General features: G+C 35.3%; 115 protein-coding genes (2 of these 115 cut by a window edge). 4 read left to right on the top strand and 111 right to left on the bottom strand.

Features of this window, described 5'->3' with window-relative positions; translation table 11 throughout:
• The 72 genes from infB to smc form a co-directional block, all read right to left on the bottom strand.
• Nucleotides 1-1,260 carry the 5' portion of a translation initiation factor IF-2 gene (gene infB, locus K332_RS0103295; RefSeq protein ID WP_026906160.1) on the bottom strand. Its footprint begins 903 nt before the window's first position, so only the first 1,260 of its 2,163 coding nucleotides appear in the window; its start codon is at nt 1,258-1,260; the stop codon falls past the left edge of the window.
• 20 nt (nt 1,261-1,280) lie between these two features.
• Nucleotides 1,281-1,592 carry a L7Ae/L30e/S12e/Gadd45 family ribosomal protein gene (locus K332_RS0103290; RefSeq protein WP_026906159.1) on the bottom strand — a complete coding sequence of 104 codons (312 nt, stop codon included), beginning with the start codon at nt 1,590-1,592 and terminating at the stop codon, nt 1,281-1,283.
• A complete protein-coding gene (gene rnpM / locus K332_RS0103285; RefSeq protein ID WP_026906158.1) occupies nt 1,582-1,860 on the bottom strand; it encodes an RNase P modulator RnpM in 279 nt (92 codons plus the stop codon). The genes K332_RS0103290 and rnpM overlap by 11 nt, the downstream gene beginning before the upstream one ends.
• Nucleotides 1,861-1,874: 14 nt before the next feature.
• On the bottom strand, nt 1,875-2,975 hold the full coding sequence (nusA, locus tag K332_RS0103280; RefSeq protein WP_026906157.1) for a transcription termination factor NusA: 1,101 nt from the start codon (nt 2,973-2,975) through the stop codon (nt 1,875-1,877).
• A gap of 17 nt (nt 2,976-2,992) precedes the next feature.
• The gene (gene rimP, locus K332_RS0103275; protein WP_026906156.1) at nt 2,993-3,463 is read right to left on the bottom strand and encodes a ribosome maturation factor RimP; all 471 of its coding nucleotides are present in this window, start codon (nt 3,461-3,463) and stop codon (nt 2,993-2,995) included.
• Between the two features lie 298 nt (nt 3,464-3,761).
• The gene (locus K332_RS0103270) at nt 3,762-4,598 is read right to left on the bottom strand and encodes an STAS domain-containing protein (protein WP_026906155.1); all 837 of its coding nucleotides are present in this window, start codon (nt 4,596-4,598) and stop codon (nt 3,762-3,764) included.
• A 350-nt stretch (nt 4,599-4,948) separates the two neighbouring features.
• Entirely contained in the window at nt 4,949-9,238 is a 4,290-nt protein-coding gene (locus K332_RS0103265; RefSeq protein WP_026906154.1) for a PolC-type DNA polymerase III, read from the bottom strand.
• A 335-nt stretch (nt 9,239-9,573) separates the two neighbouring features.
• Nucleotides 9,574-10,833 (bottom strand): RIP metalloprotease RseP, encoded by a 1,260-nt coding sequence (gene rseP, locus K332_RS0103260; RefSeq protein ID WP_026906153.1) that lies wholly within the window; start codon nt 10,831-10,833, stop codon nt 9,574-9,576.
• 48 nt (nt 10,834-10,881) lie between these two features.
• Complete coding sequence (locus K332_RS0103255; RefSeq protein ID WP_026906152.1) at nt 10,882-11,676, bottom strand: phosphatidate cytidylyltransferase; 795 nt, start codon at nt 11,674-11,676, stop codon at nt 10,882-10,884.
• Between the two features lie 15 nt (nt 11,677-11,691).
• Entirely contained in the window at nt 11,692-12,450 is a 759-nt protein-coding gene (locus K332_RS0103250) for an undecaprenyl pyrophosphate synthase (protein WP_026906151.1), read from the bottom strand.
• Between the two features lie 423 nt (nt 12,451-12,873).
• The gene (gene frr / locus K332_RS0103245; protein ID WP_026906150.1) at nt 12,874-13,431 is read right to left on the bottom strand and encodes a ribosome recycling factor; all 558 of its coding nucleotides are present in this window, start codon (nt 13,429-13,431) and stop codon (nt 12,874-12,876) included.
• Nucleotides 13,432-13,433: 2 nt separating this feature from the next.
• A complete protein-coding gene (gene pyrH, locus K332_RS0103240; RefSeq protein ID WP_026906149.1) occupies nt 13,434-14,156 on the bottom strand; it encodes a UMP kinase in 723 nt (240 codons plus the stop codon).
• A 96-nt stretch (nt 14,157-14,252) separates the two neighbouring features.
• Nucleotides 14,253-15,137, bottom strand: coding sequence for a translation elongation factor Ts (gene tsf / locus K332_RS0103235; protein WP_026906148.1), 885 nt, complete (start codon nt 15,135-15,137; stop codon nt 14,253-14,255).
• 147 nt (nt 15,138-15,284) lie between these two features.
• A complete protein-coding gene (gene rpsB, locus K332_RS0103230; protein WP_026906147.1) occupies nt 15,285-16,031 on the bottom strand; it encodes a 30S ribosomal protein S2 in 747 nt (248 codons plus the stop codon).
• Nucleotides 16,032-16,189: 158 nt separating this feature from the next.
• Complete coding sequence (locus K332_RS0103225) at nt 16,190-16,645, bottom strand: helix-turn-helix domain-containing protein (protein ID WP_026906146.1); 456 nt, start codon at nt 16,643-16,645, stop codon at nt 16,190-16,192.
• Between the two features lie 5 nt (nt 16,646-16,650).
• Nucleotides 16,651-16,950 carry a hypothetical protein gene (locus K332_RS0103220; RefSeq protein ID WP_026906145.1) on the bottom strand — a complete coding sequence of 100 codons (300 nt, stop codon included), beginning with the start codon at nt 16,948-16,950 and terminating at the stop codon, nt 16,651-16,653.
• Nucleotides 16,947-18,347: a flagellar assembly protein A gene (locus K332_RS0103215; RefSeq protein WP_026906144.1), complete on the bottom strand. Its 1,401-nt coding sequence runs from the start codon at nt 18,345-18,347 to the stop codon at nt 16,947-16,949. Before K332_RS0103215 ends, K332_RS0103220 begins: the two co-directional genes overlap by 4 nt.
• A gap of 27 nt (nt 18,348-18,374) precedes the next feature.
• Nucleotides 18,375-19,145, bottom strand: a complete 771-nt coding sequence (locus tag K332_RS0103210) for a FliA/WhiG family RNA polymerase sigma factor (RefSeq protein ID WP_026906143.1) — start codon at nt 19,143-19,145, stop codon at nt 18,375-18,377.
• Nucleotides 19,146-19,350: 205 nt separating this feature from the next.
• The gene (locus tag K332_RS0103205; RefSeq protein WP_026906142.1) at nt 19,351-19,857 is read right to left on the bottom strand and encodes a chemotaxis protein CheD; all 507 of its coding nucleotides are present in this window, start codon (nt 19,855-19,857) and stop codon (nt 19,351-19,353) included.
• Nucleotides 19,854-20,489: a chemotaxis protein CheC gene (locus tag K332_RS0103200; protein WP_026906141.1), complete on the bottom strand. Its 636-nt coding sequence runs from the start codon at nt 20,487-20,489 to the stop codon at nt 19,854-19,856. The genes K332_RS0103205 and K332_RS0103200 overlap by 4 nt, the downstream gene beginning before the upstream one ends.
• A 1-nt stretch (nt 20,490) precedes the next feature.
• Nucleotides 20,491-20,964 (bottom strand): chemotaxis protein CheW, encoded by a 474-nt coding sequence (locus K332_RS0103195; RefSeq protein ID WP_026906140.1) that lies wholly within the window; start codon nt 20,962-20,964, stop codon nt 20,491-20,493.
• 27 nt (nt 20,965-20,991) lie between these two features.
• On the bottom strand, nt 20,992-23,010 hold the full coding sequence (locus tag K332_RS0103190; RefSeq protein WP_026906139.1) for a chemotaxis protein CheA: 2,019 nt from the start codon (nt 23,008-23,010) through the stop codon (nt 20,992-20,994).
• A 2-nt stretch (nt 23,011-23,012) separates the two neighbouring features.
• A complete protein-coding gene (locus tag K332_RS0103185; RefSeq protein WP_026906138.1) occupies nt 23,013-24,065 on the bottom strand; it encodes a protein-glutamate methylesterase/protein-glutamine glutaminase in 1,053 nt (350 codons plus the stop codon).
• A 4-nt stretch (nt 24,066-24,069) separates the two neighbouring features.
• On the bottom strand, nt 24,070-24,942 hold the full coding sequence (locus K332_RS0103180; RefSeq protein WP_026906137.1) for a MinD/ParA family protein: 873 nt from the start codon (nt 24,940-24,942) through the stop codon (nt 24,070-24,072).
• Entirely contained in the window at nt 24,932-26,059 is a 1,128-nt protein-coding gene (gene flhF / locus K332_RS0103175) for a flagellar biosynthesis GTPase FlhF (protein WP_026906136.1), read from the bottom strand. Before flhF ends, K332_RS0103180 begins: the two co-directional genes overlap by 11 nt.
• Entirely contained in the window at nt 26,056-28,092 is a 2,037-nt protein-coding gene (flhA, locus tag K332_RS0103170; protein WP_026906135.1) for a flagellar biosynthesis protein FlhA, read from the bottom strand. Before flhA ends, flhF begins: the two co-directional genes overlap by 4 nt.
• A 60-nt stretch (nt 28,093-28,152) precedes the next feature.
• On the bottom strand, nt 28,153-29,232 hold the full coding sequence (gene flhB / locus K332_RS0103165; protein WP_026906134.1) for a flagellar biosynthesis protein FlhB: 1,080 nt from the start codon (nt 29,230-29,232) through the stop codon (nt 28,153-28,155).
• A 3-nt stretch (nt 29,233-29,235) separates the two neighbouring features.
• A complete protein-coding gene (gene fliR / locus K332_RS0103160) occupies nt 29,236-30,015 on the bottom strand; it encodes a flagellar biosynthetic protein FliR (protein WP_026906133.1) in 780 nt (259 codons plus the stop codon).
• A gap of 3 nt (nt 30,016-30,018) precedes the next feature.
• Nucleotides 30,019-30,288 carry a flagellar biosynthesis protein FliQ gene (fliQ, locus tag K332_RS0103155; protein ID WP_026906132.1) on the bottom strand — a complete coding sequence of 90 codons (270 nt, stop codon included), beginning with the start codon at nt 30,286-30,288 and terminating at the stop codon, nt 30,019-30,021.
• A gap of 30 nt (nt 30,289-30,318) precedes the next feature.
• On the bottom strand, nt 30,319-30,984 hold the full coding sequence (gene fliP / locus K332_RS0103150; protein WP_026906131.1) for a flagellar type III secretion system pore protein FliP: 666 nt from the start codon (nt 30,982-30,984) through the stop codon (nt 30,319-30,321).
• The gene (gene fliO / locus K332_RS0103145; RefSeq protein ID WP_245604622.1) at nt 30,977-31,663 is read right to left on the bottom strand and encodes a flagellar biosynthetic protein FliO; all 687 of its coding nucleotides are present in this window, start codon (nt 31,661-31,663) and stop codon (nt 30,977-30,979) included. The genes fliP and fliO overlap by 8 nt, the downstream gene beginning before the upstream one ends.
• Nucleotides 31,664-31,670: 7 nt before the next feature.
• Nucleotides 31,671-32,033 carry a response regulator gene (locus K332_RS0103140; protein ID WP_026906129.1) on the bottom strand — a complete coding sequence of 121 codons (363 nt, stop codon included), beginning with the start codon at nt 32,031-32,033 and terminating at the stop codon, nt 31,671-31,673.
• Between the two features lie 21 nt (nt 32,034-32,054).
• A complete protein-coding gene (gene fliY / locus K332_RS0103135; RefSeq protein WP_026906128.1) occupies nt 32,055-33,245 on the bottom strand; it encodes a flagellar motor switch phosphatase FliY in 1,191 nt (396 codons plus the stop codon).
• Nucleotides 33,242-34,234 carry a flagellar motor switch protein FliM gene (fliM, locus tag K332_RS0103130; RefSeq protein ID WP_026906127.1) on the bottom strand — a complete coding sequence of 331 codons (993 nt, stop codon included), beginning with the start codon at nt 34,232-34,234 and terminating at the stop codon, nt 33,242-33,244. The genes fliY and fliM overlap by 4 nt, the downstream gene beginning before the upstream one ends.
• Before the next feature lie 32 nt (nt 34,235-34,266).
• Nucleotides 34,267-34,686, bottom strand: coding sequence for a flagellar basal body-associated protein FliL (gene fliL / locus K332_RS0103125; protein WP_026906126.1), 420 nt, complete (start codon nt 34,684-34,686; stop codon nt 34,267-34,269).
• Nucleotides 34,679-34,897, bottom strand: coding sequence for a flagellar FlbD family protein (locus K332_RS0103120; RefSeq protein WP_026906125.1), 219 nt, complete (start codon nt 34,895-34,897; stop codon nt 34,679-34,681). Before K332_RS0103120 ends, fliL begins: the two co-directional genes overlap by 8 nt.
• A 63-nt stretch (nt 34,898-34,960) precedes the next feature.
• Nucleotides 34,961-35,779, bottom strand: coding sequence for a flagellar basal body rod protein FlgG (gene flgG / locus K332_RS0103115; protein ID WP_026906124.1), 819 nt, complete (start codon nt 35,777-35,779; stop codon nt 34,961-34,963).
• 78 nt (nt 35,780-35,857) lie between these two features.
• Nucleotides 35,858-36,232, bottom strand: a complete 375-nt coding sequence (locus tag K332_RS0103110; protein WP_026906123.1) for a TIGR02530 family flagellar biosynthesis protein — start codon at nt 36,230-36,232, stop codon at nt 35,858-35,860.
• Nucleotides 36,233-36,246: 14 nt separating this feature from the next.
• Nucleotides 36,247-36,750, bottom strand: coding sequence for a flagellar hook assembly protein FlgD (flgD, locus tag K332_RS21875; RefSeq protein ID WP_036687889.1), 504 nt, complete (start codon nt 36,748-36,750; stop codon nt 36,247-36,249).
• Nucleotides 36,751-36,760: 10 nt separating this feature from the next.
• Nucleotides 36,761-37,993, bottom strand: coding sequence for a flagellar hook-length control protein FliK (locus tag K332_RS0103100; RefSeq protein WP_026906122.1), 1,233 nt, complete (start codon nt 37,991-37,993; stop codon nt 36,761-36,763).
• A 39-nt stretch (nt 37,994-38,032) separates the two neighbouring features.
• Nucleotides 38,033-38,614 carry a MotE family protein gene (locus K332_RS0103095; protein WP_026906121.1) on the bottom strand — a complete coding sequence of 194 codons (582 nt, stop codon included), beginning with the start codon at nt 38,612-38,614 and terminating at the stop codon, nt 38,033-38,035.
• Between the two features lie 12 nt (nt 38,615-38,626).
• Nucleotides 38,627-39,067 carry a flagellar export protein FliJ gene (gene fliJ / locus K332_RS0103090; protein WP_026906120.1) on the bottom strand — a complete coding sequence of 147 codons (441 nt, stop codon included), beginning with the start codon at nt 39,065-39,067 and terminating at the stop codon, nt 38,627-38,629.
• Nucleotides 39,068-39,069: 2 nt separating this feature from the next.
• On the bottom strand, nt 39,070-40,389 hold the full coding sequence (fliI, locus tag K332_RS0103085) for a flagellar protein export ATPase FliI (protein ID WP_026906119.1): 1,320 nt from the start codon (nt 40,387-40,389) through the stop codon (nt 39,070-39,072).
• On the bottom strand, nt 40,386-41,126 hold the full coding sequence (fliH, locus tag K332_RS0103080) for a flagellar assembly protein FliH (protein ID WP_051359324.1): 741 nt from the start codon (nt 41,124-41,126) through the stop codon (nt 40,386-40,388). The genes fliI and fliH overlap by 4 nt, the downstream gene beginning before the upstream one ends.
• On the bottom strand, nt 41,119-42,132 hold the full coding sequence (gene fliG / locus K332_RS0103075) for a flagellar motor switch protein FliG (RefSeq protein ID WP_026906117.1): 1,014 nt from the start codon (nt 42,130-42,132) through the stop codon (nt 41,119-41,121). Before fliG ends, fliH begins: the two co-directional genes overlap by 8 nt.
• An 11-nt stretch (nt 42,133-42,143) precedes the next feature.
• Nucleotides 42,144-43,742, bottom strand: coding sequence for a flagellar basal-body MS-ring/collar protein FliF (gene fliF / locus K332_RS0103070; RefSeq protein WP_084287660.1), 1,599 nt, complete (start codon nt 43,740-43,742; stop codon nt 42,144-42,146).
• Between the two features lie 127 nt (nt 43,743-43,869).
• A complete protein-coding gene (gene fliE / locus K332_RS0103065) occupies nt 43,870-44,175 on the bottom strand; it encodes a flagellar hook-basal body complex protein FliE (protein ID WP_026906115.1) in 306 nt (101 codons plus the stop codon).
• Nucleotides 44,176-44,186: 11 nt separating this feature from the next.
• The gene (gene flgC / locus K332_RS0103060) at nt 44,187-44,642 is read right to left on the bottom strand and encodes a flagellar basal body rod protein FlgC (protein ID WP_026906114.1); all 456 of its coding nucleotides are present in this window, start codon (nt 44,640-44,642) and stop codon (nt 44,187-44,189) included.
• A 2-nt stretch (nt 44,643-44,644) separates the two neighbouring features.
• Nucleotides 44,645-45,040: a flagellar basal body rod protein FlgB gene (gene flgB, locus K332_RS0103055; RefSeq protein WP_026906113.1), complete on the bottom strand. Its 396-nt coding sequence runs from the start codon at nt 45,038-45,040 to the stop codon at nt 44,645-44,647.
• A 521-nt stretch (nt 45,041-45,561) separates the two neighbouring features.
• Nucleotides 45,562-46,341 (bottom strand): GTP-sensing pleiotropic transcriptional regulator CodY, encoded by a 780-nt coding sequence (codY, locus tag K332_RS0103050; RefSeq protein ID WP_026906112.1) that lies wholly within the window; start codon nt 46,339-46,341, stop codon nt 45,562-45,564.
• A gap of 32 nt (nt 46,342-46,373) precedes the next feature.
• On the bottom strand, nt 46,374-47,765 hold the full coding sequence (hslU, locus tag K332_RS0103045) for an ATP-dependent protease ATPase subunit HslU (RefSeq protein ID WP_026906111.1): 1,392 nt from the start codon (nt 47,763-47,765) through the stop codon (nt 46,374-46,376).
• 18 nt (nt 47,766-47,783) lie between these two features.
• Nucleotides 47,784-48,329: an ATP-dependent protease subunit HslV gene (hslV, locus tag K332_RS0103040; RefSeq protein WP_026906110.1), complete on the bottom strand. Its 546-nt coding sequence runs from the start codon at nt 48,327-48,329 to the stop codon at nt 47,784-47,786.
• An 11-nt stretch (nt 48,330-48,340) separates the two neighbouring features.
• Entirely contained in the window at nt 48,341-49,261 is a 921-nt protein-coding gene (gene xerC / locus K332_RS0103035; protein WP_026906109.1) for a tyrosine recombinase XerC, read from the bottom strand.
• 941 nt (nt 49,262-50,202) lie between these two features.
• Complete coding sequence (topA, locus tag K332_RS0103025; RefSeq protein WP_026906107.1) at nt 50,203-52,281, bottom strand: type I DNA topoisomerase; 2,079 nt, start codon at nt 52,279-52,281, stop codon at nt 50,203-50,205.
• A 225-nt stretch (nt 52,282-52,506) separates the two neighbouring features.
• Entirely contained in the window at nt 52,507-53,421 is a 915-nt protein-coding gene (dprA, locus tag K332_RS21870) for a DNA-processing protein DprA (protein WP_036687885.1), read from the bottom strand.
• A gap of 69 nt (nt 53,422-53,490) precedes the next feature.
• On the bottom strand, nt 53,491-54,393 hold the full coding sequence (sucD, locus tag K332_RS0103015; RefSeq protein WP_026906106.1) for a succinate--CoA ligase subunit alpha: 903 nt from the start codon (nt 54,391-54,393) through the stop codon (nt 53,491-53,493).
• Between the two features lie 161 nt (nt 54,394-54,554).
• Nucleotides 54,555-55,721, bottom strand: a complete 1,167-nt coding sequence (gene sucC / locus K332_RS0103010; RefSeq protein ID WP_026906105.1) for an ADP-forming succinate--CoA ligase subunit beta — start codon at nt 55,719-55,721, stop codon at nt 54,555-54,557.
• 92 nt (nt 55,722-55,813) lie between these two features.
• Nucleotides 55,814-56,095 (bottom strand): EscU/YscU/HrcU family type III secretion system export apparatus switch protein, encoded by a 282-nt coding sequence (locus K332_RS0103005; RefSeq protein WP_026906104.1) that lies wholly within the window; start codon nt 56,093-56,095, stop codon nt 55,814-55,816.
• Nucleotides 56,092-57,798: a hypothetical protein gene (locus K332_RS0103000; RefSeq protein WP_026906103.1), complete on the bottom strand. Its 1,707-nt coding sequence runs from the start codon at nt 57,796-57,798 to the stop codon at nt 56,092-56,094. Before K332_RS0103000 ends, K332_RS0103005 begins: the two co-directional genes overlap by 4 nt.
• 17 nt (nt 57,799-57,815) lie before the next feature.
• On the bottom strand, nt 57,816-58,583 hold the full coding sequence (locus K332_RS0102995) for a ribonuclease HII (RefSeq protein WP_026906102.1): 768 nt from the start codon (nt 58,581-58,583) through the stop codon (nt 57,816-57,818).
• A gap of 671 nt (nt 58,584-59,254) precedes the next feature.
• Complete coding sequence (gene ylqF, locus K332_RS0102990) at nt 59,255-60,109, bottom strand: ribosome biogenesis GTPase YlqF (protein ID WP_026906101.1); 855 nt, start codon at nt 60,107-60,109, stop codon at nt 59,255-59,257.
• A 6-nt stretch (nt 60,110-60,115) separates the two neighbouring features.
• Nucleotides 60,116-60,664 (bottom strand): signal peptidase I, encoded by a 549-nt coding sequence (lepB, locus tag K332_RS0102985; RefSeq protein ID WP_026906100.1) that lies wholly within the window; start codon nt 60,662-60,664, stop codon nt 60,116-60,118.
• A gap of 120 nt (nt 60,665-60,784) precedes the next feature.
• Nucleotides 60,785-61,129 (bottom strand): 50S ribosomal protein L19, encoded by a 345-nt coding sequence (gene rplS, locus K332_RS0102980; protein ID WP_026906099.1) that lies wholly within the window; start codon nt 61,127-61,129, stop codon nt 60,785-60,787.
• A gap of 206 nt (nt 61,130-61,335) precedes the next feature.
• Nucleotides 61,336-62,067 (bottom strand): tRNA (guanosine(37)-N1)-methyltransferase TrmD, encoded by a 732-nt coding sequence (gene trmD, locus K332_RS0102975; RefSeq protein ID WP_026906098.1) that lies wholly within the window; start codon nt 62,065-62,067, stop codon nt 61,336-61,338.
• Nucleotides 62,067-62,582, bottom strand: a complete 516-nt coding sequence (gene rimM / locus K332_RS0102970) for a ribosome maturation factor RimM (protein ID WP_026906097.1) — start codon at nt 62,580-62,582, stop codon at nt 62,067-62,069. Before rimM ends, trmD begins: the two co-directional genes overlap by 1 nt.
• Nucleotides 62,583-62,595: 13 nt before the next feature.
• Nucleotides 62,596-62,985, bottom strand: coding sequence for a YlqD family protein (locus tag K332_RS0102965; RefSeq protein WP_026906096.1), 390 nt, complete (start codon nt 62,983-62,985; stop codon nt 62,596-62,598).
• A gap of 162 nt (nt 62,986-63,147) precedes the next feature.
• Nucleotides 63,148-63,375 (bottom strand): KH domain-containing protein, encoded by a 228-nt coding sequence (locus K332_RS0102960; protein WP_026906095.1) that lies wholly within the window; start codon nt 63,373-63,375, stop codon nt 63,148-63,150.
• Between the two features lie 14 nt (nt 63,376-63,389).
• Nucleotides 63,390-63,662, bottom strand: coding sequence for a 30S ribosomal protein S16 (gene rpsP / locus K332_RS0102955; RefSeq protein ID WP_026906094.1), 273 nt, complete (start codon nt 63,660-63,662; stop codon nt 63,390-63,392).
• A 291-nt stretch (nt 63,663-63,953) separates the two neighbouring features.
• Nucleotides 63,954-65,303, bottom strand: coding sequence for a signal recognition particle protein (gene ffh / locus K332_RS0102950; protein WP_026906093.1), 1,350 nt, complete (start codon nt 65,301-65,303; stop codon nt 63,954-63,956).
• Nucleotides 65,304-65,316: 13 nt separating this feature from the next.
• On the bottom strand, nt 65,317-65,643 hold the full coding sequence (locus K332_RS0102945; protein ID WP_026906092.1) for a putative DNA-binding protein: 327 nt from the start codon (nt 65,641-65,643) through the stop codon (nt 65,317-65,319).
• A 79-nt stretch (nt 65,644-65,722) separates the two neighbouring features.
• On the bottom strand, nt 65,723-66,721 hold the full coding sequence (ftsY, locus tag K332_RS0102940) for a signal recognition particle-docking protein FtsY (protein WP_026906091.1): 999 nt from the start codon (nt 66,719-66,721) through the stop codon (nt 65,723-65,725).
• A 17-nt stretch (nt 66,722-66,738) separates the two neighbouring features.
• Entirely contained in the window at nt 66,739-70,305 is a 3,567-nt protein-coding gene (gene smc, locus K332_RS0102935) for a chromosome segregation protein SMC (RefSeq protein WP_026906090.1), read from the bottom strand.
• A 270-nt stretch (nt 70,306-70,575) separates the two neighbouring features.
• Between smc and K332_RS0102930 the strand changes: the two genes are divergently transcribed.
• Entirely contained in the window at nt 70,576-70,800 is a 225-nt protein-coding gene (locus K332_RS0102930) for a DUF1128 domain-containing protein (RefSeq protein ID WP_026906089.1), read from the top strand.
• A 45-nt stretch (nt 70,801-70,845) separates the two neighbouring features.
• Here K332_RS0102930 and rnc read toward each other — a convergent pair whose 3' ends face one another.
• From rnc to sdaAB, 9 genes are all read right to left on the bottom strand, one after another.
• Nucleotides 70,846-71,529, bottom strand: a complete 684-nt coding sequence (gene rnc, locus K332_RS0102925) for a ribonuclease III (RefSeq protein WP_026906088.1) — start codon at nt 71,527-71,529, stop codon at nt 70,846-70,848.
• Between the two features lie 147 nt (nt 71,530-71,676).
• On the bottom strand, nt 71,677-71,913 hold the full coding sequence (locus K332_RS0102920; protein ID WP_026906087.1) for an acyl carrier protein: 237 nt from the start codon (nt 71,911-71,913) through the stop codon (nt 71,677-71,679).
• Between the two features lie 66 nt (nt 71,914-71,979).
• A complete protein-coding gene (fabG, locus tag K332_RS0102915) occupies nt 71,980-72,720 on the bottom strand; it encodes a 3-oxoacyl-[acyl-carrier-protein] reductase (protein ID WP_026906086.1) in 741 nt (246 codons plus the stop codon).
• The gene (gene fabD, locus K332_RS0102910; RefSeq protein ID WP_026906085.1) at nt 72,720-73,658 is read right to left on the bottom strand and encodes an ACP S-malonyltransferase; all 939 of its coding nucleotides are present in this window, start codon (nt 73,656-73,658) and stop codon (nt 72,720-72,722) included. The genes fabG and fabD overlap by 1 nt, the downstream gene beginning before the upstream one ends.
• Complete coding sequence (gene plsX, locus K332_RS0102905) at nt 73,658-74,662, bottom strand: phosphate acyltransferase PlsX (RefSeq protein ID WP_026906084.1); 1,005 nt, start codon at nt 74,660-74,662, stop codon at nt 73,658-73,660. The genes fabD and plsX overlap by 1 nt, the downstream gene beginning before the upstream one ends.
• Nucleotides 74,663-74,665: 3 nt before the next feature.
• Complete coding sequence (fapR, locus tag K332_RS0102900; RefSeq protein ID WP_026906083.1) at nt 74,666-75,238, bottom strand: transcription factor FapR; 573 nt, start codon at nt 75,236-75,238, stop codon at nt 74,666-74,668.
• 109 nt (nt 75,239-75,347) lie between these two features.
• On the bottom strand, nt 75,348-77,381 hold the full coding sequence (gene recG, locus K332_RS0102895) for an ATP-dependent DNA helicase RecG (protein WP_026906082.1): 2,034 nt from the start codon (nt 77,379-77,381) through the stop codon (nt 75,348-75,350).
• A 14-nt stretch (nt 77,382-77,395) separates the two neighbouring features.
• On the bottom strand, nt 77,396-78,271 hold the full coding sequence (sdaAA, locus tag K332_RS0102890; protein ID WP_026906081.1) for an L-serine ammonia-lyase, iron-sulfur-dependent, subunit alpha: 876 nt from the start codon (nt 78,269-78,271) through the stop codon (nt 77,396-77,398).
• Nucleotides 78,272-78,285: 14 nt separating this feature from the next.
• Nucleotides 78,286-78,948, bottom strand: coding sequence for an L-serine ammonia-lyase, iron-sulfur-dependent subunit beta (sdaAB, locus tag K332_RS0102885; protein WP_026906080.1), 663 nt, complete (start codon nt 78,946-78,948; stop codon nt 78,286-78,288).
• A 158-nt stretch (nt 78,949-79,106) separates the two neighbouring features.
• Here sdaAB and K332_RS0102880 point away from each other — a divergent pair, with 158 nt between their 5' ends.
• On the top strand, nt 79,107-80,375 hold the full coding sequence (locus K332_RS0102880; RefSeq protein WP_026906079.1) for an NCS2 family permease: 1,269 nt from the start codon (nt 79,107-79,109) through the stop codon (nt 80,373-80,375).
• Between the two features lie 74 nt (nt 80,376-80,449).
• On the opposite strand, the gene K332_RS0102875 is transcribed toward K332_RS0102880, so the two are convergent.
• The 4 genes from K332_RS0102875 to K332_RS0102860 all read right to left on the bottom strand — a co-directional run bounded on the left by K332_RS0102875 (nt 80,450) and on the right by K332_RS0102860 (nt 83,556).
• Nucleotides 80,450-81,097, bottom strand: a complete 648-nt coding sequence (locus K332_RS0102875; protein WP_026906078.1) for a DsbA family oxidoreductase — start codon at nt 81,095-81,097, stop codon at nt 80,450-80,452.
• Complete coding sequence (locus tag K332_RS0102870; RefSeq protein ID WP_026906077.1) at nt 81,094-81,285, bottom strand: hypothetical protein; 192 nt, start codon at nt 81,283-81,285, stop codon at nt 81,094-81,096. The genes K332_RS0102875 and K332_RS0102870 overlap by 4 nt, the downstream gene beginning before the upstream one ends.
• Nucleotides 81,286-81,498: 213 nt before the next feature.
• Nucleotides 81,499-83,160 (bottom strand): DAK2 domain-containing protein, encoded by a 1,662-nt coding sequence (locus tag K332_RS0102865; RefSeq protein ID WP_026906076.1) that lies wholly within the window; start codon nt 83,158-83,160, stop codon nt 81,499-81,501.
• 33 nt (nt 83,161-83,193) lie between these two features.
• Entirely contained in the window at nt 83,194-83,556 is a 363-nt protein-coding gene (locus K332_RS0102860; protein ID WP_026906075.1) for an Asp23/Gls24 family envelope stress response protein, read from the bottom strand.
• A gap of 283 nt (nt 83,557-83,839) precedes the next feature.
• Here K332_RS0102860 and rpmB point away from each other — a divergent pair, with 283 nt between their 5' ends.
• Nucleotides 83,840-84,028: a 50S ribosomal protein L28 gene (gene rpmB / locus K332_RS0102855; protein ID WP_026906074.1), complete on the top strand. Its 189-nt coding sequence runs from the start codon at nt 83,840-83,842 to the stop codon at nt 84,026-84,028.
• A gap of 732 nt (nt 84,029-84,760) precedes the next feature.
• Here the strand turns inward: rpmB and spoVM are convergent.
• The 15 genes from spoVM to K332_RS0102775 all read right to left on the bottom strand — a co-directional run bounded on the left by spoVM (nt 84,761) and on the right by K332_RS0102775 (nt 101,401).
• The gene (gene spoVM / locus K332_RS21865) at nt 84,761-84,844 is read right to left on the bottom strand and encodes a stage V sporulation protein SpoVM (RefSeq protein WP_036687879.1); all 84 of its coding nucleotides are present in this window, start codon (nt 84,842-84,844) and stop codon (nt 84,761-84,763) included.
• A 47-nt stretch (nt 84,845-84,891) separates the two neighbouring features.
• A complete protein-coding gene (locus tag K332_RS0102840; protein WP_026906072.1) occupies nt 84,892-85,536 on the bottom strand; it encodes a thiamine diphosphokinase in 645 nt (214 codons plus the stop codon).
• A 9-nt stretch (nt 85,537-85,545) separates the two neighbouring features.
• Nucleotides 85,546-86,202, bottom strand: coding sequence for a ribulose-phosphate 3-epimerase (gene rpe / locus K332_RS0102835; protein ID WP_026906071.1), 657 nt, complete (start codon nt 86,200-86,202; stop codon nt 85,546-85,548).
• A gap of 1 nt (nt 86,203) precedes the next feature.
• Nucleotides 86,204-87,085: a ribosome small subunit-dependent GTPase A gene (rsgA, locus tag K332_RS0102830; protein WP_026906070.1), complete on the bottom strand. Its 882-nt coding sequence runs from the start codon at nt 87,083-87,085 to the stop codon at nt 86,204-86,206.
• Between the two features lie 13 nt (nt 87,086-87,098).
• The gene (pknB, locus tag K332_RS0102825; protein ID WP_026906069.1) at nt 87,099-89,168 is read right to left on the bottom strand and encodes a Stk1 family PASTA domain-containing Ser/Thr kinase; all 2,070 of its coding nucleotides are present in this window, start codon (nt 89,166-89,168) and stop codon (nt 87,099-87,101) included.
• Nucleotides 89,162-89,923, bottom strand: a complete 762-nt coding sequence (locus K332_RS0102820; protein WP_026906068.1) for a Stp1/IreP family PP2C-type Ser/Thr phosphatase — start codon at nt 89,921-89,923, stop codon at nt 89,162-89,164. Before K332_RS0102820 ends, pknB begins: the two co-directional genes overlap by 7 nt.
• 259 nt (nt 89,924-90,182) lie before the next feature.
• The gene (gene rsmB, locus K332_RS0102815) at nt 90,183-91,532 is read right to left on the bottom strand and encodes a 16S rRNA (cytosine(967)-C(5))-methyltransferase RsmB (protein WP_026906067.1); all 1,350 of its coding nucleotides are present in this window, start codon (nt 91,530-91,532) and stop codon (nt 90,183-90,185) included.
• 3 nt (nt 91,533-91,535) lie between these two features.
• Nucleotides 91,536-92,477, bottom strand: coding sequence for a methionyl-tRNA formyltransferase (gene fmt, locus K332_RS0102810; RefSeq protein ID WP_026906066.1), 942 nt, complete (start codon nt 92,475-92,477; stop codon nt 91,536-91,538).
• 15 nt (nt 92,478-92,492) lie between these two features.
• Nucleotides 92,493-94,901, bottom strand: a complete 2,409-nt coding sequence (gene priA, locus K332_RS0102805; protein WP_026906065.1) for a primosomal protein N' — start codon at nt 94,899-94,901, stop codon at nt 92,493-92,495.
• The gene (gene coaBC, locus K332_RS0102800) at nt 94,898-96,103 is read right to left on the bottom strand and encodes a bifunctional phosphopantothenoylcysteine decarboxylase/phosphopantothenate--cysteine ligase CoaBC (protein WP_026906064.1); all 1,206 of its coding nucleotides are present in this window, start codon (nt 96,101-96,103) and stop codon (nt 94,898-94,900) included. Before coaBC ends, priA begins: the two co-directional genes overlap by 4 nt.
• A gap of 106 nt (nt 96,104-96,209) precedes the next feature.
• Nucleotides 96,210-96,410, bottom strand: coding sequence for a DNA-directed RNA polymerase subunit omega (gene rpoZ / locus K332_RS0102795; RefSeq protein WP_084287657.1), 201 nt, complete (start codon nt 96,408-96,410; stop codon nt 96,210-96,212).
• Nucleotides 96,407-97,027: a guanylate kinase gene (gene gmk, locus K332_RS0102790; RefSeq protein WP_026906062.1), complete on the bottom strand. Its 621-nt coding sequence runs from the start codon at nt 97,025-97,027 to the stop codon at nt 96,407-96,409. Before gmk ends, rpoZ begins: the two co-directional genes overlap by 4 nt.
• Before the next feature lie 28 nt (nt 97,028-97,055).
• Nucleotides 97,056-97,316, bottom strand: a complete 261-nt coding sequence (gene remA, locus K332_RS0102785; protein WP_010096736.1) for an extracellular matrix/biofilm regulator RemA — start codon at nt 97,314-97,316, stop codon at nt 97,056-97,058.
• A gap of 69 nt (nt 97,317-97,385) precedes the next feature.
• Entirely contained in the window at nt 97,386-98,276 is an 891-nt protein-coding gene (locus K332_RS0102780) for a YicC/YloC family endoribonuclease (RefSeq protein ID WP_245604621.1), read from the bottom strand.
• 467 nt (nt 98,277-98,743) lie between these two features.
• Nucleotides 98,744-101,401 (bottom strand): calcium-translocating P-type ATPase, SERCA-type, encoded by a 2,658-nt coding sequence (locus tag K332_RS0102775; protein ID WP_026906060.1) that lies wholly within the window; start codon nt 101,399-101,401, stop codon nt 98,744-98,746.
• A 112-nt stretch (nt 101,402-101,513) separates the two neighbouring features.
• Between K332_RS0102775 and K332_RS0102770 the strand changes: the two genes are divergently transcribed.
• Complete coding sequence (locus K332_RS0102770) at nt 101,514-103,217, top strand: Rqc2 family fibronectin-binding protein (protein WP_026906059.1); 1,704 nt, start codon at nt 101,514-101,516, stop codon at nt 103,215-103,217.
• 68 nt (nt 103,218-103,285) lie between these two features.
• Here K332_RS0102770 and K332_RS0102765 read toward each other — a convergent pair whose 3' ends face one another.
• The 11 genes from K332_RS0102765 to K332_RS0102710 form a co-directional block, all read right to left on the bottom strand.
• Nucleotides 103,286-104,005: a hypothetical protein gene (locus K332_RS0102765; protein WP_026906058.1), complete on the bottom strand. Its 720-nt coding sequence runs from the start codon at nt 104,003-104,005 to the stop codon at nt 103,286-103,288.
• Nucleotides 103,998-104,519: a sigma-70 family RNA polymerase sigma factor gene (locus K332_RS0102760; protein WP_026906057.1), complete on the bottom strand. Its 522-nt coding sequence runs from the start codon at nt 104,517-104,519 to the stop codon at nt 103,998-104,000. The genes K332_RS0102765 and K332_RS0102760 overlap by 8 nt, the downstream gene beginning before the upstream one ends.
• 238 nt (nt 104,520-104,757) lie before the next feature.
• The gene (locus K332_RS0102755; RefSeq protein WP_026906056.1) at nt 104,758-105,609 is read right to left on the bottom strand and encodes a P-loop NTPase family protein; all 852 of its coding nucleotides are present in this window, start codon (nt 105,607-105,609) and stop codon (nt 104,758-104,760) included.
• Nucleotides 105,610-106,346: 737 nt separating this feature from the next.
• Nucleotides 106,347-107,207 (bottom strand): LysR family transcriptional regulator, encoded by an 861-nt coding sequence (locus tag K332_RS0102745; protein ID WP_026906055.1) that lies wholly within the window; start codon nt 107,205-107,207, stop codon nt 106,347-106,349.
• Between the two features lie 79 nt (nt 107,208-107,286).
• The gene (gene pyrE, locus K332_RS0102740; protein ID WP_211237396.1) at nt 107,287-107,907 is read right to left on the bottom strand and encodes an orotate phosphoribosyltransferase; all 621 of its coding nucleotides are present in this window, start codon (nt 107,905-107,907) and stop codon (nt 107,287-107,289) included.
• On the bottom strand, nt 107,898-108,611 hold the full coding sequence (gene pyrF, locus K332_RS0102735) for an orotidine-5'-phosphate decarboxylase (RefSeq protein WP_026906053.1): 714 nt from the start codon (nt 108,609-108,611) through the stop codon (nt 107,898-107,900). The genes pyrE and pyrF overlap by 10 nt, the downstream gene beginning before the upstream one ends.
• A complete protein-coding gene (locus K332_RS0102730) occupies nt 108,608-109,522 on the bottom strand; it encodes a dihydroorotate dehydrogenase (protein ID WP_026906052.1) in 915 nt (304 codons plus the stop codon). The genes pyrF and K332_RS0102730 overlap by 4 nt, the downstream gene beginning before the upstream one ends.
• Nucleotides 109,519-110,274: a dihydroorotate dehydrogenase electron transfer subunit gene (locus tag K332_RS0102725; protein ID WP_026906051.1), complete on the bottom strand. Its 756-nt coding sequence runs from the start codon at nt 110,272-110,274 to the stop codon at nt 109,519-109,521. Before K332_RS0102725 ends, K332_RS0102730 begins: the two co-directional genes overlap by 4 nt.
• Nucleotides 110,271-113,471 (bottom strand): carbamoyl-phosphate synthase large subunit, encoded by a 3,201-nt coding sequence (gene carB / locus K332_RS0102720; RefSeq protein ID WP_026906050.1) that lies wholly within the window; start codon nt 113,469-113,471, stop codon nt 110,271-110,273. Before carB ends, K332_RS0102725 begins: the two co-directional genes overlap by 4 nt.
• Nucleotides 113,464-114,564 carry a glutamine-hydrolyzing carbamoyl-phosphate synthase small subunit gene (gene carA / locus K332_RS0102715; protein WP_026906049.1) on the bottom strand — a complete coding sequence of 367 codons (1,101 nt, stop codon included), beginning with the start codon at nt 114,562-114,564 and terminating at the stop codon, nt 113,464-113,466. Before carA ends, carB begins: the two co-directional genes overlap by 8 nt.
• A protein-coding gene (locus tag K332_RS0102710; RefSeq protein ID WP_026906048.1) for a dihydroorotase crosses the window boundary here: on the bottom strand, nt 114,557-115,343 show its 3' portion. Its footprint extends 500 nt past the window's final position; the window shows 787 of its 1,287 coding nt (coding positions 501-1,287); its start codon lies beyond the right edge, outside the window; the stop codon is at nt 114,557-114,559. The genes carA and K332_RS0102710 overlap by 8 nt, the downstream gene beginning before the upstream one ends.

Here is a 115,343-nt window from a genome sequence, read left to right as displayed (position 1 = left end):
ATTTTGCACTAGTAATGTTGCAACAGATCCACGACCTTTATCTAATTGTGCCTCTATTACAGTACCAGTAGCATATCGTTTAGGATTGGCCTTTAATTCTTCCACTTCTGAAACAAGAACGATCATTTCTAGAAGATCGTCGATACCTTCCCCTTTTAGAGCTGAAAGCGGAACAAAAATAGTATCACCGCCCCAATCTTCAGGAACTAACTCATATTCAGTTAGCTCTTGCATTACACGGTCAGGATTGGCCGTTTCTTTATCGACCTTATTAACAGCTATAATGATTGGCACTTCTGCAGCCTTAGCGTGGTTAATCGCTTCAACTGTTTGTGGCATAACACCATCATCTGCTGCTACTACTAGAATTGCAATATCTGTAACCTGTGCTCCTCGAGAACGCATACTAGTAAATGCTGCGTGTCCAGGTGTATCTAAGAATGTAATTTTCTTACCATTTCTTTTTACCTGGTAAGCCCCAATATGCTGTGTAATACCTCCTGCCTCTCCAGCAGTTACTTTTGTATTTCGAATGGAATCAAGAAGTGTAGTTTTACCATGGTCAACATGCCCCATAATCGTTACAACAGCAGGTCTTTCCACTAAATCCGCTTCATTATCCTCCTCTAAATACTTGTCAAAGTCGGTATCTTCCAGAATAATTTCTTTTTCAACTTCGACTTCAAACTCTGCACAAATTAATTCAACAGCATCATCATCAAGATCCTGATTTTTTGTAGCCATTACTCCAAGGAACATAAGCTTCTTAATAATTTCTGAAGCTTCTTTGTTCAATTTATTAGCTAACTCACTAACAGTTAATGTTCCAGAGTATTTAATTTCCTTCGGTGTTTCTTTTACAACCGGTTGTGGTTTCGGTTGGTTGGTTCTTTTATTTTTTTGGCCTTTATTCTGTTGTTTGTTGTTTGGTTTTTGTTTGTTAGAATTATTCATTTGTTTTTTAGTATGTTGCTCCCCGCGCTTTGTATGCGGATTCGAATTCGATTTTGTTCCTTTTTCGTTATTCTCATCACGCATTACTTGCTTATTTTCTGTTTTTTGTTGTTTATCTTGGTTGTTCTTTGCCTTTGTATTATCCTCTTTAGTAGTGAACTTTTGATCTAGTTTCACTATTGTATCATCATCAATCATTGACATATGATTGGAAACCTCAATGTTTTTTTCTTTTAGAAAATTAATAACAACTTTACTAGTGATATTTTGTTTTTTTGCATACTCATATACACGCATTTTACGCATATGTTCACCCCCGAATTTATTTACCCGAGTAACGATTTAAGTTTTTTTGCAAAACCATCATTTAATATTGCAACAGCTACTCTTTGGGATTTTCCGATAGCATTTGATAGTCTATCTCGGTCGTCTGCCACGATTACAAATGGAACTCCATATGACTGACATTTATCCGTAAGCTTTTTCTTAGTTTGGGGACCTACATCATTTGCAATAAGTACTAATTTTGCTCTACTTTTCTGTATGTCTTTAACTATTGTTTCTTCCCCTGTTGAGCATTGTCCAGCCCGAAATGCTATCCCGACAATATTTAAGTAATTATTATTATTATTTTTCATGACGTTCCTTAATAAGAGTTCTTAGCTCTTCAAAAATCGATTGATCAATCTCTGCATTCAAATGTTTCGCCAATACACCTGTTTTTTCTGCTTGATTAATTACCTCTAGATTCTTCGTTAAGTAAGCACCCCTACCGTTTTTCTTTCCAGTAGGATCTACAAAGACCTCGCCTTCCTTATTCCGAACAACACGAATCAAATCCTTTTTTGCTTTCATTTCATTCGTGATAACACATTTACGCTCTGGAGTTTTACGTTTTCCTACCATAAATACCCTCTCCCTTATTCGAATAAATCCTCTTCGATATCTGCGTAATCTGTATGTTCATTCTCTGAAAGTAGTCCTTCTTCTCGAGCTTCTGATTCACTCTTTATATCAATTTTCCAACCAGTTAATTTAGCAGCAAGTCTTGCATTTTGTCCTCGTTTACCGATTGCAAGTGATAATTGATAGTCTGGTACAATGACGGTAGTTGATTTTTCCTCTTCATTTACCTGAACATCGACAACCTTCGATGGACTAAGTGCATTAGAAACATATACTACTGGATCTTCAGACCATTCAACAATATCAATTTTTTCGCCTTTTAGTTCATTTACAATAGCTTGGACTCGGCCACCTTTTTGACCAACACATGACCCTACAGGATCAATCTCTGAGTTTTCCGCGTAAACGGCAATTTTTGAACGATCTCCAGCTTCTCTAGCCACTGATTTTATTTCAACGACCCCGTCATAAATTTCAGGAACTTCCATTTCAAACAATCTCTTTAGTAAACCAGGATGTGACCTTGAAATATAGATTTGAGGTCCTTTGCTTGTATTTTCAACTTTAGTCACAAAGACCTTAATTCGGTCATGTACTTGATAATCTTCTGTCGACATTTGTTCTGCTTCTGGAAGTTTAGCCTCAATCTTTCCTAAATTAACATATACAAATCTAGGATCAATTCGTTGAATAATACCTGTCATTACATCTTCTTCGCGGTCAACATATTCACTAAAAATGACCCCGCGTTCTGCTTCACGAACACGCTGAGTTACTACTTGTTTAGCAGCTTGTGCAGCAATTCTACCAAAATCCTTAGGTGTAACTTCAACCTCTATAATGTCTTCAATCTCATAATTAGGATCAATTTTCTTTGCTTCATCTAATGAAATTTCTTGTTGATGATCAAATACTTCCTCGACAATTATTTTTCTTGAAAACACTCGCATGGTACCAGCTGCTTCGTCTAGTTCTACACGGACATTTGTAGCTGATTTGAAGTTCTTTTTATAAGCTGAAATTAATGCTGCCTCAAGAGCTTCAATTAGAATGTCTTTATCAATACCTTTTTCTTTACCTAAATTTTCAATTGCGTCAAACAATTGACTACTCATTTTCCAAATTTCCCCCTCTATAGTGCAACAGCCAGTCGTGCTTTTGCAATTTTATTAAATGGAATCTCTACTTTTTTCTTTCGTGTTTTCACCTTGTACTCAATGGTTGCAATGTTTTCTTTAAAATCCACAAGGATACCTTCAAATGTTTTTTCACCATCAATCGGTTCAAACAATTTAACATAAACATTTTTGTTTATATTTTTAGCAAAGTCTTCCACAGTTTTAATTGGGCGTTCGACTCCTGGTGAGGAAACCTCTAAGAAATATGCTTCTTTGATTGGATCGACTTCATCAAGTTTTTCACTTAATAGTTCGGATACTTCGCCACATTCGGATATGTCTATGCCGCCTTCTTTATCAATATAGACTCTTAAAAACCAATTTCTACCTTCTTTTACATATTCAACATCAACTAATTCTAAATTCTTTTCTTCTAAAATTGGCTGTACTAATTCTTCCGTTGTTTTTACAACCTTAGAGTTCAAACTAAGCTTCCTCCTTTACCTCTAGCTGCACATACTATTTCTTATTATTTACAATCTGCATGAATTTCATTTAAAAGTAAAACCAATATAAAACCCTTGCCAAAACAAGGCAAGGGAAGTTTAAACAAAGTAGGCAGATTACGAAGAAAGAGTGGGAAATGCCCACTCTTTAGTCCGATGCTATCAAAACTTACTACTAAAATATACCATATGCAATACGTTCTTGCAAGATAATAGCTAATAAATAATACATATAGTTTAAATTATAAAATAATGTAAATTAATAATTAGTATGATTTTAATTGATATCAACCGTCAAGTAATCTTGAAGTGCTTTCTGTAATGAAGCTTTTGTGCTAGCCTTCGATCCAAATTCAACATCAATATTAATCATACTACGTACAATTTCTGGACGTAATCCAGTAATGACTAATTTGCTTCCCATCATTGTCACACCATCAAGTAATTTCAAGAACAGTTTAATGGATTCATTATCCATTTCTGCAATTCCAGAAAGGTCTATAATCAAGGTTTGGATTCTAAGTCTTCCAACTTCTGATAGCACTTTTTCCTCAATGATGTTTGCCCGACCAGTGTCTATAGTTCCAATTAATGGTAGGATGCTTACATCTGGTGTAATCGGAATGATTGGTGCAGAAAGATTATTTACTAATTTTTGTTGTTTCTCAATCAACTCATCTTTATAATTTGAATAACTAATGAAGAATCCATTTGTAAATGAATCAATTAATTCATTATATTTACTAGTTTCTGTATAAAACGCATCACTTGTCTTAGTAGTAATATTATTTTCTAAATCAAACCGGTGTAGGAATTCCCAAAATGTTTTGCGGATAGCCATAATCCATTCAAGCTTGAAACTTAGCGCCATTCTGTGCTTTGCCCAAACCATACCTTCTTTTTTTGCAAATGCTTTAACTTCTTGTTCTTTTTGATCAACTACAAGTAATACAAGCTGGTGAGCATTATCTAGTAAATTTATATTTCCAATCAAATGAATTTCATTTATCTTATCCCTAACATTTACTGCAAAACTTAGTAGCTTTTCTTCGAATAAGCTACGATTTACATCTAAAAATTTATGTATTTCTTCACTTTTTATTATATTGGACACAGACAAATCACTTCCTTGTTTTGATTTAATGTGTATACTTAATTATTAAATAATTTTGAACTCATTATACATACAGAAGCCTGTGCCTAGCAAGATATTTTGTTAGGAAACTCTGAATTGTTGGAGCTAGTTTAGAAAATACTTGTTATAGTGTGAGATTCATGATAATAACCTACAAAGTAAAAAGAGTTGTTCGCAAGGATTAGCACCTAAAGAACAACCCTCTTTTAAAATGAAACTTCATCCAGTGGAGTTTTAAGCCTACAAGGTATTAGCCCTGTAGACAAAACTTAATAGGACGTATCAATCTTTGGATGTGCTCCTCATTTCACCACTGAATGTTACAAAAACTAGAACAATGATAATTGGTTCTTCTCTTCCATTCCTTCTAAGCAGCCATGGTTATCCAAATACTCTAAAATAGTTTTCGAAATTCTACTCCGTTCACGCAAATCCTCTTTCGAAAGAAATTCTCCTTCTTCTCTCGCGTTTACAATATTGATAGCTGCATTTGTTCCAAGTCCTTCAACTGCATTAAAGGGAGGAATCAATGTGTTACCCTCTACTACAAATTCTGATGCCTTTGATTTGTATAAGTCTACTTTTTGTAATGAAAATCCACGTTCACACATTTCAAGAGCAATTTCTAAAACAGTTAATAAACTTTTCTCTTTTGGAGCCGCATCGTTTCCTTTTAAGGTGATTTCTTCAACTCGCTTCCTTATTGCGTCTGAACCTTTCACCATCGTATCTAAGTCAAAGTCACTTGCACGTACTGTAAAGTATGCAGCATAGAATAGAATTGGGTGATGGACTTTAAAATAAGCAATTCGAACAGCCATCAAAACATAGGCTGCTGCATGGGCTTTCGGGAACATATATTTAATCTTTTTACAGGATTCGACATACCAATCTGGTACATTATGCTTTTTCATTTCGATGATCCACTCATCCTGTAGTCCCTTACCTTTACGTACTGATTCCATTATTTTAAAGGCAAGTGAAGCTTCTAAACCTTTATGCATTAGATATACCATGATATCATCACGACAACCAATTACATCAGGTAATTCACAAATACCATCATTAATTAATTCTTGGGCATTACCAAGCCAAACATCGGTACCATGTGATAAACCCGAAATAATTACTAATTCAGCAAACGTACTAGGTTTCGTATCCTCCAACATTTGCCGTACAAACTTCGTACCAAATTCCGGAACACCCAATGTCCCAGTCTTACAATTAATTTGCTCAGCTTTTACTCCTAATGATTCTGTACTTGAGAAGATTTTCATTACTTCTTTATCATCGGTTGGGATAGTTTTTGGATCAATTCCACTTAAATCTTGAAGCATACGAATTACTGTTGGATCATCGTGTCCAAGTATATCTAGTTTCAAAATATTGTCGTGTATAGAATGGAAATCAAAATGAGTAGTCTTCCATTCACTCTTCCTATCATCTGCAGGAAACTGGATTGGTGTGAAATCATAAATATCCATATAATCTGGAACAACGATAATACCACCTGGGTGTTGACCAGTTGTCCGTTTCACACCTGTGGTTCCTTTTACTAATCGGTCCACTTCCGCATTTTTAAATACCAAATTTTTATCTGAAGCGTACCCCTTCACATAACCATATGCTGTTTTTTCGGCTATCGTACCAATTGTTCCAGCACGGTATACATAATCCTCACCAAAGAGAACTTTCGTATAATTATGAGCTTTGGGTTGATATTCCCCAGAGAAGTTTAAGTCAATATCTGGAACTTTATCCCCTTTAAATCCTAAGAATGTTTCAAAGGGAATATCCTGTCCATCTTTATTTAGGGATGTCCCGCAATCAGGGCAATCCTTATCCGGTAAATCAAAACCACTAGCAACTGAACCGTCTGTTATAAACTCATTATGATGACAGTTAGGACATACATAATGTGGCGGTAATGGATTAACTTCTGTAATTTCAGTCATTGTCGCAACAAAGGAAGAACCAACAGACCCCCTTGAACCAACTAGGTATCCATCATCTAATGATTTTTTTACTAGTTTTTGAGAAATTAAATAAATAACCGAGAACCCATTACTGATAATACTATCTAGCTCTTTTTCCAGACGGTCTGTAACAATTTTAGGAATAGGTTCACCATATACAAGCTTTGCTCGTGTATAACATAAATCTCTTATTTCGTCATCTGCCCCCTCAATACGTGGTGTATAGAGATCATCTTTTACAGGTGAGATTTCATCGATTTCATCGGCTAATGCTTGTGTGTTATGAACAACAATTTCTTTTGCTTTCTCTACTCCCAAGAAACTGAAGCATTCTAACATCTCATTTGTAGTTCGGAAAGGTGTATCTGGCAATGTTACACGATTCAAAGGGTTACCTGCTTGAGATGCAATCAAAATTTGTCGATACATTTTTTCATGTTCATCAATGTAGTGCACATTACCAGAAGCGATTACTTTCTTATTTGTTCTTTCACCGAGTTCAACTAGTTTAGTAATAATATCTAGGATTTGAGCTTCATTCTGAACAAGATCCTTTTCAATAAGATGTACATAATTACTAGGTGGTTGTACCTCAATATAATCATAGAATTCCGCAATCTTCTCAGCTTCTTCGGCTGACTTTTGCATCATCGTTTCAAATACTTCGCCTTTATCACATGCTGTACCGATGAGAAGTCCCGTTCGATATTTTTGTAGTACAGATCTAGGAATACGTGGTACACGATAAAAATAATCGATATGTGCATAGGAAATAAGTTTATAAAGGTTCTTCAAGCCCTCCTGTGTTTGGGCTAGAATGGTACAATGAAATGGTCGAGAACGTTGATAAGCATTTCCTTCTCCCATATGGTTATTTAAGTGATTATGATTGGTAATATCCTTTTTTAATACCCCCTGTACTAATTTCCACAACAAATATCCTGTTGCCTCTGCATCATATATTGCACGGTGATGCTGTGTTAATTCAATATCTAAATATTTACATAGTGTATTAAGACGGTGATTTTTTAATTCTGGAAATAAAAACCTGGCTAGTTCTAATGTATCAATAACTGGATTAGCTACCTTTTCATATCCAATTCTGTGATAACCTTGATTTAAAAACCCTATATCAAAACTTGCATTATGGGCTACAAATACATCATCGCCACTCCAACTATAGAAATCTCGTAGAACATCATCAATTTCTGGTGCATTCTGAACCATCTCGTCTGTGATACCAGTTAAATTGGTAGTCGTTTCCGATAATGGATGGTGTGGATTTGCGAATGATTCAAAACGGTCAATAATCTCCCCTTGGTGTATTTTAACAGCCGCAAGCTCAATAATGGTGTCGTACACTGCTGAGAGCCCCGTTGTTTCAACGTCAAAAACAATATAGGTTGCTTCATCTAGGGAAACATCACTTTCGTTATATGCGATTGGTACACCATCATCAACTAGATTGGCTTCTACACCATATATCACTTTTATGCCATGCTTCTTACCCGCGCTATGAGCATCAGGGAAACCTTGTGCACCGGCATGGTCTGTTATTGCAATAGCTTTATGTCCCCATTTTGCAGCTTGCTGAACCAGCCTAGTAGGAGTAATAACAGCATCCAATTGGCTCATCGTAGTATGGGCATGAAACTCAATACGTTTCTCATCCTCAGTTGCAGTATCTTGGCGTGTTGCTACGTGAACTTCATGCATATCATTAGCCATCATTGCTAATTCATTTGAATACATGTCTGTTTGGATACTTCCTCTTGCCTTAATCCACATCCCTGTTTTCAATTGTTCAAACTTGGCTGCATCCTCATCATTTTTAGAAAACATTTTAATTTGAAGTGAATCTGTATAGTCCGTTGCTTTTGCTATTAACAAGCTTCTACCAGAACGCAATTTGCGTATTTCTACATCAAAAATATAACCTTGAACCGTTACGCGTTTCTCTTCCTCCAAGATTTCCTGCATTTCAATCGGTTCCTCTTGGATTTTGTATCCTAATGCGAATGGTTGATTATCTTCAACGGAACGATCTTTATCACGTTTTTCTTTTTCTTGAATTGTTTTCATAATAATCTTTTGGTCTTCTAATGCTGTCTGCTCCCGAAACTTTTGAATTTCTTCCATTTCAGTCTTAACATCAACTGTTAGTGGATGGTAGGAAAGACCTGCATTTCTACAAAAAGATTTAAAGCTTTCATCCAGTCTTTTTTTCAGAGCAGCAGCCTCTACTTCATTCCTTGCAGTTAACATAATTTTATTACCGTTAACTCGAGGTTTTTGACTAAAAGCTAAATCACGATATGCTGGCGAAATATCATTGGTTAGTTTTAAAAATAATTGCCAATAATCGCATATCATCTCTTCCGTACACTGAGTGTCTATGGCTTCTAAAGTAATTTCCACAGTTGCTATTTGTTGAAAAGCCTGTTTAATTCTTATTACTAAATCTTGATAAATGGTTGTTGGTAATACTTTTTCTACATTTACACTAAAATGCCAAAGCTTTTGTTGTTTATATATTTCTAGCTTTTCTAACGTACTTTCTTGAAAATATTGTTGAACATGCTCAGTTGGCATTTCTATTTGTTGTAGTAGCAGATTCATCTTCTCTTTTTTTGAAATATCCATTCTCATATTCCTCCTGCATTTGCTAGCCAGCTGGTGATATTTTAGGAAATTAGGAAATTGCTAAAAACTTAGTAATCACCTGATTATTAGGCGAATACTTTAGTTCTACTATGCGTACAGAAATTATATATAACTTCTCATCTACTAAATAATGGAAACCCTTGTCGAAATGTATTAGACAAGGGTCCCGTAACTTAAAATATTCTATTTATATAGTACCTTCTTTACTTCTTTGATACAACCTTTTTAATCTGGTAATCATTTCAATCCAACTATTACACTATAGTCAACCAAACATCGACCATAGAACAGAGTTTTATTGGTTCACTGTTATATTAAAGAAACAATCTTTGTATGTCATTCCAAGTAACAATGATCATTAACAACATTAATAATGCAAATCCTACAAAGTGGAAAATCCCTTCTTTTTCTGGTTCCATCGGTTTTCCTCTTAGTAATTCAATTCCTACAAATAGTAAACGGCCACCATCTAATGCAGGTAACGGAACAAGGTTTACTACTCCTAGATTAATGCTTAAAATTGCTGTCCACATTAAGAAATTCATAAATCCTGTTTGAACAACTTGGTCGGTTGCATCATAAATTCCCACAGGCCCAGAGAGCATGTCAAGACCTAATTGACCAGTAATTAGCATAGTAAGATTTGTGAGAATCATGGATGTTGTTTCATATGTTTTCTCTGCCCCATATTTAAATGAGCCCCAGAATGTCTTTTCAAAGCCCATATAGACACCAATCTGACCAATAGACTCTTGCCCCTCCAATGAGATTTCATTTGGCACAACGGTTAAGTTTACCGTCTCTCCATCACGTGAAACTATCATATCTAATTCCTCTGAAGGATGTTCCCTAACAATGGTTGTAAACTCTTCCCATGTGGAAACAGATTCATCATCAATTTGGATAATCTCATCATTTGGTAGAAATCCTGCTTGGTCTGCTGGATCACCAGGTACTATTTCGCCTATCCTTGCTTCATCAACAGGAACACCCTGAACAACACCTAAAATAATGAAAATAATGATTGCCAAGATAAAGTTCATCATTGGTCCAGCAAATAATTGCATAGCACGTTTGCCAGGAGACTTAGATGCAAATTGACGATCATAAGGTGCAATTAATGTTTCTTTTTCATCCATTACAAATAATGCCCGACGGTCTACATTGAAATGTAGTAATTCATCTTCATCAATTTCATATCCTTCAATAATTAACTCATGATCTAAATCAACTTTTTCTACTTCAATGACTCGTGCATTTGGATGTTTTGATTTGTTATTGACAATGATTTTATTCACTATACCATCATCATTAAATTCTAACCCCACATGGTGTCCAGGCTTCAACTCAATAATTTCCGGGTCTTCACCTGCTACTCTTACATAACCACCAATCGGTAATAAACGAATAGTATAAAGAGTATCATTTTTGGTAAAGGCAAATATCTTGGGTCCCATACCAATGGCAAATTCACGAGCTAACATACCAGCACGTTTCGCAAAAATAAGATGTCCTAATTCATGGACAAAGACTAATAGTCCAAACATAAATATAAACGCTATAACTGTTGTCAAAACTAACACCTTCCTTTACCTGAAGTAGAAAGAGTTGTAAATCGCTTACTAGTTTACTAATTGTAAAATTAAATGCAATACCGGAAATACAAATATGGCACTATCAAATCTATCTAAAATACCACCGTGTCCAGGTAAAATTTTCCCTGAATCTTTTACGTTATAATGACGTTTGAAAGCTGATTCAACAAGATCACCAATTTGTCCAAAAATAGAAACCAAAATGGAAACAATAATAATTGTAGTCAGACTGAACGGGAATTGGTAAATCAAATGAAATACAATACCCACAATAGTTGCAACTACAATTCCACCTATTGCACCTTCAATTGTTTTATTTGGACTAATCTCCGGCCAGAGCTTATTTTTTCCAACTGTTCTTCCAGTAAAGTAGGCACCAGTATCTGTTGACCAGATAAGTACTAAGGCGAAGAATACTTGTGCTAGTCCATCTTCACCGTGTCTTGTAGCAATAAAATAGAAAAAGCCCATGCCAACATAAAGTACAGCTAGTAGTACAAATCCAACATCATCAAATGTAAATTTATTTTTAAGTAATACAGTATATGCTAGTAACAATAATACAAATACAAGAGTTATTTGAGCTGTATTCATAGAAAATGGTAGATTTTCATATGCTGCTGGAAATAAAATTAACCACAATACTATGATTGCCATTAGTCCTGGTACAGAATACCAAGAAATATTATGCATTTTTAGGAGTTCATATAAACCAATTGTTGCTAATAGGTAAACAACAACCGTAAACGGACTGTTACCATAGACTACAATGGGTATGAATAAGATTAATGCAATTACTGCTGTTAGAATCCTTTGTTTCATATACTAAACCTCACCTTAAATACCTCCATAGCGTCTGGACCTTCTTTGATAGTCCATTAAAGCCTCGACAAAAATTTCCTCACTGAAATCTGGCCATAATACATCAGTAAACCAAAATTCAGTGTACGCTAATTGCCATAATAGAAAGTTACTTAATCTTTGTTCTCCACTAGTCCGAATCAATAAATCGGGGTCTGTTAAACCATGCGTATATAAATATTCCGCTAGCAGATTTTCGTCTAATTGCTCTAATGAGAATTTATCGTTTTCTATATCTTTCATCATCATTTTAATTGCACTTAAGATTTCACTTCTACCACCATAGTTTAATGCAAAGTTTAATAATAAGCCATCATTATTCTTCGTTTTTTCCTTTGCGTATTGAACGGCTTCTTTTGTAAATCCTGGTATCGAGTCTAAATCTCCAATTGTTTCAATACGGACATTATTTTTCATTAAATCAGGCAAATAAATATGTAAGAATTCCTTTGGTAATTTAAGTAAATACTCAACTTCTGACTTTGGCCTTTTCCAATTTTCGGTTGAAAATGCAAATAGGGTAAGAGTCTTAATATTATATTTAACAGCAGTTTCCACTGTCTTTTTTACCACATCCATGCCTTCCTTATGTCCAGCAATTCGTGGCAACCCCCGTTTCTTTGCCCAGCGCCCGTTTCCATCCATAATAATTGCAACATGATCTGGTACACTCGTTAATTCTTCTTGTAGGGGTATTTCATTTTTAGGTTTAAAAAATGGAAGTTTCATTGGCATAATTTCCTCCGAACACTGGTGTTTAACCATTTAAAAATACTATAATAATTATGCTAAAAAAAGTAGTTATATGACAAACATACTATCCCTATATTTTACCATAACTTGTCTAATTATTGTTTTTAGGAAAACCAAACTCACTTGTTCTAACCGAAGTAACTAAATGTGTCACTTTATTAGCGATATTGACTTGGACATCATGTAGCAGATACAGGTAGAAAAATCTCTTATATAAGCGCTAGTACGATGAACAATTTATATGTTTTTTCAATACTCACGAAAAGTTCATTCTTTCCTAACTACAAAAATACAATAAAATTTATTTTTATTATACCGGTTTTCCATTTAGAATACAAAAGCCCCCTTAAACAAGAGGGCTTAAACATGTTTCAAGATATAGTATAATGTAAAAGGTGTAATTTATTATACTTCCATGATTTCTTTTTCTTTATTTTTCGCAAGTTGACCAATCTCAGCAATATACTTATCTGTTTCTTTTTGGACATTGTCCTGAGATAATCTTAATTCGTCTTCAGTTAAATCTCCGCTTTTTTCTGCTTTTTTAAGAGCGTCATTCATATCACGGCGAACATTTCTAACCTGAACTCGATATTCTTCAGCATATTTACCTACAACCTTAACAAGGTCTTTTCTACGTTCTTCTGTTAATGCGGGAATATTAATGCGAATTACATTTCCATCATTTGAAGGAGATAACCCTAAATCAGCTTTTTGAATCGCCTTTTCAATATCTCCCATTGCAGTTTTATCATAAGGAGTAATCACTAGTAGACGGGCTTCCGGTGCACCTATAGTTGCTAATTGATTTAATGGTGTATTAGCACCATAGTATTCAACAAATACATTGTCTAAAAGGCTTGGATTAGCTCTACCAGCTCGAACTGTCGCCAAATTTCTAGAAAAAGCTTGAACAGTCTGCTTCATTTTATCTTTACATTCATTCATAATTTGATCAGTCATGATTATTTCCCCCTTATTATTGTTCCGATTGTCTCACCTTCGACAACCCTTTTAATATTACCTTCTTCCGTGATTGAGAAAACAATTAATGGAATATCATTTTCCATACATAATGTTGAAGCTGTAGAATCCATAACACCAAGACCTTCATTTAACATATCCATATAGGAAATATTTTCATATTTCTTAGCATCTTTATTCACTCTAGGATCATCTGAATAGACTCCGTCCACATTATTTTTAGCCATTAAGATTACTTCAGCTTCAATCTCTGCTGCTCTAAGGGCTGCAGTAGTATCTGTTGAAAAATAAGGATTTCCTGTACCAGCTGCAAAAATAACAACACGTTTCTTTTCTAAGTGACGAATTGCCTTTCTTCTAATGTATGGTTCAGCAACTTGTCGCATTTCAATAGATGTTTGAACACGTGATGGAATATCAATTGTTTCCAATGCATCCTGTAATGCTAATGAATTCATAACTGTTGCAAGCATCCCCATATAATCAGCAGTGGCACGGTCCATTCCCATTTCACTACCAACCTTACCACGCCAGATATTTCCCCCACCTACCACGATAGCAACCTCAACCCCAAGATTTACAACATCCTTTACTTGAGCTGCAACCGATTGTATTACTTTAGGTTCAATACCATATCCTTGATTTCCACTTAATGCTTCACCACTTAATTTAAGTACGATTCTTCCGTAACGAGCTGTTGACATAATAACCTCCATAGAGATAATTTTATAAACATTTAATAATTTATGTGCTCATGGTGAAATAGGGAACATAACATGTCCCCTATTTCATCCTAAAAGTTATTTTTTAATTTGGCTCATTACTTCTTCAGCAAAGTTTTCAGAACGTTTTTCTAATCCTTCTCCAACTTCATAGCGAACAAAAGTTTTTACTGTAGCGCCTTTGCTTTCAACATATTTCTTAACTTTTTGATCTGGATCTTTAACAAAGCTTTGTTCTAATAAACAAATATCTTCAAAGAATTTTCCAAGGCGACCTTCAACCATTTTATCAACGATTTTTTCTGGTTTACCTTCATTAAGTGCTTGTTGTTTTAAAACTTCACGCTCATGATTAACTACATCTTCAGAAACTTCATCACGAGATACATATTTAGGATTTACTGCAGCAACATGCATAGCGATATCTTTTGCTAAGCTTGAATCAGTTGTTCCTTCTAGTAATGCAAGAACGCCAATACGTCCACCTAAATGCAGATATTCACCAAATGCATCATTATCCGTTTTTGTTAATAATTCAAAGCGGCGTAATGAAATTTTTTCTCCAATTTTAGCAACAGCAGAGTTAATGTAAGTTTCCACTGTTTCACCTTCACCATTTAATTTTTGTTGTAAAGCTTCTTCAACAGTTGCAGGCTTTTGGGATAATAAATGGCTACCTAAATCTACTAGTAATTGCTTAAATTGATCATTTTTTGTAACGAAATCAGTTTCACAGTTTACTTCTAAAAGTACTGCAGTATTGCCTTCAGACGCGATATATGTAGATCCTTCTGCTGCAATACGATCTGCTTTTTTAGCAGCTTTTGCAATACCTTTTTCACGTAAGTAATCAATAGCTTGATCGATGTCACCATTTGTTTCTGTTAGTGCTTTTTTACAATCCATCATACCAGCACCAGTTTTTTCTCGAAGTTCTTTTACCATTTGTGCAGTTACAGCCATTTTAAATCCTCCTTATTATAATTACATAGTTAGCATTCGTATCGTCTTTTATTTCATGCCACATAAAAGTCCCGGGCGTTTGGAACTGGACATCTTAAAAAAAGGTGATAAAAGGCTTATCCTCTTATCACCTGACCTTTTCAGAAATTAAGCTTCTTCAGTTTTTTCAACTGAAGCTTCTGTTTGAGCTTCCTCAGCAACTTCTAATTCTTCACCTTGTTTAACTTCAAGGATAGCATCAGCAATTTTACCTGTAAGAAGTTTTACTGCACGGATAGCATCATCGTTAGCTGGGATCACATAATCAATTTCATCAGGATCACAGTTTGTATCAACGATTCCGATGATAGGAATGTTTAATTTGTGTGCTTCAGCAATAGCAATACGCTCTTTACGAGGATCAATTACGAACATTGCATCTGGAAGTTTCTTCATCTCTTTAATTCCACCTAGGAATTTAACAAGACGTTCTTTTTCTTTTAACAAACCAACTACTTCTTTTTTAGGAAGCACTTCAAAAGTACCGTCTTCTTCCATTTTTTCAATTTGAACTAAACGGTTAATACGTTTACGAATTGTTTGGAAGTTTGTTAATGTTCCACCTAACCAACGTTGGTTTACATAGTACATACCTGAACGGATAGCTTCTTCTTTAACAGAATCTTGTGCTTGTTTCTTAGTTCCTACGAAAAGTACAGTACCGCCATTAGCTGCAATTTCTTTCACGTAGTTATAAGCTTCTTCAACCTTCTTAACTGTTTTTTGAAGATCGATGATATAGATACCGTTACGCTCTGTGAAGATATATTTCTTCATCTTAGGGTTCCAACGGCGAGTTTGGTGTCCAAAATGTACACCAGCCTCTAGTAATTGCTTCATAGAAATTACTGACATTATTTTTTCCTCCTTGGTTTTATCCTCCGCTCGCATCATTTCTGTATAAAGACCTATTAGGCACCGATTATACAAATCAACTAGCGTGTGTGGTTATAAATAATTTTATTGTATTTACACCAGAAATAAATATATCATACTAGATTAATGTAAGCAAGCTAAATGTTACTTTTCTCATGAAACTTTAGAATTAATTCTACTTCAGTTTTACCACAACCCAGTTTTCGGGCTATTTCTTCAATTGAAGTACCTTCAGCGTATAGCTTTAGTATTCTAGATTGTTGTGATACTTCTATATTGTCTTGTACTTGTTCTTCTAATACAGGTATTTGATAACCATCATTTAAATCTTCTTGAATAGGAAAAGAATTTATGTTTTTTTCGGGTGTTAAAATTACTTCTCTAGGATTTGATTCTTCCTCATTTTTCGATAATTGTTCTTGAAGTGATTGATTTTCTTGCTTAATCTCATCAAGATAACTTTCCATTAATTCTACTATATCTGATGAAGTACTGTTTTCTTTAACCACTGCTAGTTGCTTTACTAATGCATAGATAGCAGTAATTGAAATAATATGTAATAAAAAACTAATGATAAATAAAAAAGATGTCATAGTAGTTAGCTCCTACCGTCAAAGTTGTTTCCTAGAAAAGGATGGTTTATATGAGCTATGTCCTCATTTTTCTGTTCTTTTGATGTATTATCATCCCTATTTAAAGGACGCTTAAGCTTATCTTTTTGCAATTGAGTTTCTTCAAATTCCTGTACTCTTTTTCTTTTTATTTGCTCTTGAACAAGCTGATTTTGGGCCAAGGTCTCTTGAAAATGCTGATTTTGTTTTAAGCTTTGTTCTTGAAGTTTTCCAGCATCCACTGTTCTTGGTAGCGCAACTTGCATTTCAACGGACTTCCAACTCACCTTATCACTTCCTCAGTAGGCGTAGTACTTATGGCACGCATATAGACTTCATTTCGAAGAAGTTCTAACTCAACTTGTTTATATGATTCCGTAATTAACCGTTTGTATTTCCCAAATGTAACAATTGTATTTCCATATAAATTTCCCGTTATGGTCAATTTTGCATATCTTTCATCACTATCCATCCGAATAGAGTCAAGTTGATCATTAATACTGTTTAATAGCTCTTTATTTTGGTTGAAAGATGCCCTTTGCTTTTGTAAGGTTGAAATTAACTTTGGATTTGAATGGATATGTGGTGATTGAGATAGTTTTTCTCCGATTATAGTTAGTTTCGATAAAGTATCCTGAATTTCCTTCTTTTTTAATTGAAGTTCTTCTACTTTTTGAAGTTCCATATGGTTTTGTCCGAGAGTTAACTCTGTTTTAGTGTTCATATGATTGCCAACATGCTTTACCAAAATTAAATCATTTGCAGAAACATGACTACCAATGATACTCCCCCTTTGACAGATCAATTCACTTCCTGCTACACAATCACTATGGATAATAGAATTTTCAACATAAATTTTCTTTTTTGCTCGGACAACACCTTGGTTAACATAACCTATTTGAATATTTTCATCAGCTGTAATGGATCCTTTTTGCAATCCTGCTAGTCCTTCCGCTACATAAACAGAACCATGCGCAACGATTGTTGCTGCCTCTACCATTCCAAATATTTTCACGTCTCCACCAGCCGTAATGGAGTATCCAGAGGGAACATCACCATGTATCACGATCGTTCCAACAAAGTTTAGATTCCCTTCCTTCATTGAAAGAGTGTTAGATACCTCATAAACGGGGTGAACATGAAAGCAATTGGCTTGGACATTTGCTTGACCAGTTATGTCTGAATAAAAAGATAAATCCCCTTCTGTAAACCGTACGTTTTTACCCGCTTTTATTGAAGTTGGTAAACCTGGTTTCGAAGGTAAATTACTCCCGAACACATTAGTTCCTGAAGTTCCTTCTGTAGGTAATGTTATAGTTGCAAGCTTTTCATCCTTTTTAACAGAAGGAATACGCATGACTTCTCGAAAATTCCAATTATCTTTATTATTAACTTTTGGATTAAAATTAATGTGATAAGTTATCTTTCCGTTAAGACCTGGAATTGGTTCCTTCCCTTTAGCTACAATTATAGGAAAATCTTCAATGGGAACTCCAGTTATTACTTTTTCAAGGTGATCATCGATAACACCAAATATAATGTTATTTTCAGCAAGGAATTCTTGCAATGAATCCATCGTAATAGTCAAATCTCTATTTACTAAATATTCATCGGTAAAATGGAGTTCTGCAATCATTGCATCTTTTGTTGTAACAATTTTGAAAAAATGACTGAGATTGGCCATCACCTTACTACTCCTTTTAATGAAGAATTATAGAGCCTTTTGAAGTTCGTTTCGTAATTTGAAAATCGCTTTTTTATGAATTTGTGAGATTCTTGATGTAGTCAGCCCGAGTACTTGGCCAATTTCTGTAAATGTTAGCCCATCTTGATAGAATAGACTGATAATCATTTGCTCATTTTCTTTTAGTTCTTTTATACTTCCTGCCAGTTCCTTATATTGTTCCTTTCTAACAATATGAGCATCTGGTTGAATACTAGTGTCATCGGGAATGGAATACCCAATCCCTTCTTTGTGTTGGTTTGAACCATCTTTTGGCTTTTCTTCAATAGAAAGCATATTAGCAAATACTGCATCTTGAACATGAGTCTCTACTTCTTGTACAGGCATTCCTAAAGCTTTAGCTATTTCCTCTGAAGTAGGTTCACGTTGATATATCTGAATCAATTCTTGCGTGGTTTTTTCAATCTTTTTTGTTTTTTCCCGAATTGATCGTGGTAACCAATCTTCTTTTCGTAAACCATCAATAATGGCACCCCGAATTCTAAAGGAAGCATACGTATCAAATTTTAAATCACGACCAAGATCGAACTTTTGAAGAGCATCATATAAACCAAATAATCCTAAACTTTTAATGTCGTCTTTTATGACACTACTTGGTAAATGACTCATCGATCTTTCTACATGATAATTTACGAGGTACATGTATTGTTGAATTAGTTGATTTGCTGCATCATTATCTTGATGATTTTTCCATTTATTCCATAATTCTTGCTCTAGAGGAGAGATTTTGGTTCCCAAATGAATTGCTCCTCTCTGTCCTGTTTTTTAGTTTAGTTTGATGAATGTATTGCTTGCTGGTTACATATGAGATCCTAATAGACTCCGCTTTTACTTTCGAACACAGGGAAGCATCTACTGGTGAATACATATCCAGACCGCCAGAGTTTTTTATTAAACCTTTTTTAAAACAATTGCAAACCGCTCGATATATAACGCTTTCAGTTTATATAAAATGCTCACCTTTTGTGATTGTTCTTATTTTTAGTTGTCCTGTTTTGGGGTCGAATTCTATTGTTCTTCCGTAATTGCCTCCAACGTCTGATGACTCAACCGGAATATTGTATTCCTCTAATTTTTGCAAAACTGCTTCTACGTTTCTTTTGCCGATTCTCATGATGTCATTAGCAGTATTGATTTGAAACATTTGAGCACCACCTGCTAATTTTGCTTTTAACAATGATGTTCTTATGCCTTTTTTATTAAGCATTTCAACTAATATATCAATTGCAGTATCTGCGTATTTATATCGATTTAATGAAGCTTGTTTGCCCAGATTTGAGTCGGGTAACATAACATGTGCCATGCCAGCAATTTCCTTATGAGTATTGTATAGGACAACACCTACACAAGAGCCCAATCCTGATGTCCGGATAATATCAGGGGCGTTCACTACATTTAAATCTGCAATTCCAACTTTTACTATCGACTGTTCGTGTTGATAATTATTCATTTTCCCTGAATCCCTAGTGCCTGAAATATTTTCGTGAACGATTCTGGTGATGGCAGAAGTAATAGTTGTCCATTTATACCTTGATTATTATCCTCAGTATCATTAATTTTAGTATTAATTATGATAGCAAAATCGTAAACTTCAGATATTTGAAGTAATCCAACAGTCAAAATTGCCCCTGCCATATCCACACTTAAATGCGGAACAGATGGTTGCATATTAATGTTGGTGAAATCAGAAAGTGCAGACAGATAAGAACCTGCTAATATGTTCCCTGCTTCTTGTAGAGCGGATAAAGCAAGCTCGTTCTGTTCACCATCCGGTGTAAATGATATTCCATCCATATTGGTCATTTGTTTTACCAAAGATTCAGCCTCTTCTAAGGTAAACAATAAGTAAACCATTCCTGGTGCTTTCCCATGTATTTGAAATAGAATTCCTACAATAAGTTGGTCCGGACCACCAACCATCTCCATCACATCATCAAATGCTACGATTTCAATGCTGGGAACTTCCATATCAACTTTTTTTTGAATAAGCCCAGACATTGATGTAGCAGCGTTACCCGCTCCAATATTTCCTATTTCCTTTAGTGCATCCAGTTGAATACTGGAAAATTGTTGATAGTTCATATTATTGACCTTCTACAGTTTTTAACTCACTAATTTCCTCAGTTGTTAATATCCTTCTAAGGTCTAATAAAATTAGTAAGCGTTTCTCAAGTTTTGCAACCCCTTCAATATAATCCTGATTTACTACACCAATCACTTCAGGGGCAGGCTCAATGATGTCCGTTGATATATCAATTACATCATTTGCAGCATCCACGATTAAACCAACTTCCATATCATCAAGATACACGATGATAATTCGTGTTGACTCATTGTAATCCGTCTCTTCAATTCCTAAACGTGAACGAAGATCGATAATTGGTGTTACAATTCCTCTTAAGTTAATAACGCCTTTTACAAATTTTGCGGTGTTAGGAACTCTTGTAATCGTTTGAATTCGCTCGATTGAACCTATTTGTTGAACAGATACTGCAAATTCCTCATCTTTTAATTGAAATACAATAACCTTTTTTTCAGTTGCTGTTTCAAAACTCATTATCGTTTCCCCCTTAGATTCACTACCTTATTTAATGATTGCATTACTATCAATAATTAGTGCGACTTGACCATCTCCAAGAATTGTTGCACCAGAGATTGCAAAAATGTTGCTCAAGTAAGACCCTAAAGATTTTAGAACAACTTCTTGCTGCCCAATAAATGAGTCTACTACAAGGGCTGCCATTTTTTCTCCTTTTTTCACAATTACAATCGAAGTATATTCTTCATCGACATTTGTGTTTGGAATACCAAATACATCTTTTAAGTTTACAATTGGTACAACTTTACCTCTAAAGTCAATAACTTTCTTATGGTGTGCTGAAAAGATTTGTTCCCTTGAAACAATGGCTGTTTCAATTATTGATGACAATGGTATTGCATATTTTTCTTTATTTAATTCCACTAACAGTACGGATATAATGGTCAATGTCAATGGTAACTGAACAGAGAATATGGAACCTTTCTCAAGTTCTGAATCTATCGAAATACTACCACCTAGAGATTCAATAGTATTCTTCACCACATCTAGTCCCACACCTCTACCTGAGATATCTGAAATTTTATCCGCCGTAGAAAAACCACTTTCCATAATTAATTCAAAAATCTGTTGTTCTGTTAGAGCTTCACTTTCACGTTCTGTTAATAAATCATTCGCAAGAGCTTTTGATAATACTTTTTCTTTATTAATCCCTGCTCCATCATCTTCTATTTCAATAAATACATGATTACCACTATGATAAGCCTTTAATTTAATTGTTCCTTTTTCTGGCTTTCCTTTTTGCATTCTTTCCTCTGGTGTCTCAATCCCATGGTCAATTGCGTTACGTAGAAGATGTACAATTGGATCCCCAATTTCATCAATTACTGTTCTATCGAGTTCGGTATTCGCACCAATAATTTCTATATCTACCTCTTTATTTAAATCTCGAGCCAATTTACGAACCATTCTTGGAAATCTACTAAACACTTGGTCAATTGGCACCATCCGCATAGTCAAAATAATATTTTGCAAGTCGCTCGATACTCTTGTCATCCGTTCAACAGATTCCTGTAAATCAGCATTTTTTAAATCTGAAGAAATTTGTTCTAAGCGACCACGATCGATAATAAGTTCCTCAAAAAGATTCATCAGAACATCTAGTTTTTCGATATTTACACGAATTGTTTTGTGTTGATTTTTACTATGTTCTTGTTGTTCCTTTGTTTTGGGCCCTTCTTTATTAATCGGGTTATCAACATTTTCTTTTACAGCCGATTTACTTTCTTTTGATACTCTATAGTTTGTAACGGAGAAAGGATTGATTTGAACAGAATCAATTTCTGAAACCTTTTTAATCTTTTCAGTAATTTCCTTTGAATTTTGATTCGATACGAGAATAACAGAAAAAGTATAATCGAAATTTTCTTCTTCAAGATTACTTACTGATGGAACCGATTTAATCACTTCACCGAGGTGTTCGAGTACTTCAAATACCATAAATACGCGAGCACCTTTTAATAAGCAATCCTCCCTAAGTTGTACAGTAATTTCATAGTTTTGGAAACCACGTTCATGTGACTCATTTAAAATAGAAAGTTCAAATTCATCAATATCAGTAAATGTACTAGATGTATTAATAAACCCTTTCTCTTGCTCTGAAGTCGAATCCGCTACCACATTTAGCTGTCTCTTTTCTAGCATTTCCAATTGTTTTGCTACATCGGAAATATTAAGAGAACCATTTCCACCACTCGCAATGTCTTCTACCATAGTATTTAGATGATCCACCGTTTCAACTAGTAAATCAATCATCTCCGATTGAACGTGAACCCTGTCATATCGAATAGCATCAAAAACATTTTCAAGTGTATGAGTTAATGTCGCCAAATCATTGTACCCCATTGTTGCTGACATGCCTTTTAACGTATGAGCAGATCTAAAAATATCTTCAATTATTGCTTTCTCATTAGGGTTTTTCTCTAATTCTAGTAATTTTTGGTATAGTGCTTCGATATGTTCATTACTTTCATCTATAAAAACGTCTAAATATTGTGTTGTATCCATATCTACAACCCCCCGGATTTGTTGGTAAGTCCATGAATCATTTCGCCCATTTGATGTAAATGAACAATATAATTTACAATATTTGTTTTCACTGCTGCCTTTGGCATACCATTAATAACTGCCGATTCCTCTGACTCAGCTAATACAATTAGTCCTGGATCCGTTTGCTTTAAGGTTTCAATTCCTTTGGAACCGTCACTTCCCATTCCTGTAAGAATGACTACAAGTTTATTAACTGTAGATAGATTAGCAGCTGATTCTAACATTACATCCACCGCTGGCCTATGGCCTCCCCTATCTGCTTCTTGTGTAAGTTCAATTGCATGAGCTGTACCAACTCTTCTAATTTTCATATGATAGTTTCCTGGTGCGATATAGACTGTCCTATCTTTAATAATCTCACCATGTACCGCTTCTTTAATATGTAAATGAGAGAGATTATTTAATCGTTCAGCAAGTGACTTTGTAAAACCCGCGGGCATATGTTGAACAATTAAAGTTGGGCACGTATAGTCTTCGGGTAAATCGAGTAAAAGTCGTTGTAGTGCTCTAGGCCCACCGGTTGATGCACCAATGAGAACTAGTGTGTTTGGATGCCTTAGTTTTGCTTTTTCTATTTTAGGTGAATGTACACTAACCTTTGTCTCCGAAAGATTAACAAGAGATGCAGCAATCACTTTATTAATTATTTCTTTTTCAATTGTTGCAATATCAAGTGATATAGATCCAGACGGTTTTGCAATAAAGTCTACTGCACCGTTTGTAATTGCCTGCACAGTATTACTAGTCCCTTCCTTCGTGAGGCTGGACAACATGACAACTGGTAATGGATTTTCTTCCATAATACGTTGTAAAGCTGTAATACCATCCATAATAGGCATTTCAACATCCAATGTAACTACATCAGGTGAAAGCTCTTTGATTTTCTTTAAACCGTCTGCCCCATTCCTTGCTGTTGCAATAACTTGAATACGGTTATCAGTTTCTAATATATCTGTAATCATTTTTCGCATAAAAGCTGAATCATCAATTACAATTACACGAATGGGAGTCATTTCCTCACCTTCCTCTGTTGCTTAGAAGACCTTTTAGTCTTTCAACAAATGTAGAAGATTCTTTTACATTAGTTTTAACTTGTCTTTCTTGATAGTTTTCAGATAATTGTTTTATTGCTTTAGCAATATTTGATTTATTGTTCTCCATTACAAATGGTGCTTGTTTAATAACTGCTGATGTCACAGCCTTATCTTCTGGAAGTACCCCAAGACATTTGATGTCAACTCCTAAAAACTGGGTAATAAGCTTTTGGAATCGATTGACGGTATTTAACCCTTTTTTCACATTGTTAGACCGATTTAGAACTACATATATCGGTATTGTGTTTTTGAATCCAACAATAAACTTAATCATGCTGTAAGCATCCGTTATAGATGTTGGTTCAGGTGTTGTCACAACAATACATTCATCAGAAGCAAGTACAAAATCAATACTTGCATGTGTCGCTCCTGCACCCATATCAAAAATTATATAGTCAAATTGTTGGACAACTTCTTCATATTGCATTAGAAAATAGTTCATTTTCTGTTGATCAACAGAAAATATTGTCGAGAGTCCGGATCCCCCTGCAATGTATTTCAGGTTATTTGGACCTACTTCCATAATATCATAAATAGGTAATTTGGCCTCTAACATATCAATAATTGTTTTTTTGGCTTGCAAACCTAGTAGAATATCCACATTACCCATACCAATATCAAGATCAACTAATAATACTCTTTGCCCTTGCTTGCATAATTCTAAAGAAAAGTTAACAGCAATATTAGTTTTTCCTACTCCGCCCTTACCACTAACAAAAGAAATTGTTTTAGCATGCTTTGTGTTTTTATTCGATTCAATCTTTCTTCGTAAACTTTCTGCTTGATCATGAGTCAATTAAATCACCCACTATATAATTACTAATCATCTCTTTTGTCGGTTCAACAATATTATCAGGAACTTCTTGGCCGTTTGTTATATAAGCAATTCCTTTTTGGTGAGATAAAGGTATATTAAGTAGACTTCCGTATTGTCTTGTCTCGTCTATTTTAGTAAATATTACACTTTTAATATTGATATGACGAAAACTGTGATAGATATCGTTTATATCTCGTGGCTTAGCTGTTAAAGACAGAACCAAATAATTTTCTACATTTTCCTTATCAACAATATTATTTGTTAACTCTTTTACATACTGCTCGTCCCGATAATTCCTACCCGCTGTATCAACTAATAATAAGTCATAGTCTTTTAGCTTTTCTATTGCATTATGATAGTCGTCTAATGAATAGACGACCTCTACAGGGCTGTCCAAAATTTTTGCGTATGTTTTTAATTGTTCAATAGCTGCGATACGATACGTATCCATTGTAATAAAGGCAACCTTTCTCTTGTCTTGTAGTATAGACTTTGCGGCAACCTTAGCAAGTGTTGTTGTCTTTCCTACTCCAGTTGGTCCCACAAAATGAACCACTTTTGCTGAAGTAGATATACCTTGAAATGAAAGATTATTTAACTGTGCTTCTATTTCTCGTTTAACATCTTGTATAATTATTGATTGATTTGGTGAGATATTATTTTTTTCATGTTTTTTCATGATACTTTCCATTATATTAGTTGAAATATCATCAGCTATTTCTTGGTCTAGTAAGTATTGATAGATGACCTGATAGTCAGGGGCGAATTTAGAACGATTGCCCTGTATGGACTGTTGTTCTAAAATGCGTCGCATCGATTTCATTTCATTTATTATTTCGGCATCAATTATCCCATTTTTTTGTTTTTTATCACCAATTTGATCTGTTTGTACTACTTTAGTTGTCATATGTTTCTTAGGTAGCGGATTCGGGTCAAGTGCTGCAATCACTTCAATTTTTTTCTTCTTAAAGAATCCTAAGAAGCCACCTTCTTGGATTTCTTTGGAACTAAGGATAACTGCGTCAGCCCCTAGTTCTTTCCGTATTTGATTCATAGCCTCTGGCATTGTAGGTGCAGTATATTTTTTTACCTTCATGCTACATTCACCACTCCAACACTTTGTACTTGTACAGTTGGTTCTAACTCGTTATACGATAAAACAATTACTTGAGGTAAGAAGCGATCCAGTAGTTGTTTTAAATACATTCGAATTGCAGGTGAACATAAAACAATCGCATTCTCTTCCTGCAACGTTAATTTTTCTACTTCTTCATTGATTGATTTTATAATTACTTGCTGTGTTTCTGGGTCTAAAGCTAAATAATTTCCATGTTCTGTAGTTTGAACACTTTCTGCAATTTTCTTTTCAACCTTCCCAGAAACAGTGATAACTTTCATTGAATTATCCTCGTTAGCATACTGTTTTGTTAATTGGGAAGAAAGGGCTTGTCTCACATATTCGCCTAATAGTTCAGGATCATTTGTTAATTTACTAAAATCAGCTAGTGTCTCAAATATAATTGGCAAATTACGGACAGAAACATTTTCTCGTAACAACTTGGCCAATACTTTTTGGATATCCCCTATCGAAAGTGGATCTGGAGTAACTTCTTCCACCAAAATCGGATAATTTTCTTTCAAGTGATCGACAAGTTCTTTAGTTTCTTGTCTTCCAAGTAATGTGTGTGCATGACGTTTTATAATCTCAGTAATATGTGTAGATACTACAGACGGTGGATCAACAACTGTATATCCAGATAGTTCTGCCTCATCTTTATTATCTTCACTAATCCATTTAGCAGGAAGTCCAAATGCGGGCTCCATCGTCTCGATTCCGTCAATTAAATCATTATCCATATCTGGCGTCATCGCTAGATAATGATCTAAAAGGATTTCACCGGTAGCAACCTCATTTCCCTTAACCTTTAAACGATATTCATTTGGATTCAATTGGATATTATCACGAATACGAACAACTGGAATAACGATTCCTAGCTCAATTGCTAATTGCCTTCGAATCATGATCACTCTATCAAGTAAGTCCCCACCTTGTTTCGTATCCACTAACGGAATAAGTGCATAGCCAAATTCAAATTCAATTGGATCCATACTTAATAAATTGATTACATTTTCTTGGGTCTTCATTGCAGTACCTTCCGCTTGTTCTTCCTCTTCTTCATCTTTAACCACAGGTTGTTTCTGTTTTTGCAAGATTAAATATCCTGCTAGGGCTAGTATACCGGCAATCGTTGAAGTTAAGAAAAAGTTAATAGGTGTCAAGCCTAGTAGGAATATTGTACCCGCTGCAATAAATAATAACTTCGGATACTGTAATAATTGTTGAGAAACATCTGTACCTAAATTATTACCTGTTGCAGAACTCCGAGTTACCACGATCCCTGTAGCAGTTGACATTAATAATGCTGGAATTTGACTTACTAATCCATCCCCTACAGTTAATCTCATATACGTGTCAATTGCCTCACCAAAAGAAAAACCCATTTGAGTCATTCCGATGATTAGACCGAAAATAATATTAATTATAACGATTATTATCCCAGCTATTGCATCTCCCTTTACAAATTTACTAGCACCATCCATGGAACCATGAAAGTCCGCTTCATTCTCCACTTTTTTTCGTCTTTCTTTTGCTTCATGCTCAGATATAAGCCCAGCATTCAAGTCTGCATCGATGCTCATTTGCTTACCAGGCATTGCATCTAGTGAGAATCTAGCTGCAACTTCAGATACCCGTTCGGAACCTTTGGTAATAACTAAAAAGTTAATAATAACAAGAATAATAAATACAACGAAACCTACCAAAGGATTATCACCAATTACAAATGTACCAAATGTTTCTACAACCCCACCTGCATCTGCTTCACTTAGTATGGACCTCGTAGTGGAAACATTTAACGCAAGCCTAAATAACGTTAATAATAGTATTAACGTAGGAAAGACAGAAAATTGTAATGGTTCCTGAGTATTCATAGAAACCAACAGTACAATCAGTGAAAGGATAATATTGATAAGAATAAATAAACTTAAAAGCCATCCAGGTAACGGGATAACTAACATGACAATGACTAAAATTACACCAATTAAAACGGATAAATCACGGGCTTTCATGGATGTCTCTCCTTACCTGCTTAAAATTCATGTTCAAAATGGAGGATACTTTTTGAACATCTAAACTTTTTTCTCCATTCGATATACATAAGCAAGTACCTCAGCTACTGCTTGATAGAATTCTTCTGGAATTGCCTCACCAATCTCAACAGAGGCATAAAGTGATCTTGCTAATGGTCTATTTTCAACTTGTGTTACATTATTTGCTTTAGCAATTTCTCTTATTTTAAAAGCAATAGAATCTACACCCTTTGCGACTACATAAGGTGCACTTGCTTTGTTTTCATCGTATTTAATAGCAATAGCAAAGTGCGTCGGGTTGGTAATTACAACATCCGCATTTGGAATCTCACTCATCATACGGCGCATTGCTATTTGTCGTTGTTTTTCTTTAATTTTAGATTTAATCAAAGGATCTCCTTCGACATTTTTATATTCATCCCGAATATCTTGTTTAGACATACGGATATTTTTTTCAAAATCAAACCGCTGATACGCATAATCAAATACTGCCAAGAATAGTAAAGCTATAATAGCTGCTATTCCCATAATTAATGTAACTCTTCCGAAAAATACTAATACATTATCTACATCTTTAAAGGCGATCATTAACATCTCATCCTTGTATATCCAAATGACTATAAAGGTGACCGCACCGATAATAACAATTTTCAATAATGACTTGAGCAATTCAACAAGTGCTCGTATTGAAAAAATACGTTTTGCACCTTGAATTGGATCAATTTTTTTTAAATCAAATTTCAAGGATTCTGTTGTAAACATAAATCCAACTTGCATTAAGTTCGACGCTACACCAGCTATCATTGCAATTAGCATAATTGGTCCAACGATTTTCGCAAACTCTAGTATACTTTCCAAAAAGATTTGAAAAACTGTTTTTTCTGTTAGTTCCCAGTTAATGAATTCGGTAAATGTATGCTGAAATAATCCAAGCATATTATCCTTGATAAAGCTGCCAAATACCGCCATAACTATTAGTACAAACAATAATAAAAATGCTGTATTGACATCTTGACTTTTTGCTACTCTACCTTTTTTTCGTTCGTCATTTCTACGTTTGGGAGTTGCTTTTTCTGTTTTTTCTCCTGCAAAATATTGCAAATCCAACTTTAATTGCAAGACTTAAGCACCTCCAAACAGTTTCATTATTCCTTGCATTCCTGAAAACATGGCACTGAATAAATTCTTAGCAAGAATGATATAAAGACTTAAAAAGACTAAAATAGCAATGAAACTAACCAAAATTTTCAAAGGAAGTCCAACAACAAACACATTAAGCTGTGGTACGGCCCTAGAAATAATACCTAAAGCAACATCAACTAAAAACAAACACCCAACAATTGGAATTGATATTTGAAAAGCTATCAGAAACATATTATTGAATACATTTATAACAAACTCCGCAATATTTCCATCATGAAAAGGAATAAATGCATCTATTGGAATAAACGTGTAACTATTTACAATCCCATCTATTAACAAATGATGGCCATCAACCGATAATAAAAATAATAACGCAATAATATAGAGATATTGTCCAGTAAGCGGACTTTGTGCACCTGTTTGCGGGTCCATTACATTCGCGATTGCAAAACCCATTTGGAAATCAATAAATCCTCCAGCTACTTGAATAGCTGAAATGATGATATAACCTATAAGTCCTACTAATACCCCAACAAGAACCTCTTTGATGAGGAGAAAAAAATACATTTCATCGATCACAATTGCAGATGAATCAACAGTATATAAAATAATGAAAGCCAAAAAGACACTGATTCCCATTCGAAATGGTAACGGAATGGTACGATAAGAAAATAATGGCATCGTAACAAAGAAACCTAGTACACGCACCAAAATAAGTAAAAAAATCGGTAAGCTATTAATATTAATTAACTCTAACATAGTTTACCCTGCAAACCGATTTAAGTTTTGAAAGATATCAGCTGTAAATTCTACAATTGTTGATAACATCCACGGTCCGAAAAATATTATACCAACCAGCACAGCTACAATTTTAGGAATAAAGGCAAGGGTCTGTTCCTGAATCTGTGTAGTTGCTTGAAAAATACTTACCAGTAATCCAACTGCGAGGGCTAAAATTAGCAGTGGGCCAGTTATAAGTAGTACTGTATAAATCCCTTTTTGGGCTAACGCTAAAACAAATTCACTACTCAACTCATAACACCCTCCTTTTACCTAAACTTGTCAAAATCCTGAAAGTAGTGAATGTGTAATTAAATACCAACCATCTACCATAACGAACAGCAATATTTTAAATGGTAATGAGATCATTACTGGTGGTAACATCATCATCCCCATTGACATGAGAATACTTGCAACTGCCATATCAATAATTAAAAATGGAATGAAAATCATAAATCCCATTTGAAAGGCAGTCTTCAATTCACTAATTGCAAATGCTGGAACTAATGCGGTTAGTGGTATATCTTGTATACTTTCAGGTGGTTCTATTTCCGCATAACTCAAGAATAATGCTAAATCCTTTTGTCTTGTATGTTCAGCCATAAATTCCTTCATCGGAGCACTTGCACTGTCATAAGCCTCATCAAGTGTAATTTCTTCATTAAATAAGGGCTGTAACCCCTCTTCATAAACCTCATTAAAGGTTGGTGCCATTATAAAAAATGTTAAAAAAAGTGCTAATCCAATTAGTACTTGATTTGGTGGCATTTGCTGAGTTGCTAGTGATGTTCTAACAAATGACAAGACAATAATTATTCTCGTAAAGCTCGTCATTAAGATTAAAATACCAGGCGCTAATGAGAAAACTGTTAAAAGTAATATTAATTTTATTGATGTTGAGACATTCGTTGGATCTGAACTAGAAAACATATCGATAAATTCATTCATGTCTATCTTCCTTCTCGGTATGCTTATTCATAAGATTTTTTCTGTTCTGCTTTAACTTTTCTAGTTCGTTCGAAAATAGGTTTTTAAAATTCACATTAGAATTATTATCTTGGTTCGATTTACGCTGGAATAAAGATAGGATATTCTCAGGTTTAAATTCTGGCTGTTCCCCATAGCTTTTAATAATTTCCTCTTTCATATCCTCATCTTTTATTTCTTCAAGAAGTTGGACATTCTCACCCACTCCAATTAAATATATCTTATTGCCAACACGAACAATCTGTATCGATTTACTAGGTCCGACTGCAATACCACCAAGGTTTTCTAATGCCTTAACTTGATTAAATATCTTATTACGTTTATTTAAAAATTTAAGCAATAAATATATAAGTGCAAGTATCAAGAATAAAGCAAAGACCATTTTAATTAAATCAAGAACTAAGGAACCGTTGTTTAATTCTTCATCTCCTGATATAGTTTCTTCTACACCTTCAGGAGTAATAGAATTTTCATTATCTTCCGGTTCAATTGTTTCTTGTTTCTTGTCTTCGTTATCACCATTTTCAAACATGTCTTTAACTGTGTCGCCTTCAGCATAAACATAAAAAGGGGAAACCATTAAGAACAGTATTAAACTAAGAAGTATCCCCAAAACAGTTTTCTTACGCAACTTACTCACTCGTTTCTTAATCCAAGGCTTTCTGGATAGCTTCTATTACACGGTCTGCTTGAAAAGGTTTTACAATAAAGTCCTTAGCGCCAGTTTGAATTGCATCAATAACCATTGCCTGTTGCCCCATTGCAGAACACATAATAACTTTAGCATTCGGATTTATTTCTCTAATATTCTTAAGCGCAGTAATTCCATCCATCTCAGGCATGGTAATATCCATGGTTACCAAATCTGGTGTTAATTCTCTATATAATTCAACTGCTTGCATACCATCTTGTGCTTCTCCAACAACGTCAAATCCATTTTTTGTTAAAATATCCTTAATCATCATTCGCATAAAAGCCGCATCGTCTACAATTAAAATACGTTTACTCATGTCCAATTCCTCCTAGTTTGTTTATTTCAGTTTCAAAAGTCGATCAGACTGACTAATAATATCCGTCACTCGAACACCAAAATTCTCATCGATAACAACTACTTCACCTTGAGCAATTAATTTTTCATTTACTAATATATCAACCGGTTCCCCTGCAAGTTTATCAAGTTCGATAATGGAACCTGAGGTTAATTCCAATATATCTTTCACACTACGCTTCGTTCTACCTAATTCAACCGTTACCTTAAGTGGAATATCTAGTAATAGATCCAGATTTTGATGTTGACTAGTACTAGGTACCTGTGGTTCGAAGTTAGAGAACTCTGCCTCTTGAATCACTGTGTTATTATGACTAGTCGTATTCCCTACGAATTGAGGTCCATTTGCTCTAACTGGTTGTGATTGATTGTAAGCATGTGTTTGTTCCATCATGTCAGATTGTGGTCGAGCTTCCTCATAGTGCATAGAAGTGTTGTCCAATGTATCGACTGTAATTGCCGATTCTATTTGACTCTCTTGATTTAAACGCTGTAATTCATCAACCAAGTTTTTTGCAAATTGAACTGGCATTAATTGCATAATATTAGAATCAATTAAATTTCCAACTTTTAATTGAAAAGATACTTTAACACAAACTTCCTCCATAGAATTATCAGTACCATCAACTAAACTTGTTTGTGAAATGGACGGTGGTGAAATATCAACTCTTTTTTCAAAGACAGTTGACATACTTGTTGCCGCAGCCCCCATCATTTGGTTCATTGCTTCCTGAACTGCACTTAAATGAATTTCATTTAATTCACCGAATGGACCCTGTCCTGTTCCACCTAGCATAATATCGGAAATTACTGCTGCATCATCTTTCTTGATGATTAAAACATTTTTTCCAGTAAAGCCTTCCACATAATTTACTTGAATACTGACAAATTCAAAATCAAAAGTTTCATCTCTTTGCTGATTAGTAATAATTTCTAAATTTGGTGTTGTAATTTCAACTTTTTGATTTAAAAGCGTGGAAAGTGTTGTTGCAGAACTTCCAAATGAAATGTTTCCAATTTCACCTAGCGTGTCAATTTCAATTGTTGATAGGTAATCACTCATATTTAGAGTTTCTACTATTTGCTCACTTTGATTATCATCAGAATCGTCATCTGCACCTACTTTTAATAGAGCATCTATCTCATCCTGGGAAAGCATTCCATTACTCATCATAGTTCAACTCCTCCCTTTAATTCTTCCAACACCTGAACAGATTGTTTATTCTTGTATTTTCCAGGCTGAACATGGAATTTAGGTTCATCATTTATTTTCAATAATAAAGGTTCCTCAATTGGTTGATTTAACGCAATAACATCATTAGTACGCAAATTTAAAAACTGTTCAATATTGATAAATGTTTCACCAAGTATTGCTTTTGCATCCACCTGCACTTTTTCAATGCTTTTTTCTAACTTTTCAGCAGCCTCTGGGTCCTCCTTATTGGTTGTAGTTTGCATCCAATATTGTACGGAGAGTCTAGAGATAATTGGTTCTAATACAATATGAGGAATACAAATATTAATCATACCAGTTATTTCACCAATAGCAGTATTAAGTGACACCACAACAACTGTTTCATTAGGGGATACCATTTGTAAAAATTGTGGATTGATTTCCATTTCCTCTAATTCTGGCTCTATTGAAATAATCGAGGACCATGCTTCTTTCAAACTAATGGTAGTTTTTTCAAATAATTGTGAGATCAATATTGTTTCAATCTCTGTTAGTTTATCAATTTTATTTATAGAATCCCCTCTACCACCTAATAATCGATCAAGCATACCATAGGCAATATTCGGATTAACTTCCATAATAATTCTTCCATGAAGTGGTGCAACATTATAGAGATTTAATACCGTAACTTTCGGTATAGACCTGATAAATTCTTCATATGGAATTTGGTCGACTGATGCAACCGATATATTTACATAGGTTCTAAGTTGGGAAGAAAATAAGGTTGTTAATACTCGAGCAAAATTTTCATGAATCCTTCCAATACTTCGGATTTGATCTTTTGAAAATCTAAGTGCTCGTTTGAAATCATACACGCGAACTCTTTTTTCATTTTCTTCCTTTTTTAATTCTTCTGCATCCATATCTCCAGTTGTTAATGCCGATAAAAGGGCATCGATTTCATTCTGCGAAAGAACTTCATCTGCCAAAGATACTCACCTCCACACGCGAGTAATTTTTATTACTGTAAGATTTTACTGATTGTATAGACATCAATAATGGATCCCTCTGTCATGACTTTATTAAGCTCTACTTTAAGGATATCTTCTACATTAGTAAGTCCAGATTTAAAAGCTTCTTCATCCATTGTTGCTAATTCCTTAATAAGAATGTTTTTTACTTGGAATTCACGTTTCTCAATTTCTTCTTTAGCATCTTTATTATCCGTCACAATTTGAAACTGAATCCGCACAAAACTTCCATCACTTAAATCAGTAGTGATTTCAGGTGTTTGATAAGAATACTCAATAATTTCGTCAATCGAAGGCTCACCGTTTTCGTTCTTCTTGTCTAATACATTTATAACGATAACTGCCGCTACAGCACCAATTAAAATAATAATTACTAAAGATAAAAGCGTTACTTTTAAAAATTTATTCACTTGAATTCTCCACCTCACTTAGTGAATGTACAATTCCTACCCGTTGATAAAAGGATGTTATACGTTCAACAACTTCCTCTTCTGAATCTTTAACAACAACTTTTTTACCATTAATAAGTGTAATAGTCGTATCGGGATAGGATTGTATTTGTTCAATCATAAATGCATTTAATGTAAATGGATCTCCATTTAAACGTTTAAGTTTTATCATAAATTTGGAAGAAGATGTCTCAGTTACTCGAAGGAATAGACCGAGACATCAACAACCTCCTTATTATCGTTTTAAGTTTACAAGCTCTTGTAGGATTTCATCAGATGTTGTAATAATTCTAGTATTGGCTTGAAATCCACGTTGCGCGGTAATCATTTCAGTGAACTCTTCTGCTAGGTCAACGTTGGACATTTCTAGTGCACCACTGACCACTTTAGCAGTACCATCAGATTCAGGAGCTACATAGACTGGATTTAATCCAGCGTTTGCACTGTTCAAGAACAGGTTACCACCTGCTTTTTCTAGACCTGCTGGGTTTGAGAAATTCGCTAAGGCAATTTGACCTGCTACATCCGGATTACCATCAGCGTCAACAAAGTTCACTGTTCCATCTGTTTGCACGCTAAAGCTTTGTGCATCGTTTGGAATTTGTATTCTAAAATCTCCAGAGTTATCAGCACTTCTATCATTAAGACCTTGTAAATAAAAACCCTGTGGATTAACGATGAAACCATCTTCATCTAAATAAAAGTTACCAGCACGTGTAAAAAATGTTGAATCGCCATCTTTCACGACAAACATTCCATCTCCCTCTAGTGCAAAATCTAATGCACTGTTAGTAGTTTGACGAAATCCTTGTGTATGAATATTATCAATAGATCCAAGTTGTGAACCTAATCCAACTTGTGCAGGGTTAACCCCACCTCGTGTTGCAGATGGCCCTTGAGCACCTGAAGTCATTTGACTCATCATATCTTGGAAAGTCACGCGACCTTTTTTAAATCCTGAAGTATTTACGTTAGCAATATTGTTACCAATAACATCTAATTTTGTTTGGAAGTTTTTCATTCCGGAAATACCTGCATACATTGAACGTAGCATTTTATTTCTCCCCTTTTTTCGGTTATAAGTTAGCTGCATCAATCGGTCAACAGCTTTGGCCTCCCATAAGGGTCCAGCCTATTCATTAATTAAAATCGTTCCATTAATATTCGTAAAGATTCTGTTAGAAGCTTCTTCTAAATTCATGGCTGTCACCACAGTGTGATTCTTTGCACTTACAAGTAAAGCGGCATTATTCATTACAACAAGTGAGTCAATAACTCCTTTTTGTTTTGCCTCTGTTACCTTCTCATTAATTAATTTCCACTGCTCGTCATTTAAGTGTATATTTCTTTCGATTAATCTATCACTTGCATGCTTACTAACCTTTAGTTCCTGCTCTTCTTGTAATATTGTTTTAAAGTCTAGACTAGGTTGAGTAGTTTTAGGATTTTGTAATGCCGGGAACTGTAAGGCATGCTGACTAGGCACCTGATGGATTCTATGATCCATTCACTTCACTTCCTTTATTCAGACCCGTTTTCTTTATCTACGTCTAGCTGCTCTTCGTCTTTATCTTCTTCCTCTTGATTCCCGTCAGATGCTTTCACTTCTAGAATGAAATCTGCATATACTTTTTCACCATTTGTTAACTCAAGAACCGCATAACCCTCGCTTTGGCTAACAGAGACCACTTCACTCGTTTGTATACCAATTAGTTCCCCAGTCTCTTTGTCAAAACTTTGGTAGGAAACTGTTTTTCCAATCATATGGCTATATTGGATAATAGGATTGATCGTTTGATTTATTACTAAATCCTGGATTGCACCTGACATATTCATCATTTGTTCTAATGATGAAAACTGAGCAAGTTGAGATATGAATTCACGATCCTCCATTGGATTGGTCGGATCCTGGTTTTGTATTTGGGTCATCAGTATTTTCAAAAATTCATCTTTCCCAAGTTCATTACTTGGCACTCTAATATTAGTTTGATTTTTGAGATACAATGTTGGATCTATTGATGTCATTTGTCCTCACCTACACTTTCACACTTTGAAGCAACTCATCTAGATGTGCTTCAAAATCGTTTTCATTATGCTTTTGTTCATGGTGGCCTGATTCATCTGATTGACTTTGATTTTGGTCTTGGTTATATAGTGATTGTTCATCACTCTCTTTAGTCTGACTCTGACCTTGACCAGCACCTAAATCCTGTCTTTCAATAACAACTTGCTGTGGTGAAAACATATGTCTTAGTTGATTGATATTTGATTCAAGCATTTCTTTAGCAGCCTGTGATGAAACAACTATTTTCACTGTCATTTCACCATTTATTTCTATAAGGCGAACCATCATTTCCCCAAGATTTTCAGGTCGTAATGCGATGGACATTTGATTAACACCATTAGGCATAGATAAAAACTTACTAGTTTTCACTACTTGTTGAAACTGTTCAATCAATTTACTTTCAACAGCCTGTCCACCTTGATTTTGATTAATAAAAATGACATATTGTTCTAATTTAGGTAATGACATATTACTTTGGAAATCTACACCTTGAACCTGAGCTGTATTATTAATGTTTACTTGCTGATTTTGTAAGGCATTTTCAATCCACTTAACAACATCCCTTGAAGTTACTTGTGATTCACTTTGATAGAGTTGTTTTGTAGTTAATTTATTTCGATTCTGATAGGTTAACAGAATTTCTTTCCATACCTGATTTACTTTTAAATTGGTGGCTTCAGTTTCACCTTCTTGAAGACCAGTAGTTCGAACTATCTGGTTTTCTACTGCCGTCCACTGTTTTAAAAGCTCTAGGATTTTCGGTGCAACCTTCCGTACTTCATCGACATTCTTTATCTCAGATAGTAGATTATTAAATTTAGTAAAAATATCTGCAAGTTGCTGTTTCATATTATCTAGGGTTTTATATTCAACTTGCCGATTATCTAAAAGTGGTTGTAAAACTTGTTGTAGTTCAGGATTTAGTAGTAATCCCTCGAATAATAATTGCTCTAAATTAGATTCAGCTTGATTAAAACTAGGGACTTCTGTATCTACAGTTTCATCCTCCGTGTTAGCAACAATTTCAAGCAAATTATTTATTTCCCCTGAATTGCCTTGTAAAAGTTCACTTGGTTCAATCCCCAGTTGTTGAAGTAACTGAGAAAATACTAAGTTTGCTTCACCTGTTTTTATATCATGTTTCATCGATGTAATTCCTGCTACTGTCGCCATTGTTTGGACAAACATTCCTATCGTATTCAATATTTCACCTCCTCTCAAGTGTAAGAAGATAACCCTAGTTTAATTTGATTTAATAAAGCGCTGGGCTATATTTGCTGCTTTTTCAGGATCCATATTTTCCATGACAAGACCACGATCCTCGTTTGACATCTCACTTAAAATAGTAAATGCAGTATCTGTATCCAGTTGTTCTAATATCAAAGCAGCTTGTTCACTTTTCATTTTAGTGAATGAACTAGATATTTGTTTCACCGTATTTTTGGTATCCTCTGGTTGTTGATTAGCAACATCCAAGTCTCTTTCAAGCTTGGTGATTTTTTGTTCTAGTTTTTCAATTGTTCCTTCTAAACTTAACTTTTCTTGATTTAATTGTTCGATTTCTGTATCTTTCGTTTCTATACTTACTTGAACATTATCCTCTTTTTCTAATTCTCTTGCTTCATCGTCTGTTGTAATTACCGAGGAAAGAACCGGAATATTATTTCCAGTTTTCTTTGCCCAATCTACTACATCAACACCCGCCACAGCAAAAACAATTATTGTAAGTGTTATTGCAATAATAACCGGTATAACGATGGCAAATAGAAACCACAGAAACGGATTCATTTTCTCTTTTTCTTCTATTAACTTTTGTTTTGCCATTTTACTCACCTATTATCTGTGACTAAGATATTGTTGAATGGATATTTCATTCATAAAAGAATCTTCCGCTTTTTTAACTCTATCTAACTCTTCACTTGTTCGAAACTCGATTATTTTTTCAAACTTTTTTGTTTCAACATGTGCATCGGATAAAACTTGTTGTTTTGTTTCCATGTTCGTTCTAGCAAGACTAACCTTTTTCTGTAATTCAGTTATTTTAGTTTCCAAGGTTTCGATATAAGCAAGTTGGTCTTGGATAAAATTTAAGTGCATACTTGATGTAAGTGCTTCTTCATAGGATGTTTCTACTGCCTCTTTTTTTCGAAGCAATTCAAACAGTTCCGTTGCTACCTCTTCGAAAGTATCAACCGATTTACGATAGGCAATTTGCGCATCCTTTTTCTCTTTCTCACGAATATCAAGTATTTTGGTTAAGACCGCTGTACCCGACATGATCAACTACCCCCACTTAGTATCATTTTTAAGTTTTCAACGGTCTCTTCTAAGCTTAGTTTTTCTAAAACGCCTTGCTTTAAAAACGTTAGTAGTTTCGGATGATATAGAATAGCCTTATCAATTTCATAATCGGTACCACGTTTATAAGCTCCGATTTGAATTAAATCTTTATTTTCCTCATACTTAGCCAGAAGAGCTCTTGCTTGTTGAGCTAAATCTAGATGTTCCGTTGTTACAACTTGATTCATTACCCTACTTATTGATTTTAGAATATTGAGTGCAGGATACTGTCCTTGTTCTGCTAGTTTTCTATCCATAACAAAGTGGCCATCTAATATCCCTCGAACAGTATCCGCAATCGGTTCGTTCATATCGTCACCGTCTACTAAAACAGTATAGAAAGCTGTAATCGCCCCATTTTTATTTGTACCAGTACGTTCTAAAAGTTTCGGGAGTATGGAAAAAACAGATGGCGTATATCCTTTAGTTGTTGGGGGCTCGCCAGTAGCAAGTCCAACTTCTCTTTGAGCCATTGCAACACGTGTAACAGAATCCATCATGAGATTTACGTTATAGCCTAAGTCCCGAAAGTACTCACTTATCGCTGTAGCCGTATAGGCACCTTTAATCCGCATAAGTGCTGGTTGATCAGAAGTTGCAACAACTACGATAGATTTCTTTAATCCTTCCTGTCCAAGGTCCTTTTCAATAAATTCTCGAACTTCTCTCCCACGTTCACCAATAAGTGCAATAACATTGATATCTGCTTTACTGTTTCTAGCAATCATACCAAGAAGAGTACTTTTTCCAACACCGCTTCCCGCAAACATTCCAATACGTTGTCCTCTTCCTACGGTTAACATCGAATCTATTGCTTTCACTCCAACTTGAATAGGCTCTGATATTGTAGGTCGCGACATTGGATTAGGAGGTGATTGTTCGGTTAAATAGCTCGATAATCCTTTTGGTAATTCTGAACCATCAAGTGGCATTCCTAATGAATCAATCACATTCCCAATTAAGCTTCTACCAACTTTTACGGTTAATGGTTTCCCAGTAGATTCAACTAGACAACCCGGCCCAATTTCAGAAACCTCATTGTAAGGCATTAAAATAATCTTTTCATTATTGAACCCTACTACCTCTGCAAGAACTGGTTGCTTACGTTGGTTAATAGCCGGATGAATATAACAGACCTCACCAATATTAGCAGCAGGACCAATAGATTCTATCATGATTCCAACAACACGTTGTACCTTTCCAAATCGCTTATATACATCCGCTTCCTCAATTGCATTCATGTACTTTGTTAAGTTCATTCTTTTGGCTCCATTACAATTTCATGTAAGACCAGTTGTATTTGGTTTAGTTGAGTATCGATACTTGCATCAATTTTGCCAAACGGATATTCTATAACACAACTTCCAGTCTCTAAGCTTTCATTTACAAATATTGAAAGTTCAGCTTTAGATTCTAGTACCCGTTCAAGTTCATTCTTTTGCGATAATACAAATTCATAATTGTCCGGATGTAGATAAATGGAAAGTCCTCTTTGATCCTTAATGCTTAAAATAGCATCTTTTACTATTGGAACAAATACCTCCGGTTGCCTTTCAAGCTCTAGCTTCATTATTCTTTCAGCTACTTGTACTGCTAAAAGAAGAATAGCTTCTTCACTTTTCTCTATAGTCGATTGATAATCTATTTTAGAAGCTGCAATTATAGAATTGGCTTGCTGTATCAGTTGATGGAACTGATCCTTACTTTCTTTTTCGCCTTTAGCAAAACCAACCTGAAAACCTTCTTTTTTTGCTTCTTCAATCCATTGTTTTTTTTCTTCTTCCCAATTATCTTTTTCTAATTTAATTTGGTTTCTTGTTTCTGTAAGAAGCAATTCTTGCTGTTTTTTTACTAATTCAAGTTCTTCTTTCGCCTCTTGTAGCTTCGTTATTTCCTGTTGTAATTGTGATTCGTAGTTTACTTCCTCATCCACGATTGGCTTATGAACCGGCTTTAGTTGAATAACTCTTTTAATTTCTGGCTGAGTATTAGACAATGATATCGTCTCCTCCACCACGAGCAACTACAATCTCACCAATATCCTCAAGTCTTCTTATGATTGCTACAATACGAGATTGTGCCTCTTCTACATCACGTAAACGGACAGGTCCCATAAATTCCATTTCGTCTTTAAATGTTTCTGCCATTCGTTGTGACATATTTTTAAAGACAATCTCTTTAACCTCATCACTAGCAACTTTAAGCGCCAAGCGTAAATCCTCATTCTCAACTTCGCGTATAACTCGTTGTATCGCACGATTGTCAAGAATAACAATATCCTCGAACACAAACATACGCTTCTTGATTTCATCAGCTAATTCAGGATCCTGTATCTCTAAAGCATCCAGAATAGTTCTTTCTGTACTACGATCAACCCCGTTTAGCACTTCAACGACCGTTTGAATTCCACCAGTTTGAGTATAATCCTCCGTGAATGAAGATGAAATATTCCTCTCAAGTACTTCCTCAATCTGACTAATAATTTCAGGTGATGTGGAATCCATTGTTGCAATACGTTTAGCTATATCTGCTTGCATTTCTTGAGGTAAAGCAGATAATATCTGTCCTGACTGTTCCGAGTCCAAATACGATAACACAAGAGCAATCGTTTGTGGATGTTCATTTTGTATATAATTCAATACTTGCTGTGGGTCAGCTTTTCTTGCAAAATCAAAAGGTCTTACTTGTAAGGAAGAAGTTAATCTATTAATAATATTGCTTGCTTCTTGCTCACCAAAAGCCTTTTCTAAAACTGTTTTAGCGTAACCAATACCACCTTGGGAAATATAATCCTGTGCAAGAGCTATTTGATGGAATTGTTCAAGAACATCTTCCTTCATATTCGAATCAACTTTTTTAACTGATGATATTTCTAAACTAAGCTTTTCAATTTCTTCCTCTGTTAGGTGTTTATAAACCTGTGCAGAGACGTCAGGACCTAGAGAGATTAAGAGAATTGCAGCTTTTTGTTTTCCAGTTAATCTTGTTTGTTGCCTAGCCATCATCCAACCTCCTAATCTTCTCCTATCCAACTACGAAGTAACTTCGCAAATTCTTCTGGCTTATCTTTTGCCATTTTTTCAAGTTGTTTTCTACGTTTTACTGATTCAGTATCATTAGTAGACTCAGATATACTTTCAATTGTTTCTGTTACAAATGCTTCTTCCTGAATCTCTTCTTCTTTTGCTTTAGGTTTTCTTACCAGTAACAAAATAATTAAGATAATTATTATTAATAGTAAGATTCCACCAACGATATACATCCATAGAGGAATCTTAAATCCAGGATCTTGTAAAGTAGTATTGCTACCACTAAACTCTTGAAAAACAATAGATGTTTTTTCTTCTGGTACAACATCACCATAACCTGCATCAATAGAGGTTGTAATGATGGAATTTAAGATAGAAGCAATCCCCTCTTCAACAACCATCATATCCTGTTGTGATAAGTATTCCGTATTGTCACCAGATTGGCTTTTAACATTATCTACAGCAACTTGTATCCCTAAATCACGAACTTTATAAGGACTTTCTACAATTTCCTTATGAATTCTATTAAATTCATTGTTAATGGTTTCTTTAATATACTCGTAATCACCATTTTCGCCTTCTTCTCCTCCAGGATAGTTGGCAATGTCTTCATCACCTGTTCCGGCTATTCCGCCAGCAGCAGCACCCTCACCACTATAGGTTTCTCGAATTGTTTCGATACTTACAGGTAAACCGTCCATATTTTCTGGATCAGCCGGTTCCACAATTTCCTCTACTCGATTTTCTTGAGCAAAGTCAATGTCTGCTGTAACAGAAACAATTACATTATCCGTACCAACCATTGTTCCAAGCATTTGTTGTACCCTTCGCTGTAGGTCACGCTCAATGTCTTTTTTAACAGTTTGCTGATACGTATATGCATCTTGGAAACCTGAAGAATTCTGCGTATTTTGATCATAGTATTCAAAGTATTGATTCATAATTGTAATATTTTCAGTTTGAAGATTCGGAACTGCTTTTGATACTAATTGATATAGTGAATTAATTTGATTACCCTCGAACTTATAACCAGGTGCAGTTTCAATAACAATTGATGCACTTGTAGGTTGGGTAGCCTCATTCACAAAAACCGGTTCCTTTGGCATGTTTATCATTACAGTAGCATCATTTATACCTTCAATACTCTTTATAAGATTAGCAAGCTCCGATTGCATTGCATCAAGCTTCATTATGTTAAATTCATTATCTGTAATACCCCATGAAGAGTTTTCACTAAAAAAGGAATAGTCTATATTGCCACTATTCGGAATACCAAGTCCCGCTAAATCAACAAGCAATCCATCTGCTAATTCACTTGGAACCATTATGGTTGTTCCACCCTTATCAAGCTCAAAGGGTACACCTCTTGTCTCGAGCTCTGTCTTTATCTGTCCTACTTCTTGCAAAGATAAATCATTGTATAAAGGTACATATTTTGTATTCGTCGTAAATAATGAAATAACTGCTACTAAAGCAATAACCGCTACGATCGAACCAATAATTAAACCTTTTTGACTTTTCGACCGTTTGGACCAAAAAGTTCTTGCTGTTTCCTTTAATTTCATTATTTTTTCGTTATTCATGTACTCCCCCGCCAAATTCAAAACAATATGATAAAACCCTAGTATTACTTTTTCTTAATACCAAGGTTATAAAATTAAAAAAACCTATTAAATCTTTGTAAATGTGTCCGATAATATAATAAATCAATTAAACTTGCATTCTCATAATCTCGTTATAAGCATCGATTGCTTTACGTTGCACTTCAACAGTTGCCCCTAACGTAATACTGGCTTTTTGGGCCGTTATCATAACATCATGCAAGTTATCAATTTTCCCTAATGCCAGTGCTTCTGTTTTCTTATCAGATAAAACCTGTAGGTCATTTACATTGCTAATTGCATTTTTAAGTGTGTTTGCAAAACTAGCTTGTGCTTGTCCCGGCGTTTTATTTTGTTGAGTTATTGGATTTAGTACTTTAGCTGAATTATTTAAACTATTAATAGAAAGATTCATTCGTCTACTCCTTATTTACCGATTTCTAATGCCTTCATTAACATACTTTTGCTTGCATTTAAAGCGGTAATATTTGCCTCATACGACCGTGTCGCTCCCATTAAGTCTACCATTTCTTGAAGTGGGTCTACATTCGGTAATTGAACATAACCTGCTTCGTTAGCATCAGGATGCGATGGGTTATAAACAAGTTTAAAAGGCTCTTCATCTTCAACAATTCCTGTTACCTTGACACCAGATGCAGCATTCTCAGTTGTATTAGTTGCCTTTTGAAGGAATGTACGAAAGCTTTTATCCGATGGTTCAATTTGGACCATTTTCCTACGATAAGGTTCATACTCACCATTTTCATTAATAGTGGCTCTAGTCGTGTTAGCATTCGCAATATTAGATGATATTACATCCATACGCAATCGCTGTGCAGTTAGCGCACTAGCATTAGCATTAAACGCATTAAATATGGACATTTCTATCTTCCTCCTTTAATTACCGTTTGTAAGCTATTAAACTTACCATTAATACGATCAATTAAACTTTGATAATAAATTTGATTTTGAGCTAATTCTGCCATTTCCTTGTCGATATCCACATTGTTCCCATTATGATTAAATGTTGTATTATTTCTTTGAACTAATTGATAGGAGAATTTTTGCTCTTGTTCAAAAGAGATATGTCTGGCGTTTGTTCTCTTAGCTGTTAATGAACTGGACAGTTCGCTTTTTAGAATATCATTAAATTCGACATCTTTCGCCTTATAATTAGGAGTATCGGCATTAGAAATATTCGAAGCAATTGTCTGATTTTTAATAGAAGAATAATTTAGTGACTTTTGCAAAGTATTAATCGTACCACTAAACAGATTCATTCATAGCCCTCCTTTTTTAAAAAATAAATATCTTAAACGGACATAAAGATTAAATTGCATACGAATATTGTAATTTATATCTGGAATAAAGTCTATCAAAATTCGACACTTTTCTAATACTTTCACCAAAATAGGAGCTTAATACTAGGTATATTTTACTATAAATGTGCTTGCTTTTGATAAATAGCATCATATATTATCAATTATTTACAAAATTAATGTAGATATTTGTAATAATGATATTATTATACTAGTAATTATTTAGTTCTTATTGACTACATTTGTCTAAAGTGTGAACTATACACTTTTTCAAAAAACATAAGATTTTGCACTGTTGAATATGTCAGTTTATTATATTTTGGTGCTAAGTATTTTGCTTTCCAAACTAAAAAAGCTAGCATCCCTCTAAAATTTAGGGATATTGCTAGCTTTTTTGGTACATACATTTAAATTTCAACTACAATTTTCTCGTTAAAAAAGGAACTCATAGTTTACTATGAGTTCCTTTTTACTTACTTTACTTATCTAGAACGTAATTTTTCTAATTCAACTAGGAACTTGTCGTTTAGTACTTTGATATAAGTACCTTTCATTCCTAGTGAGCGTGATTCAATAACACCAGCACTCTCTAATTTTCTTAGAGCATTTACAATTACAGATCTTGTAATACCTACACGGTCTGCAATTTTACTTGCTACTAGAAGGCCTTCGTGGCCATTTAATTCTTCAAAAATATGGTCAATTGCTTCTAATTCACTATAAGAAAGAGAGCTGATTGCCATTTGAACTACAGCCTTACTTCTAGCTTCCATTTCGATTTCTTCAGTCTTTTCATGTAGAATTTCCATTCCTACTACTGTTGCACCATATTCTGCTAAAAGTAAGTCATCATCATTAAACGCCTCTTTTAATCTGCCGATGATTAGCGTACCTAAACGCTCTCCTCCACCGATAATTGGAACAATTGTAGTTAGACCAGTTTGGAATAAATCTTTGTTTTCCACTGGGAACACTGTATATTGGCTGTTAATATCCAAGTTTGCTGTAGTTTCATGGATGTGGAATAAGCCTTCTGTATACTCCTCAGGGAATTGTCTTTCTTCTAGCATAGATTTCATACGCTCATTTTCAATTTCTTGATTGATAGCATAGCCTAGAAGTTTTCCTCTTCTACTTAAAATAAATACATTTCCTTTAATTACATCTGTAAGAGATGTAGCCATATCATTGAAGTTTACTGATTTACCTGTTGCTTTCTGTAACATAGAGTTGATTTTTCTTGCGCGATTTAAAAGTTCCATTTCATGTAATCCTCCGTTTTTTTAAATAATATTTACAATATAAATTGACTTAAGTCCTTATTTTTAACAATTGTGCTAAGTTTTTGATCTACATATTCAGGAGTTATTTCTACTTTCTCCATGGAAACGTCAGGTGCTTCAAATGATAAATCCTCTAGTAATTTTTCTAGAATGGTATGAAGCCTTCTAGCACCAATGTTATCTGTGTCTTGATTTACTTGATAAGCAATTTCCGCAATTCTATTAACAGCTTTCTCTGTAAAAATCACATTTATACCTTCTGTTTTAAGTAAAGCTTGATATTGCTTTAAAAGTGCATTTGATGGTTCATTCAGAATACGAACAAAGTCATCTACTGAAAGTTTCTCTAATTCTACTCGTATAGGAAATCTACCTTGTAATTCAGGTATTAAGTCAGATGGTTTTGCCATGTGAAATGCTCCTGCAGCAATAAACAGCATATGGTCTGTTTTAACAGGACCATGCTTCGTTACCACCGTGGATCCTTCTACAATTGGTAGAATATCACGTTGTACCCCTTCACGAGACACATTCGGTGAGTTATCATGTTTTCCTGCAATCTTATCAATTTCATCAATGAAAATAATACCACTTTGCTCCGCTCTACTTATTGCTTCCTGTGAGACTTCTTCCATATCCACGAGTTTCTGTGCCTCTTGTTGCGTCAGAACTTTCCTTGCCTCGGAAACCGGGAGCTTACGTTTCTTTTTCTTCTTTGGCATGAATTGTCCTAATGCATCTTGCATATTCATACCCATTTGTTCCATTCCTGAACCTTGTAACATATCGAACATAGAAGGCGGAATTTCTTCAATTTCAATTGTCACCATATGGTCTTCTAATTCACCCATTGCCAGTTGATGGGCAATTCTACTGCGTTTACTCTTTATTTCTTCATCTTTCTCTACATCACCAGTATCATGTTGAGTTCCTTGACCTGAAAATAGCATTTCAAAAGGATTAGAAATTGTTGATTGTTTTTTCACTTGTGGAACAAGGAGTTTGACGAGCTTTTTCTCTGCCTCTTCTTTTGCCTTATCCAACACTTCATTCATTTTTTCTTCCTTCACCATTCGTAAGGACATTTCTACTAAATCACGAACCATCGATTCAACATCACGTCCAACATATCCAACTTCTGTAAATTTCGTTGCTTCTAGTTTTACAAACGGTGCACCAACCAATTTCGCTAAGCGTCTAGCTATTTCGGTTTTACCGACCCCTGTTGGCCCAATCATTAAAATGTTTTTAGGAACAATTTCATCTTTCAGTTTTTCATCTAATAATGTTCTGCGGTATCTATTTCTAAGTGCCACAGCAACGGACTTTTTTGCATTTTGCTGCCCAATGATATAGTTATCTAGCTGATTCACAATTTGTCTCGGAGTATAATTTATCCCCATATTTGCAAGGCTCCCTCCTTAATCAAGTACTTCCAGTGTAATTTGATCATTCGTAAACACACAAATTTCTCCAGCAATTTTCATTGCAGCAAGTGCAATTTCTTTTGCAGACAGATGTTCTGAATAGTTTACTAGAGCCCTACCTGCACTAAGTGCATAGTTTCCACCTGAACCAATAGCTAGAATACCATCATCTGGCTCAATTACCTCACCAGTTCCTGAAACAAGCAACATACTTTCCTTATTCATCACAATAAGCATTGCCTCTAACTTCCGTAGAACTTTATCACTACGCCATTCTTGTGCTAATTCAACTGCTGCTCTGGTTAGGTTGCCATTAAACGCTTCAAGTTTCCCTTCAAATTTCTCAAATAAGGTAAAAGCATCTGCAACCGACCCAGCAAAACCTGCTAGAACTTGGCCATTAAATAATCTTCTAACTTTTTTAGCTTTATGCTTCATAACAACTGAATTCCCAAGTGTTACCTGACCATCACCACTCATCGCACATTGTCCATTATGTTGAACAGCAAATATTGTGGTTGCATGAATTTGATTTTCCATTAAAAATCACCTCATCCGTTATTCCTGTCTTTTGCTCTAGGATGACTATTTAAATAGATATTGCGTAAATGATCCTTTGTAACATGTGTATAGACCTGGGTAGACGATAAACTTTCATGTCCTAAGAGTTCTTGTACTGTCCTCAAATCGGCACCTTCATTTAACATATGGGTGGCAAATGTATGCCTTAATTTATGGGGATGTACATGAATAGTAAGTGCTGCCTTTTCTACCATTTTATTAAGTATTGATCTTATCCCTCTAGTTGTAATTGGTGTACCTCTGGCGTTAAGAAATATCGATTCAGAATTAACTTCCGACTTTTCCAGTAGTTGTTTTCTACCATCATGTATGTATAATTGTAGAGCTTTATCAGCAAAACTACCAAAAGGGACGTAGCGTTCTTTATTTCCTTTTCCTTTGACAAGTAATGTCCCAATGGAAAAGTCAATATCCTTTATACGCAATTGTTGACATTCACTTACACGAATACCAGTACCGTAGAGGATTTCCAATAGTGCCAAATTCCGCTGACCTATGGGAGTCTCAGCATCATTACTTTCAAATAATTTCACCATTTCTTCTTCATATAAAAATCCCGGAATGGGGTTAGATGCTTTTGGTAAAGTAATGAGCAAAAAGGCATTCGTATTAATAATCTCTTCTCTTTCTAAAAATTTAAAGAAAGTACGTAAACTTGAAATCTTTCTTGATACAGACCTTCTCGAAAGTTTCTTATCAAAGAGAATCGTTAGAAACAAACGAATACATTGTTGATCAACTTCCTGAAATGTACCAATTCCCTCTTGCCGCAAAAAAGAGAAGAACTCCTCCAAGTCATGATTATAGTACTCAACTGTATAAGGTGAAGCATTTTTTTCAATTTGTAGGTATTCTGTAAATAACTTTTGAAATTGTACAAAGTTTTCCAAATACTCACCTCAACTTCGACAGCCAACTAATAATATATCATACATGACTTAGTAATTGCAATGAACTTAACAAAATTGTAACAAAATTCTGAATTGGACGCAACAGTAAACATAATTACGATAAACCTTTTCCATTCAATAGAAATGCTGTCAAGTAGATTCTCTTACCACTGGATTATTATAGCGATTCAACAATTAATAGTCAATAAAGAACTCCTTATTTTTCGACATTATTCGATACCTACAAATATTTCGAATTAATCACCTATCAATCATTTTTACCAATTGTTCAAAAATTATAATCTAAATCTAGTATTATTATTTACCCTTTTCAGAAATTGCAAAACACACTTAAGAAAAGTTGTTCTCTAAAAGACTATTGTTAATTACATAATTTGTATAAAGTGTGCGGTAAAGAAACTAATAATTTTTGGTTGAGCATCGTACCCGCTCCGGAAATACACTTCGCGCATCCTAAGGCGGCTGGTGAGCCTCCTCGCGCTGAAAAGAGTGCACCTGCGTCTACTAGTAACGCTTCGAAGCATGTTTCCTCGGTGCAAGGGAGCAAGATGCATATTCAAGTAGCACCCTCACTGCGGGGTCTCACCAATGCCTATCCTCCCATAGGACAAGGAAAGCTTCTTAGTGAAACATCGCACGCAGAAAAAGTGCTTTTCTTTTTCAAGGAGTCTCCGTGTATTTCCGGAGCTGATATAGCTCTAATTTGATTAAAAGTGATTTTTAATGAAAAATGTGATAAAACAATTTTTAATTTGAAAGCCAATACTAGCGTAGGTAGAATACGGAGACTCCTCGAAAATATAAACCGATTTTCTTCGTGCGATGTCTTGCTACCGAAGCCTTCCTTAGGTTACCGCGAGTTTCTATCACCTGTGAAATAGTCTTAAGCAAAAATAAAAGACGCTCGGGGAGCGACTCTTTTATCCTTGACTATCCTCTTTATAATCACAGTTTGTACAAACGATTTGGGTTTCCTTTTTGTTTCTCTTTTCAACTAATAAAGATTCACATTTAGGACAAGGTCTTGATAGGGGTTTATCCCAAGAGACAAAGTCACATTCTGGAAAACGATCACAACCAAAGAATACACGACGTTTCTTGGATTTACGTTCTACAACATTACCTTCTTTACACTTTGGACAAGTAACACCAATTTCTTTCAAGATTGGCTTTGTATTACGACATTCAGGGAAATTAGAACAGGCTAAAAATTTACCATAACGGCCCATTTTGTAAACCATTTCATGACCACAGTTTTCACAATCGATACCCGCTGGTTCGTCTTTAATCTCTACTTTATCCATTTCCTCTTCAGCTACATTTAATCTCTTCTTAAATCCATGGTAAAAATCATCAATTATATTAACCCATTGTACTTCGCCTTCTTCAATAGAGTCTAAATCATTTTCCATTTTAGCAGTAAATTCTACATCAATTATTTCTGGGAAAAACTCTTTTAACAACTCTATAACTATTGTACCAAGCTCAGATGGAACAAAGCGCTTATTATCTAGGGTTACATAGCCACGACGTTGAATGGTGTCTAATGTCGGTGCATAGGTCGATGGCCTACCAATACCTAGCTCCTCCATCGTTTTAACTAATCTCGCCTCTGTAAAGCGTGGTGGTGGCTGTGTAAAATGTTGATTTGGATTTATTTCATTCGTATTTACAGACATACCTTCTTCTAAATTAGGTAGATATTTATCTTCTTGCTTTTTATCATCATCTGTACCTTCCACATAAACTTTCATAAATCCTTTAAACTTAACTTTAGAACCAGTAGAACGGAACTCAACATTATTATTTTTTAATGTTACTGACATCGTATCTAGCACTGCTGGAGCCATTTGACTTGCTAAAAAGCGTTCCCATATTAGCTTATACAATCTTAATTGTTCTCGTGATAGTACAGCTTTTAATGAATTAGGTTCTCTCATTACGGATGTTGGTCGAATAGCTTCATGCGCATCTTGTGCCTTTTCGTTGACCTTCTCATTAGTATTACTACCTAAAAATTCACTTCCAAACTTATCTACTATATATCCTTTAGCCTCTTCTTTTGCAGTATTGGAGATTCGTGTGGAATCTGTACGCATATAGGTTATAAGACCAGTAATACCACCAGCAGATTTACCAAGATCAATTCCTTCATATAATTGTTGTGCAATCATCATCGTTTTCTTGGCCCGGAAGTTTAATTTTCTTGCTGCTTCCTGTTGCAAGGAAGAAGTAGTGAATGGTTTAGCAGGGTTTCTTCGTCTTTCTTTTTTCGTTACTTTATCTATTGTAAACTTTTTATCTACCAGTTTATTTAAAATATCTTTTACGTCTGATTCAGAAGATAATTCCAACTTCTTGCCATCTATTCCATAGAAAGAACCTTCAAATGTTTCTTTATCCTTTTGAAATTCTGCTTCGATTGACCAATATTCTTCTGGTTTGAACTGATTAATTTCATTTTCTCGGTCAATAATCATTTTTAGTGCTACGGATTGCACTCGACCAGCACTTAATCCTTTTTTAACTTTTTTCCAGAGTAATGGACTAATATTGTACCCAACTAATCGATCGAGTACTCTTCTAGCCTGTTGTGCATCTACTAAATCAGTATCAATAGAACGCGGATTTTTAAATGACTCTTTTATTGCTTCTTTTGTAATTTCATTAAACACAACTCGACATTTTGAATTTTCATCCACATTTAATGCATGTGCTAAATGCCAAGCAATTGCTTCCCCTTCGCGATCCGGGTCGGCTGCAAGATATATCTTTTTTGCTTTTTTTGCAGATTTTTTTAAATCCTTTAATATATCACCTTTTCCACGAATCGTAATATACTTAGGCTTGTAACCTTCCTCTGCATCAACGCCCATTTGACTTTTTGGTAAATCAATTACATGTCCCATAGAAGCTTTTACTTTATACTTTTTACCCAAGTATCTTTCAATAGTTTTCGCTTTTGCAGGTGATTCTACAATTACGAGATAGTCTGCCATCCTTTTCCTCCTTAACTGAGGTAACGAAAATCTAGTACATTTATATCCTAAATCATTCGTGTCCTTAAAATCACTATACATTTAAATGTAAGAATAGATGATAAAAATGTCAACATATTCAGATTTTGTATTTAAAACTTCACTCTCTGTAATGTTATTATTTCCACAATTAAATCCTCACCTATATTAAATATATATACTACATTTGTCAATCATACATTATTTTCATTTATTGTCCTCAGCGGGGTTAAACCAGTATTTCCCCTGAATTTCCCAGTCCTTTTGGAGGTCTTTGTGGGATACAACTAGTTTAGCTCCTTCTTGAATCAATTTAAGACAGCCTGTAGTCTGTGGTATATGGGGTGAACCTGGAACTGCATATACTTCCCTCCCTTGGTCTAAAGCTTGGTCTACTGTAATCATTGTTCCACTCTTCTCGGTTGCTTCTATAACTAAAGTAGCAAAGCTTATACCACTGATTATTCGATTTCTTTCTGGAAAGTGATATTTTTTTGGAGGTACATTAGGAGGATACTCAGAAATGACTAGCCCATTATGTTCAATTTGATGAAATAAATTTATATTTTCTTTTGGATAAATATGATGAAATCCACTACCTAATACTGCAATTGTTTTACCATTTTCATATAATGCTAACTTATGTGCAAGACTATCAATCCCTTTAGCCATACCACTTACAATAACCCATTTTTCTTTAATTAAAGGATTAACAACAAATTTTGTTTTTTGAAAAGCTGATTTTGAAGGATTTCTAGTTCCAATAACACTTACCGAGGGAACATCATACAACAAGGAGAGATCTCCAGAAGCATACAAAACAAGGGGTGCATCTTTTATTGTTTTTAACATGGGAGGATATTTTTCATCCAGGATTGTAATAATTTTATAGTTAGTCATATCTTCTCGAACATTGTCTATCATTACTTGACTATGTAAATCTTGATATAGTAAAGATGCTTTATTTTTATTTAGAGTGAGAGCATTACTCAATTGGGATGGAGATAATAAGTAGAGTTGTGATAAAGAGGGATCTAATTGAAGTAATTTCCGAAGTTTATTCCTTGTTATTCCGCGACATCTGTGAAGATGAATGAGCTTTTGTCTTATTACTTTTTTCAAAATTGTACACCCTTTCTTTTCATAAAGCTAAGGAACCTAAAAGTAACTTCCTTTAGGTTCCTTATAATATTAGTGAGTTTTACACTTTTCAGCTAAACCTTTTTCTTCTAGTACACGGATCATAGTCTCTCCAATTACAGATGGTGTTTCTGCAACAGCTATTCCACATTCGTTCATTACACGAATTTTCTCTTCTGCTGTTCCTTTACCACCAGAGATAATTGCTCCAGCGTGGCCCATACGTTTTCCTGGAGGCGCAGTAGCTCCACCAATAAATCCTACTACTGGTTTCGTCATATTCGCTTTAACCCATTCAGCCGCTTCCTCTTCTGCAGTTCCACCGATTTCACCAATCATAACAACCGCATATGTCTCAGGGTCTTCATTGAATGCTTTAAGTACATCAATAAAGTCAGTACCATTAACAGGATCCCCACCAATACCTACGGCTGTAGATTGACCGTAGCCAGCCTGCGATAATTGATGTACAGCTTCGTAAGTTAACGTTCCAGAACGTGATACAACACCGATATGTCCTTTTGTATGGATATAACCAGGCATAATACCTATCTTACATTCATCTGGAGAAATAACTCCAGGACAGTTTGGTCCGATTAACCGTGTTTTCTTACCTTCCATATAACGTTTAACCTTTACCATGTCTAGTACTGGAATATGTTCTGTAATACAGATAACCAATTCTAATTCAGCATCTACCGCTTCAACAATTGCATCCGCTGCAAAAGGAGCAGGAACATAAATTACAGATGCTGTAGCACCAGTTGCAACAACTGCATCTTTTACAGTATTAAATACTGGTACTCCTTCTACTTCTGTACCACCCTTTTTAGGTGTTACACCACCAACAATCTTAGTACCATACTCAAGCATTTGTTTTGTGTGAAATCTAGCTGTACCGCCTGTAATCCCTTGGACAATTACTTTTGTATCTTTATTAACATATACACTCATTTAAGTCCGTCCTTTCCAAAATCTAGTCTATTAAAATACAAGATTTTTCAGAAAAACTCGCATTCACTCGTCACTAGTGAAGTAACGAGAAGCAATTCATGGGTCCGTTTTTCTTAAGCAGACTAGTAAAGTTTACCTACTTTTCAATCTGCTAAAATATATTAAGCTTCTTTTACTAAGGATACAATCTTCTCTGCACCATCTGCCATAGAGTCTGCAGGAATAATGTTTAAGCCAGAATCATTTAAGATTTTCTTACCTAAATCAACATTTGTACCCTCTAAACGAACTACTAAAGGTAGATTTAATCCGACTTCTTTTGTAGCTGCTACAACACCTTCAGCAATAACATCACATTTCATAATTCCACCGAAAATATTAACAAAAATGCCTTTTACGTTCTTATCAGATAAAATAATTTTAAATGCTTCCGTAACTTTTTCTGCTGTAGCACCGCCCCCAACATCAAGGAAGTTAGCCGGTTCACCGCCAGTATGTTTGATGATGTCCATAGTAGACATCGCAAGACCTGCACCATTAACCATACAACCAATGTTACCATCTAATGCTACATAGCTTAGGTCATATTTTGAAGCTTCGATTTCTTTTTCATCTTCTTCATCTAAATCACGATATTCCATCACGTCTTTTTGACGGTATAAAGCGTTATCATCAAAATTTAATTTAGCATCTAAAGCTAATACCTCACCGTCACCAGTTGTTACAAGTGGGTTGATTTCAGCAATTGAACAATCTTTGTCAACAAATGCTTGATATAACGCCATCATGAATTTAACTGCTTTTCCATTTAATTCATCCGGAATATTAATATTAAATGCTAGTCTGCGAGCTTGGTAAGGTAATAATCCAACAACTGGATCAATTACTTCTTTAAAAATCTTTTCAGGAGTTTCTGCTGCAACTTCTTCAATTTCGGTTCCACCTTCTTCAGAACCCATCATTACTACACGAGAAGTAGCACGATCAAGTACAACACCAATATAATATTCTTTCTTGATGTCACAGCCCTCTTCAATAAGTAAACGCTTAACTTCTTTGCCTTCTGGACCAGTTTGGTGTGTTACAAGTGTTTTACCAAGAATTTCATTAGCGTATGTACGAACTTCATCTAAATTCTTAGCAACTTTTACACCACCAGCTTTACCACGTCCACCAGCATGAATTTGTGCTTTTACTACAGTTACTGATGTGCCTAACTTTTCTGCGGCCTCTACAGCTTCATCTACTGTATATGCAACATGTCCATTAGGAACCTTTACACCATATTTGCGTAAGATTTCTTTCCCTTGGTACTCATGAATATTCATTCTTTGTCCTCCCATCAAAAATCACTGCATTTTCATTGTATTAAAAAAGAAGTAAATGTACAAGAAAAGTGAAAATATTTGTCGTTAATTATCTATTGACTTTTATCAAATTTCATTTTTTTATCAGTTTGATAGATAAACGCAAATACCTCTGCTACAGCCTGATATAATTCTTCAGGGATTTTTTCATTTATATCAAGCTCGGAAAGCAGTTCAACTAGGTTTCTATCTTCCATTATAGGAATATGATTTTCGTTAGCCTTTTTAATAATATTTTCCGCAATCAATCCTTTACCTGTTGCGCTAACTCGAGGCGCGTACCCTTTTTCTTGATCGTAACTTAATGCTACAGCTTTTTGTCTTTTTTCACTCATATTCGAAAATCAACTCCTAAGTTGCAGGATTGCGTTTTTTTATACACGGACGGATTCTTCGAAGGGACTGTTTCCTCATTAGTTAACGGTTTATGGACGACACTGGATAAATGGTAATTTATTTTTTCTAAACCATCCTTCAATATAGCTTTTAAAGGCTTCAATGTATTTTCTATTGGATTATCATTTAAAATTGTTAATGATATTGCCCGTTTTTGTACATGCATATCCACAACTGTTTTCTTCAATGTTTCCAAGTCTAGATAGAATATAATTCTGCAATAATTCGGATCGATTTCACCCTGCTCATTTTTCTTACCCTCAAAATTCAATTCTATATCGTTATTTAGTCCCATTTTAGCAGCGGGAATTAAAAGATTAGCTTGTAGTAGTTTATCAGTCTCGTGTACAGATTGTAATTGCATTCCATTTATAAAATGTAATAACTTATTTGCTTGTTCCTGAAGTATATTGTCACTGGATTGAATGAGTGTCAAAAGTGTCCCTTTCAACGTATTAGTAGGATTATTATCATCATGTAAGATTGCTTTCTCATATTGTAAGCCGACATTTTCTAATACATTTCTTGTCTGCTCAGCAAACAAATCCTTAACAATCTGATGTACAAATCGATCTAGACTTAAATGACTCTCACTTTTAATTAATGTTTCTAAGTCCTGTAATAAGTATTGTAATTGCTGTGGGGTATTAACGAATTCCATCTTTTTAATTTGTAGCAACTGCATAATTTTCTTATTTACATCTTGCGATAACATAGTAAAAGCACTTGAAGGTAAAGGCATACCATTCGATACGCTAGACTGAATACCTTCTCCAAATTGATTTAATAATGAAATGGCATTTTGACGAATTAAGTCGAGATTAGGAATAGTCTTGCTAAGGGTTTGTAGCTTTTCAACATTGAATAGCTGGTTTAGTTCTAAAGGTCTTCCACTAGAAATGTTTTTTACCTGATCTCCCCAATTCCTTAACTGAGAATCCGGATTAATTATTTTTAACGCTTTTAACATATCGAATAAATCCTGGTTTTCAGCAATAGCTTGTATATGCGGTACGATTCTACCTTGATTACTCAGCTTTTGAAGTTGCTCTAACATTCCTTGTTTTAAAACACTTGATATGGAAGTATTTTGTTGTAATGCACTATCTAACGCTACCATTCTCTCTGTAAAGCCACTTGTAACCCTTTCCAGCTTAGCTTGAAATATAGAATCTGTAATTGGGGTTCTATTCGCAATCATCTCCCACAAGACTGTTTGAGCCTGCCCTCTACTAGAATTCCCTTCTAGCAACGTAAATGCACGATGTAATTGTCCTTTATCAAATGGAACTTTATTTTCTAGTAGTAATTGTACAAAGGACTGGTTCTCTTTTGTAGCTTTTACACCTAAATGTTGAAGTAGTTCTAAAAGATTAGCCTGGCTTTTTGATGTCAAGGCATCACCTAACACCTTTAGCTGGGTAATGTTTTCAGACCTCTGTACTTGAAAATGATATTTCTCTCCAATCTCAAGAGATGCTTCTAGTTGAGCGATTAATTGATGTATCCCAAGCTGAATAGTCGCCTTATTATTCGGATATAGCTTTAATATTCTCCCCTGTATAATTTGGCCTTCCCTAAGCATTTGAGTTGTTTCCTTTAATTTTGGCAACTGGCTTTCTAACACTTTATGTATATTCACGCCCTGTCACCTCACTTCTACATATTTTCCTTAACTGGTGCAAATGTCTTACGATGATATGGTGTAATACCATATTCTTTTAGCTTCTCTAGGTGATATTTCGTTCCATAGCCCATGTTAGACTTGAAATCATACACTGGAAACTCGTTATGAATATCTCTCATTAGTCTATCACGTGTAACCTTTGCTAATATACTAGCAGCTGCTATAGAGATACTCTTAGCATCTCCTTTAATTATAGATTCAGAGGAAGAAGTAAGATTATCTAACTTCACTGCGTCAATTAGTACATGATCTGCCTGTGGAGTTAATTTAGATAAGGCTTCTTTCATAGCAAGCTTGGTCGCTTCAAAAATATTAACTCTATCAATAGTCTGACTATCCATAATAGATAGTCCAAAACTAACAGCGTTCTCTTTGATAATATCAAAAAATTCATCACGTTTAGATTCGCTAATTTGCTTGGAATCGTTTAAACCTAAAAGTTTAAAATTCTCAGGTAGAATAACTGCTGCCGCCACTACCGGCCCAGCAAGAGGACCCCTCCCTGCCTCGTCAATACCAGCTATAAAATGCTTACCAGCTGCAAAAGCATTCCTTTCATATGTACACATTTCATCGAATGCCTTTTCAAGTGCCAGTTCCTTCAACTTGTTTTTCTCGTATGTTCTAATAAGTTGTTGTACACCCTTACGTGTATCATCTTTCAATATAGCTATTTCAGTTTTTGTTATTCTATTTTCATGAAATAGAGTTTTAATTTCAGTAATGGAAAGTTTTTCCACGGGAACACCATCTTTCTCTTATATATATCGGCATGATTTGTATATGCATCAATTGAAAATTTTAATTTTATTTAATAGCTTACATGAAATAGAGGCTGTATTCTAAAATATTTTCTTTTTTACATATTGCATATTTGATGGAAACTGTGCGGTAACTTAACTTAGGATTTTGAGTTGAGCATCTAACTCCGCTCCGGAAATACACTCCGCTTTCCGCGGGCGGCTGGTGAGCCTCCTCGTGCTACGCACTGCGGGGTCTCACCTATGCCTATCCTCCCGCAGGAGTCTCCGTGTATTTCCTACGCTGGTAGTGAATTAGAATTATTGTACGTAATTACTGAAAAAATGCGTTACAAACAATCCATAAAGCGGAAACTCTAACTAGCGCAGGCAGAATACGGAGACTCCTCGAAAATAAAAAACAATTTTCTTCGTGCGATGTTACGCTGCCGAAGCATTCCTTGTCCTACGGGAATAGCACGTGTCCGAAGACCCCGCAGCGGCGAACTTTCCGCGAGGAGGCTGAGGCCGTGCCCGTGGAAAGCGGAGTATTCTGCCGGAGCGGTATGATAGCACTAACCTAAAGAAGTTACCGCACAGTTTATACAAATAGCAAATTACTGTCCAAAATAGCCAAAAGAAAAGACATCCATCGTATTTGACGTATGTCCCTATTGTTCATCTATTGGTTTTTCTAAAGTAATATTTCCTAATCGCCCTGTTCTTAAATCACGGAGTACAATGTCAGCAACTTTGTCAAAGTTAATATTTCCTCCACTTTCTAGCGCTCCTCTTAGCTTACCTATTTTCATAAAAATATCTAACATATCATTTTCATTCTGTTCGATATTATAACGTTCCATTAATTGATTTGGATAGTGTACTTTCATATAATTTATGGCAAATACTACAATATCTTGTAAAGAAAGTAGCTGATCCTTAATGGTTCCAATAGCTGCCAGACGATAACCAACCCTCTGATCCTCAAACTTTGGCCAGAGAATACCAGGAGTATCTAGCAATTCAAAATCCTTCTTCACCTTAATCCAAAGTTGGTGCTGTGTTATACCAGGTCGGTCTCCCACTTTAGCTATTTTTTTATTTGCTAAACGATTAATTAATGAAGACTTTCCAACATTTGGAATACCAACAATCATTGCCCTCACAGGCCTAGGCTGTATTCCTTTTTTAATTAATTTATCTAGCTTTATTTGTCCCAATTCTTTGGCTTGTTGAATAACACGACTAATATCTGCTTTATTATTCACATTTACCGCTATCGCAGGTATATTTTTTTCTCTATAGTATTCAATCCATTCATTTGTTATGTTTGAATCTGCTAAATCCCGTTTCATTAATAAAACCATTTTTGATTTATTTTGTAGTATTTGCTGTAGCATTGGATTTTGTGATGATAATGGGGCACGTGCATCAACTAATTCCATTACAAAATCAACGAGTTTAAGCTTTTCCTCAATTTCTCTTCTTGCTTTAGCCATATGGCCAGGAAACCATTGTATAGTCATACTGTACTACTCTCCTATGAACTCAAATCGGTCAAATGGCCAGTAGATAACACTTGCTTTTCCAACAATTTGTTCAATAGGTATCGGACCAAGTAACCTACTATCTGTAGAATTAGTCCGGTTATCACCCAGAACAAAGACATGTCCTTCTGGCACTGTTGTATAATTACCATTTATCTGCTCTAAAGTAAAATCATTTGTATGGACATCTATTTGATTTTCAGTAAAAAACTTTTCCTCTATAGGCTGACCATTTATGTATAAAATATTATCTTTATACGCCACATGTTCACCAGGTAATGCAATGATACGTTTAATAAAGTCTTTTTTATCATTTGCATGAAACACAACTACATCAAAGCGCTCTGGTTCATCGAAGCGATAGATAAATTTATTAACTATCATTTGATCTTTATTATGAAGTGTTGGTTGCATGGAAGGACCATCTACAATTATTGGTGTAAATAGAAAGGTTCTTACTAGGAAGGCTAATCCAAATGCAATTAAAAGTGCCTTAATCCAATCTAACCATTCACTTTTACCTTTCTTTGCCATAATCTTACCTCCAAAACCAACTTATTTTATATTAATAATATACATGTCCCTATTAAATTATGTAAAAAGGAGCTTGACCTAAGTACCAAGCTCCTTTTAAATACATTTCGTTTTCTTGTCTTATCTGCGTTCTTTAATACGCGCTGCTTTTCCGCGTAGATCACGAAGATAGTATAGTTTCGCACGACGAACGATACCGCGACGAGAAACTTCGATTTTATCAACACGAGGTGAATGTACTGGGAAAGTACGTTCAACACCTACACCATAAGAAATCTTTCTTACTGTAAATGTCTCGCTGATTCCACCGTTTTGACGTTTAATAACGACACCTTCGAAAATCTGGATACGTTCACGAGTTCCTTCAACAACTTTAACGTGAACTTTAACAGTATCTCCTGGGCGGAAATCAGGATGATCAGTACGAAGTTGATCTTTTGTGATTTCTTCGATTAATTTTTGCATCCTGCTTCACTCCTTCCAAACCAATGCTCTTAATACATGATGGTAACAGCGGAACATCGTTTATATGTACTCAAGTCGCACTTAAGCACAATAAATAATATATCATAATTGAAGGTAGAGTTCAACTAGATAATTGTAAAATATCCGAGGTTAATCATTTAAATTTCAGGTCACTCTGTACAATAGTTAGTAGCTATTCCTTTTATCTAACTATTTTCCATTTTGTTTAAAAACTGCTTGTCTTCTTCTGTCAAAGAGTAGTTTTCTAATAGGTCCTTGCGACGCTCGTAGGTTCTCTTCAGGGATTGTTGCCTACGCCAAGTTTCTATTTTTGCATGGTCACCAGATGTTAAGACTTCTGGGACTTTCATCCCTCTGAAATCAGCAGGTCTAGTATAGTGTGGATGTTCAAGTAGTCCAGTTGAAAATGAATCTTGTGGAGCTGATTCTTCATTTCCAAGAACATCTGGTAGAAGTCTAACAACACTATCAACCACAACCATTGCTCCTAATTCTCCACCAGTTAAAACATAATCACCAATAGAAATTTCATCTGAAATCAAATGCTCTCGAATTCGTTCATCATACCCCTCATAATGTCCACAAATAATAATTAGATGTTCTTCTTTAGCTAGTTCCTCTGCCTTTTTTTGAGTATAGCGTTCTCCCTGTGGACACATTAACACTATTCGGGGAGTTGTTTCTTTTTGCTTTGTTATAGTTTCTACCGCATCAAATATCGGTTGGGGTGATAATACCATACCAGCCCCTCCACCATATGGATAGTCATCTACTTTGTTATGTTTATTTTCTGTGTAATCACGGAAATTAATTAAGTTATATTGAAACTTATCTTTCTCTTGAGCTTTTTTAAGAATGGAAGTATTAAAAACACTTTCAATCATCTCAGGGAACAATGTTAGGATGTCAATTTGCATTAATCAATTAGTCCTTCCATAGGTTCTATAACAATACGCTTTAGTTCTATATTGATTTCAACTACAACATCTTCAATATATGGAATCAATATGTCCTTGCCTTTTTGTTGTTTAACAACCCATACATCATTGGCACCAGGTGATAATATTTCTTTAACCATCCCCAAGGATACTCCATCGCTTGTAAACACTTCACATCCGATGATTTCATGATAATAATACTCATTCTCTTCCAGTTCTGAAAGCTGTGATTCTGGGATCTTCAAACTTGATCCCTTAAAATGCTCCACATCATTAATATTGTCTAATCCCTTAAAATGTACTAAATCAAATCCTTTATGAATTCTATGTCCATCAATAATTAATTCGGTTACAACTTTATTTCCTGTAACAAGAAAAAGTGTATTTCCAATATCAAAACGTTCTTCAAAATCGCTAACTCGTAGCACCTTTACATCTCCACGAATTCCATGTGTATTAATTATTTTTCCTACAGTATACAATTTTTCTTCCATTTTTTCTCACCTACTAGTTATCAATTCGTATAACTACTCCATCTTTGATAATGATAGCAGTAGTCTCCATAATTTCATTCCAATGCGTTCCTTCTTTTACTTCAACAAGAGCTTCAACTTCACTTTCAACAATTTCACTTCCAATTTCTAGCATTTCCAATTGTTCTACTTTAAACGCTGCCAGCTTAATTTTTTCTTTACGATTTTTAATTTCTTGTTGAAATCGCTCATGTAATTCTTGCTTGGAAATACTTTTTTTATTTTGTAATTTTCGTTGTTCAAATAATAATTGTTGACACTCTTGTTCAAGTCGCATTATATGATTATTGAACTTTTCTTGTAATTCACATTTACTTTTTTCAGAGATAACTTGCTTAATAACAACTTTTTTTATTATTTTCATGGTTATTCCTCGCTCTCTGGCCGTCTTCTAAATGAGATGGCATTAATTATGTAACCCCCGATAATTTGTGTTTATTTGGGTCGACAGAGCATTAAAGAAAGAATTCTTCTATAAAAAATAACTCCTGTAAATGTGGAAAAAGGGAAAGGTTTCCCTTTCCCTTTACATGATATCTAAATAAATTCGTTTATTAGCATCTGACTTTGCTGCATAAACTACTGTACGAATCGCTTTTGCAATACGTCCATTTTTTCCAATTACCTTACCAACATCATTTTGATTAACAGTTAGATGGTATACAATTTTTGTATCTTCTTCTCTTTCTGCTACAACGACATCTTCTGGATAATCTACTAATGGTGTTACAATCGATTCAATTAGGGCTTTCATGATATCACACTACTTTACTTATTAGTTTTTTGTTCGTGGAATTTCTTCATGATGCCTTCTTTTGAAAATAGGTTACGTACTGTATCACTTGGCTTAGCGCCTTTTGTCATCCAATCAAGTGCTTTTGCTTCATCTATTTTAACTTCAACTGGATCAACTACAGGATTATAAGTTCCAATTTGTTCAATAGAACGTCCGTCACGAGGAGAACGTGAATCAGCTACAACAATACGATAGAAAGGATTTCTTTTAGAACCCATACGTTTTAAACGAATTTTTACTGCCATTACTTGCACCTCCAAAATTATGTTCTCACAAGAATTGATTCTAACAGAAAGTTTTTAGTCTGTAAAGTGTTTTTACATTACATCTTATTTTTTTCATTTTTTTATACTATTATTTCGCTTTCCATGGGCGGCTGGTGAGCCTCCTCGTGCTTACGCACTGCGGGGTCTCCACCAATGTCTGTCCTCCCATAGGAGTCTCCATGTATTCCAGCCACTCAGAGCATCAAGTATCAGTTTAAAAATACATGATAGCAAGAATAACAAAAACTTTTTATAAAAAACCTCTATTACTTAAAAAGGATTAAATGGCATTTTGAAGCCTTTTCCTTTTTTGCCTTTTTGCATATTGGTCATTTGTTTCATCATTTTTTTCATTTCGTCGAATTGCTTTAACAAGCGGTTTACTTGGGATACAGATGTTCCGGATCCTTTAGCAATTCGCTTTTTACGTCCTGCATTCATGATGCTCGGGTCGTGACGTTCCTTCTTCGTCATAGATTGAATGATGGCTTCTACATGGACAAGTTGTTTTTCATCAAATTGAACATTTTTTAGCCCTTTCATTTTGTTGGCACCAGGAATCATAGCTAATAAATCTTCTAATGGTCCCATTTTTTTCACTTGACTCATTTGTTCTAAGAAATCATCAAAGGTAAAGCTTGCATTACGCATTTTTTCTTCTAAATCCTTCGCTTGCTTCTCGTCTACTGATGCCTGGGCCTTCTCAATTAATGTTAAAACATCACCCATACCTAGTATACGGGATGCCATACGTTCTGGATGGAACGCCTCAAGTTGGTCAAGTTTTTCACCCATACCAGCAAATTTTATGGATTTACCAGTTACTGCCTTAATAGATAAAGCTGCTCCCCCACGTGTATCACCATCAAGCTTCGTTAAAACAACACCCGAAATATCAAGTTGTTCATTAAAGCTTTCTGCAACATTTACAGCATCTTGTCCAGTCATAGCATCAACAACAAGGAAGATTTCTTCTGGTTTAACGGCTTCTTTAATTTGAGCCAATTCATCCATTAAGTCTGTATCAACATGAAGTCTACCAGCAGTATCAATTAACACATAATCATGATGCTCTTCTTTTGCTTTTGCAATTGCATTTTTAGCAATATCTACTGGATTAACTTCAGTACCCATAGAGAATACAGGCATATTTAATTGAGATCCAAGAGTTTCCAACTGTTTAATTGCTGCAGGTCGATAGACATCACATGCGACTAATAGTGGTGAGCGATTATGCTTCTTTCTTAAAAGGTTTGCCAGTTTACCAGTTGTAGTTGTCTTACCAGCACCTTGTAAACCAACCATCATAATAACGGTAGGCGGTCTATCACTTACCGCAATTTTACTTTGCTCTCCACCCATTAGCTCCGTTAATTCTTCTTTAACAACCTTAATAACCTGCTGACCAGGTGTTAGGCTCTCCATTACCTCTTGACCAATTGCACGTTCCTTAATTCGCTTAATTAAATCCTTTACTACTTTAAAGTTAACATCAGCCTCAAGTAGTGCTAAGCGAATTTCTCGGGTCATTTCTTTAACATCTTGCTCTGAAACTTTCCCTTTTCCAGTAATTTTTTTAATTGTACTTTGCAAGCGGTCAGCTAGTCCCTCAAACGCCATAGAAGGTGTCCCCCTATTCTAATTCTTTTAGTTGATTAATATATGTTTGAAGCTGCTCATCCTCTGAACCTGAAATATGCTCATTAATTTTTTGAATTAACTTCATCCGCTTCTCAAACCTATTATAAAGGTGTAGCTTCTTTTCATAGGATTCTAACATCGTTTCCGTTCGCTTAATATTGTCGTATACAGCTTGCCTAGAAACATTTGCTACTTCTGAAATTTCCCCTAATGAATAATCCTCTAAATAATACATTTCCATATAATTACGTTGTTTCGGGGTTAATAATGCCTGGTAAAAATCTAATAAATAATTCATTCTTGTCGTTTTATCTAGCATAATGCCACCCCTTGTTAAGTGAAATTCCTTTACAATTTATCTTAACGAACGATATATCGTTTTGCAAGTATAAGCGTAGCTATTCTTCCGTTGGTTCTTCTAGCATATCAGCAAAAAGACCATAAACAAAAGCGTTCGCATCAAATTTTTGCATATCCTCGGCCTTTTCACCTAAACCAACATATTTAACAGGAATGTTTAATTCATGACGAATCGCTAAAACTATACCACCTTTTGCAGTACCATCGAGCTTCGTTAAAACAATTCCAGTAACATCAGTTGATTCCGAGAATGTTTTTGCCTGACTAAGTGCATTCTGTCCTGTTGTTGCATCAAGAACTAATAGGACTTCATGTGGAGCACCAGGAACTTCTCTTTCTATAACTCTTTTCACCTTAGATAACTCATTCATAAGGTTTACTTTATTTTGTAATCTACCAGCAGTATCACATAATAATACATCGACATTACGGGACTTAGCTGCTTTAATTGCATCAAAAATAACCGCTGCTGGATCACTTCCTGCGTTTTGTTTTACTACTTCTACCCCAGCACGTTCACCCCATACTTCTAGTTGTTCAATTGCACCTGCACGGAAAGTATCCCCTGCAGCTAGCATAACTGATTTCCCCTCATCCTTAAGTCGATGAGCTAGTTTACCTATTGATGTTGTTTTTCCAACTCCATTAACACCAACAACAAGAATAATCGTTAGTCCATCCTCTTGTATATTTAATGTTTCAATTTTTTCATTATCATCACCATAATAGATTTCTACTAATTTTTCAGAAATAACTTCTTTTACTTCTTTAGTATCTTTAATATTACGGCGCTGTACTTCAAATTTTAACTCATCAATTAAATCCATAACAGTCATAACGCCAACATCTGCAGAAATAAGCACCTCTTCTAATTCTTCAAAGAAATCTTCATCTACTTTTCGGTAACGCGCGATTAAATCATTAATTTTACCTGAGAAGGATTTTCTAGTCTTCTCCATTCCTTCCTTATATTTAGTAGAAACTTCTTCTTCATTTTCTTGTTTGAATTTATTCTTTAATTTTTGAAAAAAACTCATGTACTTGACACACTCCTTTAAGATTGAATAAGCTCTTTTGTCTCTTCCAAACGGACAGAAACTAGTCGTGACACACCAGATTCTTGCATCGTTACACCATATAAAACATCAGCTTGCTCCATAGTACCCTGACGATGGGTAATGACTATGAATTGAGTATCTTCACTATAGTGCTTAACATATTTTGCAAATCTTACAACATTCGCTTCATCCAGGGCTGCTTCAACTTCATCCAGCACACAAAACGGAACCGGTCTTACTCTTAAAATTGCAAATAGCAATGCAATAGCAGTTAATGCACGTTCTCCACCTGACAGTAGCCCTAAGTTTTGAAGCTTCTTACCTGGTGGTTGCGCAATAATATCAACACCTGTATCTAACAAATTACTTGGCTCTGTAAGCTTTAACTCGGCATGTCCACCACCAAATAACTCTTTAAACACAACCGAGAACTCCTCTTTAATTTGAGCAAAAGTGGCACCAAATAAATGTTCCATCTCTTCATCCATTTCTTTAATAACGGCAAATAACGTTTCTTTTGCTTGAACGAGATCGTCCCTTTGTTCAGTTAAAAATGTATAACGTTCAGAAATACGATCAAATTCGTCAATAGCACCTATATTCACATTACCAAGTCTAGTGATTCTCGCTTTAATTTCTGAAACATTACGTTTTGCTTCCTCTAAATTTTCTACCTTTTCATATTCCTGCTTAGCTCGCTCAAATGTAATAATATATTCTGTCTGTAATACAGATAAATGGTTTTCGAGCTCTACATCAATACGGTTAGCTTTAACTTCCTTCTGTTGTATCCTCCCGATAAGTGCTTGGTGTTTCTTGTTTTCTTCCTTCAACTCTCGTTCATCATCCTGCATATTCTGAGTACGAGTCAATCTAGCTGAACGAAGATCCTGAATAGTTATTGTAATAGCTTCTTTTTCTTCACTTTTCTTATCGAGAATCTCGTTTATTTCTTCTTCCGATTCATTAGAAAGAGAGATTGCAATTAGTTGATTCAATTCTTGAACAATTGATTCATAATAAGTTGTTTGTTCAGTTAGCCTAGCTTGTAACGTATTGGTTTTTTCCTGTTGGTTTTTTACACGCTCTTCTTGTTCTGCAAGCTGGACTTGATAAGTATGGAAGTCGTGTTGAAGCTGTTCTTGGTTTTCTTTAAACTCCAGTTCTTGTTTAGATAGTTTATCAATCTGATCTTGAAAATCTTGTAATTTTAGTTTTATATCCTCTAACTCAATCTCCAGTTCATTATCTCGCTTATTCAACACATCATAGTCACGTTCAAACTGTTGTTTATCCTGATCATAAACAGATAGATTTTCTTGTAAGGAAACTAATTTTAATTCAATTTCTTTATGTTTCGATCTTACTTCCTGAAGCAGCAGTTGATTTTCAGTGAAGATTTTCTCCAACTCGTATAACTTCTGTTCTAATTCAACTAGCTGATTCTTCTCATTTTGGACTTTTTTCTCAAATCCAAGTGCCTTGTTCGAATATTCCTCTAGCTTTTCTGTTAACTCTTGTAAATCCTTTTCTCTAGTAAAAAGGGATTGATTGGTTTTCTTTTGAGCCCCACCAGACATGGAACCACCTGGGTTAACCACGTCTCCTTCAAGCGTTACTATACGATATTTACGCATAACTTGCCTTGCGATATCATTAGCATCTTTTAGCGTTTTTGCAATTATTACATGCCCCATTAAATGATCAACAGCTTTTTGAAATGAAGGATTGGTAGAGGCGAGCTTACCAGCGACTCCAACAAAACCTGGATGAATTTCCACCTGCTTTAATACATCCTGTGGAATAAATCTTGCTTGAATTGATCCTAATGGTAAAAATGTCGCTCGACCACTGTTGGTTCGTTTCAACCAATCTATTGCTAGCCTTGCAGATTCATCTTTTTCAACGACAATATGTTGAGCCTGACCACCAAGTACTGTCTCAATAGCAGTAATATAGGACTTCGGAACATCTATTAACTCAATAACAGCTCCATGTATATCTGTTAATTTACCATTTTCTCTAGCTTTTAGTATTGATTTAACCCCTTGAAAGAATCCTTGAAAATCCTCTTTCATTTCTTCCAACATTTCTTTTTTTGATTTCAATTTTTCAATATACTGATAGCCTTGATAAAGTTTTGTTTGTGAGTCTTGATAAAGATGCCGCTTTTGTTCAATTTCTTTCTTAACTTCTCTTATGTTTACTTCCTTTTCAAGATAATTATTTTCAGCAGATTGTAATGATTCTTCAATCGTATCTAATTTCTTTGTATACTCTTCACGTAAATCAATTAAATCTTGAAACTTCTCTGCTTGTTTACCTTTTTTTGCATTAATCTGTTGTACTTGACCCGAAATAGATTGACGCTCATTACGTTTCGCAGCTTGTTTGTTTAAGTATTCAATGTACTCGGATTTAAGTTCTTCAATTTGCTCGTGGATATTATCTTGATCAATTGTTAACTTTCTTTTTAGCTCATTTACTATTTGTTTTGTACTTTGTTTTTTTTCTTGAAGTTCATTTAATTTATTAGTTTCTTCGATAAGCTCCGATTCAAAAACTGTAATTCTTTCTTCAGCTTCCTGTTTTTGTATCTCAAGCTTTTCTTTATTCTCAGTAAAGTGTTTCGTTCTTTCATGGAAAACTTGTTTTTTACCTTCATACTGTTCAAGTTGTTGCGTTGTTGTGAGTAAACGCTCCTGTAATTCATTAATCTTATCGTCTATACGTTCAATTTCTTGACGCTCATTAGCTAAGCCTGCTTCTTTCTTTTGAATCATAGTCTTTAATGAAATCTCTTCCATTTTTTCGGATTCAATTTCATTTAATATACCTTGCCATTCATTGTGAAGTAACTCGATCTCAGTAATTAGCAAAGATATTTCTTGTTTCTTTAGAAATTCTTTTTGTTTTAAATATTCTTTAGCCTTTTCCGCTTGCGCTTGTAAAGGCTCAAGCTGATTCTCAATTTCATGAATAATATCCTCAACACGGTTTAAATTTTCTTGTGTTTCTGCAAGTTTGTATTCTGCTTTCTTTTTACGACCTTTATATTTTAAAACTCCTGCTGCCTCTTCAAATATTGTACGTCTCTCTTCGGCCTTAGAGCTTAATATTTCCTCTACTTTTCCTTGGCTGATGATAGAGAAAGCTTCTTTTCCTAAGCCAGAATCCAGAAACAAATCGACAATATCCTTTAGTCTACAGGTTTGTTTATTAATGTAAAATTCACTTTCACCTGAACGATACACCCTTCTTGTTACACTAACTTCATCATAATCAAGAGGTAAGGCTTGATCACTATTGTCTAATATAAGTGTGACTTCAGCGACATTGAGAGCTTTTCTCGTATCACTACCTTGGAAGATAATATCCTCCATTTTAGTACCACGTAGCGACTTTGCTGATTGTTCACCCAATACCCAACGGATTGCATCAGTAATATTACTTTTCCCACTGCCATTAGGACCTACTACTGCCGTTACACCCGGAACAAACTCCACATTAATCCGTTCGGCAAAAGATTTAAACCCCACACTTTCTAAACGCTTTAAAAACATAAACATTCTCCTATTGGAAACGAATCTCCCATTACTACTTCGTTCGATTCCACTTTCCCTTTTTCTCTATACCAATTTCTTATAAAGACTGTTTTAAAATAGTTTTTATTTTTATTTAAAAAATAGATTAAAAGTTTTATAAACAGACTGTATATATATATTTATTGGCTTTTTTATGCATTTATTTTATCATAAATATAGATACAAAAGAAGAGTGGACAGGGTAATGGAGGATTTTTATTCCTGTCCTTCAAAAAAAAGAGGTGTAAAATGAGTTTAGAAAACCCAACAAAAGAAAACCTAGCACTATTACTTAATGACTTAGCTGACCGTTTATCAGTTGTAAACCGCTCTATTATGGATGCAGAGGACTATGACCTAACAAAATATGAAGAAATAAAATTCTTGTATGATATGATTGTGCAAAAAGGCAAACTTTCTGTATCAGAAACACAAGCCTTTATCGAAGAATTAAGTAAAGTAAGAAAGAAATAAAAAAAGATAAAAGGAGGTTTTACCTTAAAGGTAGCCTCCTTTTTGTTAATAACTTATCTTATCTAAAGCATTCTTTGCTGCACGTTGCTCCGCCTCTTTTTTCGTTCGGCCTACCCCCGAACCAAGAACACTATTATTAATAAGTAGCTCAGCTATAAATTCTTTATTGTGTGAGGGACCTTTTTCATCTACAATCTGATACACTATTGTCTGATTTTTGTCTTGTTGGACAACTTCTTGAAGTTTACTTTTATAATCCATCCCATGCGAAAAAGCACCAGTGTCGATTTTAGGAAAGACATGTTTCTCCAGAAAATCTAATGCAATGTTAAAGCCTTGATCTAAGTATAAAGCACCTAAGAAAGCTTCAAATACATCTGCAAGCAATGCAGGGCGATTTCTGCCGCCTGTCATCTCTTCTCCCTTACCTAAAAAAATATGTTCACCGAAATTTAAATTTCGTGCAAATACTTCTAGTGAAGGCTCACAAACTATAGCTGCTCGTAACTTAGTCATTTCACCTTCGGGCATTTCGGGATACTTTCTGTACAGATATTGAGAAACACCAAGCTCCAAAACAGCATCACCTAAAAATTCCAATCGTTCATTATCGGAAGTGTGCCCATCACGATGCTCATTCACATAAGATGAATGCGTAAATGCTTGTTTAATTACTTCAATATTATGGAATGTAAGATTTAGCATTTTTTCTAATTTTTCTCGATTCATCTTTAATATGCCACCTCTTGTTGAATTGAAAAGCGCAAGGCGCCCGCTTAGCGACTTACGGACTGCGCCTGGAGCTAGACATCTTCGAATTTTCTTCTAGTTATATGGAAAAGTCTCGCATCCAGCGAGACTCCCCTTATCCTTATATTAGCCCTGTAAATTGTTTATGTAATTTACAGCATCACCAACAGTGTTAATTTTTTCTGCTTCTTCATCAGCAATTTCCATATCGAATTCATCCTCAAGCTCCATAACTAGCTCAACAACATCTAATGAATCTGCTTCTAAATCATCTTTAAAAGATGCTTCCATTGTAACTTTTGATTCTTCCACATCAAGTTTATCAATAATAATTTCTTTTACGCGATCAAATACGTCTGCCATACACTTTCACCCCCTTTCAAAGTACTATAAAAGATAGCGGCGACTATAGCTAGATAGCTAAGAATATTACATTACCATACCACCGTCAATATGAATAGTTTGACCAGTAATGTAGTTTGCATCGTCTGAAGCTAAAAAGCGAACAACTTTTGCAACATCTTCTGGCTCACCTAATTTAGCAAGTGGAATTAAGCTGAGCATGCCATTCTTTTGCTCATCTGTTAATTGATCTGTCATATCCGTTGAAATAAATCCTGGAGCAATTGCATTGACTAAAATATTACGTGTAGCTAACTCTTTAGCAGTTGTTTTGGTTAACCCAATAACACCTGCCTTAGCTGCAACATAGTTAGCTTGTCCTGGATTACCGCTTACTCCTACAATCGAAGCAACATTAATAATCCTACCAGAACGTTGTTTCATCATTTGACGAGTAACTGCCTTCGTACAGATGAATACACCTTTTAGATTTGTATTAATAACTTGGTCAAATTCTGATTCTTTCATTCTCATTAATAGATTATCTCGAGTTATTCCTGCATTATTAACAAGAATATCTACACTACCAAAAGAATCCACTGTAAGTTTTACCATTTCCTTAACTTGTGCTTCATCCGCAACGTCTGCTTGAAATTTAAAAGCTTTAACACCTAATTGCTCAATTTCTTCAACAACTGCTTGTGCCTTTTCTTCACTTCCAGCATAGTTTACCACAACATTTGCACCATTTTTAGCAAGTTCTAGTGCAATGGAACGACCGATGCCCCTTGAGCCACCTGTAACGATTGCAGTTTTCCCTGTTAACATTAGGCTTCACTCCTATACCATGTAATAAAATCATTCATGGATGTTTGATCTTGTACGGTGAAAATCGTAGCTTGACGATTTATTTTTTTTACTAAACCACTCAATACCTTTCCATTTCCAACTTCAACAAAAGCGTCAACACCAGCTTCCATCATGCTGCGAATAGATTCCTCAAATCGAACAGGAGAATAAAGTTGCTTTAATAACAGCTCCTTTATTTCATCTTGTTTACTTACCGCTTCTGCTGTTACATTCGCATAGACTGGAATTTTTGCATCACGGATAACTACCTCATCTAAATGCTTTGCAAAGTCACTATTAGCTGCTTGCATTAATCTTGAATGAAAAGGTCCGCTAACATTTAAAGGAATAACTCGTTTTGCTCCTTTTTCTTTTAGAAGTTTACCAGCTTTTTCCACACCTGCAAGTGACCCGGAAATAACGATTTGTCCTGGACAGTTAATGTTTGCAAGATCTACAATTTCATCTGTGACACCTTCTAGAACCTCTTGAATTGCTTCTGCTGATAAACCAAGAACTGCCGCCATAGTGCCCTGCCCTTTTGGAAATGCTTCTTCCATTAATCTTCCACGAGTAGCTACTAATGGTAATGCTTCTTCAATAGATATAGAATTCGCAGCAACAAGTGCACTATATTCTCCCAAACTATGACCAACCACCATGGAAGGCTGAATATCTTCTTTTAAAAGTAAGTTAAATAAAGCAATACTAGATAATAATAGTGCAGGCTGTGCATTTTCTGTTTCTGTTAATTTATCAGTTGGACCATCAAACATTAATTTTTTTAAATCTTTTCCAATAACTTCGTTTGCCTTTGTATATAATTCTTGAATACTAGGAAATACATCATGAATTTCTTTCCCCATTCCAACCGTTTGAGAACCTTGACCAGGAAACATAAATGCAATTCTTTTCATTAGTCTTCCCCCTTACCTTGTTGCATCGTTTCAACTGTTTCTTTTATAGTGCCTATCATCCGTTGTTCGACCATGTTACAAGTTTGCTTAATAGCACTATAGATTGCACGACGATTGGAAGAACCATGTGCTTTTATTACAGGTGCCGCTAAACCAAATAATGCAGCTCCACCGTACTCAGAGTAGTCTAATTTATCCTTTAGTCCTTTTAAATCACTTTTAACCATACCAGCAGCTAGCTTTGTTTTCAATGAAGACATTAAGGTTTCTTTTAGCATAGAAAAAAGCGAAGAAGCAGTCCCTTCAATCGTTTTCAGAGCAATGTTTCCACTAAAACCATCTGTAACTACGACATCTGCTACACCATTTAGTAAATCGCGAGCCTCAACATTACCAACAAAGTTTATTGGTGCTTTTTTCATTAAATCAAAGGCTTTTTTTGTTAATTCGTTACCCTTCCCATCCTCTGTTCCAACATTTAATAAACCAACTCTTGGATTTTTAATGGACCGGACCTTTTCTGCGTAAACAGATCCCATAATAGCATACTGTAATAAATGGTTGGGCTTGGCATCCACGTTAGCACCGACATCTAACATTAGGAATCCCGTGCCGTCTAATGTTGGGAGTGTTGGAGATAATGCTGGACGATCGATTCCAGGAATTCTTCCCACAACAAATAATCCAGCGCTCATTAGCGCGCCGGTATTACCGGCAGAAATACATGCATCTGCACGCCCATCTTTCACTTCTTCAGCCATTTTAACCATAGATGAGTTTTTCTTTCTTCTAACAGCTCTAACTGGCTCATCCTCACCTGTAATGACTTCGTCTGTATGTACAATTTGAATACGCTCTTTGTCAGTCAAATATTGTGAGATTTTTTCTTCATCACCAAAAAGTGTAATTTGTAGATTTGCTATTTGCTTAACAGCATCCATCGCCCCTAAAACGATTTCTTTTGGCGCATGGTCACCACCCATAGCATCAATTGCAATTTTCATTTGTTATTCTCCTTTTTTCTCTGTTGACCGGTACATATGAAATTCTCCGGAAAAAACTTTTTCACTATCTACAAAACTATCAACTTGAACAATTGTAAGTCCTTTTTCACTTATAGCTTGAACAAATGCCTTCGCAACCACTCGTTCACCTTGGTGTACTTGTCTCTTGAAATGAATTACAGATTTAGTAGTTAATGCTAATTCATCATTTATGACTGCTACTGCAAGTGAATTTGCTTGTGCAAATAAATGATGTCCTCTAGCAATATTGTTCCTTGTAAAAACATGTTCTTTCCCAATATCTAGAATAGAGATTGCGCGTTTATCTAGCTCTAAATCAATTATTTCCCCAATTACATCTTCAAGCGGTAGAGATTTCACTGTTTCATTCCATTGACTCTTTGCTACCGTTTTTATTCTTTCCCTTAATTCAGGAATCGATAATTCCATTCGATCCAATCGAATGGTTTGAATACTTACGTCAAACTTTTTCGCTAGCTCTTCATCTGTTATAAAGGGGGTTTCTTCAATTGTTTCCCTAAGTTTTTCTTGTCTCTTTACTTTCGGTATCCTCATTAAAGCACACCATCCACTTTTAATATTTTTCTAATAATAATAATCGTTGATACTAAGACTTGGTACTAACAGTAATATATATTACCTAAGAAAATAATGCAAGTATGAATTAATCTAGAACAGTATCGAATACTCCTTCATTTTCTAATAAAGTCCTTAATGGTTCATATTTTGGATCTTCTTCTAACAAATTAAATTCAATGATTTCTTGTGCATCATTTCTTGCTGTTTCAAGTGCTCGGTAATCATGAATCATGTCCGCTACTTTGAAATCAGGCAATCCGCTTTGTTTCGTCCCAAAAAAGTCACCAGGACCGCGTAGCTTTAAGTCCTCTTCTGAAAGTTTAAAACCATTATTCGTTTCCGTCATGATGCGCATTCTCTCTTTTCCATTTTCACTCTTTGGATCAGCAATTAGAATACAATAGCTTTGTTTATCACCACGTCCAACTCTTCCCCTTAATTGGTGCAATTGTGAAAGTCCAAATCGTTCTGCATCATAAATAACCATTATGGTTGCGTTGGGAACATTAACACCTACTTCTACAACCGTAGTCGAAACAAGAATTTGAACTTTATTTGCTGCAAATTCTTTCATTATCTCTTCTTTCTCTGTTGAATGAAGTCTTCCATGCATTAATCCAACTTGGATGGATGGCGGATAGTATGCTTCTAGCTGATTGTATAAATCCACCGCGTCTTGAATATCAAGTTTGTCCGATTCTTCAATCAAGGGACAAATAATATAAGCTTGCTCCCCCGCTTCCACATGTTTTGCTATAAAGTTGAGTACACGATCAAATGTGTTTGCCTTTGTCCAATAGGTCTCGATTTCTTTTCTACCTGCAGGCATTTCATCAATGACAGAAACATCCATATCTCCGAACGCAGTAATAGCTAATGTCCTAGGAATGGGTGTCGCTGTCATAAATAGGACATCTGGATGTAATCCTTTATTAGATAGTGCCCTTCTTTGTTCCACACCAAATCGATGCTGTTCATCCACAACAACTAATCCGAGGGTCTCAAAATGAACATCATCCTGAATTAAGGCGTGTGTTCCAACAAGAATATGTACCTGATGATTTTCCACATCGGCAAGAATTTCTTTTCGTCTTTTTCCTTTTATAGAGCCTGTCAGTAATTCAACTCTTGCAAGATCACCAAACATTTCTGTTAAAGATTGAAAATGCTGCTCAGCTAGAATTTCTGTTGGTACCATTAAAGCCCCTTGCTTTTTAGCAGTAATTGCAGCATATAATGCTACCCCAGCTACCGCTGTCTTACCTGAACCTACATCACCTTGTAATAACCGATTCATTCTATAGGGTGATTTCATATCAGATAAAATTTGATTTAATGATTTTTTTTGAGCATTTGTTAATGAAAAAGGAAACTTACTTATAAACGTTTCAAGTTTCATAGCATCATAATGCTGTGAATTTCCAACTGTTGCTTCCCGTCGTCTTTTCCTTAATATTTGAATCTTTAACTGAAATAATAAAAACTCTTCGTAAGTAAATCTTCTTCTGGCATGTTTTAATGCAACTCGACTTTCTGGGAAGTGCATGGTTTTCATAGCACCCATGCGATTAGGAATTTTATAAGCTGATAACATATCCGGAGGAAGGATTTCTTCAACCTGATTGGCTTGTTCACGAATAGCTTGTTGGATAGCCTTCTTTAACCTGAAACTCGTGACATCCCCTCTAATGGAATAAATCGGTTGAATTTCAGAGGTTTTTTCTATGGAGCCCTTTTGATAATTACTAACAGTTATTTGAAGACGATGTGCATCCCATTTTCCAGTTAACGTTACCACATCACCCATTTTAATTTGGTTTTTGGCAAAAGCCCGATTAAACATAACTGCTTTAACTGCAATATTTTCCACCTCAATATTAAAAGTTAACCGGGATTTCTTTCTCCCATAAAAGGAAAGAGAAGGGGCATTCAATACCCTTCCCTCAATGGAAACTTTATCCTCATGAATTAACTCGCTTAAAGGTTGGATTTCTAAAACATCGTATCTAGAAGGGAAATAAAACAGCAAATCTTCAACTGTGTATATATTTAAGGACTGTAGGTCCTCGGCAAACTTATCCCCTATTCCCTTAATAGTAACTACGGAATTATCTAGCATAATCTCACTCTTTTCTATACTGTCGTACCAAAAATCTTTTCCTTCAAGAACCGTCCTGTTGGTGTATCAGCAAGACCGCCTTCACCTGTCTCACGTAATGACGATGGCATCTGCTTACCAATTCGATACATCGCACCAATCACCTCATCACAAGGTATCCGACTAACTACACCTGCCAAAGCCATATCCGCAGATACAATGGCTAATGCAGAACCGCCAGCATTTCGCTTTACACAAGGTACTTCTACTAACCCTGCAACGGGGTCACATACTAGCCCAAGCATATTTTTTAATGTCATCGCAAATGCCTCTGCAGATGCTTGAGGTGTACCGCCAGCCATTTCAACAATTGCTGCCGAAGCCATTGCCCCTGCTGAACCTACCTCAGCTTGACAGCCTCCAGCGGCTCCAGAGATAAAGGCATTATTCGCAACAACTAGACCAAATGCTCCTGCAGTAAACAAATAGCGTATCATTTGTTCTCGAGTAGGTTTAAGTTGTTCTTTAACTGCAAACAATGTTCCCGGAACAACACCTGCACTACCTGCTGTAGGGGTTGCGCAAATGACTCCCATTGCTGCATTAACTTCATTCGTCCCCATTGCTTTACTTACTGCATCCAGCATTAAATGACCTGATAAAGGCGTACTATCTTGCATATAGGTTTGGATTTTCACGGCATCTCCCCCGGTTAATCCTGTAACAGATTGAACACCTTTCAAACTATCTTCTACAGCCTTCTCCATTACTTGGAGATTTCTTTCCATTTCCGCAAATACTTCTTCACGCGTTTTATTTTTAATGTCCATTTCTTGACGAATCATCACTTCGGAAATTAATAAATTTTCCTTTTCAGCTATTTCCACTAATTCTTTAACGGTACGGAACATAGTTATTCTCCCCTCTAGCTAACGATTTTAGCAATCTGTATAATATGTTCAGACTCTTTTAATTCTAGTAAAATATCATCCGCAACATTTTGGTCAGTTTCAATTACCATTAACGCTTCTTTACCAACATCTTTTCTATTTACTTCCATATGACCGATATTTATTTCATATTTTGCTAATATTTTCGTGACGGATGCAATTGCACCAAAGCGATCGTTATGCATAATTAGAATTGCTGGGTGGTTACCAGATAGTCTTAATGCGAAACCATTTAATTCGGTTATTTCCACTTTTCCTCCACCAATGGAAATACCAACTATCTCCAAACTATCCTCTTCATCACCTATAATAAGTCGAACTGTATTAGGGTGATCAGTCTTTGAACTATCTTCAAAAAATTCTATATGAATTCCTTCCTCTTTAGCTATCTGCAAAGCTTTACTCATACGTGTATCTTCTGTTGGAAAACCTAATAATCCTCCAGCTAATGCAAAATCCGTACCATGGCCTTGATACGTTTTAGCAAATGAACCATACAAATGTATCTTAGCCCACTTTGGTTGTCTTCCAAATAAATTACGTGCTGCAAGACCAATCCGTGCAGCACCTGCTGTATGTGAACTTGATGGCCCTACCATGACAGGACCAATAATATCGAAAACGGAATTATATTTCATTCTGACACCGCCTTATGTTTTCAAAGAAATTTTGACGCCTATTGTAAATTATAACAAAAACTACTATAATAATCATTTGTGGATTATAGATTTTTAGATTTAATTTGATTATGTATATAATCGGGTGGGAGAGGGATAAAGTAATTTGAGGAGATTCAATGCCTAGATTATCAAAAAACGATAAGACATCTTATCGCAATGAAATAATTGCTGGTATTATTGGTTACCTAACAACTGTCTATATTGTTGTTGTTAACGGATCTATTTTAAGTGAAGCAGGTATCTCACTTGAATCGGGTATGATGGCTACCATTTTAGCAAGTTTTGTAGGGACCCTTATCATGGGATTTTTCGGTAAATTACCATTAATTTTAATTCCTGGAATGGGCATCAATGCATTATTTGCTTATTCCATCGTTCAAGGAAATGGGCTTAGCTTTCAGGAAGGTCTTGCTGTTGTTTTAATAGCCTCTTTTCTATTTTTATTAACTGCCTTTACCAAACTGGGAATTCTTTTAAAGGAAGCTATTCCCGACTCATTGAAACATGCAATTAGTGTTGGACTCGGGTTTTTCTTAATATTAATTGGTTTGGAGAAAAGCGGTTTAATAACAAGTGGTGAAAATACAATAATTGCGATTGGTGACTTTTCTTCACCAGTAATTCTTGTAAGTTTGATTACTTTATTTGTTGCGATCTTTTTATTTGTAAAAAATGTACCTGCAAACTTTCTAATTACAATGATAATTGGAACTGTACTTGCCTATTTATTTGGTATTATAGAAGTTGGTAAAAAAATAAATAGTTTTTCAAATGATTTAATTTTCATTCCTTCATTTACTGCAATAGATGAACTATCCTTTTGGCTTGCAGTATTTCCATTGGCAATGATATTAATCTTTGAAAACATGGGCTTATTAAATGGTCAACTTGGAATGCTTGGACGAGAAGAGTCTTATAATAGCAGTTATAAAACGACTGCAATATCATCTCTGACTTGTGCATTTCTTGGAACATCACCGACTGTTTCAGCTGCAGAAAATGCTGCTGTTATTGCTTCAAAGGGAAAAACTGGTCTTACTGCTATTATAGCGAGCATTCTTTTTTTAGGAACAATATTTGTTATTCCATGGATTACAATGATTCCTAATGTAGCAATCAGCCCAATACTAATTATTGTTGGATTTCTAATGGTGCAAAACATTAGATATATTCCATTAGATAATATATCGGAAGCTATTCCTGCTTTCTTAATTATCGTAATGATTCCATTTACGTACAGCATTGCTGATGGTATGGCTTTCGGATTCATCGCCTACCCTATCGTTAAACTTGCTTTAGGGAAACAGAAAGAGTTATCCGTAGCAATTGTCATTATTTCATTATTGTTTATTTGTGATTTTGCATTAAAAATAGCTGGTATATAAAAAGATTCGCCTTTATTTGAGGGCGAATCTTTTTTTACAGTATTATATCTAAAAGCTGAATTCTAAAAAATGATTTACTTAGAAGAATATTCTTCCTCCCAAACCTGATTAAGTACTTGCTGAAATACCTCAACTGGCTGTGCACCAGAAACAGCATACTTATCAACGAAGACAAAAAAAGGAACACCTTGTACACCAACGGAACGAGCTTCCGAGAGGTCCTGAGACATTTGATCTGTATACTCTTTGCTTTCCATGATTTTCATTACTTCTGCACCATTTAATCCCACTTCTCCTGATAACCGTACGATTGTTTCTGTTTCACTTAGAACTTCACCTTCTGTGAAATGCGCACGATAGAAACGATTGAAAAATTCATTTCCTTTTCCTTGCTCTTTTGCATATTGAAATACTCGATGTGCGTCATAAGTACTTGAAAGTTTAGCCTTATCGTAATTAATTTCAACCCCAGAAGCTTTAGCCATTTCTATAACTGGGTCTAGCATAGACTTGGCCTGTTCTAACGGAATACCTTTCATTTTAGAAAATGTTTCTGCATAACCTTGACCAGGCACATATTTTGCATCCGGCATCAGTAAGAAGCTTTTATATTCTACCTCAACCTCATTAACATGTTCAAAACTCTCCAATGCTTGATTAAGATGAGATTCTCCTATAAAGCAGAAAGGACATACAAAGTCTGACCAAATTGTTATTTTCATTCTTTTCCCTCTTTCTTTTGGTTTACTGGCCCACAAATACCAGTATTAATATCGCAAATAAATCCTGAGGAAGTGTCTAAATCAATACTTTTTAATTTCTTTAACGTACTCAGGTCTTCCAATTTTTCTCTAGAATCCTTTTTCTTATTTGACGATGTTGCAGGTTGAGTCTGCTTGTCTTTCAACATCAATAACTCCTCCTTTTCCCTTATCCATGATTATAGAGGAAATCTCCTACGCATTCTAATAATTGAACTGGCCATTTCATTATAATATTCTTATCCAAGTTCCATTAAGAAATCCAATTTCATCAAAAAAGGACAAAATAAAAGACCAAATCTAAAAGTGATTTGGTCCAATACTAGTTTTTCTATTTATAAAAATTTGAAATACCAACTGAATTATTCTACAGAGAAAATATAGGAGTAAATAGGTTGATTTCCATTGTGAATTTCGATTTCTACGTCTTCATATGTTTCTTCTACGTAGCTAACTAATTCATTTATTTCGTCTTCTGTTACGCCTTCTCCTGAAAGAATGGTTAAAATTTCATCGTCTTCAGTGATTAAATCATTGAATAGCTGTTTGACAGCCTCAAGCCGATCCTTGTGAGTTGTAACTATCTTACCATCTGCTATACCCATGAAGTTACCATTCTCAATCGAAATTCCATCAATTTGAGTATCTCTAACTGCATAAGTAATTTGCCCAGTTTTCACAAGTGAGCTTGCTTCAGTCATATTATTTTTATTCGTGTCTAGGTCTTCCTCTGGATGGAATGCTAATAGTGCACTTATACCTTGAGGAATAGTTTTAGTAGTAACAACTGCTACATTAGCTTCAGCTAGTTCTTGAGCTTGTTCAGCTGCCATTACAATATTTTTGTTATTCGGTAAGACGATAACGTTTTTAGCGTTAGCTTCTGCAATTGCGTCTGCAATATCCTGTGTACTAGGATTCATAGTTTGTCCACCTTCAATCACAACTGAAGCACCAAGACTTTCAAATAACGTCTTAAGCCCAGAACCCATTGCGACCGTTACAATACCATATTCAGCCTTTTCTTTTGGTTTGTCACTGTTCTTTTTATCACCAACGATAGCTGTATGCTGTTCGCGCATATTTTCAATTTTCATATTGATTAGACTACCGTGACGTTGACCTATGGTTAACACATTTCCAGGATATTCTGTATGAACATGAACCTTTACAACTTCTTCATCAGAAACAACTAGTAAAGAATCACCATGTTCACTTAACTCATTTCGGAAAGCTATTTCATCAAAAGGATTTTCTTCTAGTTTTTCATCATCAAATTTCACCATAAATTCTGTACAATAGCCAAATTCGATATCAGATGTATCCATGAAATCTTGTGCAGATCGATGATGTTCAGCGTTAACCATTTCATCCATTTCAACTATATCTGAATCCTCAGGAAGTTCCTCACCTTTTAATGCTGCTAGAAATCCTTCATAAACCGTCACAAGACCTTGACCACCTGAATCCACTACTCCAACTTCTTTTAATACAGGTAATAGATCCGGTGTTCGTTTTAAGGATGCTTTTGCTTCTTGTAAAACTTTTTCCATCATTACAACAATATCATTTTCAGTGTCAGCAATTTCTACTGCTTTTTTAGCAGTATCTTTTGCTACAGTTAATATTGTTCCTTCAACAGGTTTCATCACAGCCTTATAAGCTGTTTGTACACCAGAATCAAAAGCAATCGCCAAATCTTTTGTAGTCAAAGAAGATTTCTTATCCATTCCTTTTGCAAATCCTCTAAAAATCTGAGAAAGAATAACACCAGAATTACCGCGTGCCCCCATTAGTAAGCCTTTTGAAAAAGCTTGAGCAACCTCAGAAATGTTTTCAGATTTGTTTTTCTTAACTTCATTAGCACCTGATGTCATTGATAAATTCATATTCGTTCCAGTATCACCATCTGGTACTGGAAACACATTCAGTGCATCAATTTTCTTGGCATTATTAGTTAAATGGTGTGCTCCAGCAAGCACCATTTGTGCGAATTTAATGCCTTCAAGCTTTTGTACTGCCACAATAGTTCCTCCCTTTAAACAGGCGTGCAAAAATTAATCTTTTGCAACACGTACTCCTTGTATGTAAATATTCACGGAATCAATTTCAAGCCCTAATGTTTTACTTAGTGTATATTTCACTTGAGATTGCACATTATTAGCCACTTCAGATATTTTTGTACCGTAACTAACAATTATATACATATCGATATGTAATGAATTGTCTTCCTGTCTTACCACTATTCCTCGAGAATAATTTTCTTTACGAAGAATTTCAGCGATACCATCTCTGATTTGACTTTTGGATGCCATACCTACAATACCGTAGCATTCGACAGCTGCGCCACCTGCTATTGTTGCAATAACTTCGGTTGTTATTGTTATGTGACCATCTTTTGTATTCAATTCAATGGACATTATTATCCTCCTTTAAACTTCTTCATCTTAAGGATATTTTACTACAAATCATTTACTTTTGCACTTAACACTCTTAGCGTTATCAATTAGTTTGCTTGTAATAATCATGGTGTGTAATCCTTTAATGTCAAGAGTTAACAAAGATTTTGCCTCTTATAACAATGCACGATTCTATTCATTCTGTCAAGTGATATTTCTTTGCATACTTATTGCAATCTTTCTCGACATGTGTTAAATTGTATAAGTATTAATTTGACTTATGTTAAGAGTAGGAGGGATTACCATGGCAAGAAAATGTGTTATTACTGGGCGTAAGACTAATACTGGAAACCAACGCTCTCACGCTATGAATTCCAACAGACGTAAATGGAAAGCTAATGTGCAAAAAGTCCGTATTATGGTAGATGGAAAACCACAACGTGTTTATGTGTCTGCACGCGCACTTAAATCTGGTAAAGTGGAACGCGTATAATATATACTCAGGATCATTTTACTGTATTTACATTAGTTATTAGCTAAAAGCACCCATCCTAAACAATGGGTGCTTTTTTCTATGGTTTGATTATATTGAAAGATTGATCACTGAATTAGGCGATTGATGAATAGAAGAACAATAAGACCAAATATATTTCTTAAAAAGGATCTGCTCGAAGTATTTGTTGCTTCTTTATTTTCGTAGTTGATGGAAAATGCGACGTAACTTAACTTATTAAATGAAGTACGTGGGTTTCCGTATAAATTTACAGATTTCCTGTGTTGAGGCCTCAAGGTGCGAGAAGCCATGCGCCCGATTCGGGAAAACATGAACCCTCTTAAACAGTACATGCGCCCGTTTCAGGAAAACATGAGCCCTCTTAAAGAAACATGCGACCAATTCGGGAAAACATGGGCCCTCTTAAACAAAACATGCGACCAATTCGGGAAAACATGGCCCTCACAGCCAGAGCATGCGACCGATTCTGGAAAACATGAGCCCTCTTAAACAGAACATGCGACCAATTCGGGAAAACATGGCCCTTACAGCCAGAGCATGCGACCGATTCAGGAAAACATGGGCCCGAATTATGAAAACATAGTCCTTGTTACTTCACACTCTATACAAATTGTGTACTTACCAATTAGAATACGGTCTCGGTAAAATGGTAAAAGCAACAACCCGTACAAAAAAAGAGCTTCTGCCAGTAAATGACAAAAGCAAAAAATCTTACTTATCTTTCTTAAAAATCCCAATCACTACACGAACAAATCCTCCAAGAACTCTAGGGAGCTTAATAGTATAAAATTTCATAAGTTCGCCCTCCTCCATTTACAAACACGATTACATGAATCGTCTAATTAACCACGACTCCTTACAACTAATACTATGCCTTCTTCAAACGAAAAAGTACCATTATTTGATATTAGCTTGTTTGAAATAGAGAGTGTAGAACCCATATTAATCGTCGCATTTATTAATGGATAATAGAATCCTGTAAGTGTTAAGCCCTTTACATCTTTTGTAATAGGGATAAAGGAGACTGTAGGAAAATTATCATCATTTTCTATTGTGTATAAACCAGGATAATGAAGTTCAAGCTGATTTTTATTATCAATAATTACTCCAACAATATTATTAATTAATACTTGTTCTAACAACTGAATATTAACTAATGTGTGATCCAATCTACCTCCAGTTACTCCAAAAAAGTAAATGGTAGAGGGCTTTAAAGATATTGCTTTTTGTATTGCCAATTCTAAATCAGTAAAATCTTTTTCAATCTCATATTGGTCAATACTTTTAGCTAGCTTTTTAATAGTGGCTAGTTCTTCTGTGGTAACAGAATCAAAGTCACCGATTGCATAATCCAAGTTATTTTTTGTTGTTAGTATAGAAAGAGCCCCCTTATCTGCTCCTATCCATATATCAATTTTTTCATGATATAATGATAAATCAGGAATGAGATAAGCAGGACCATTTCCAACAATGCCGACTGTAACCATTCAGATCACCTATTGTTTAGCAGCTTGTCTTATATCTAGAATTGCTTTTTTTCTGTCTTCTTTATTATAAACAGCACTCCCTGCAACTAACACATCGACTCCAGCATCCGTACAAGCTTTTGCTGTTGATACATTAACTCCACCATCAACTTCAATTTCAAATGAAAGTCCACGTTCTTTTCTCCAAGTTGCTATTTGTTTTATTTTTTCTAATGTTTGTGGAATAAAGGACTGTCCACCAAAACCAGGATTGACTGTCATGATAAGAACTAAATCAACATCACCTAAACAATCACGAATCATTTCAACTGGTGTCCCTGGATTTACTGCAACCCCTGCTTTTGCTCCGGTTGATTTAATTAATTGAATTGTTCTATGAAGATGAACACTTGCCTCTTGATGAACAGTAATGATGGATGCTCCTGCTTTAGCAAATTCAGGAATATATTGATCTGGATTTTCAATCATTAGATGAACATCTAATGGTAATGAAGTTACTGGTTTAATTGCATCCACAATTAATGGTCCAATTGTAATGTTAGGAACAAAATGTCCATCCATTACATCTACATGGATATAATCCGCTCCACCATTCTCTACATCTATAATTTCTTCTCCCAGCTTTGCAAAATCAGCTGATAATATGGAGGGTGCTATTTTAACCATCTTAATACCTCGGCTTTCTTGATTGTATTTCTTCCAAAAAACTAATGTAATGGTCATAGCGATATTTTGGAAGTTCATCTTTTTCTGCTGCGTCTTTTACTGCACACTTTGGTTCTTTCGAGTGTAAACATCCTCTAAACTTACAATAATCTTTTAACTCTCTAATTTCTGGAAAACAATCCATTAATTCCTCTGCATTGATTTCATTAAAATCTAACGCACTAAATCCAGGTGTATCTGCCACTAATCCACCATTAACTTCAATTAATTCAACATGTCTGGTTGTATGTTTTCCACGACCCAAACTCTTGGATATATCTGCAGTTTTTATTAATGCATCAGGACTTATCGTATTTATAAAGGAAGACTTACCAACACCAGACTGCCCAGCAATAACCGTAACTTGATTCTTCATATAACCCTTAATTCGGTCCATTTCTTGCGGTTCTTTAGCTGAAAATAATTCAACTTTATAGCCGATAGCTTCATAGTCGGCTTGATATTCTTTTAATGTTAATAACTGTTCCTCTGTAAGTAAGTCCGTTTTAGATAGAAAAATAATAGGTGTTATTCCTTTTGCTTCAATTAATACTAAAAATCGATCAAGTAATGTAGTACTAAAATCAGGCATTATCGCTGAACTTACAATGATTGCCTGTGTAATATTAGCGATTGGAGGACGAATTAATTCATTCGTCCTTGGTTTAATTTCAGTAATATACCCTTCTTTTTCCTCACGTATATCAAAAGATACAAAATCACCCACAAGTGGGGTAATATTCTTTTTACGAAATACACCTCTACCTTTGCACTGAAACAAATCATCTGCTGTTTGGACATAATAGAACCCACTTAAAGCTTTTACAATTCTGCCCTCCGGCATTTATTCACCTTCTTCATTCAAATGGAATAGTTTTATCGATAAGAATCTCATCATCACGCATAACTTTATAACGACCTTCAGATCCCTGTTCAATTTTTAATGTTATCGTTATCGTTTCATCTTTTGTAATTTTATATTGCTCAGCTACAATAGAAAAATCTTTATTATCATAGTCTTGAATATAAATATTGACTATTTGAGGCGGTAGTTCTTTATTTTCTTGCTCATCCTCGCTACCTTCTCCATTATCTGGATCAGGTTCATCATCTAGTGTATAGTTAACGTCAAATTCGAAAGTATATTGATTAACGGGTAATTTTTCCGGTCCAATTGATATATATACATCAATGATATCCCCTTCATTCATTTCCGTATTAGCACTTGGGTCTTGACGAATAACCATACCTTCAGGAACCGTATCAGAATTTTCCTTAATAGGATGCATCTTTAGTCCTAATGACTCCAAATGTTTTTTAGCTTCATCCTGTGTCATTCCATAAAGATTATCGAGTTCTATAGGTTCCTTGCCTTTACTAACTTCAAAGATAACTTTTGCTTCTGCAGGGATTACTTCCTCACCTTCCACTGGTTGAACTTGTCTTAAAATTTCTCCAGCTGGCTTTTCGGATGAAAATTCCTCATATGCGACAATATTGTCTTCATCATAACCCTTTTCTATTAATAAGCGTTTGATTTCGTCAAACTGTCTTCCAACATAATCATCAAATGGGATCTTCTCTTTTCCTGTACTTATATAAACCGTAACAGTTTGTCCTTCTTTTACTGTTCGTTCTGGTTTAGGATCTGTCTTTACAACTTTTCCTTCCTCCATCTCCTCTGAGGGTATATCTTCTCTTTCAACTTTCAATCCGATACTTTCTAATTCATCTTTAGCTTCACTATACTCATACCCTATAACATCTGGAATTGTAACATCCTTTGGCTTAGTAAGTGCTGGAACGACAAATACCAATACTAAAGTTAGTGATAAAAGAACTAATAGAACAATAGAAGTAATAAGTAGTTTTTTATTTTTTTTCTTCTTTTTCTTCTTTTTATCCTTTTTATCCTTTTTCTTCTTTTTGTTTACAGAATCTTTTTGAGTTTGTCCATTGCTACCCACTTTTTTTGTTTCTGCATTTGCTTGATGAATAATTGTATCTTGGTGAATGTTTTCAAGCTGACTCTCCGTAATAATAGGTATTGCCTTTGTTTCTTCTCCCACTTCGGTTGGTGGAAAATATTTTGGTTCGTCTATTTTTTCCGGTGAAAGCGCAACTTCCAAACTTTCTTCCATTTCATAAACAGTATTAAAACGATGAAATGGGTCCTTTGCTGTTGCCTTTAGAACAATGTTTTCAACACTTTGTGGTACATCAGGACTAAATCTTCTCACAGATGGTGTATCACTTTGTAAATGTTTTAATGCAATGGAAACCGGTGACTGTCCTTGGAAAGGCAAACGTCCAGTTAACATTTCAAAGAGAACAATACCTAATGAATAGATATCAGACTTCTTAGTAGCCATTCCACCCCTTGCTTGTTCAGGGGATAAATAATGTACAGATCCTAATATTGAGTTTGTTTGAGTGAGTGATGTGGCACTTAATGCAACTGCAATTCCAAAATCCGTAACTTTTATATGTCCATATGTATCAATTAATATATTTTGTGGCTTAATATCCCGGTGAACAATGCCATTTTCATGTGCATGGGCAATAGCAGCAGTCATTTGCTTCATAATTTCAATTGCTTCTGGCACATCAATTGGACCATAACGTTGGATAAATTCCTTTAGTGTCATCCCATCCACGTATTCCATCACCATGTAAAGGATTTGTTCTTCTTCTCCCACATCGTAAATGGTTACGACATTTGGATGCGAAAGACTTGTAGCAGATTGGGCTTCTCGATCAAATCTTGCAATAAATTCTTCATCATTCGCATATTCTAAACGAAGTACTTTAATAGCTACTTGGCGATCTAGAATGATATCTTTCGCAAGATATACGTCAGCCATTCCACCTCCGCCAATTTTTTCTTTAATACGATAGCGTTCGTTTAGTAAATGACCATTTAGCATGAAGACTCACCTTCTTCCACATTCGTTTCATGCTGTAAGATTACAAGCGAAACATTATCCTCCCCACCACGCTCATTTGCTAAGTCAACAAGGCTTTGTCCAATTTCTTTAATATTGGTAGCGGATTTCATATATTCAGCCAATTCATCATCTAGAACTTTATCAGTTAATCCATCAGAACATAATAATAGTTTATCTCCATCTTCCCAAGAGATAGTTTGGATGTCAGGTTCAACTATTTCCCCAGTACCAAGTGCTTTAAGGACAACATTCTTCCTAGGGTGTACAAGTGCATCATCTTTTGAAATTTGTCCTGTTTGAACAAGCGCGTTAACCAGTGTGTGGTCTTCCGTTAATTGTTTAAAGCTAAAATTATTATATAAGTAACATCTACTATCTCCAATATGGGCAACAGTAATAAACTCTTCCGTACAAATAGCAACGACAATGGTTGTACCCATGCCTTGACATTCCTCATTCTCTACTGAATGCTGATATATTAATTTATTTGCTTCAAGTAAAGTTTGTTTTAGCCATTTCTCTACCGCTTCCGGTGAATCAAATCCTTCATTTTCATTCCATTTCTTTTCAAAGGCGTTGGTAGCCATCATACTAGCTACGTCTCCAGCTTGATGCCCTCCCATACCATCCGCAATAATAGCTAAATATTGACCATTTGCACCAGCTAATATTCCACCTGAGTCTTCATTATGAATTCGAACTTGACCACGATCTGTAAAAAAATGTCCTTCCATTTCTATCACCCCTAATCCTAAAGCAATACTTTTTCGTAGGTAGGTACGTAACAAGTCCTTCCTACCCTAAGTGCAACATAGGCATTTTCCTAAAGGTATGCACTAATCAGCATAAGGTTTCTTAAGAAAAATAAAATTCACTTTCGGAGAATCCCTTAACGAATACCAATTTTACTAATATAAGTATTACACAATTCACCAAATAAGAATATCTTTTTCTGGTAATTCCCCATACTTTTCTACTAGTTTATTCATGCTTTTAGGAATTTCGTAACAGTCTAGTTAAGAAAAAACCATCCGTTTGAAAATCTTGCGGGAAAAGTTGCAATCCAAACGGAGTAATACCTTTTGAAGTCCTTAATTCAGTAGGCAACTCTTCGAAAAAGTTCTTATCTACTTGAAAATTCTTATTGTCTTTTAGAAATTTCTTTATGACTGCTTCATTTTCTGCAGGATCAACCGTACAAGTACTATAAACTAACAACCCATCTTGCTTAAGTAATGGAGAAATTGTGTTTAAAATATCTTGTTGAATTTCAGAAAGTCTTTTAATATCCTCTTCTTTTTTATTATACTTTATATCTGGTTTTCCTCGCATGACGCCTAACCCTGAACATGGTGCATCTACTAAAATGCGATCAAAGTATTCCGGTGTATACCGGTCTGATAAATTCCTAGCATCCATTGCCTCTGCATTTATAATAGAAATATTCAAATCCTTGGCTTTTTCATTGATTAGATTTATTTTTTTCTTATGTATGTCATGTGCGTATATGACACCTTTATTTTGCATTTTCTCAGCAATATGAGTTGCTTTACCCCCAGGCGCGCTACATGCATCTAAAACAGTAAAATCTGGATGTGCATCAATCATTTCTCCAACTAGCATGGAACTTTGATCTTGGATGGTGATACTTCCTTTTTCAAACAAAACCGATTTTAAAATATTACCGTGTTCAATAATAATACCTTGCTCTGAAAAAGCAGATTCAGATACCTCATACCCTTCACGCTTTAACTGTTCCATCGCATCATCCCTTGAAATTTTCAAGGGTTGTACACGTACTGAAATTGGTTTATGACTTAGATTTGCCATACACATTTCTTTCGTTGTTTCATAGCCATAATGTTCTATCCATCTTTTTACTAGCCAATCTGGATGACTAGTTTCAATTGCTAGACGTGTAACTGGGTCCTCAATTCCACTTGTACTAGGGACTCCATTTCGTTGAATATTTCTAAGTACTGCATTAACGAGAGATGCAATACCCTTATGTCCTCTTTGTTTTGCAATCTCAACACCCTCATGAATAATCGCATGATCGGGTACTTTATCCAAATAAACCATTTGATAAACAGACATTCTAAGAAGCATGTAAACCCAAGGTTCTAATTTTTTCTTTTGATTAATAAAAGAATTAATAAAAAAGTCTAGCGTCATCTTTCGCTGAATTGTTCCATAAACGATTTCTGTTAATAACCCCTCATCTTTTGGAGAGATATGTTTCGACTTAATTTCATGATTTATTAATAAATGACTATACCCGCTATCTTGTTCAATACGAAGTAATATGTCTATTATGGTATTTCTAAGAAGATATTTGTTCATTTATTATTCACCCATTTTGCTACCAATTTTTATACGATCGCTCGAGCCCTGTAAATAATCCTTCACAGTCATTCGTTTCTTTCCAGCAGGTTGAATTTCAGTGATGCGGATTCCTTTATGATTACCACAAATTACAATAAATGCTTCATCATCATCTTTAGCAGTAATTACCCCTGGCTCCCCTTTATATTCCTCTTCAACCGGCTCGCCCCACCATATCTTCATATTTTCATTTTGATAAGTAGTAAATGCTACCGGCCAAGGATGAAGTCCTCTTATTTGATTGTAAATTTCAATGTTTGATTTATTCCAATCAATTTCTTCCTGTTCACGTTTTATATTAGATGCAAATGTAGCTTTAGAATCATCCTGTTTAATAGGTGTTAATTCTTCTGCAAACAATTTAGGCAGTGTTTCCATTAATAAATCCGCACCAACTGTAGATAGTTTATCATGCATAGACCCTACATGATCTTTTTTCTCAATTGGAATACTTTTTTGTGTAAGAATATCACCAGCGTCCAATTTTTCAGCCATATACATAATCGTAATTCCTGTTTCATCTTTGCCTTGCATTATCGCATAGTGAATTGGCGCTCCACCTCGTAGTTCGGGAAGGAGTGAAGCATGAACGTTTATACAGCAGTATTTAGGCCCTTCTAAAAGTTCATTAGGAAGGATTTGCCCATAAGCAGCTGTAACAATAATATCTGGATTATAATTTAATATTTCTTGGTACTCATGACGAATCTTTTCCGGTTGAAAAACAGGAATATTATGTATTTCTGCTTCCACTTTAACTGGAGGAGGAGTAATTACTTTCTTTCTACCTTTAGGCCTGTCCGGTTGAGTTACGACTAGTACCACTTCATATTCGGATTGAACTAACTTATTTAAAATAGGGGCAGAAAAATCTGGAGTCCCCATAAAAACTATTCGTTTCATTTAATAGCCTACTTTCTACATAAGATGGTATGGTTGCATATCTACTGTAATCAATAAGTCCTCTTTTCGAACCTCATCAGCAAACTGATCCATAATTTTTTTGATATTCCTTCTAAGGTTTGGTTCATTTTTGTATTTTATCATGCATTGGTAGCGATATCTATCTTTCATCCTTGATATCGGTGATGGTGTTGGACCTAGTATGATTGTTTCCTCGGCTACCACCTTGGTAAGTAATTGTGCGATACGCTGGGTTATTTGAACTACTTTAACATGATTAGGATGTGATACCGTAATGAGTGCTAAATAGACATATGGCGGATATCGGAATGTTCTTCTAATCTGCATCTCTGCATTAAAAAATTGATGAAAATCATAGCTACTTGCAAGTTGAATACTATAATGTTCAGGAGTATAAGTTTGAACAATCACTTTTCCAAGTAATTCATGTCTTCCTGCTCTACCACTCACTTGAGTTAATAATTGAAACGTTTTTTCACTAGAACGAAAATCAGGTAAATGCAACATTGAATCAGCGGTTAATACTCCAACTAACGTAACATTGGCAAAATCAAGACCTTTTGCAATCATTTGTGTACCTAATAAAATATCTGCTTGCTTGTCAGCAAAACTCTTCAATAACTTTTCATGGGATCCCTTTTTCCTTGTTGTGTCTACATCCATCCGAATAACACGAGCATGTGGCATTAATTGTGCTAATGATTCCTCCACACGTTGCGTACCCGTTCCAAAATAACGAATGGAGTCACTTTGACATTCTGGGCATTCTAAGGGCATTCTTTCTTCATAAGAACAGTAATGACATTTTAATTGATTACTTCGTTTATGATAGGTTAAAGCAATATCACAATGTGGGCATTGTTTAACATGACCACAATCTCTACACATAACAAATGTCGAATATCCTCTTCGGTTTAGCAAAAGAACAATTTGCTCTCCACGTTCTATTGCACTTTCCATACTTTCCTTTAATTGAGTAGAAAACATGGAACGATTTCCAGTATGCAATTCTTCACGCATATCTACAATTTCTACATCTGGCATAGGTTTTTCATTTGTACGTTTATCTAACGTAGCTAATTTGTACACACCTTTTTTGGCTCGAGCAAAAGATTCTAAAGTTGGTGTAGCACTTCCTAGAACCACTGGACAATGATGATAAAGTCCTCGTTTAATCGCAACATCCCTAGCATGATATCTTGGTTGATCCTCTTGTTTATATGTTGTCTCATGTTCTTCATCAATAATGATGATTCCTATATTTTCAAATGGCGCAAAAATTGCTGACCGTGCACCAACAACAACACTTACCTTCTTTGTTTGAATTTTTCGCCATTCATCATACTTCTCACCATTTGAAAGAGCACTATGCATGACAGCTACTTCACTACCAAAACGCCCCTTAAATCGATTTACCATTTGCGGTGTTAACGAAATTTCAGGAACGAGCACAATTGCCTCTTTTCCTTCGTTTAATACATCTTGAATGGCCTGCAGATAAATTTCAGTTTTACCACTTCCGGTTACACCATGAACTAAAAATACATCATGTTCACTGTTTGATACTTTTTCTTTTATTGGCTGTAATGCTTGTTCTTGTTGTTCAGTCAAATTAAGTGGGAGTGTTCTTTCAAAAGAATCATCATTATAAGGGTTTCGATATACTTCCTTTTTAATTTCTTTTAATAATTGCTTATCTATAAGAGCCTTAACAACTGTTCGATTTGAATTTGTAATATGGAATAATTTATTTTGTTCAATCGAGTCTGAGTTTTGAATAAAGTAAGCTAATGTTGCTCTTTGTTTTTTTGCATTTTGGGGCAAATCGAATAATGATTCTTCTAATTGATAACTTTCTTTATTGGGCTCTATGAATGTAACAAGCTTTTTTGTAATTCTAGATTTTACAAGATAATTAATGGAAATGGTTGTCTCCTGGACCGCTTTCTGTAGTTTGGAATAAGAAATGCTTGAACCTTCAAATTCCTCAAAACTTATAACATCTCTACCTGCAAACAAGAACTCGAATTCCTTTGACAATGGTTCATCTGTATTTCTTATTAATTCTTTCTTATATTGTGCCTTCAAAACTTGGGGCAACATAGCTTGGTAGGCTGTAATGTACATGGTAAGTGTATCTTCTGCCATCCATTTTCCTAGTTCCAACAATTCTTTTGTTAAGACAGGATAAATGTCTAGTACATCAATAATTTCCTTTAACTTGTCAAAATCAGATGTTGATGTAATTCCCACAACGAAACCGGTTATTTTTCTCGGACCAAATGGTACGATTACGCGCATTCCTTCTGCAAGAATGTCTTGAAATCGAACTGGTATTAAATAATCAAATGTTTGATTGATCGTCTTCGCTTGGACATCAACTATAACCCTTGCAATATTCACGATTGATCATCCTTCATATCACGCAATATTAATTTTAGAATCTCTCTTGCAACCTCTTTTTTGCTTGCTTTAGGAATCACATGCTGCTCTAATTTTCTATTAAAATAGGTTACGATATTCGTATCGCTTCCAAACCCAGCACCATCCTCGGCCACATTATTTACGACTATAGCGTCTAAATTCTTCCGATTAAGCTTATCCAAACCATAAGCTTTTAGATTTTGAGTTTCCGCTGCGAAACCTACAAGAAATTGTTTTGTTTTGTTCTCTCCAAGTGTTTTTAAAATATCCTTTGTACGTTCCATTTCAACTTGAAGTATCCCATCTTGTTTTTTCATTTTATTATCATAGGTAACTTTTGGTCGGTAATCGGCTACTGCTGCAGCTTTAATGACAATATCATGTGAAGAAAATTCTTCAGTCGTTACTTTATACATCTCTTCTGCAGTTGTCACATCAATACGTTTTATAGTACCAGATGGTGTAGCTAAATTAACCGGACCAGATACTAATGTAACTTCTGCTCCCATTTCAGCAGCGGCTTCCGCTAGCTTATACCCCATTTTTCCTGTTGAACGATTGGAAAAAAAACGAACAGGGTCAATTTTTTCCCTTGTAGGACCGGCCGATATTAGTACTTTTTTCCCTAATAATAAGCGTGGGCTATTTTGATACGATTTTATCACTTCAATTATAGTTTCCGGTTCTTCTAATCTTCCTTTTCCAATCCAACCACATGCAAGATAGCCTGCACCTGGCTCAATAAAATGGTAACCAAAATTTACTAAAGTTTGCATATTTTTAATAACCCCGGGATGCTCATACATATTGACATTCATTGCTGGGGCAATGTATACCGGTGCTTTTGTAGCAAGAATAGAAGTTGTCATCATATCATCAGCTATTCCGTTCGCGATTTTCCCAATAATATTTGCAGTTGCTGGGGCAATTACAAACATATCAGCCCAATCCGCTAGATCAATATGAGCGATTTTTTCTGCATCTTTTTCATCAAATGTGTCGGTGTAAACCGGGTTCCTTGATAATGCTTGAAATGTTAGGGGGGAAATAAATTTAGTTGCTGACTCTGTCATAATCACTTTAACGTTTGCCCCTTGTTGTGTTAACTTGCTTGTTAAAGCACAAGCCTTGTAAGCAGCAATTCCACCACTCACTCCTAGTATTACATTTTTATTCAGCATGTTAACGAACACCTTTCCAGAACAATTAAATCTTCTAGTCTATTTATACCATAATTTTCTTATATTAAATAATCCCTTGCATTTTAACATGCAAGGGATTACCTTTTTACTTTTCGTTATCTAGCTTCAGTTCTTCTGCTGCAATTTCTTCTAGTGCCATACCTACATATTTATGAGATTTCGGACTAACAATTCGTGGGTTATTTAGTTCACGTAATTGTCTAGCTCTCTTAGCAGAAAGAGTAACTAAAGAATATTTCGATCTAATTTTTTCTTGTAATTCATCAATAGATGGTTCTAACATCATGAAAAATCATCCTCCAATAACTTTTTATATTGTGCTGCAATTCGTTCTCGCTTGCAATGTTCAGATTGGATTATGGACTGGACCTTTTCTACGGCTTTATCTACATCATCATTTACAACAACATAGTCATAAGCATCCATCATCTCAATTTCATTACGGGCTTCCTTTAAGCGATTAAGAATTACATCCTCTTTTTCAGTTCCACGATTTACAATTCTATTTTTTAATTCCTCTAAACTTGGAGGGAATAAAAAGATAAATACACCCTCAGGGAAATTCTGCTTCACCTGCATAGCACCCTGTACTTCTATTTCCAAGAATACATCATGCCCTTTGTCTAATGTGTCCACCACATAATCCTTTGGAGTACCATAATAGTTATTGACAAATTTAGCATATTCTAACAGCCTACCTTCAGCAATTAACTGTTCAAATTCTTCATTTGTCTTATAAAAATAATCAACCCCATCCACTTCACCAGGACGTATATCCCTTGTGGTCATTGAAATGGAGTAACGTAATTCCGTTTTCCTTTCAAATAGTTCTTTTCTCACAGTTCCTTTTCCAACACCAGATGGTCCAGAGAGAATAAATAAAATACCTTTCTCTTCTATCAAGTTATTTCCTCCTAAAAGCTTAGCACTATTATTCGTCAGTCATTTCCTCGTGACTTAATACACGTTGCCCAACCGTTTCCGGTTGCACAGCAGATAAAACCACATGATCACTATCAGTAATAATAACCGCTCTTGTTCTTCTTCCATATGTAGCATCTACTAATTTATTATTATCCCTTGCAACCGAGATAATTCTTTTAATTGGTGCTGATTCAGGCGAAACGATTGAAATAACACGGTTTGCCGAAACAACATTACCAAATCCAATATTAATTAATTGTAATCCCATATTACTTCCCCCTGTCATTCTAAACTATTATATAAGCTTTTTTGTAAAAATAAAAGTCTCACCATTTATTTACTCGAGATTTTGAACTTGCTCTTTAATTTTCTCAATTTCACTTTTAATTCCAATGGTCCATCTACCGATTTGGGAATCCGTAGATTTTGACCCAATTGTATTTGCTTCACGATTCATTTCTTGCACGATAAAATCAAGCTTTCTACCAATAGACTCCTCACCCTGACAAATTTCTTCTATTTGTTCTAAATGACTTAGTAAACGGGTAATCTCCTCTGTGATATCTCCTTTTTCTGAGAGTATTGCAATTTCTTGGTGGATTTGACCTTTATCAATAGTAATAGAATCTTCTATATATTCCTCAATCCGCTTCTTAATACGCAATCGGTACTCTTCTATAACCTTTTCTCTTCTTCCCTCTAATAAGAGTACCATATCTCGAATACTAGAAACTCGCTTTAAAATATCCTCTAATAAGTTTTTACCCTCTTCCATTCGCATTTCTTCGACTTGTTTACAAGCATTAGCAACGCATGTTAAAACAATGTTTTGCAGTTCACTTGGTTTTTCTTCATTTTCAACGACTGTAATAAGATCAGGCAATTCTGTTAAAACCGACATAGGGATATCGCCTTTCAATGCGTACCTATCCTTTATCTTTTTTAATTGTTGAACATATTGATCCAGTAAATCCCAATCGGTGACAATAGATTTGTTTACAAAATTATCACCATCAATATTAATATGTATTTCAATTCGTCCGCGTGAAAAATAAGATTTTACGGTCTTTTTAATCTTATCTTCTAGAAATATAAAGGTTCTTGGATATTTTGGAATGATATCTAAAAAACGATGATTTATCGATTTGATTTCTACAGAGATGGTAGTATTTTCTAAATGAGTTGTACTTGTACCATAACCAGTCATACTTTTTGCCAAAAATATCACCTACTTTTTTGAGCTATGGATAATTATAGCATACCTAGTTAGCTTCGAACGATATTTGACCTTTTTTAAAAAGATATATTACATTCCTTCACCAAATCCACACAAAAAAACCATCCACAAAAGTTGCAGAAGGTTTTTGTTTTTATTTGGACCTAATTTGTAATCCTAGTTGTACATATAATTCGCAGTTGATGGAAACTGTGCTGTAACAAAAGCCCTGTCTACCCGAGCATGTGCCCGATTCAGGAAAACATGGGCCCTCTCAACCCGAACATGCGCCCGACTCAGGAAAACATGAGCCCTGTCTACCGAAACATGCGCCCGATTCAGGAAAACATGAGCCCTGTCTACCGAAACATGCGCTCGATTCAGAGAAACATAAGCCCTGTTAACCGGAGCATGTACCCTGATTAAGATACATGGGTCTAGTTACCGCACAGTTTATAACAAGTTGTGTAATTAATAACTTATTTTTTCGTAAATCCGAATAGTACAGTTGGTATTGCAGCTAGACCGAGTACCAACATCCAATCTCTAGGAGCAAGTGAAACAGTATGGAAAATTGGTTGTAATGGCGACCAGTATATTACCACAAGTAATAAGAGAACAGATGAGATAACCGCAAATACTAAATAGATATTTTCAAATGGATTTCGTTCAAAGACTGACTTTTCACTTCGGCAATCAAATACATGGATAAGCTGTGCCATTACTAACGTTGTAAATGCGATTGTTTGTCCATAAACTAGATTGGCTGGGTTGTCTTGATATGTAACCATAAAGCCAATTAAAGTCACAATCCCAATCAGTATACCTCTAGAAATAATTTTAAAGCCTAACCCTCTTGCAAATACTCCTTCATTAGGACTTCTTGGTGACCGTTTCATTACATCATTTTCTGGTTTATCTAGGCCTAGTGCCATTGCTGGTAAACCATCTGTGACTAAGTTTACCCATAAAATCTGAACCGGTACTAATGGAAGTGGCATTCCGAGTATCACGGCAAATAACATAACCAATATTTCACCAACGTTTGATGCTAGTAAATAACGGATGAATTTCCGGATATTTTCATAAATATTGCGTCCTTCTTGAATTGCTGCTTTTATCGTAGCAAAGTTATCATCCATTAATACTAAAGAAGATGCTTCCTTTGTTACGTCTGTACCGCTAATTCCCATGCTAATACCAATATCACTTGCCTTTATAGCAGGTGCATCGTTCACCCCATCACCAGTCATTGCAACAATATGCCCTCTTGCCTGAAAAGCTTTTACTATTTTAAGCTTATGTTCTGGAGTTACCCTAGCAAATACATATACATCTTCAATTGTCTCCTCAAGATCACTTGTTGACATTTGATTTATTTGACTACCTTCTAACACTAATCCATTGTCCGGTAATAGCTTCAGATCTTTTGCAATTGCTCGAGCAGTCTTCACATGATCACCTGTAATCATTACAGTCTTAATACCTGCTTGTCTACACTCTTCTATAGCTGCTCTTACTTCTTTTCGAGGGGGATCAATCATTCCATATAACCCAATAAAGGTTAGATCTTTTTCCAAAAATGCAGTTTCGAGCGACATATCTTTTGATAATGGCCTCATACTAATTGCAATGGTACGGAGTGCTTTTTCAGCCATTCCATTAATAGCATGTTCTATCTTGTCTCGATCCCGTTGCTTTAATATCTTTCTATTTTCATGTTCTAACAAATAATTACAACGAGGCAATAATACATCTGGTGCTCCCTTTGTAATTAGGAAGCGCATCTCATTTTCATCTTCCACTACAACACTCATACGTTTCCGATCAGAGTCAAATGGAATTTCTTTGATTATCTTAAAATTATCTCCACTTAAGTGATTTAAGCCAATTTTTCTTGCTGCTACAACTAAAGCCCCATCGGTTGGATCTCCATCAATAAAATACTTCCCTTTTTTCACTTGAAGGATAGCATTATTGCATAATTGGCCGTATAGGAGCATGGTCTCTAAGTTAGGGTGGTTCTCGTTTAATTTCTTTTTTCCTATTAAAAACTTTCCTTCAACATCATAGCCATCACCTGTTACAGAAATATTATCACCGTTAAGAAACATTTCCTTAACAGTCATTTGATTTTCTGTCATCGTACCTGTTTTATCTGAGCAAATAACAGAAGCACAGCCTAATGTTTCTACAGCAGATAGTTTTCGTACAATTGCCTTTTTCCGAATCATTCTTTGTACACCAAGAGAAAGAGCAACTGTCACTATCGCTGGCAATCCTTCCGGTATCGCTGCAACAGCTAATGATACCCCAGCAAGGAACATATTATAAACAGGATGCCCTTGAATGACTCCGATTCCTACAACTAAAACAGTTAAAAGTAGTGCTACAACAATTAAAATTTTCCCAAGCTCTGCCAGTTTGCGTTCTAATGGAGTTGGTATTTTCTTAGTACTAGACATTAAAGAAGCTATTTGTCCCATTACCGTATTCATTCCCGTACCGACAACAATCCCTACCCCTGAGCCCCTCGTTACTAAAGTCCCCATGAAGCCCATGTTAACTTGGTCACCGGCATCAAGGTCATCTCGAACAATAGCGGTTGCGTGCTTCATTACCGGTAAAGATTCACCTGTTAAGGCTGATTCCTCTGTTTCTAAACTATTAGATTTAACAATACGAAGATCTGCTGGCACACGATCTCCACTACTTAATTTTACAATGTCCCCAACAACTAATTCGCGAGAAGATATTTTCTCCCATTTTTGATCCCGGTAAACATTGGCCATTGGAGCTGACAATTCTTTAAGCTTCTCTAGCGACTTCTCTGCCTTTTGCTCCTGAAAATAACCAATAAAACCATTGACCAATACAATTACCATAATTGCAATAGCATCAACAAATTCCCCAAGCATCCCAGCTATTAATGTGGCTGCAAGTAATACCAATACCATAAAATCTTGAAACTGTTTTAAAAAGATAATCCATTTTGATGTTTGCTTTCCTGATTCCAGAACATTATAGCCATATTGCTTATGGCGTTGTTCTACTTGATTAGGTGTTAGTCCCCTAGTTGTGGTTACTTGAAGCTTTTGTTCCACCTGTTCTACATCTAATTGATACCACTTTTTCACGTCGCATTCCTCCAGCTTTAAGCGAGGCAAAAACAAGCCCCTGTACTCTAGTAGTGATATATATGCAGACTTGTCCTAAAAAATGCTATAATTTAGGGTAGAGGTGAGTCAAATGCCATTTGACGGTATTGTAACAAGAGCAGTGACAAATGAACTTTTCAATCTGCTTGTGCCAGGAAAAATAACAAAAATACATCAACCATCGGATACTGAAGTTATAATGACTATTCGAAGCCAAGGTAAAAATCATGTTTTATTATTCTCTATTCATCCTACTTATTCTCGAGTACATTTTACAAAGGATTCTTTTCATAATCCTCCCGAGGCCCCTATGTTTTGTATGGTACTAAGGAAGCATTTATCTGGAGCTATCCTCGAAGCTATTAAGCAAGACGGTATGGAAAGAATCATTACCTTTCAAGTAAAAACAAGAAATGAAATTGGGGATATCTCCTCTAAAAAGCTTGTTCTAGAATTAATGGGAAAACACAGTAACTTAATTCTAGTAGATAGTGAAAAAGGAAATATTATTGATAGCTTAAAACATGTATCAATGGCTCAAAATAGATACCGAACCATTCTACCTGGATCAGAGTATGTCATACCACCACAACAAGACAAATTGAATCCTCTTGAAACTGATGGTGACACATTCATTCGTAAACTTGATTTTAATGCTGGTAAATTGGACACACAAATCGTAAAACTATTTACAGGTTATTCTCCGTTTATCGCAAAAGAGATAATTAGCCGAGCTAAATTAGGTTCAAATGAAATATATAAAGAGAAGTTCTTCGAAATACAGGAGCAAATTCTCCTAAATCAATATATTCCTACCATTTATAAAGGTACAAAAGAAGAATTTCATGTTATTCCAATAACGTCATTCTCTGGAGAAAAGGAAGAATTCACAACAACTAATGAAATGTTGGATCGGTTTTACTCGGGTAAAGCCGAGAGAGATCGGGTTAAACAACAAGCAAAGGATCTATATCGATTTATTCAAAATGAACGGGATAAAAATTCGAGAAAGTTAAAAAAGCATGAGCGAACTTTACAAAAAGCAGCAAATGCTGATAATTATCAAAAACTCGGTGAGCTTTTAACTGCGAATATGCATTTAGTTAAACAAGGTGATACCACTATTTCCGTAGTAGATTATTATGATCCAGAACAAAATGAAATTACTATTGAGCTTCATCCTCACAAAACACCTAGTGAGAATGCACAAAGCCTGTTCAAAACATATACCAAATTGAAAACATCTAAAGTAAAAATAGAAGAAGAAATTGAAAAAACAAATGAAGAAATAGAATACTTTGATCAGCTATTGCAACAAATAGATGTTGCAGGTGTAGAAGATATTGAAGAAATACGTGAGGAACTTCGTGAAGAGGGCTATTTAAAAAAGCAAAGTCAGGGAAAACGGAAGAACAAGCAACACACTCCAAACCCAGAAGAATATATATCATCAGATGGAACAACTATTTTAGTTGGAAAGAATAATAAACAAAATGAATACTTAACCATGAAGCTTGCACATCGGGATGAAGTTTGGTTCCATACGAAGGACATTCCGGGATCTCATGTTATTATTCGTTCCAAAGAACCTACGGAAGAGACAATTTTAGAAGCAGCGCAATTAGCAGCTTACTATAGTAAGTCACAAAGCTCCTCATCCGTTCCAGTAGACTATACTAAGGTACGACATGTGAAAAAGCCCAATGGTTCTAAACCGGGATTTGTTATCTATGATAATCAGAAGACGGTTTATGTTACTCCGAATAGATCACTTGTAGAAAAGTTAAGAAAATAATTCAAATGAAGAACTCATACAAGCGTATGAGTTCTTGCCACTTACAAACCATATTACAACCTACATTTCTACCACTGTAATTCATCGAATTCCTCTTGAACCTTCTTTTCAATCCAATCAATATCAATTGGCCCATTTACAACATGATAAGCCTTACCACTCCTATAAACCCATACACGGTTTTCATATATGGAAGCCCCTAAACTTTTATCTTTTAAGTAGATATCAATAGAAAATCCTTTTTCTTTTGATACATCACCATTCCATTCATCATCTTTCATCTTTTTTATCCGGTATTGACTTAAAAAATCAATTAACTCATCTGCATGTTCCTTTTTATCCGTTGTCCAAGCATTACCAAGAATTAATTGCTCAAAATCTTTACTATTAAAGCTAATAACATCATCTAAGTCCTTTTCCCGATAATCATTAATAGTGACAATGATTGGAATAGTAATTAGTATGGCAATAAATATAATGAAGTTTTTACGTTTATCAAGTCCTAACTTCAAGGAGAATTTTGCTAGTTTTTCTGATACATATGCCATCAATGGAATAAACACAATAAGATAAATTAAAATAGCAAGAATCGTACTATACCCATTATTCCATGATATATAGTTATCATAAATATTAGCGTAAACATAAAAGCTAAAAGGTATTAGAATGAAAAGGAATATAAAAAACAAAAATTTACCTTTTGCTTGATTAACACCCATTAAACTTCTGCTACTTAGCTCTTTTGGTATTTCAATTTTAGTCATTTCTTGTTTAATCTTATTACTCACGCACATCCCCTCCTCTTAGATTATTCCTAAGCTTAGCTAAAGCCCGATATAATATCGTTTTAGCTGTACCTAATGGAATCTCAAGTGTTTCAGAGATTTCTTTAAAGGTAAATTCCTCAAAAAACCTCAATATAACAACACTTTTCTCCTCTGCATTTAAGTATTCAATTAAATCTTGTACAGCAACTTCTAAATCAATATCCTCAATTATTTCTTCTGGTATGTTTTCCTCAAATCCTGGATGTAAGTGTGTGATTTTACACTGTTTCTTAAGTAAGTCCAGTGAACAGTTTATCGCAATTCTGATTAACCATGTTTTAAAATATTTAGGTTCTTTTAGCTTTTTAATTGTTTTAAAAGAACGGTAGGCTGTCTCCTGAACCACATCCAGTGCATCACTTTGATTTTTCACATATATAAATGCCATTCTATAAATATCTTCCTCATACATTTGAAACAATGTTAAAAATGCTTCAACATTACCCTTTTGCGCTTTTTTTACTAATTCCTGCAAGTAGCAGCCACCCCCTTTACTCTCTATTCTATCTATTTATTAGACAGTTAGATTGTTCATTTAGCTTTTAAAATTTAAAAAAATATTACAATCTCTATTCATGGAATATACCAAAAAGAAATCTAGAATAATAGTTTAAAAGCAAAATTAATGGGGAACCACAAGTATATGGATCCCCACGTTTTTTATTTTTGTACATTTTCATTTCATAAATTTAAAAATGAAATTAGATACTACATTAACCTAGAATTTCCATTGACCGCATTCTTTCCTTTAACATTATTTTATAATTTTCAAATTCATAGTTTGAATTGTTAATCTTTATCTTTTTTATTGTTAACAAATCAAATATTTCTTTTTCAACAGCTCTTCTTGCTTCCAATACTTTAATGGTTCCTTCTAATCCTTTATATCCGTTTACTTTCCCATAACCTTGGTTAGTATAATAGTCCATAAATCCCTTTGACCATTCTGTTGCTCTCTCGTGAACAGCTTTCCTAAACGAAAATTCCAAATCATCTTGTTCAATATAAATCAATATTGGATTTAATTTTTCTATAATCTTCTCTAATCTCAAAACATAATCAATAACTTTATCTTTTGGCGAACCATACTTTACCATTCCAATTGTTAATGGATTTTGTAGGAAACAGCATTCAAAAATATAAACTTTATTTTCATTAATTGCCTTTTCTGCAAATTCTGTCCATCTTTGTGTGATTAACTCTATATTCTTTTCTAAAGATAATTCATATATATCATTCTTGAAAATGGTATGGAATAAATCATCCGGAAAATGCGACCCATATTCATTAATAAGTTTTCGGTAGGGTAATAAGTAATTAATACCTTTCCTGGTAACTTTATTATTTATTAATTCTCTAAAATCTCCATTATTCGCTATCAAACTTTCAAACTCACTTTTATTAAAAGAAGCTACTCCATCATAATCAGCAGGGTGGTCTAGATTCCCTTCCAGAAATAATTCGGCTTGCTTATGGTTATCAATTAGAATATCCTTGAGTAACTTTGCTGTTGTTGATTTTCCGAAACCCGGTAGCCCTTCTACAATCAATAATTTTGTATTCAAAAAAAAATGCCCCTTTCTGTGGTATTTTAAAAGGTTTCAAAAGGCAAACTGTCCATTCTACTCACCACTAACATGCGGTATGTTAATAATTCTACAATTATTATCATTTTTCCTTCTTTTATAGAATCCGCTTCACTAAACACAAAAAAGGAAAACATGATTTTTATCATATCCCCCTTTTAATAATTTATAATATGTTGTTTTCTAAAAGATTGTTGTTAATGACACTTTTTATATAGAGTGCGACTTAACTAATAATCATGGGGTGAGCAACTGACCCGCGGGGGAAATACACTTCGCTTTCCATGGGCGGCTGGAGAGCCTCCTCGCTCCTTCGTCACTGCGGGGTCTCACCTATGCCTATCCTCCCATAGGAGTCTCCGTGTATTTCCCCCGCTGGTGTAGAAAAAATATAATGATTGAAATTCTTTCTAAAAATATAAGCTAAACCTTATTATGATTAGAAATTTTAACTAGCGTAGGCAGAATACGTAGACTCCTACGGGAATAGCACGTGTCCGAAGACCCCGCAGCGGCGACTTTTCCGCGAGGAGGCTGAGGCCGTGCCCGTGGCGAGGTAGACACTGCGATGGTTCTTTCGAGCAGATGTCGCCCCGGTACTGGAAGTAAAAGCGGAGTATTCTGCTGGAGCGGTGTGCTACCACTACACTATCCTCTTTAAGCTTTTGTCGCATTTTCCATCAACTGCGAAAGTGACAAACTTTACAAAAAACTGCCTATAAAAAAGATTTTTCTGTAAGCATCTTAATAAACTCAGCTACTTGAGGTAGTTCTCTAATTCCTTCCTGATAAGATACCCAAGTATAGCGCGTAACAGGTTTCCCAGCTAATTCTAATGCAACATGTGGGAATTCATCCATCATAGAATCCGAAACACTTTTTGGTAGAACAGCCATACCAATCCCTTGTTTCATGAATTGCTTACATGTTTCAATTTGATCCACGGTCATGGTGCGAAGTGGTTTAATCTGATGCTGATGGTGGTATAGCCAGTTATCGACAAGCTCGTGCATACTATCATCACTTTTAAAGGAGATTAGTGGTCGTTCTTTCAATGAATCCTCTGGAAAAGGCTCCGTATCAAAAATGTACAATGGATCATCGAATAAGCGTATACTTGTACTCTCTTTAAACTTTTCACCACGTATGATACATACATGGTAGTCCTTATGATTTCGCTTAATATCCTCACTAATACCAGTGACTAAATCAATGGTCACTTTTGGAAACTTGTTTGTGTATTCTCCTAGTATTTTTGGAAGGAAACGTTGGCTAATTAAAGAGGAACAAGCAATAGATAGTGTTCCTTGTACTTCATGACTCGATTTGGAAAGCTTATTTTTTAGTACCTGTTCTTTATCGGTAACTTGCTTTGCATGGTTCAGAATAATTTCCCCACTAGGTGTTAACACAAGACTTTTTGGAGTTCTAATAAAAATCGTTACCCCAAAGTATTCCTCTATATATTTAAGGCGCTGCGTAACAGCTGGTTGGGATATTAATATAGCTTTTGCTGTACCACGTATTGTTCCAACCTCATTCAATTTAAGTAGTAACTCATAATCCTCAATTTTCATTTTAATAAACCTCGGTCATGATAATTATTATTTATACGTTTTTATTATATAATAAATATCTACTTATTACATCAAGTTATTATAAATCAATAGTATTGCGCCATTCCAAAAGTACAGTTTTTTCTTCCTCACTTAGTTTTCCATCTTCGACTAAAGCTTGAATTAATTCCTCATAGTTTGTAAGACTTTGATAATTCATATCTGATGACTTAAAGTTAGCTTGAGCCTTTCTCAATCCATATGTAAAGATGGACAATACTTCGAGCACCCTAGCTCCAGAATTCCTCAATGCATTAACTGCTTCTAAAGATGAACCACCAGTAGAAATTAAATCCTCTATTACTAATACTTTTTTACCCGCAACATTTTCCCCTTCAATTTGATTTCCTTTTCCATGACCTTTTGGCTTGGAACGGACATAAACCATCGGTAGATTTAAACGCTCAGATAGCCATGCAGCATGGGGAATCCCAGCAGTAGCACAACCAGCAATTACATCTGGCTTTTCCTCCATTTGCTCAACCAATTCAACAAATGCATTGGCAATCGTTTTACGTACCTCAGGATAGGACATCGTTATACGATTATCACAATATATAGGTGACTTAATTCCAGATGCCCATGTGAAATACTCCTTCGGGTTAATTTGCACAGCCTTGATGGTTAATAGTTCTTTTGCTAGTTCTTGACTTATTTGCATGTTGATTCCTCCCATTCAGCAATTGCCTGTTCATAGGCTATTCTTGGATTTTTAGCTTTTGTAATACTACGCCCAATTACTAAATAATCTGCACCATTATTTCTAGCAAACCCTGGGCTTGCTACACGTTTTTGATCATTTACATCTGAATCAATAAGTCTAATTCCCGGTGTTACTGTTATAAAGTCCCTTCCACATTCCGTTTTTATTTGGTTTGCTTCATGTACTGAACAAACTACACCATCTGCTCCACTCTTCTTAGCAAAGCTTGAAAAGCCTACCGCAACATTCAATAGATTACCTGATATACCCAATTCTTCATTCAATACCCTTTGCTCCATTGAAGTTAGTACTGTTACAGCTATTAATTTGGTATCAAAGTTAGGATTACCATTTATAAGTCCATCCTTTGCTCTTTGAATCATTTCACTACCACCAAGTGCATGAACATTCACTAAATCTACTTCTAGACTAGAAAGTACTTTCATGGCACGCATAACCGTCGTAGGAATATCATGAAGTTTTAGATCAAGAAAAACTTTATGATTATTCTCTTTTAGCTTGTCAATAATTTGTGGTCCTTCACGATAATAAAGCTCCATCCCAACTTTTACTGGAACACCATGTAAATCATTTTCCTCTAGAAATCTTCCCGCTTCCTTCCAAGTAGGAAAATCCAATGCTAGATAAATAGACTTTGTCATGAAATAATCCCCTTTCCAACAGCTTCTTGCACCGAATTAAAATCATAGTTACTCAATACACTTGGTAATTCATCAATAATTTCAGAGCAAATAAATGGATTTTGAAAATTAGCTGTACCAACCGCTACCGCACTAGCACCAGCTAATAAAAACTCCAAAACATCCTCTGCATTTTGGATGCCTCCCATGCCAATAATTGGGATATTCACTTGCTGTCTAACTTCATAAATCATACGAATTGCTACAGGCTTAATAGCAGGCCCTGATAAACCCCCAGTTTTATTTGCAATCAGAGGTCTCCTACTTGGAAGATGAATTTGCATCCCGGTTATCGTATTTATCATGGACAATCCGTCTGCGCCAGCCGCTTCCACCGCCTTAGCCATCTGCATAATATCCGTGACATTCGGAGATAACTTTACATAAACCGGTAGATTACTAGCTTTTTTGACCGCTTCTGTTACCCGAGCTGCCATTGATGGATTCGTCCCAAATTGAATTCCACCATCTTTTACATTAGGACAAGATATATTCAGTTCGAGCGCATGTACCTTATCCGTTTTGTTAAATGCTCTAGCAACCTCTTCATATTCTTCTAACGTACTTCCGGCTATATTTGCTATTATATTCGTATCAAATTGGGACAGAAACGGGACTTCTGATTCGATAATCTTATTTACGCCCGGATTTTGAAGTCCAATTGCATTTAACATACCTGATGCCGTTTCAGCAACCCTAGGTGTTGGGTTACCAAAACGCTCAGATCCTGTTGCTGCCTTCATAATTACGGCACCTAGTTTACTAAGGTCGTAGAATTCACTATATTCACGACCAAACCCAAAGCAACCTGACGCTGGCATTATCGGATTCTTTAAGGATAGGCCTGGAAGTTCAATTGCTAAATCTGTCATATCGTAACCTCCTCAGCGTGGAATACTGGTCCGTCTTTGCAAATTTTCCGATATCCAGTGCCATCTTTAGTTGGTAAGACACATGCAAAACACGCTCCAACACCACAGCCCATTCGCTCTTCTAATGAAATAAATCCTCGCTTCCCTTCAAGTTTCGTTGTTAAGGCCTTAAGCATTGGAATGGGGCCACAGGAATAGTAACAGTCAAACAACCCAACTTGATCTAATACATCTGTGACATAGCCTTTATACCCATAGGACCCATTATCCGTTACAATAATGGTCTCCCCTAACCCCTGAAATTGTTGCTCATAAAACACATTTTCTTTTTGTTGGAAACCTAAAATAGAAACAATGTTAATTCCTTTTTCTTTTAGTGTTTTCCCTAGATAATAAAGGGGCGGTACACCAATCCCTCCCCCAACTAATAGAATAGTTGATTGTGGTTCATCTTCCGCTTTGAAACCATTTCCGAGAGGTCCTAATACATCCAAAAATTCACCTGCTTGATAGGTTGCCAGTTCACTTGTACCCACACCATTTATCTTAAATAGAATCGTAATTTCATTTCGTTCTTTATTGCAATTAGCTATAGAAATCGGTCTTCTCAATGTATGTGTTCCAATCTGTATGTGTAAAAACTGACCTGGTACAGCTTTCTCACTGATAAAATGATTTTCAAGCACCATTTCATACGTGTCTTTCGCTATAGCCCTTGAGGAAACAATCTTCATCTGTTCTTTTTTAATCATAATAAAACAGCCTCTTTTGTCTGTATTGGGTTTGCAGAAAATGTTGTTGAATCAATAACATTCAGTATTGCGTTTGCTGTATCTAAGTTTGTTAGACAAGGTATTCCACGTTCTACGGATACTCTTCGAATCATAAATCCATCTGAACGCGGTTGTTTTCCTGAGGTTATTGTGTTGACCACAAATTGTACTTTACCCTGTTCAATAATGGATAGAACGTTCGGGTCTTTTGCCCCTACTTTTCCAACTTCGGTAACTGGAATGTTTGCACCCCTTAAGAATGATGATGTCCCGGCTGTTGCGTAAAGCTGGAATCCTAATTGATGGAAACGGGTAGCAACCTCTAACATTTCGAGCTTATCTTTGTCTGATACAGTAATTAATACTGCTCCTTCACTTGGTACGGAGATGCCTGCTGCAAGTAATCCTTTATACAATGCTTTTTCCATTGTTTTATCATAACCTATGGCTTCACCCGTTGATTTCATCTCTGGTCCGAGAATGGTATCCACACTTCGTAATTTTTCAAATGAAAACACTGGAATTTTAACAGATACTAGATTGGATTCAGGTAGAATACCCGAACTAAACCCTAGGTCCTTAAGATTTTCACCCAAAATACATCTTGTTGCTAAATTTGCCATCGTAACACCAGTAATTTTACTTAGGAATGGTATTGTTCTACTTGCCCTTGGGTTTACCTCTAGTACATAAACATCCTCATCACAAATAATGAATTGGATATTTACCAACCCTTTTACTTGTAAAGCTCTTGCTATTCTCACCGTTGCTTCAAAGCACTTTTCTTTAACAGTTTCCGATAATCTTTGTGGTGGATAGACAGCAATGGAATCCCCCGAATGGACTCCTGACCTTTCAATATGCTCCATAATGCCGGGAACAATAATCGTTTCCCCATCACTAATGGCATCGACCTCTACTTCAATTCCAGTAATATACTTATCTATCAGAATGGGATGGCGATCTGTAATATGCCCTGTTTTTGTCAAGTATGCTTGTAGCTCATCTCTATTGTAAACAATCTCCATACGGCTACCACCGATAACATAAGAAGGACGAACCAGTACCGGATACCCAATTGATTCAGCTACCTCGATTGCATGATCCATATGTTTCACTGCTTTTCCTTGAGGACGTAACAATTGAAGTTTATCCAATAACACCTCAAATTTATCCCTATCCTCTGCAGCATCAATTGCTTCTAGATCAGTTCCCAGAATTGTAACCCCTCGTCTCGAAAGTCCTTCTGCCAAGTTTATTGCCGTTTGACCACCAAATTGGACGATAACGCCTTCTGGCTTTTCAAGATTAATAACATTCATGACATCTTCCAACGTTAGCGGTTCAAAATATAACTTGTCTGAAATACTAAAGTCTGTGGAAACTGTTTCAGGATTATTATTCATAATTATTGCTTCATAACCCATTTCTTTAATTGCCAGCACGGAATGGACTGTTGCATAGTCAAACTCAACACCTTGCCCAATACGAATTGGTCCAGAACCGAGTACTAAAACTTTTCTATTCCCTGATGGAATTGACTCATTTTCCTCTTCATAGGTACTATAAAAATATGGAGTTTGTGAATCAAATTCAGCTGCACAAGTATCTACCATTTTGTATACAGTATTAATATTTTCTTTCATTCGGAATTGATAGAGTTCATCAACAGATAGTTCCCAAAGTCTTGCAATATGATTATCTGAAAATCCTTTTTCTTTTGCTTCTTGTAATACTTCTTTTGAGTACGGGTTAGAACAAATTACATCCTCAAATAGGACAAGGTCTTCCATTTTCTTTAAGAAAAATGGGTCTATTTTAGTAAGGCTAAATATTTCCTCTAACGTAATTCCTCTACGGAATGCTTCAGCTATTACAAAAATTCGTTCATCATCAGCCTTTTTTAGTCTATATTTAAGATCTTCATCCGTAGCAAATGTTAAACCAGGTAAGTCAAGTTCTTCCGTACCAATATCCATGGAGCGAATTCCCTTTAACAGTGACTCTTCAAAATTTCTACCGATTGACATGATCTCTCCTGTAGCTTTCATTTGTGTACCAAGCTTTCGGTCACCGGTAACAAATTTATCGAATGGAAAACGAGGAATTTTTGTCACTACATAGTCAAGTGCTGGTTCAAATAAAGCGAAAGTCGTTCCTGTAATTGGATTTATTATCTCATCTAATGTTAAACCGACAGCAATTTTGGCTGCCATTTTAGCGATTGGATAACCAGTAGCCTTTGATGCAAGTGCTGATGATCGACTAACCCGTGGATTAACTTCAATGACATAATAATTAAAGCTATTTGGATCAAGTGCTAATTGAACATTACATCCACCCTCTATTTCGAGAGCTCTGATTATTTTAAGTGATGCATTCCTCAAAAGTTGGTACTCCCTATCACTTAACGTTTGTGAAGGAGCAACTACGATTGAATCACCTGTATGGATACCAACTGGATCAAAATTTTCCATATTACATACAACAATTGCTTGATCATTTTTATCACGCATTACTTCATATTCAATTTCTTTAAAACCAGCAATATTTCGTTCAATAAGACATTGATTCACTGGAGACAATGCTAGACCATTTCTAGTTATTTCGCGTAAGTCACCCTCGTCATAGCACATGCCACCACCTGTTCCTCCTAACGTATAGGCAGGACGAACAATTAATGGAAAACCAATTTTCTTTACAAAGTCAACAGCATCTTCAACGGTATTAACAATCCTACTTTCTGGTACTGGTTCTCCTAAAACACCCATTAATTCACGGAATTTTTCGCGGTCTTCTGCTTTTTCTATAGCTTCAAGCGAAGTCCCTAAAAGTTTGACATTATATTGATCAAGTATTCCTGTTTTATCTAACGAAACAGCTAGGTTCAAACCAGTTTGACCACCTAAGGTTGGCAGTAATGCATCTGGTTGTTCTTTTCGGATAATTTTGGTTAAAAATTCTACCGTTAACGGTTCCATATAGACTTTGTCTGCAACTGTTTGATCCGTCATAATGGTTGCTGGATTAGAGTTAGCAAGAATAACTGTATAGCCTTCTTCTCGCAATGCTTGGCACGCTTGCGTACCTGAATAATCAAATTCAGCTGCTTGACCGATAATTATTGGACCTGAACCAATAACTAATATTTTCTGGATGTCTGTATTTTTAGGCATATACTTCTTCCTCCCCTTTAGCTACATGATTATCAATTAATGATAAAAATTCATCGAATAGATAATTAGAATCTTCTGGTCCTGGTGAACTTTCTGGATGATACTGAACCGAAAAAGCGGGATATATTCGATGCTTTATTCCCTCGACAGAGTTATCATTTAAAGCAATTTGTGTTAATACCAAATCTGTATTTTCTAATGATGCCCTATTCACTGCAAATCCGTGATTTTGTGAAGTTAAGAATGTCTTGCCATTCTCCAGATCTTTGACCGGATGATTTCCACCTCGATGGCCAAATTTCATTTTCTCCGTTTGTGCACCACAAGCTAACGCTAGTAGTTGGTGACCAAGGCATATTCCAAATATCGGAATGGTTGGTACCACTTTTTGAATCATCTCAATCGCCTCTGGTACATTTACCGGATCTCCAGGGCCGTTAGTTAACATGATTCCATCTGGTTTTAGACGTAATATACTATCAGCTGGATAATTGTATGGAACCACTGTCACATGACAGTTGCGTTTCGTTAACTCTCTTAAAATGCCATGTTTCATACCAAAGTCTACAAGAACGATACGATGCCCACGCCCCGGAACAATATAAGGTTTTGTTGTCGATATTTGTTTGACTTGGTTATGAGGAACTGGCGTATTCGCTAACCTTTTTAATAGAACTTCTTCAGGAATCTCCGTATCAGCAATGTAACCTCTCATGGTCCCAGCTTTACGAATGACTTTGGTTAGTTTTCGAGTATCTATACCAGATAGTCCGGGAATATCATGAGCTTTTAAAAAGCTATCAATACTTTCATCACTTCTAAAATTTGATGGATATTCACTATATTCTTTTACAATTAATCCATTAATAAATGGTGCTACTGTTTCAAAATCATCTCGATTAATCCCGTAGTTTCCAATTAACGGATAGGTTAAGGTCACAATTTGACCACAGTACGAGGGATCGGAAATAATTTCCTGATAACCTGTCATACCGGTATTAAAAACTACCTCACCACTTATTTCTTTATCACTTCCAAAGCCTTTCCCAATAAAAATCGTACCATCTTCCAAGACTAATTTTCTTTTAAGCATTAGTATCCTCCTCGTAAATAATTTCTCCTTCATAAATGGTAAGTACCGGCACCCCTGTTACTTTCCAATTATGAAATGGTGTATTTTTTCCTTTTGAATAGAAGTTAAATTTATCAATTGTTGTTTCTGCTTCAAGGTTGATTAATGTTAAATCAGCTATTTCTCCTTCAGCCAGTCTTCCATAAGGCAGATTAAAAACGGATGCTGGTTTAATCGTTAACCAATCTACTAATTGCTTTATAGAAATTTCCCCAGGTTTTACAAGATTAGTATAAAGTAATGAAAAGGCTGTTTCTAACCCAACAATCCCGAAAGGAGCTTTAAGCATACCCTGTGCTTTTTCGTCCTCGCTATGTGGAGCATGGTCTGTTGCAATAAAATCAATTGTTCCATCTAGTAAACCTTCTATTAATGCTTCCTGGTCTTCTTTACTCCTTAGTGGTGGGTTCATTTTGAAATTGGTATTATCACTAAGAACCGATTCTTCGTTTAATAATAAGTGATGGGGAGTTACCTCGGCTGTAACATGAATTCCAGCTTTCTTTGCATCTCGAATGACCCTTACTGATTCTTTTGTGCTAACGTGACAAACATGGTAATGACATCCAGCCGCTTCTGCTATTAAAACATCTCTTGCAATTTGTACGGACTCACTTAATGAGGGTATTCCAGGTAGGTTTAAGCGCTCGCTAACTTTCCCATCATGGACAACACCACCGTAAACAATCGAGTTATCCTCACAGTGAGCAACTATCGCCTTGTTACATGCAGCTGCATTC

The sequence above is a fragment of the Paucisalibacillus globulus DSM 18846 genome (assembly GCF_000482485.1).
Lineage (GTDB): Bacteria > Bacillota > Bacilli > Bacillales > Amphibacillaceae > Ornithinibacillus > Ornithinibacillus globulus.
The sequence above is the reverse complement of the archived record's forward strand: the minus strand, read 5'-3'. Positions and strand labels throughout refer to the sequence as shown.

Bases quoted from the DNA above. Each gene is read 5' to 3' on its own strand.
- K332_RS0103290 (WP_026906159.1), bottom strand. From the start codon at position 1,592: ATGAAAAATAATAATAATAATTACTTAAATATTGTCGGGATAGCATTT.
- rnpM (WP_026906158.1), bottom strand. From the start codon at position 1,860: ATGGTAGGAAAACGTAAAACTCCAGAGCGTAAATGTGTTATCACGAAT.
- nusA (WP_026906157.1), bottom strand. From the start codon at position 2,975: ATGAGTAGTCAATTGTTTGACGCAATTGAAAATTTAGGTAAAGAAAAA.
- K332_RS0103265 (WP_026906154.1), bottom strand. From the start codon at position 9,238: ATGGATATTTCAAAAAAAGAGAAGATGAATCTGCTACTACAACAAATA.
- K332_RS0103255 (WP_026906152.1), bottom strand. From the start codon at position 11,676: ATGAAACAAAGGATTCTAACAGCAGTAATTGCATTAATCTTATTCATA.
- K332_RS0103250 (WP_026906151.1), bottom strand. From the start codon at position 12,450: ATGCCAATGAAACTTCCATTTTTTAAACCTAAAAATGAAATACCCCTA.
- frr (WP_026906150.1), bottom strand. From the start codon at position 13,431: ATGACTGATCAAATTATGAATGAATGTAAAGATAAAATGAAGCAGACT.
- pyrH (WP_026906149.1), bottom strand. From the start codon at position 14,156: ATGTCAACAGCTCGTTACGGAAGAATCGTACTTAAATTAAGTGGTGAA.
- tsf (WP_026906148.1), bottom strand. From the start codon at position 15,137: ATGGCTGTAACTGCACAAATGGTAAAAGAACTTCGAGAAAAAACTGGT.
- rpsB (WP_026906147.1), bottom strand. From the start codon at position 16,031: ATGTCAGTAATTTCTATGAAGCAATTACTAGAGGCTGGTGTACATTTT.
- K332_RS0103225 (WP_026906146.1), bottom strand. From the start codon at position 16,645: ATGACATCTTTTTTATTTATCATTAGTTTTTTATTACATATTATTTCA.
- K332_RS0103215 (WP_026906144.1), bottom strand. From the start codon at position 18,347: ATGGCCAATCTCAGTCATTTTTTCAAAATTGTTACAACAAAAGATGCA.
- K332_RS0103205 (WP_026906142.1), bottom strand. From the start codon at position 19,857: ATGAATAATTATCAACACGAACAGTCGATAGTAAAAGTTGGAATTGCA.
- K332_RS0103200 (WP_026906141.1), bottom strand. From the start codon at position 20,489: ATGAACTATCAACAATTTTCCAGTATTCAACTGGATGCACTAAAGGAA.
- K332_RS0103195 (WP_026906140.1), bottom strand. From the start codon at position 20,964: ATGAGTTTTGAAACAGCAACTGAAAAAAAGGTTATTGTATTTCAATTA.
- K332_RS0103190 (WP_026906139.1), bottom strand. From the start codon at position 23,010: ATGGATACAACACAATATTTAGACGTTTTTATAGATGAAAGTAATGAA.
- K332_RS0103185 (WP_026906138.1), bottom strand. From the start codon at position 24,065: ATGACTCCCATTCGTGTAATTGTAATTGATGATTCAGCTTTTATGCGA.
- flhF (WP_026906136.1), bottom strand. From the start codon at position 26,059: ATGAAGGTAAAAAAATATACTGCACCTACAATGCCAGAGGCTATGAAT.
- flhA (WP_026906135.1), bottom strand. From the start codon at position 28,092: ATGAAAGCCCGTGATTTATCCGTTTTAATTGGTGTAATTTTAGTCATT.
- fliR (WP_026906133.1), bottom strand. From the start codon at position 30,015: ATGTTAGAGTTAATTAATATTAATAGCTTACCGATTTTTTTACTTATT.
- fliP (WP_026906131.1), bottom strand. From the start codon at position 30,984: ATGAATGAATTTATCGATATGTTTTCTAGTTCAGATCCAACGAATGTC.
- K332_RS0103140 (WP_026906129.1), bottom strand. From the start codon at position 32,033: ATGAGTAAACGTATTTTAATTGTAGACGATGCGGCTTTTATGCGAATG.
- fliY (WP_026906128.1), bottom strand. From the start codon at position 33,245: ATGATGAGTAATGGAATGCTTTCCCAGGATGAGATAGATGCTCTATTA.
- K332_RS0103120 (WP_026906125.1), bottom strand. From the start codon at position 34,897: ATGATAAAACTTAAACGTTTAAATGGAGATCCATTTACATTAAATGCA.
- flgG (WP_026906124.1), bottom strand. From the start codon at position 35,779: ATGCTACGTTCAATGTATGCAGGTATTTCCGGAATGAAAAACTTCCAA.
- K332_RS0103110 (WP_026906123.1), bottom strand. From the start codon at position 36,232: ATGGATCATAGAATCCATCAGGTGCCTAGTCAGCATGCCTTACAGTTC.
- flgD (WP_036687889.1), bottom strand. From the start codon at position 36,750: ATGACATCAATAGATCCAACATTGTATCTCAAAAATCAAACTAATATT.
- K332_RS0103095 (WP_026906121.1), bottom strand. From the start codon at position 38,614: ATGGCAAAACAAAAGTTAATAGAAGAAAAAGAGAAAATGAATCCGTTT.
- fliJ (WP_026906120.1), bottom strand. From the start codon at position 39,067: ATGTCGGGTACAGCGGTCTTAACCAAAATACTTGATATTCGTGAGAAA.
- fliI (WP_026906119.1), bottom strand. From the start codon at position 40,389: ATGAACTTAACAAAGTACATGAATGCAATTGAGGAAGCGGATGTATAT.
- fliG (WP_026906117.1), bottom strand. From the start codon at position 42,132: ATGGCTAGGCAACAAACAAGATTAACTGGAAAACAAAAAGCTGCAATT.
- fliF (WP_084287660.1), bottom strand. From the start codon at position 43,742: ATGAATAACGAAAAAATAATGAAATTAAAGGAAACAGCAAGAACTTTT.
- fliE (WP_026906115.1), bottom strand. From the start codon at position 44,175: ATGAATCTTTCTATTAATAGTTTAAATAATTCAGCTAAAGTACTAAAT.
- flgC (WP_026906114.1), bottom strand. From the start codon at position 44,642: ATGTCCATATTTAATGCGTTTAATGCTAATGCTAGTGCGCTAACTGCA.
- flgB (WP_026906113.1), bottom strand. From the start codon at position 45,040: ATGAATCTGTTTAGTGGTACGATTAATACTTTGCAAAAGTCACTAAAT.
- codY (WP_026906112.1), bottom strand. From the start codon at position 46,341: ATGGAACTTTTAAATCGCGCAAGAAAAATCAACTCTATGTTACAGAAA.
- hslU (WP_026906111.1), bottom strand. From the start codon at position 47,765: ATGGGGATAAATTATACTCCGAGACAAATTGTGAATCAGCTAGATAAC.
- hslV (WP_026906110.1), bottom strand. From the start codon at position 48,329: ATGGAAAATCAAATTCATGCAACCACAATATTTGCTGTTCAACATAAT.
- topA (WP_026906107.1), bottom strand. From the start codon at position 52,281: ATGGCAGACTATCTCGTAATTGTAGAATCACCTGCAAAAGCGAAAACT.
- sucD (WP_026906106.1), bottom strand. From the start codon at position 54,393: ATGAGTGTATATGTTAATAAAGATACAAAAGTAATTGTCCAAGGGATT.
- sucC (WP_026906105.1), bottom strand. From the start codon at position 55,721: ATGAATATTCATGAGTACCAAGGGAAAGAAATCTTACGCAAATATGGT.
- K332_RS0103005 (WP_026906104.1), bottom strand. From the start codon at position 56,095: ATGAGTGAAAAAAGACAAAAAGCTGTAGCATTAAGTTACGATCAAGAA.
- ylqF (WP_026906101.1), bottom strand. From the start codon at position 60,109: ATGACTATACAATGGTTTCCTGGCCATATGGCTAAAGCAAGAAGAGAA.
- lepB (WP_026906100.1), bottom strand. From the start codon at position 60,664: ATGGCAAAGAAAGGTAAAAGTGAATGGTTAGATTGGATTAAGGCACTT.
- rplS (WP_026906099.1), bottom strand. From the start codon at position 61,129: ATGCAAAAATTAATCGAAGAAATCACAAAAGATCAACTTCGTACTGAT.
- trmD (WP_026906098.1), bottom strand. From the start codon at position 62,067: ATGCAAATTGACATCCTAACATTGTTCCCTGAGATGATTGAAAGTGTT.
- rimM (WP_026906097.1), bottom strand. From the start codon at position 62,582: ATGGAAGAAAAATTGTATACTGTAGGAAAAATAATTAATACACATGGA.
- K332_RS0102965 (WP_026906096.1), bottom strand. From the start codon at position 62,985: ATGAAAATAATAAAAAAAGTTGTTATTAAGCAAGTTATCTCTGAAAAA.
- K332_RS0102960 (WP_026906095.1), bottom strand. From the start codon at position 63,375: ATGAAAGCCCTAATTGAATCGATTGTAACACCATTAGTAGATTATCCA.
- rpsP (WP_026906094.1), bottom strand. From the start codon at position 63,662: ATGGCAGTAAAAATTCGTTTAAAACGTATGGGTTCTAAAAGAAATCCT.
- ffh (WP_026906093.1), bottom strand. From the start codon at position 65,303: ATGGCGTTTGAGGGACTAGCTGACCGCTTGCAAAGTACAATTAAAAAA.
- K332_RS0102945 (WP_026906092.1), bottom strand. From the start codon at position 65,643: ATGCTAGATAAAACGACAAGAATGAATTATTTATTAGATTTTTACCAG.
- ftsY (WP_026906091.1), bottom strand. From the start codon at position 66,721: ATGAGTTTTTTTCAAAAATTAAAGAATAAATTCAAACAAGAAAATGAA.
- smc (WP_026906090.1), bottom strand. From the start codon at position 70,305: ATGTTTTTAAAGCGTTTAGAAAGTGTGGGGTTTAAATCTTTTGCCGAA.
- K332_RS0102930 (WP_026906089.1), top strand. From the start codon at position 70,576: ATGAGTTTAGAAAACCCAACAAAAGAAAACCTAGCACTATTACTTAAT.
- rnc (WP_026906088.1), bottom strand. From the start codon at position 71,529: ATGAATCGAGAAAAATTAGAAAAAATGCTAAATCTTACATTCCATAAT.
- K332_RS0102920 (WP_026906087.1), bottom strand. From the start codon at position 71,913: ATGGCAGACGTATTTGATCGCGTAAAAGAAATTATTATTGATAAACTT.
- fabG (WP_026906086.1), bottom strand. From the start codon at position 72,720: ATGTTAACAGGGAAAACTGCAATCGTTACAGGTGGCTCAAGGGGCATC.
- fabD (WP_026906085.1), bottom strand. From the start codon at position 73,658: ATGAAAAGAATTGCATTTATGTTTCCTGGTCAAGGTTCTCAAACGGTT.
- plsX (WP_026906084.1), bottom strand. From the start codon at position 74,662: ATGAAAATTGCAATTGATGCTATGGGTGGTGACCATGCGCCAAAAGAA.
- fapR (WP_026906083.1), bottom strand. From the start codon at position 75,238: ATGAGGATACCGAAAGTAAAGAGACAAGAAAAACTTAGGGAAACAATT.
- recG (WP_026906082.1), bottom strand. From the start codon at position 77,381: ATGCTAGATAATTCCGTAGTTACTATTAAGGGAATAGGGGATAAGTTT.
- sdaAA (WP_026906081.1), bottom strand. From the start codon at position 78,271: ATGTTCCGTACCGTTAAAGAATTAGTGGAAATAGCTGAAAAGGAAAAT.
- sdaAB (WP_026906080.1), bottom strand. From the start codon at position 78,948: ATGAAATATAATTCCGTTTTCGATATTATTGGTCCTGTCATGGTAGGG.
- K332_RS0102880 (WP_026906079.1), top strand. From the start codon at position 79,107: ATGCCTAGATTATCAAAAAACGATAAGACATCTTATCGCAATGAAATA.
- K332_RS0102875 (WP_026906078.1), bottom strand. From the start codon at position 81,097: ATGAAAATAACAATTTGGTCAGACTTTGTATGTCCTTTCTGCTTTATA.
- K332_RS0102870 (WP_026906077.1), bottom strand. From the start codon at position 81,285: ATGTTGAAAGACAAGCAGACTCAACCTGCAACATCGTCAAATAAGAAA.
- K332_RS0102860 (WP_026906075.1), bottom strand. From the start codon at position 83,556: ATGTCCATTGAATTGAATACAAAAGATGGTCACATAACAATAACAACC.
- rpmB (WP_026906074.1), top strand. From the start codon at position 83,840: ATGGCAAGAAAATGTGTTATTACTGGGCGTAAGACTAATACTGGAAAC.
- spoVM (WP_036687879.1), bottom strand. From the start codon at position 84,844: ATGAAATTTTATACTATTAAGCTCCCTAGAGTTCTTGGAGGATTTGTT.
- K332_RS0102840 (WP_026906072.1), bottom strand. From the start codon at position 85,536: ATGGTTACAGTCGGCATTGTTGGAAATGGTCCTGCTTATCTCATTCCT.
- rpe (WP_026906071.1), bottom strand. From the start codon at position 86,202: ATGGTTAAAATAGCACCCTCCATATTATCAGCTGATTTTGCAAAGCTG.
- rsgA (WP_026906070.1), bottom strand. From the start codon at position 87,085: ATGCCGGAGGGCAGAATTGTAAAAGCTTTAAGTGGGTTCTATTATGTC.
- pknB (WP_026906069.1), bottom strand. From the start codon at position 89,168: ATGCTAAATGGTCATTTACTAAACGAACGCTATCGTATTAAAGAAAAA.
- K332_RS0102820 (WP_026906068.1), bottom strand. From the start codon at position 89,923: ATGGAAGGACATTTTTTTACAGATCGTGGTCAAGTTCGAATTCATAAT.
- rsmB (WP_026906067.1), bottom strand. From the start codon at position 91,532: ATGAACAAATATCTTCTTAGAAATACCATAATAGACATATTACTTCGT.
- fmt (WP_026906066.1), bottom strand. From the start codon at position 92,477: ATGAAACGAATAGTTTTTATGGGGACTCCAGATTTTTCTGCCCCTATT.
- coaBC (WP_026906064.1), bottom strand. From the start codon at position 96,103: ATGCTGAATAAAAATGTAATACTAGGAGTGAGTGGTGGAATTGCTGCT.
- rpoZ (WP_084287657.1), bottom strand. From the start codon at position 96,410: ATGATGTTAGAACCATCTATTGATGAATTACAAGAAAAAATTAGATCG.
- remA (WP_010096736.1), bottom strand. From the start codon at position 97,316: ATGGGATTACAATTAATTAATATTGGATTTGGTAATGTTGTTTCGGCA.
- K332_RS0102770 (WP_026906059.1), top strand. From the start codon at position 101,514: ATGCCATTTGACGGTATTGTAACAAGAGCAGTGACAAATGAACTTTTC.
- K332_RS0102745 (WP_026906055.1), bottom strand. From the start codon at position 107,207: ATGAAAATTGAGGATTATGAGTTACTACTTAAATTGAATGAGGTTGGA.
- pyrE (WP_211237396.1), bottom strand. From the start codon at position 107,907: ATGCAAATAAGTCAAGAACTAGCAAAAGAACTATTAACCATCAAGGCT.
- pyrF (WP_026906053.1), bottom strand. From the start codon at position 108,611: ATGACAAAGTCTATTTATCTAGCATTGGATTTTCCTACTTGGAAGGAA.
- K332_RS0102730 (WP_026906052.1), bottom strand. From the start codon at position 109,522: ATGACAGATTTAGCAATTGAACTTCCAGGCCTATCCTTAAAGAATCCG.
- K332_RS0102725 (WP_026906051.1), bottom strand. From the start codon at position 110,274: ATGATTAAAAAAGAACAGATGAAGATTGTTTCCTCAAGGGCTATAGCG.
- carB (WP_026906050.1), bottom strand. From the start codon at position 113,471: ATGCCTAAAAATACAGACATCCAGAAAATATTAGTTATTGGTTCAGGT.
- carA (WP_026906049.1), bottom strand. From the start codon at position 114,564: ATGCTTAAAAGAAAATTAGTCTTGGAAGATGGTACGATTTTTATTGGG.